116 protein-coding genes, 1 tRNA gene, 1 pseudogene and 1 riboswitch (2 of these 119 cut by a window edge) are annotated in these 111985 nt (G+C 58.2%); of the genes and pseudogenes, 46 read left to right on the forward strand and 72 right to left on the reverse strand.

Translation table 11 applies throughout. The annotated features are described in order from the left end of the window. The 9 genes in view from B0B09_RS08170 to dtd are tightly spaced (at most 44 nt apart) and all read left to right on the forward strand, a layout consistent with a single transcriptional unit that may run on beyond the window. A protein-coding gene (locus tag B0B09_RS08170; protein WP_076659140.1) for a 5-bromo-4-chloroindolyl phosphate hydrolysis family protein crosses the window boundary here: on the forward strand, positions 1 to 187 show its 3' portion. The gene continues 710 nt to the left of window position 1, outside the view; 187 of the gene's 897 nt are visible here — the last part of the coding sequence; its start codon lies beyond the left edge, outside the window; the stop codon is at positions 185 to 187. Next, the gene (locus B0B09_RS08175) at positions 187 to 1377 is read left to right on the forward strand and encodes a toxic anion resistance protein (RefSeq protein ID WP_076659141.1); all 1191 of its coding nucleotides are present in this window, start codon (positions 187 to 189) and stop codon (positions 1375 to 1377) included. The genes B0B09_RS08170 and B0B09_RS08175 overlap by 1 nt, the downstream gene beginning before the upstream one ends. A 9-nt stretch (positions 1378 to 1386) precedes the next feature. Beyond that, positions 1387 to 2349, forward strand: a complete 963-nt coding sequence (locus B0B09_RS08180) for a DUF2927 domain-containing protein (protein ID WP_375342220.1) — start codon at positions 1387 to 1389, stop codon at positions 2347 to 2349. Between the two features lie 44 nt (positions 2350 to 2393). Further along, a complete protein-coding gene (locus tag B0B09_RS08185) occupies positions 2394 to 3497 on the forward strand; it encodes an SPFH domain-containing protein (RefSeq protein ID WP_076659143.1) in 1104 nt (367 codons plus the stop codon). A 34-nt stretch (positions 3498 to 3531) separates the two neighbouring features. After that, complete coding sequence (locus B0B09_RS08190; protein WP_242654362.1) at positions 3532 to 4062, forward strand: cytochrome b/b6 domain-containing protein; 531 nt, start codon at positions 3532 to 3534, stop codon at positions 4060 to 4062. Then, on the forward strand, positions 4059 to 4481 hold the full coding sequence (locus tag B0B09_RS08195; protein WP_076659145.1) for a hypothetical protein: 423 nt from the start codon (positions 4059 to 4061) through the stop codon (positions 4479 to 4481). Before B0B09_RS08190 ends, B0B09_RS08195 begins: the two co-directional genes overlap by 4 nt. Then, positions 4481 to 5584, forward strand: coding sequence for a TFIIB-type zinc ribbon-containing protein (locus B0B09_RS08200; RefSeq protein ID WP_076659146.1), 1104 nt, complete (start codon positions 4481 to 4483; stop codon positions 5582 to 5584). Before B0B09_RS08195 ends, B0B09_RS08200 begins: the two co-directional genes overlap by 1 nt. Positions 5585 to 5601: 17 nt before the next feature. After that, a complete protein-coding gene (locus tag B0B09_RS08205) occupies positions 5602 to 6507 on the forward strand; it encodes a carbohydrate kinase family protein (protein ID WP_076659147.1) in 906 nt (301 codons plus the stop codon). Beyond that, on the forward strand, positions 6504 to 6941 hold the full coding sequence (gene dtd, locus B0B09_RS08210; protein ID WP_076659148.1) for a D-aminoacyl-tRNA deacylase: 438 nt from the start codon (positions 6504 to 6506) through the stop codon (positions 6939 to 6941). Before B0B09_RS08205 ends, dtd begins: the two co-directional genes overlap by 4 nt. A gap of 1 nt (position 6942) precedes the next feature. Here dtd and B0B09_RS08215 read toward each other — a convergent pair whose 3' ends face one another. The 4 genes from B0B09_RS08215 to B0B09_RS08230 all read right to left on the reverse strand — a co-directional run bounded on the left by B0B09_RS08215 (position 6943) and on the right by B0B09_RS08230 (position 9528). Beyond that, complete coding sequence (locus B0B09_RS08215; protein ID WP_076659149.1) at positions 6943 to 7419, reverse strand: CAP domain-containing protein; 477 nt, start codon at positions 7417 to 7419, stop codon at positions 6943 to 6945. Between the two features lie 91 nt (positions 7420 to 7510). Next, positions 7511 to 8308, reverse strand: a complete 798-nt coding sequence (locus B0B09_RS08220; RefSeq protein WP_076659150.1) for a metal ABC transporter permease — start codon at positions 8306 to 8308, stop codon at positions 7511 to 7513. Continuing rightward, the gene (locus B0B09_RS08225; RefSeq protein ID WP_076659151.1) at positions 8309 to 9052 is read right to left on the reverse strand and encodes an ATP-binding cassette domain-containing protein; all 744 of its coding nucleotides are present in this window, start codon (positions 9050 to 9052) and stop codon (positions 8309 to 8311) included. Then, positions 9049 to 9528 carry a Fur family transcriptional regulator gene (locus B0B09_RS08230; RefSeq protein WP_076659152.1) on the reverse strand — a complete coding sequence of 160 codons (480 nt, stop codon included), beginning with the start codon at positions 9526 to 9528 and terminating at the stop codon, positions 9049 to 9051. The genes B0B09_RS08225 and B0B09_RS08230 overlap by 4 nt, the downstream gene beginning before the upstream one ends. Before the next feature lie 69 nt (positions 9529 to 9597). Here B0B09_RS08230 and B0B09_RS08235 point away from each other — a divergent pair, with 69 nt between their 5' ends. After that, positions 9598 to 10566: a zinc ABC transporter substrate-binding protein gene (locus B0B09_RS08235; RefSeq protein WP_076659153.1), complete on the forward strand. Its 969-nt coding sequence runs from the start codon at positions 9598 to 9600 to the stop codon at positions 10564 to 10566. Positions 10567 to 10600: 34 nt separating this feature from the next. Here B0B09_RS08235 and B0B09_RS08240 read toward each other — a convergent pair whose 3' ends face one another. After that, entirely contained in the window at positions 10601 to 11323 is a 723-nt protein-coding gene (locus B0B09_RS08240; protein ID WP_242654363.1) for an HAD family hydrolase, read from the reverse strand. Between the two features lie 40 nt (positions 11324 to 11363). Here B0B09_RS08240 and B0B09_RS08245 point away from each other — a divergent pair, with 40 nt between their 5' ends. Continuing rightward, complete coding sequence (locus tag B0B09_RS08245) at positions 11364 to 14549, forward strand: reductive dehalogenase (RefSeq protein ID WP_076659154.1); 3186 nt, start codon at positions 11364 to 11366, stop codon at positions 14547 to 14549. On the opposite strand, the gene B0B09_RS08250 is transcribed toward B0B09_RS08245, so the two are convergent. Continuing rightward, the gene (locus B0B09_RS08250; protein ID WP_076659862.1) at positions 14546 to 14824 is read right to left on the reverse strand and encodes a DUF3572 domain-containing protein; all 279 of its coding nucleotides are present in this window, start codon (positions 14822 to 14824) and stop codon (positions 14546 to 14548) included. The genes B0B09_RS08245 and B0B09_RS08250 overlap by 4 nt on opposite strands. A gap of 140 nt (positions 14825 to 14964) precedes the next feature. Between B0B09_RS08250 and B0B09_RS08255 the strand changes: the two genes are divergently transcribed. After that, positions 14965 to 16308, forward strand: a complete 1344-nt coding sequence (locus B0B09_RS08255) for a diguanylate cyclase (RefSeq protein ID WP_242654364.1) — start codon at positions 14965 to 14967, stop codon at positions 16306 to 16308. Here the strand turns inward: B0B09_RS08255 and B0B09_RS08260 are convergent. From B0B09_RS08260 to B0B09_RS08275, 4 genes are all read right to left on the reverse strand, one after another. Further along, positions 16297 to 16788: a periplasmic heavy metal sensor gene (locus B0B09_RS08260; protein ID WP_076659156.1), complete on the reverse strand. Its 492-nt coding sequence runs from the start codon at positions 16786 to 16788 to the stop codon at positions 16297 to 16299. The genes B0B09_RS08255 and B0B09_RS08260 overlap by 12 nt on opposite strands. Next, on the reverse strand, positions 16781 to 17137 hold the full coding sequence (locus B0B09_RS08265) for a hypothetical protein (RefSeq protein WP_076659863.1): 357 nt from the start codon (positions 17135 to 17137) through the stop codon (positions 16781 to 16783). The genes B0B09_RS08260 and B0B09_RS08265 overlap by 8 nt, the downstream gene beginning before the upstream one ends. Continuing rightward, entirely contained in the window at positions 17121 to 17717 is a 597-nt protein-coding gene (locus B0B09_RS08270; RefSeq protein ID WP_076659157.1) for an RNA polymerase sigma factor, read from the reverse strand. Before B0B09_RS08270 ends, B0B09_RS08265 begins: the two co-directional genes overlap by 17 nt. Positions 17718 to 17791: 74 nt before the next feature. Continuing rightward, positions 17792 to 18271: an EF-hand domain-containing protein gene (locus B0B09_RS08275; RefSeq protein ID WP_076659158.1), complete on the reverse strand. Its 480-nt coding sequence runs from the start codon at positions 18269 to 18271 to the stop codon at positions 17792 to 17794. A gap of 183 nt (positions 18272 to 18454) precedes the next feature. On the opposite strand from B0B09_RS08275, the gene B0B09_RS08280 reads away from it, so the two are divergent. Together B0B09_RS08280 and B0B09_RS08285 are read left to right on the forward strand one after the other, a co-directional pair. Further along, positions 18455 to 18844, forward strand: coding sequence for a DUF983 domain-containing protein (locus B0B09_RS08280; RefSeq protein WP_076659159.1), 390 nt, complete (start codon positions 18455 to 18457; stop codon positions 18842 to 18844). An 85-nt stretch (positions 18845 to 18929) separates the two neighbouring features. Next, a complete protein-coding gene (locus B0B09_RS08285) occupies positions 18930 to 19538 on the forward strand; it encodes an NUDIX domain-containing protein (RefSeq protein ID WP_242654365.1) in 609 nt (202 codons plus the stop codon). Here the strand turns inward: B0B09_RS08285 and B0B09_RS08290 are convergent. From B0B09_RS08290 to B0B09_RS08315, 6 genes are all read right to left on the reverse strand, one after another. Beyond that, positions 19527 to 20429 carry an EamA family transporter gene (locus tag B0B09_RS08290; protein ID WP_076659160.1) on the reverse strand — a complete coding sequence of 301 codons (903 nt, stop codon included), beginning with the start codon at positions 20427 to 20429 and terminating at the stop codon, positions 19527 to 19529. The two genes, B0B09_RS08285 and B0B09_RS08290, sit on opposite strands and share 12 nt — an antisense overlap. A gap of 42 nt (positions 20430 to 20471) precedes the next feature. Further along, positions 20472 to 21932, reverse strand: coding sequence for a carnitine 3-dehydrogenase (locus B0B09_RS08295; protein WP_076659161.1), 1461 nt, complete (start codon positions 21930 to 21932; stop codon positions 20472 to 20474). Positions 21933 to 21935: 3 nt separating this feature from the next. Then, a complete protein-coding gene (locus B0B09_RS08300; protein ID WP_207552139.1) occupies positions 21936 to 22193 on the reverse strand; it encodes a hypothetical protein in 258 nt (85 codons plus the stop codon). 2 nt (positions 22194 to 22195) lie between these two features. Continuing rightward, the gene (locus B0B09_RS08305) at positions 22196 to 22723 is read right to left on the reverse strand and encodes a lipocalin family protein (RefSeq protein WP_076659163.1); all 528 of its coding nucleotides are present in this window, start codon (positions 22721 to 22723) and stop codon (positions 22196 to 22198) included. Further along, on the reverse strand, positions 22720 to 23634 hold the full coding sequence (gene bcoG / locus B0B09_RS08310; protein ID WP_076659164.1) for a 3-dehydrocarnitine:acetyl-CoA trimethylamine transferase BcoG: 915 nt from the start codon (positions 23632 to 23634) through the stop codon (positions 22720 to 22722). The genes B0B09_RS08305 and bcoG overlap by 4 nt, the downstream gene beginning before the upstream one ends. A 143-nt stretch (positions 23635 to 23777) precedes the next feature. Further along, on the reverse strand, positions 23778 to 24821 hold the full coding sequence (locus B0B09_RS08315) for an aldo/keto reductase (RefSeq protein WP_076659165.1): 1044 nt from the start codon (positions 24819 to 24821) through the stop codon (positions 23778 to 23780). Positions 24822 to 24952: 131 nt separating this feature from the next. Between B0B09_RS08315 and B0B09_RS08320 the strand changes: the two genes are divergently transcribed. From B0B09_RS08320 to B0B09_RS08340, 5 genes are all read left to right on the forward strand, one after another. Then, positions 24953 to 26176, forward strand: a complete 1224-nt coding sequence (locus B0B09_RS08320; RefSeq protein WP_076659166.1) for an MFS transporter — start codon at positions 24953 to 24955, stop codon at positions 26174 to 26176. A 67-nt stretch (positions 26177 to 26243) separates the two neighbouring features. Then, complete coding sequence (metG, locus tag B0B09_RS08325) at positions 26244 to 27965, forward strand: methionine--tRNA ligase (protein WP_076659167.1); 1722 nt, start codon at positions 26244 to 26246, stop codon at positions 27963 to 27965. A gap of 3 nt (positions 27966 to 27968) precedes the next feature. Continuing rightward, a complete protein-coding gene (locus B0B09_RS08330) occupies positions 27969 to 28676 on the forward strand; it encodes an acylneuraminate cytidylyltransferase family protein (protein ID WP_076659168.1) in 708 nt (235 codons plus the stop codon). After that, positions 28669 to 29460: an SDR family NAD(P)-dependent oxidoreductase gene (locus B0B09_RS08335; RefSeq protein ID WP_076659169.1), complete on the forward strand. Its 792-nt coding sequence runs from the start codon at positions 28669 to 28671 to the stop codon at positions 29458 to 29460. The genes B0B09_RS08330 and B0B09_RS08335 overlap by 8 nt, the downstream gene beginning before the upstream one ends. Next, positions 29454 to 30386 (forward strand): Gfo/Idh/MocA family protein, encoded by a 933-nt coding sequence (locus B0B09_RS08340; RefSeq protein WP_076659170.1) that lies wholly within the window; start codon positions 29454 to 29456, stop codon positions 30384 to 30386. Before B0B09_RS08335 ends, B0B09_RS08340 begins: the two co-directional genes overlap by 7 nt. Here B0B09_RS08340 and B0B09_RS08345 read toward each other — a convergent pair. Further along, entirely contained in the window at positions 30383 to 31090 is a 708-nt protein-coding gene (locus B0B09_RS08345; RefSeq protein WP_076659171.1) for a fused DSP-PTPase phosphatase/NAD kinase-like protein, read from the reverse strand. The genes B0B09_RS08340 and B0B09_RS08345 overlap by 4 nt on opposite strands. A gap of 131 nt (positions 31091 to 31221) precedes the next feature. Between B0B09_RS08345 and B0B09_RS08350 the strand changes: the two genes are divergently transcribed. Both B0B09_RS08350 and B0B09_RS08355 read left to right on the forward strand, forming a co-directional pair. Beyond that, positions 31222 to 32253, forward strand: a complete 1032-nt coding sequence (locus B0B09_RS08350; protein ID WP_076659172.1) for an N-acetylneuraminate synthase family protein — start codon at positions 31222 to 31224, stop codon at positions 32251 to 32253. Next, complete coding sequence (locus tag B0B09_RS08355; protein ID WP_076659173.1) at positions 32246 to 33361, forward strand: hypothetical protein; 1116 nt, start codon at positions 32246 to 32248, stop codon at positions 33359 to 33361. Before B0B09_RS08350 ends, B0B09_RS08355 begins: the two co-directional genes overlap by 8 nt. On the opposite strand, the gene B0B09_RS08360 is transcribed toward B0B09_RS08355, so the two are convergent. Next, positions 33351 to 33548, reverse strand: coding sequence for a hypothetical protein (locus B0B09_RS08360; protein ID WP_131825012.1), 198 nt, complete (start codon positions 33546 to 33548; stop codon positions 33351 to 33353). The genes B0B09_RS08355 and B0B09_RS08360 overlap by 11 nt on opposite strands. A gap of 246 nt (positions 33549 to 33794) precedes the next feature. On the opposite strand from B0B09_RS08360, the gene B0B09_RS08365 reads away from it, so the two are divergent. Together B0B09_RS08365 and B0B09_RS08370 are read left to right on the forward strand one after the other, a co-directional pair. After that, positions 33795 to 35030, forward strand: coding sequence for a putative DNA modification/repair radical SAM protein (locus B0B09_RS08365; protein ID WP_076659175.1), 1236 nt, complete (start codon positions 33795 to 33797; stop codon positions 35028 to 35030). Beyond that, positions 35030 to 35842: pseudogene (locus B0B09_RS08370) on the forward strand (TIGR03915 family putative DNA repair protein); the annotation flags it as partial. The gene B0B09_RS08365 and the pseudogene B0B09_RS08370, both read left to right, overlap by 1 nt. Positions 35843 to 35853: 11 nt before the next feature. Here B0B09_RS08370 and ychF read toward each other — a convergent pair. Continuing rightward, the gene (gene ychF / locus B0B09_RS08375) at positions 35854 to 36951 is read right to left on the reverse strand and encodes a redox-regulated ATPase YchF (RefSeq protein ID WP_076659177.1); all 1098 of its coding nucleotides are present in this window, start codon (positions 36949 to 36951) and stop codon (positions 35854 to 35856) included. Positions 36952 to 37089: 138 nt separating this feature from the next. Between ychF and trpA the strand changes: the two genes are divergently transcribed. From trpA to B0B09_RS17935, 3 genes are all read left to right on the forward strand, one after another. Further along, on the forward strand, positions 37090 to 37881 hold the full coding sequence (gene trpA / locus B0B09_RS08380) for a tryptophan synthase subunit alpha (RefSeq protein ID WP_076659178.1): 792 nt from the start codon (positions 37090 to 37092) through the stop codon (positions 37879 to 37881). An 84-nt stretch (positions 37882 to 37965) separates the two neighbouring features. Continuing rightward, positions 37966 to 39129, forward strand: coding sequence for an alpha-hydroxy acid oxidase (locus B0B09_RS08385; RefSeq protein WP_076659179.1), 1164 nt, complete (start codon positions 37966 to 37968; stop codon positions 39127 to 39129). 60 nt (positions 39130 to 39189) lie between these two features. Further along, on the forward strand, positions 39190 to 39363 hold the full coding sequence (locus B0B09_RS17935) for a hypothetical protein (RefSeq protein WP_165689310.1): 174 nt from the start codon (positions 39190 to 39192) through the stop codon (positions 39361 to 39363). Between the two features lie 202 nt (positions 39364 to 39565). Here the strand turns inward: B0B09_RS17935 and B0B09_RS18060 are convergent, their stop codons facing one another. Together B0B09_RS18060 and B0B09_RS08395 are read right to left on the reverse strand one after the other, a co-directional pair. Then, the gene (locus B0B09_RS18060) at positions 39566 to 39868 is read right to left on the reverse strand and encodes a hypothetical protein (protein WP_207552140.1); all 303 of its coding nucleotides are present in this window, start codon (positions 39866 to 39868) and stop codon (positions 39566 to 39568) included. A gap of 10 nt (positions 39869 to 39878) precedes the next feature. Further along, a complete protein-coding gene (locus B0B09_RS08395) occupies positions 39879 to 41018 on the reverse strand; it encodes an MFS transporter (protein WP_076659181.1) in 1140 nt (379 codons plus the stop codon). A gap of 158 nt (positions 41019 to 41176) precedes the next feature. Here B0B09_RS08395 and B0B09_RS08400 point away from each other — a divergent pair, with 158 nt between their 5' ends. From B0B09_RS08400 to B0B09_RS08415, 4 genes are all read left to right on the forward strand, one after another. Next, positions 41177 to 41824 (forward strand): 50S ribosomal protein L25/general stress protein Ctc, encoded by a 648-nt coding sequence (locus B0B09_RS08400; protein WP_076659182.1) that lies wholly within the window; start codon positions 41177 to 41179, stop codon positions 41822 to 41824. Positions 41825 to 41946: 122 nt separating this feature from the next. Continuing rightward, positions 41947 to 42621: an aminoacyl-tRNA hydrolase gene (pth, locus tag B0B09_RS08405; RefSeq protein ID WP_076659183.1), complete on the forward strand. Its 675-nt coding sequence runs from the start codon at positions 41947 to 41949 to the stop codon at positions 42619 to 42621. Beyond that, positions 42618 to 43649, forward strand: coding sequence for a DUF2332 domain-containing protein (locus tag B0B09_RS08410; RefSeq protein WP_076659184.1), 1032 nt, complete (start codon positions 42618 to 42620; stop codon positions 43647 to 43649). The genes pth and B0B09_RS08410 overlap by 4 nt, the downstream gene beginning before the upstream one ends. A gap of 69 nt (positions 43650 to 43718) precedes the next feature. Continuing rightward, entirely contained in the window at positions 43719 to 44102 is a 384-nt protein-coding gene (locus B0B09_RS08415) for a DUF2237 family protein (protein WP_076659185.1), read from the forward strand. Here B0B09_RS08415 and B0B09_RS08420 read toward each other — a convergent pair whose 3' ends face one another. The 20 genes from B0B09_RS08420 to B0B09_RS08510 all read right to left on the reverse strand — a co-directional run bounded on the left by B0B09_RS08420 (position 44103) and on the right by B0B09_RS08510 (position 60766). Further along, entirely contained in the window at positions 44103 to 44555 is a 453-nt protein-coding gene (locus tag B0B09_RS08420) for a helix-turn-helix transcriptional regulator (RefSeq protein WP_076659865.1), read from the reverse strand. Between the two features lie 52 nt (positions 44556 to 44607). Further along, positions 44608 to 45057 (reverse strand): PepSY domain-containing protein, encoded by a 450-nt coding sequence (locus B0B09_RS17625; RefSeq protein WP_131825013.1) that lies wholly within the window; start codon positions 45055 to 45057, stop codon positions 44608 to 44610. A 210-nt stretch (positions 45058 to 45267) separates the two neighbouring features. Beyond that, the gene (gene trpB, locus B0B09_RS08425) at positions 45268 to 46494 is read right to left on the reverse strand and encodes a tryptophan synthase subunit beta (protein WP_076659186.1); all 1227 of its coding nucleotides are present in this window, start codon (positions 46492 to 46494) and stop codon (positions 45268 to 45270) included. 144 nt (positions 46495 to 46638) lie between these two features. Continuing rightward, entirely contained in the window at positions 46639 to 46872 is a 234-nt protein-coding gene (locus B0B09_RS08430; protein WP_055294723.1) for a hypothetical protein, read from the reverse strand. 34 nt (positions 46873 to 46906) lie between these two features. Then, positions 46907 to 47554, reverse strand: coding sequence for a phosphoribosylanthranilate isomerase (locus B0B09_RS08435; RefSeq protein WP_076659187.1), 648 nt, complete (start codon positions 47552 to 47554; stop codon positions 46907 to 46909). Further along, the gene (locus B0B09_RS08440; RefSeq protein WP_076659188.1) at positions 47554 to 47910 is read right to left on the reverse strand and encodes a lipopolysaccharide assembly protein LapA domain-containing protein; all 357 of its coding nucleotides are present in this window, start codon (positions 47908 to 47910) and stop codon (positions 47554 to 47556) included. The genes B0B09_RS08435 and B0B09_RS08440 overlap by 1 nt, the downstream gene beginning before the upstream one ends. Before the next feature lie 84 nt (positions 47911 to 47994). Continuing rightward, entirely contained in the window at positions 47995 to 48276 is a 282-nt protein-coding gene (ihfB, locus tag B0B09_RS08445) for an integration host factor subunit beta (protein WP_055294323.1), read from the reverse strand. A 389-nt stretch (positions 48277 to 48665) separates the two neighbouring features. Continuing rightward, positions 48666 to 50339: a 30S ribosomal protein S1 gene (gene rpsA, locus B0B09_RS08450; protein WP_278247276.1), complete on the reverse strand. Its 1674-nt coding sequence runs from the start codon at positions 50337 to 50339 to the stop codon at positions 48666 to 48668. A 258-nt stretch (positions 50340 to 50597) separates the two neighbouring features. Then, a complete protein-coding gene (locus tag B0B09_RS08455; RefSeq protein ID WP_076659189.1) occupies positions 50598 to 51065 on the reverse strand; it encodes an SRPBCC family protein in 468 nt (155 codons plus the stop codon). After that, a complete protein-coding gene (locus B0B09_RS08460) occupies positions 51049 to 51405 on the reverse strand; it encodes an ArsR/SmtB family transcription factor (protein WP_076659190.1) in 357 nt (118 codons plus the stop codon). The genes B0B09_RS08455 and B0B09_RS08460 overlap by 17 nt, the downstream gene beginning before the upstream one ends. A gap of 43 nt (positions 51406 to 51448) precedes the next feature. Next, positions 51449 to 52075 (reverse strand): CatA-like O-acetyltransferase, encoded by a 627-nt coding sequence (locus B0B09_RS08465; RefSeq protein ID WP_076659191.1) that lies wholly within the window; start codon positions 52073 to 52075, stop codon positions 51449 to 51451. 13 nt (positions 52076 to 52088) lie between these two features. Continuing rightward, a complete protein-coding gene (locus B0B09_RS08470) occupies positions 52089 to 52607 on the reverse strand; it encodes a hypothetical protein (protein WP_076659192.1) in 519 nt (172 codons plus the stop codon). Between the two features lie 87 nt (positions 52608 to 52694). Continuing rightward, positions 52695 to 53303, reverse strand: coding sequence for a (d)CMP kinase (cmk, locus tag B0B09_RS08475; RefSeq protein WP_076659193.1), 609 nt, complete (start codon positions 53301 to 53303; stop codon positions 52695 to 52697). Then, on the reverse strand, positions 53300 to 54652 hold the full coding sequence (gene aroA, locus B0B09_RS08480; protein ID WP_076659194.1) for a 3-phosphoshikimate 1-carboxyvinyltransferase: 1353 nt from the start codon (positions 54650 to 54652) through the stop codon (positions 53300 to 53302). The genes cmk and aroA overlap by 4 nt, the downstream gene beginning before the upstream one ends. Before the next feature lie 108 nt (positions 54653 to 54760). Beyond that, positions 54761 to 55474 (reverse strand): tRNA (guanosine(46)-N7)-methyltransferase TrmB, encoded by a 714-nt coding sequence (gene trmB, locus B0B09_RS08485; protein ID WP_076659195.1) that lies wholly within the window; start codon positions 55472 to 55474, stop codon positions 54761 to 54763. 110 nt (positions 55475 to 55584) lie between these two features. Continuing rightward, on the reverse strand, positions 55585 to 56766 hold the full coding sequence (metK, locus tag B0B09_RS08490) for a methionine adenosyltransferase (protein ID WP_076659196.1): 1182 nt from the start codon (positions 56764 to 56766) through the stop codon (positions 55585 to 55587). Positions 56767 to 56773: 7 nt separating this feature from the next. Continuing rightward, positions 56774 to 56821, reverse strand: a riboswitch (SAM-SAH riboswitch). 33 nt (positions 56822 to 56854) lie between these two features. Beyond that, positions 56855 to 58354: an apolipoprotein N-acyltransferase gene (gene lnt / locus B0B09_RS08495; RefSeq protein ID WP_076659197.1), complete on the reverse strand. Its 1500-nt coding sequence runs from the start codon at positions 58352 to 58354 to the stop codon at positions 56855 to 56857. Next, positions 58347 to 59234 (reverse strand): transporter associated domain-containing protein, encoded by an 888-nt coding sequence (locus tag B0B09_RS08500; RefSeq protein ID WP_076659198.1) that lies wholly within the window; start codon positions 59232 to 59234, stop codon positions 58347 to 58349. The genes lnt and B0B09_RS08500 overlap by 8 nt, the downstream gene beginning before the upstream one ends. A gap of 33 nt (positions 59235 to 59267) precedes the next feature. Then, positions 59268 to 59756: an rRNA maturation RNase YbeY gene (gene ybeY, locus B0B09_RS08505; protein ID WP_076659199.1), complete on the reverse strand. Its 489-nt coding sequence runs from the start codon at positions 59754 to 59756 to the stop codon at positions 59268 to 59270. Further along, on the reverse strand, positions 59753 to 60766 hold the full coding sequence (locus tag B0B09_RS08510; protein WP_076659200.1) for a PhoH family protein: 1014 nt from the start codon (positions 60764 to 60766) through the stop codon (positions 59753 to 59755). Before B0B09_RS08510 ends, ybeY begins: the two co-directional genes overlap by 4 nt. 271 nt (positions 60767 to 61037) lie before the next feature. Between B0B09_RS08510 and B0B09_RS08515 the strand changes: the two genes are divergently transcribed. Beyond that, positions 61038 to 62018, forward strand: a complete 981-nt coding sequence (locus B0B09_RS08515) for a zinc transporter ZntB (protein WP_076659201.1) — start codon at positions 61038 to 61040, stop codon at positions 62016 to 62018. Positions 62019 to 62036: 18 nt separating this feature from the next. Here B0B09_RS08515 and miaB read toward each other — a convergent pair whose 3' ends face one another. Continuing rightward, positions 62037 to 63344: a tRNA (N6-isopentenyl adenosine(37)-C2)-methylthiotransferase MiaB gene (gene miaB / locus B0B09_RS08520; RefSeq protein WP_076659202.1), complete on the reverse strand. Its 1308-nt coding sequence runs from the start codon at positions 63342 to 63344 to the stop codon at positions 62037 to 62039. Between the two features lie 113 nt (positions 63345 to 63457). On the opposite strand from miaB, the gene B0B09_RS08525 reads away from it, so the two are divergent. Continuing rightward, positions 63458 to 64321, forward strand: a complete 864-nt coding sequence (locus B0B09_RS08525) for a glycosyltransferase family protein (protein ID WP_076659203.1) — start codon at positions 63458 to 63460, stop codon at positions 64319 to 64321. On the opposite strand, the gene B0B09_RS08530 is transcribed toward B0B09_RS08525, so the two are convergent. Together B0B09_RS08530 and irrA are read right to left on the reverse strand one after the other, a co-directional pair. Further along, positions 64260 to 64790 carry an REP-associated tyrosine transposase gene (locus tag B0B09_RS08530; protein WP_076659204.1) on the reverse strand — a complete coding sequence of 177 codons (531 nt, stop codon included), beginning with the start codon at positions 64788 to 64790 and terminating at the stop codon, positions 64260 to 64262. The genes B0B09_RS08525 and B0B09_RS08530 overlap by 62 nt on opposite strands. A 79-nt stretch (positions 64791 to 64869) precedes the next feature. After that, a complete protein-coding gene (gene irrA / locus B0B09_RS08535; RefSeq protein ID WP_055294288.1) occupies positions 64870 to 65286 on the reverse strand; it encodes an iron response transcriptional regulator IrrA in 417 nt (138 codons plus the stop codon). A gap of 149 nt (positions 65287 to 65435) precedes the next feature. Here irrA and fabA point away from each other — a divergent pair, with 149 nt between their 5' ends. The 3 genes from fabA to B0B09_RS08550 are packed head-to-tail and all read left to right on the forward strand — an operon-like array spanning position 65436 to position 68019. Continuing rightward, positions 65436 to 65945: a bifunctional 3-hydroxydecanoyl-ACP dehydratase/trans-2-decenoyl-ACP isomerase gene (gene fabA, locus B0B09_RS08540; RefSeq protein WP_055294286.1), complete on the forward strand. Its 510-nt coding sequence runs from the start codon at positions 65436 to 65438 to the stop codon at positions 65943 to 65945. Positions 65946 to 65996: 51 nt separating this feature from the next. Further along, complete coding sequence (fabB, locus tag B0B09_RS08545; protein WP_076659205.1) at positions 65997 to 67226, forward strand: beta-ketoacyl-ACP synthase I; 1230 nt, start codon at positions 65997 to 65999, stop codon at positions 67224 to 67226. Between the two features lie 4 nt (positions 67227 to 67230). Continuing rightward, positions 67231 to 68019 (forward strand): enoyl-ACP reductase FabI, encoded by a 789-nt coding sequence (locus B0B09_RS08550; RefSeq protein WP_076659206.1) that lies wholly within the window; start codon positions 67231 to 67233, stop codon positions 68017 to 68019. A gap of 141 nt (positions 68020 to 68160) precedes the next feature. On the opposite strand, the gene B0B09_RS08555 is transcribed toward B0B09_RS08550, so the two are convergent. Beyond that, a complete protein-coding gene (locus B0B09_RS08555; protein ID WP_242654397.1) occupies positions 68161 to 68853 on the reverse strand; it encodes a helix-turn-helix transcriptional regulator in 693 nt (230 codons plus the stop codon). 138 nt (positions 68854 to 68991) lie between these two features. Here B0B09_RS08555 and B0B09_RS08560 point away from each other — a divergent pair, with 138 nt between their 5' ends. After that, on the forward strand, positions 68992 to 69348 hold the full coding sequence (locus B0B09_RS08560; RefSeq protein ID WP_076659208.1) for a VOC family protein: 357 nt from the start codon (positions 68992 to 68994) through the stop codon (positions 69346 to 69348). Between the two features lie 108 nt (positions 69349 to 69456). Next, positions 69457 to 69894 (forward strand): acyl-CoA thioesterase, encoded by a 438-nt coding sequence (locus B0B09_RS08565; RefSeq protein ID WP_082436285.1) that lies wholly within the window; start codon positions 69457 to 69459, stop codon positions 69892 to 69894. Positions 69895 to 69988: 94 nt separating this feature from the next. Here the strand turns inward: B0B09_RS08565 and B0B09_RS08570 are convergent, their stop codons facing one another. The 7 genes from B0B09_RS08570 to B0B09_RS08600 all read right to left on the reverse strand — a co-directional run bounded on the left by B0B09_RS08570 (position 69989) and on the right by B0B09_RS08600 (position 77474). Further along, complete coding sequence (locus B0B09_RS08570; RefSeq protein ID WP_076659209.1) at positions 69989 to 72136, reverse strand: ATP-binding protein; 2148 nt, start codon at positions 72134 to 72136, stop codon at positions 69989 to 69991. A 19-nt stretch (positions 72137 to 72155) separates the two neighbouring features. Then, positions 72156 to 72653, reverse strand: coding sequence for a putative pterin-binding protein (locus tag B0B09_RS08575; protein WP_076659210.1), 498 nt, complete (start codon positions 72651 to 72653; stop codon positions 72156 to 72158). A gap of 20 nt (positions 72654 to 72673) precedes the next feature. Next, entirely contained in the window at positions 72674 to 73708 is a 1035-nt protein-coding gene (locus B0B09_RS08580; protein WP_242654366.1) for an HD domain-containing phosphohydrolase, read from the reverse strand. A gap of 133 nt (positions 73709 to 73841) precedes the next feature. Then, complete coding sequence (locus tag B0B09_RS08585; protein ID WP_084190761.1) at positions 73842 to 75119, reverse strand: lanthionine synthetase LanC family protein; 1278 nt, start codon at positions 75117 to 75119, stop codon at positions 73842 to 73844. Beyond that, a complete protein-coding gene (locus B0B09_RS08590) occupies positions 75116 to 76102 on the reverse strand; it encodes a T3SS effector HopA1 family protein (protein ID WP_131825014.1) in 987 nt (328 codons plus the stop codon). The genes B0B09_RS08585 and B0B09_RS08590 overlap by 4 nt, the downstream gene beginning before the upstream one ends. Continuing rightward, the gene (locus tag B0B09_RS08595; protein ID WP_084190812.1) at positions 76099 to 77070 is read right to left on the reverse strand and encodes a phosphotransferase; all 972 of its coding nucleotides are present in this window, start codon (positions 77068 to 77070) and stop codon (positions 76099 to 76101) included. Before B0B09_RS08595 ends, B0B09_RS08590 begins: the two co-directional genes overlap by 4 nt. A 158-nt stretch (positions 77071 to 77228) precedes the next feature. Beyond that, positions 77229 to 77474, reverse strand: a complete 246-nt coding sequence (locus B0B09_RS08600) for a hypothetical protein (RefSeq protein ID WP_076659215.1) — start codon at positions 77472 to 77474, stop codon at positions 77229 to 77231. A gap of 196 nt (positions 77475 to 77670) precedes the next feature. On the opposite strand from B0B09_RS08600, the gene B0B09_RS08605 reads away from it, so the two are divergent. From B0B09_RS08605 to B0B09_RS08620, 4 genes are all read left to right on the forward strand, one after another. Then, the gene (locus B0B09_RS08605) at positions 77671 to 78360 is read left to right on the forward strand and encodes a Crp/Fnr family transcriptional regulator (protein WP_084190762.1); all 690 of its coding nucleotides are present in this window, start codon (positions 77671 to 77673) and stop codon (positions 78358 to 78360) included. A gap of 134 nt (positions 78361 to 78494) precedes the next feature. Then, on the forward strand, positions 78495 to 80741 hold the full coding sequence (locus tag B0B09_RS08610; protein WP_084190763.1) for a pyridoxal phosphate-dependent decarboxylase family protein: 2247 nt from the start codon (positions 78495 to 78497) through the stop codon (positions 80739 to 80741). 26 nt (positions 80742 to 80767) lie between these two features. After that, positions 80768 to 81919, forward strand: a complete 1152-nt coding sequence (locus tag B0B09_RS08615; protein ID WP_076659217.1) for an FIST signal transduction protein — start codon at positions 80768 to 80770, stop codon at positions 81917 to 81919. Between the two features lie 17 nt (positions 81920 to 81936). After that, positions 81937 to 82758 (forward strand): adenylate/guanylate cyclase domain-containing protein, encoded by an 822-nt coding sequence (locus B0B09_RS08620; protein WP_076659218.1) that lies wholly within the window; start codon positions 81937 to 81939, stop codon positions 82756 to 82758. 90 nt (positions 82759 to 82848) lie between these two features. Here B0B09_RS08620 and B0B09_RS08625 read toward each other — a convergent pair whose 3' ends face one another. Then, complete coding sequence (locus B0B09_RS08625) at positions 82849 to 87156, reverse strand: PKD domain-containing protein (RefSeq protein ID WP_131825016.1); 4308 nt, start codon at positions 87154 to 87156, stop codon at positions 82849 to 82851. 202 nt (positions 87157 to 87358) lie between these two features. On the opposite strand from B0B09_RS08625, the gene B0B09_RS08630 reads away from it, so the two are divergent. Next, positions 87359 to 87889, forward strand: coding sequence for a phage tail protein (locus B0B09_RS08630; protein ID WP_076659867.1), 531 nt, complete (start codon positions 87359 to 87361; stop codon positions 87887 to 87889). Between the two features lie 81 nt (positions 87890 to 87970). Next, complete coding sequence (locus B0B09_RS08635; RefSeq protein ID WP_076659220.1) at positions 87971 to 89185, forward strand: DUF4331 family protein; 1215 nt, start codon at positions 87971 to 87973, stop codon at positions 89183 to 89185. Between the two features lie 246 nt (positions 89186 to 89431). On the opposite strand, the gene B0B09_RS08640 is transcribed toward B0B09_RS08635, so the two are convergent. The 10 genes from B0B09_RS08640 to B0B09_RS08685 all read right to left on the reverse strand — a co-directional run bounded on the left by B0B09_RS08640 (position 89432) and on the right by B0B09_RS08685 (position 102485). Then, positions 89432 to 89695, reverse strand: coding sequence for a cytochrome d ubiquinol oxidase subunit II (locus B0B09_RS08640; protein ID WP_076659221.1), 264 nt, complete (start codon positions 89693 to 89695; stop codon positions 89432 to 89434). A gap of 18 nt (positions 89696 to 89713) precedes the next feature. Next, positions 89714 to 92428, reverse strand: coding sequence for a cation-translocating P-type ATPase (locus B0B09_RS18165; protein WP_076659222.1), 2715 nt, complete (start codon positions 92426 to 92428; stop codon positions 89714 to 89716). Positions 92429 to 92586: 158 nt separating this feature from the next. Next, positions 92587 to 93282, reverse strand: coding sequence for an urea ABC transporter ATP-binding subunit UrtE (urtE, locus tag B0B09_RS08650; RefSeq protein WP_076659868.1), 696 nt, complete (start codon positions 93280 to 93282; stop codon positions 92587 to 92589). Continuing rightward, entirely contained in the window at positions 93275 to 94024 is a 750-nt protein-coding gene (urtD, locus tag B0B09_RS08655; RefSeq protein ID WP_076659223.1) for an urea ABC transporter ATP-binding protein UrtD, read from the reverse strand. Before urtD ends, urtE begins: the two co-directional genes overlap by 8 nt. Beyond that, on the reverse strand, positions 94021 to 95187 hold the full coding sequence (urtC, locus tag B0B09_RS08660; protein WP_076659224.1) for an urea ABC transporter permease subunit UrtC: 1167 nt from the start codon (positions 95185 to 95187) through the stop codon (positions 94021 to 94023). Before urtC ends, urtD begins: the two co-directional genes overlap by 4 nt. A 3-nt stretch (positions 95188 to 95190) precedes the next feature. Next, entirely contained in the window at positions 95191 to 97134 is a 1944-nt protein-coding gene (urtB, locus tag B0B09_RS08665) for an urea ABC transporter permease subunit UrtB (protein WP_076659225.1), read from the reverse strand. Between the two features lie 71 nt (positions 97135 to 97205). Further along, positions 97206 to 98486, reverse strand: coding sequence for an urea ABC transporter substrate-binding protein (gene urtA, locus B0B09_RS08670; RefSeq protein WP_076659226.1), 1281 nt, complete (start codon positions 98484 to 98486; stop codon positions 97206 to 97208). A gap of 399 nt (positions 98487 to 98885) precedes the next feature. Continuing rightward, the gene (gene nagA, locus B0B09_RS08675; RefSeq protein ID WP_076659227.1) at positions 98886 to 100010 is read right to left on the reverse strand and encodes an N-acetylglucosamine-6-phosphate deacetylase; all 1125 of its coding nucleotides are present in this window, start codon (positions 100008 to 100010) and stop codon (positions 98886 to 98888) included. Then, the gene (locus B0B09_RS08680; RefSeq protein ID WP_076659228.1) at positions 100007 to 100927 is read right to left on the reverse strand and encodes an ROK family protein; all 921 of its coding nucleotides are present in this window, start codon (positions 100925 to 100927) and stop codon (positions 100007 to 100009) included. The genes nagA and B0B09_RS08680 overlap by 4 nt, the downstream gene beginning before the upstream one ends. A 103-nt stretch (positions 100928 to 101030) precedes the next feature. Next, positions 101031 to 102485: an aldehyde dehydrogenase family protein gene (locus B0B09_RS08685; RefSeq protein WP_076659229.1), complete on the reverse strand. Its 1455-nt coding sequence runs from the start codon at positions 102483 to 102485 to the stop codon at positions 101031 to 101033. 557 nt (positions 102486 to 103042) lie between these two features. Between B0B09_RS08685 and B0B09_RS08695 the strand changes: the two genes are divergently transcribed. Both B0B09_RS08695 and B0B09_RS08700 read left to right on the forward strand, forming a co-directional pair. Beyond that, entirely contained in the window at positions 103043 to 104407 is a 1365-nt protein-coding gene (locus B0B09_RS08695; RefSeq protein WP_084190765.1) for a sensor histidine kinase, read from the forward strand. Next, a complete protein-coding gene (locus tag B0B09_RS08700) occupies positions 104404 to 105048 on the forward strand; it encodes a response regulator (protein WP_076659231.1) in 645 nt (214 codons plus the stop codon). Before B0B09_RS08695 ends, B0B09_RS08700 begins: the two co-directional genes overlap by 4 nt. Here B0B09_RS08700 and B0B09_RS18065 read toward each other — a convergent pair. From B0B09_RS18065 to B0B09_RS08735, 6 genes are all read right to left on the reverse strand, one after another. After that, positions 105045 to 105599: a hypothetical protein gene (locus tag B0B09_RS18065; protein ID WP_110549929.1), complete on the reverse strand. Its 555-nt coding sequence runs from the start codon at positions 105597 to 105599 to the stop codon at positions 105045 to 105047. The genes B0B09_RS08700 and B0B09_RS18065 overlap by 4 nt on opposite strands. Before the next feature lie 160 nt (positions 105600 to 105759). Further along, a complete protein-coding gene (locus B0B09_RS08710) occupies positions 105760 to 106305 on the reverse strand; it encodes a hypothetical protein (protein ID WP_055294231.1) in 546 nt (181 codons plus the stop codon). Positions 106306 to 106339: 34 nt separating this feature from the next. Further along, positions 106340 to 107197 carry a polyphosphate polymerase domain-containing protein gene (locus B0B09_RS08715; RefSeq protein WP_076659232.1) on the reverse strand — a complete coding sequence of 286 codons (858 nt, stop codon included), beginning with the start codon at positions 107195 to 107197 and terminating at the stop codon, positions 106340 to 106342. After that, complete coding sequence (locus tag B0B09_RS08720) at positions 107194 to 107781, reverse strand: DUF4956 domain-containing protein (RefSeq protein ID WP_207552141.1); 588 nt, start codon at positions 107779 to 107781, stop codon at positions 107194 to 107196. Before B0B09_RS08720 ends, B0B09_RS08715 begins: the two co-directional genes overlap by 4 nt. Positions 107782 to 108311: 530 nt before the next feature. Then, positions 108312 to 109205 (reverse strand): MBL fold metallo-hydrolase, encoded by an 894-nt coding sequence (locus B0B09_RS08730; protein WP_207552142.1) that lies wholly within the window; start codon positions 109203 to 109205, stop codon positions 108312 to 108314. A gap of 26 nt (positions 109206 to 109231) precedes the next feature. After that, entirely contained in the window at positions 109232 to 109885 is a 654-nt protein-coding gene (locus B0B09_RS08735) for a DsbA family protein (protein ID WP_076659235.1), read from the reverse strand. Between the two features lie 96 nt (positions 109886 to 109981). Here B0B09_RS08735 and B0B09_RS08740 point away from each other — a divergent pair, with 96 nt between their 5' ends. Further along, positions 109982 to 110890 (forward strand): LysR family transcriptional regulator, encoded by a 909-nt coding sequence (locus B0B09_RS08740; RefSeq protein WP_076659236.1) that lies wholly within the window; start codon positions 109982 to 109984, stop codon positions 110888 to 110890. Between the two features lie 262 nt (positions 110891 to 111152). Here B0B09_RS08740 and B0B09_RS08745 read toward each other — a convergent pair. The 3 genes from B0B09_RS08745 to B0B09_RS08755 form a co-directional block, all read right to left on the reverse strand. Then, a tRNA-Leu gene (locus B0B09_RS08745) sits at positions 111153 to 111238 on the reverse strand. 45 nt (positions 111239 to 111283) lie between these two features. Next, positions 111284 to 111823, reverse strand: a complete 540-nt coding sequence (locus B0B09_RS08750) for a tetratricopeptide repeat protein (RefSeq protein WP_076659237.1) — start codon at positions 111821 to 111823, stop codon at positions 111284 to 111286. 32 nt (positions 111824 to 111855) lie between these two features. Continuing rightward, on the reverse strand, positions 111856 to 111985 hold the 3' portion of the coding sequence (locus B0B09_RS08755; RefSeq protein ID WP_076659238.1) for an Lrp/AsnC family transcriptional regulator. It continues 368 nt past the right edge of the window; the window shows 130 of its 498 coding nt (coding positions 369–498); its start codon lies off the right edge, out of view — the gene reads right to left on this strand; it ends in the stop codon at positions 111856 to 111858.

Below are 111985 nucleotides of genomic sequence, written 5' to 3' on the forward strand. Positions count from 1 at the left end.
CCGTCGTAAAGACGCTGATGCGCGCGCCGCCTACGAGGCGCTGCTTGACGACCTTGAACAGAATTTTGCTGCACGCACCGACAAGATGATGCTCGATGACCGCAGCGATATGGATATTGAAATTAATGTACTGCGTGACCGCCTCCAGCGTGAGGGCGTCAATTTGAAAACGAAAGGGAACGAATAATGTCTGAAACGATCCGCCAAAAGGCTGAAGCGACGCTTGCCGAAGTTGAAAAAATCACCGCTGTTGTTCTGCCTGAACCCAAGAACGAGTTGATCACGCTTGAGGCCGCAGACGCGCCCACCAGCGCTGAAATTCAGAAACGTGTGGCCGAGATCAATATCGCAGACACCAATTCCATCGTGTCTTTCGGCTCCTCCGCGCAGGCGGAATTGCAGGAAATCAGCCAATCCATGCTGGCAGGTGTGCGCAACAAGGACGTAGGCCCCGCAGGTGACAGTCTGCGCAATATCGTCACCACAATCCGTGGTTTTTCGATCTCGGAACTGGATGTGCGGCGCAAGCGCAGCTGGTGGGAAAAGCTCTTGGGGCGTGCGGCACCCATGGCGAAATTCGCCGCGCGTTTTGAAGAAGTACAAGGCCAAATTGACCACATCACCGATGACCTTCTCAAGCACGAGCATGTGCTGCTGAAAGACATCGAGAGCCTTGATGTGCTTTATGACAAGACGCTGCAATTCTATGATGAACTCGGCCTTTATATCGCCGCCGGTGAAGCAAAAATCGCCGATCTTGACGCCACAACGATCCCCGCAAAAGAGGCCGAGGTGCAGGCCGCTGCCGAAGATCAGGCCGTGATGAAGGCGCAGGAACTGCGCGATCTGCGGTCTGCCCGTGATGATCTGGAACGCCGTGTGCATGACCTGAAACTGACCCGACAGGTGACGATGCAGTCGCTCCCGTCCATCCGTTTGGTGCAGGAAAACGACAAATCGCTGGTGACCAAGATCAACTCGACCTTGGTGAACACGGTGCCACTGTGGGAAACACAGCTGGCGCAGGCGGTGACGATCCAGCGCTCTTCAGAAGCAGCAGAGGCGGTGCGTGACGCCAATGATCTGACCAATGAATTGCTGAAAGCCAACGCCGAAAACCTGCGTCAGGCCAACCGCACCATCCGCGAGGAAATGGAACGCGGTGTGTTTGACATCAACGCGGTGAAAGAGGCCAATGCCAACCTGATTGCCACGATCAATGAAAGTCTCGAGATCGCCGACGAAGGCAAGCGCAAGCGCGCCGAGGCCGAGGTCGAGTTGCAAAAGATGGAGCAGGAGTTGAAAGAAACACTTGCCTCTGCCAAAGCGCGCAAGACCGGCACCGGCGACACCATCGGCACAGCGACAGGCAGTTAAAAGACTATGATGATCGGGGGTATCACACGGCGTCTTGCGATGCTCGTCGTTGCGACGGGTGTCATGGGGTGCCAGTTGATGACACCTCCGGTCACATCGCCCGCCCCCCCGCCGTCGGTGCCGGCCCCGGTGCCAGACCCGACCCCCGTTGTGACACCACCCAGTCAGGCAAGCCGGGATCTGGCGGTCTATTACGGCCGTCTGCAGAATGACCTTCTGGCCCAGGGCCTGATGCGGGGCGATGGTGGCGGACCAGACACGCCGTTTACAGATACGCAACTCGCGCGCAATTTTGTGCGCATCGCGCTATTCAACGAATACCGTGACGACAGTGATTTTCGCACGCCGCAAGCGACCATTTCCAAACTGCGCCGCTGGACGTCCCCGATCCGCATGTCGGTGGAATTCGGTAATACCGTCCCCCTTGCCCAGCGCGACGCGGATCTGGCCAGTGTCAGCGCCTATGCCGCGCGTCTTTCGCGTGTCACGGGCGTGCCGATCGAGATCACCGACAGCAACCCCAATTTCCGCGTGCTGTTTCTGGGCGAGGATGACCGCCGCGCTTACGGACCACGCTTGCGCGCCCTCATTCCCAATATCTCGGACGCGACCGTCCGCACCTTTGTCAACCTGCCCCGCGACCAGCTTTGCGTTGTGATCGGCACTTTTACGCCCGGCCGGTCGAGCTATACCAAAGCCGTCGCCATGATCCGCGCCGAACACCCCAGCCTGATGCGCAGTGCCTGTATCCATGAGGAACTGGCCCAAGGTATGGGCCTTGCCAACGATAGCCCGCAGGCGCGCCCGTCGATTTTTAATGACGACGAAGAATTCGCGCTACTGACCGCGCATGACGAACTGTTGCTGCGGATGCTCTATGATCCACGGCTGGAAGCGGGCATGGACCCTGCGACAGCCGCCCCACTTGCGCGCGTGATTGCGCGTGAATACCTCTCACCTGGACAAAGCTGACCGGATGCGCCGCGTCCCAACCACCTAACGACGGAGACCATACCATGGGCATTTTCGATTTTCTGACTGGTGAATTCATCGACGTCATCCATTGGACCGACAACACCCGCGACACCATGGTCTGGCGGTTCGAGCGTGAGGGCCATGAAATCAAATACGGTGCCAAGCTGACGGTGCGCGAGGGTCAGGCGGCGGTCTTCGTCCACGAAGGCCAGTTAGCCGATGTCTTCACCCCCGGCCTTTATATGTTGGAAAGCAACAACATGCCGATCATGACGACCCTGCAACACTGGGATCATGGCTTCAAAAGCCCCTTCAAGTCCGAGATTTACTACGTCAACACCACCCGTTTCTCGAACCTCAAATGGGGTACGAAGAACCCGATCATGGTGCGCGATCCTGAGTTCGGCCCGACCCGCCTGCGCGCTTTTGGGACCTACACCGTCAAGGTTGCGGATCCCGCCCTCTTCCTGCGTGAAATCGTCGGTACCGACGGTGAATTCACCATGGACGAGATCAGTTATCAAATCCGCAACATCATCGTGCAGGAATTTTCACGCGTGATCGCGCAATCAGGCATTCCGGTGCTGGATATGGCCGCAAATACCGCCGATCTGGGCAAGCTGATTGCCGCAGCTATCGACCCCACGATGAAGCAATACGGCCTGACCATCCCCGAACTTTACATCGAGAACATCAGCCTGCCCGCCGCCGTGGAAGAGGCGCTGGACAAGCGGACCTCGATGGGTCTGGCGGGTGATCTGGGTAAATTCACCCAATATTCCGCCGCCGAAGCGATGACGTCCGCTGCGAATAATCCTGCGGGCGGCGGCATGGCCGCAGGTCTCGGGGCCGGCATGGGCATGGCGATGGCAGGCCAGATGGCCCAAGGTGGCCCGTGGGGGGCGAGCCCTGCTGCGGCCCCGCCCCCACCCCCGCCGGTCGAACATGTCTGGCACATCGCCAAGGGCGGCGAGGTGTCCGGTCCTTTCTCCAAGGCCGCGATGGGCCGCATGGTCACCGAAGGCAAACTCAGCCGCGACAGCATGGTGTGGACCCAAGGTCAGGACGGCTGGATGGAAGCGGGCGAGGTCATGGAACTGGCCCAGCTTTTCACCATTATGCCACCGCCACCTCCGGGGGCGTAAAGCCATCACCGCGCTTGCGACCATAAAGGCCAAAGTGCCGCATCGGCGCGTCTACCTGAAGTGGATGCACTGGCTGATGGTGCCGTTGTTTGTCTGGTTCATCGTGGTTCAGCCGATCGATGTGCAACGTATCGGCCCTGCTGCGGTCCAGTTCCATTCCGTGATGGGGCTGCTGTTTGTCAGCTTGGCGTTGTTCTGGACCGTCGATTATATGCGCAAAGGTCTGGCCAGCCGTCCGGGACCGAAACTGCCCGCCAAGGCGCGACCGCTGCATCAGCTTCTGCATAAGGTGCTGATCTGGGGTGTGTTCTGTGTGGCGCTCACAGGTTTTGGTCTGGGGCTGACGTCGGCCGTTCTGCTCTGGGCGGGGGGGATCGTGCCGATTGCACCGCCCCTGAATATGCCGCAGGCGAATGATTTCATCGGCATGGTGCATGAGGTACAGTTCTACACACTGGCTGTGATCGCGGGGCTTCACGTGCTGTTCCACCTCTGGCGCCACTATCGCTTGCGCGACAACGCGTTACGGATCATGGCGCCCAAAGCCTTGCACAGGTTCCTATGACACGGCGCAGACTCACAATTATCCTGCACTGGAGCACCTTGATGCTGGTGCTTGTCATGGTCAAAGGCGGCACGTCGGAACCTTGGGTCCGCTGGGCCTTTGTGATCGGCGGCGGTCTTTGGGTCGTAATGGCCTTGATCAAAGGCATGATGTGCAAACCGGGGCCCAAGCTACAAGGACCGCTGCGCACGGTCTACCCGTGGATGCATCGCGGTATGTATGCGGTACTGGCGGTGACTGTCGCCCTGAACGCAGCCGCCCTTCTGGGCTGGATGCCCCATGATACGGGCTGGGTGGCGCTTCTCGTTTTACTCGGCGCGGGGGCCCTGCACGGGCTGTTCCACTTCTGGCGGCACAACGTGCTCTTCGATGGTGCGCTGCGCGTGATGACACCACGCTTTATGCATAAGATACTGTGATGACTGACGGACAGGCACCTGTGGACGAACACCGCTTTCCCTGCGAAAGCTGCGGGTCGGACCTGCGGTTTGATCCTGCGGATCATCAACTCAAATGCGATCACTGCGGCAATGTGCAACCGATCGAGAGCGCGGGGCCTTGGACAGGCGCGATTGTCGAGCTGGATTTCCAGCGCGCGGTGCAGCATCGGCTCGACGATGCCGATATCGAGGAAACCCGTGTCAATGAATGCCCCAACTGCGGCGCCCAGACCGAGTTTGACTCCGATATCCACGCCGCCGAGTGCCCGTTCTGCGCCACCCCTGTGGTCACTGACACCGGCACCCACAGACATATCAAACCACGTGGCCTGCTACCATTCGCGCTGGCCGAGGGGGCCGCGCGCGACGCCCTGATTAAATGGCTCGGTAGCCTCTGGTTTGCGCCAAATGGCCTAACGGATTATGCCCGCAAGGGGCGCAAGATGAATGGCATCTATGTGCCCTACTGGACCTTCGATGCTGACACGAAAAGCCAATATACCGGCCAGCGCGGCACCCATTATTATGAAACCCGCACCGTGATGCGCGATGGCAAGCGCCGACAGGTGCGCGTACGCAAAACACGCTGGCGGCCTACCTCGGGGCGCGTGGCGCGGTTCTTTGATGATGTTCTGGTGCTGGCGTCCCGGTCGCTCCCCAAGAAATACACGGATGGGTTGGAGCCTTGGGATCTCTCGGCCTTGGAACCCTATAACCCCGAATATCTGGCCGGTTTCCGCGCCGAGGGCTATCAGGTGGAACTGACAGACGGGTTCACCGAGGCCCGCGCCTATATGGACCGGATGATCCACCGCGATGTGAAATATGATATCGGCGGCGATGCCCAGCGTGTCACCACCGTGAACACGGTCGTTAATGATGTGACCTTCAAACATGTCCTGCTGCCAGTCTGGCTGGCTGCGTATAAATACCGCGGGCAAACCTATCGGTTTGTGGTCAACGGCCGCACAGGGCGCGTACAGGGTGAGCGGCCCTATTCCGCATGGAAGATCGGTTTTGCGGTCGTTGTGGGACTTATCCTTGCGCTTATCGCAGGATTTGTTATCGCTAACAGTCAATAAAAGAGGGAGCCTCCGTGATGATCCTGTGCTGTGGAGAAGCGCTTATTGACATGTTGCCACGCGAAACGGCGCAGGGCGAGAGCGCCTTCGCGCCTCATGCTGGCGGTTCTGTCTTTAATACGGCCATCGCGCTGGGGCGTCTGGATGCCCCTGTGCAGTTCTTTTCCGGGCTCTCGTCCGACCTTTTTGGCGATGTCCTCCGGTCGGGACTTGCCGCCTCACAGGTTGATGCCAGCCCCGCCGCCGTATCAAGCCGCCCCACCACCCTTGCTTTTGTCAAACTGACAGATGGCCATGCCTCCTACGCCTTTTATGACGAAAACACCGCTGGCCGGATGTTGACCAATGACGATTTGCCCGATGTCACGGCAGATGCATTGTTCTTTGGTGGGATCAGCCTTGTGGTGGAACCCTGCGGTGCGGCCTATGAGGCGCTGATGCTACGCGAGGCCCCAACGAAGCTGACGATGATCGACCCCAATATCCGGCCTTCGTTCATCACGGATGAGGCCACCTATCGCGCACGTATTTCGCGGATGATGGGGGTGGCAGACATCATCAAAACCTCGGACGAGGACTTGGCGTGGATCATGGGGACGGCCGATGCAGACGGCTTTCTCGCACAAACCGGCGCGCGGGTCATCCTGCTGACACGTGGCGGCGAAGGCGTCAGCATCGTGACCAGGAATGGCACGTTTGATGTGCCCGCCGAGAAAGCGACCGTCGTCGATACTGTGGGCGCTGGCGATACATTCAGCGCGGGCTTTCTGGCACAACTGCACAAAAGCGGCCACCTGACGAAAGCAGGGATTACAGCCGCCAGCGAAGACGATTTGCGCGCCGCCGCCGCGTTCGGGGCCAAAGTGGCCGCGATCACCGTCAGCCGCGCAGGCGCAAACCCACCCTGGACGTCCGAGCTGTGAGGGCACTGATCCAGCGCGTCACCCAAGCCGCAGTCCATGTGGATGGTGCCGAGATCGGGGCGATCGGACCGGGACTACTGATCCTGATCTGTGCAATGGAAGGCGATGACGCGGCGACATCACAAGCACTGGCTTCAAAAATCAGTAAATTGCGCATTTTCTCCGACGATGCGGGCAAGATGAACAAATCCTTGCTGGATACAGGCGGGGCGGCATTGATCGTCAGCCAGTTTACGCTGGCGGCTGATACATCACGCGGCAACCGCCCCGGATTTTCCGCGGCGGCAAAACCCGATGTCGGGCATGCGCTCTATGAGCAGTTTATTGAAGATATGGCAGCGCTGGGTATCACGACCGCGACAGGATCGTTCGGCGCTGATATGGCTGTCAGCCTCACAAATGACGGGCCTGTGACAATCTTGCTGGACCTTTAGCCTAGCACTGCTTGCCGACAACCAGCACCCAATAAGGGCCGCGCGGACCTTGTGTGATGCCAACCCCGAATTCCTCGATGCGGGGGTGCAGCATGTTGCGGCGGTGACCGGGTGAGTTCATCCAGCCATCCACAATCTGCTCGGAGCGGGGATAGCCCCAGGCGATATTCTCGGCGACGATGCAATCATTATAGCCTGCCTGCTTGACCCGCGCCTGCGAGTTGGTGCCATCCGACCCGCGGTGATCGAAGAAGTCGTTGACCAGCATGTCACAGGCATGAACCATCGCAGCCTGCCCCAATTGGCGGTTGAAACGCAGTGGCGCTTCGCCGTTGGCGCGGCGGCTCTGGTTCAGGCCAGCCGCGATCTGGGTGGCCAGTTCGTTGACATTCGGGGGGGCAACACAATCGGCGGCAGCCGCTGAAGTGCCGACAAAAGAGAGCGCCATCACGGCTATCATGCGAGCAATGCGAGTCATAATTTGGATCCCGTCGATTGAATAAAGTCAACGTAAGGGTCACAGCCCAACGCGGCAACGCAAAGGCGACTCTAAGGCACGGAAGCGGCGATTACGTGCCGACCTTTCGCAATTGGAAACTAATTGCGCTTATGGCAAAGATTGTTGCCGCAACGCAGATAATCATCGGGCCGACCGAGGTATCGAAGATCACGGCAAGCCGCAATCCAGCAATGGCCGAGAGCACGCCGATTCCCATCGACAGAAATGCCATGCGTTCCGGTGTGCTGGCATAGTTGCGCGCAGCGGCTGCCGGAATGATCAAAAGCGCCGTGATCAGCAAAGCGCCGACAACCTTGATCGCCACAGCCACAACCGCCGCCAGCAAGAGTGTGAGCACCAATTGCTCACGGCGCGGATTGATACCTGCCGCATAGGCCAGGTCTGGGCTGAGCGTCGCCGTCAGCATCGCCGACCAATGCCACCAGAGTGCGGCGACAACCAGCGCCCCGCCGCCCCAGATCACAGCCAGATCGCCGCGTGTCACGCTCAGGACATCGCCGAAGAGATAGGCATCCAGATCAACCCGTTGGCCGGGGATCAGCGTGACAGCCACCAAGCCTATGGCCAAAGCGGCATGCGCAAGGACACCCAGCATTGTATCAACGGCGGCACCCTGGTTGCTGAGCCCGTGGATCAAGACCGCCATTGCCAAGGCAACAACGCCCACCCCCAAGGTAATCGAAGTGCCGAAAAGCAGCGCCAGCGCCACGCCCAGAACGGCGGCATGGGCTGTGGCATCGCCGAAATAGGCCATACGCCGCCAGACAACAAAACAGCCCAGCAGGCCAGCCGCTATTGCAGTTCCCACGCCCGCAAGTGCCGCGCGCACCAGAAAATCATCCAGCATTTATTCCGCCGCCTCATGATGATGGTGGTGATCATGGTCGTGCCCGTGATCATGGTCATGGCGATAAAGCGCAAGCGCACCGCCCGTGCCTGTCCCGAACAACTCGCGATATGCGGGCGCGGCCGAAACCACTTCGGGCGTACCTTCGCAGCAGATATGCCCGTTGAGACAAATCACCCTGTCGGACGCGCTCATCACGACGTGCAATTCATGGCTGACCATCAGCACAGCACAACCGATATCGCGCCGCACCGCCTCGATCTGCCGGTAGAACGCCGCCGATCCCGGCTGATCGAGGCCCTGTGTCGCCTCGTCCAGCATCAGGATATCCGGCTTGCCCAAGATCGCGCGCGCCAAGAGCACACGCTGGAACTGCCCCCCCGATAGTTGCGACATCTGCTGCGTACCAAGGCCCGCAACACCCGCCGTGCGCAACGCCTCTTTTGCTGCGTCAGGGTCTACCGGGTGCGGCAGGTTCAAAAACCGGTTCACAGTGATCGGCAGGGTCGGATCAATATGCAGCTTTTGTGGCACATAGCCGATGCGCAAACCCTCTTGCCGTGTCACGGCGCCTTTCTGCGGGGTCAGGGCGCCAATCAGGACACGCAGCAGCGTTGATTTACCCGACCCGTTTGGTCCGACAATGGTGACGATCTCGCCGGGATCCAGCGCAAGGCTCACACCTTGCAATACCCTCTGGCCACCATGTGAAAATTCAATGTGGCGCGCATCAATCAGGCTCATGCCGCGTCCTTTGTCTGGCAGGTCGGGCACAGCCCCTCGGCCTCAAAAACGGTCTGCTCAACCTGAAACCCGCTCAAGGCCGCGGTCTGGTCCATCGCCGCGTTGGCCTGCGCCTCGGCCACCTTGCCGCAGCCGCGACAAATCATAAACGCCGGATCATGGGCCGCCCCGGGATAGGTGCAGGCAATAAAGGCATTCAGGCGTTCGATGCGATGCACAAACCCCTGCTCGACCAGAAACGCAAGCGCACGATAGGCGACCGGCGGCTTGGACCCGAGCCCTTCGGCATCCAGACGCGCCAGCACATCATAGGCCCCCATCGCGGCATGGCTTTCCAGTAGAATCTCAAGCACGCGGCGACGGACCGGCGTCAATTGCACAGCCCGTTCTTTGCAGGCAGCCTCGGCCGCCGCCAAGGCGGAACTGACACAGGTGCTATGATCGTGACTGGCGAAACCCAGCGTATCTTGTGGCATGATCGTCTCTTGTTATGTTATAACATACGCATTATAGCGATGGCGATTTCAAAGAACAAGGACCGCACCATGATTCGTTTGCTTGCCGCATTTTCCCTTCTTCCTTCCGTCGCGCTGGCCGAAGTACCGCGTGTGGTGACGGATATTGCCCCTATTCACAGCCTGACAGCACAGGTGATGGGTGATCTTGGCCAGCCTGACGTTCTTTTGCCACCCGGTGCGGACCCGCACGACTATGCGCTCCGCCCAAGCGATGCAGAGCGGTTGAGCACTGCCGATCTGGTGATCTGGGTCGGGGAAAGCCTGACACCATGGCTGGAAGAGCCGATTGAAACACTCGCCCCGCAAGCCCCCCGTTTTGAATTGCTCGAGGTGGAAGGCTGGGAAAAGCTGGAAGCGCGCGGGAAAGAAGATCACGGGCATGAGGATGATGGACACGACGACCACGGACATGACGATCACGGGCACGATGATCATGACCACGGACACGCGCATGAGCACGCCCATGATCACGGCGATTATGACCCGCACGCCTGGCTTGATCCGGTTGTCGCCCAAACGTGGGTCTCCGCGATTGCGGGCGAGTTGAGCGCGCTGGACCCGGACAATGCCCCAATCTACGCCGCCAATGCGAAAGCCACGATTGCCGCCCTCGCTGCACTTGAAACGGACCTCACCGCGCAATTGGCAGACCTGTCAGAGCGCGCGTATATTCTGCCGCATGATGGCTATCAGTATTTCGAGGCGCGGTTCGGGCTGACAGCACAGGCGGCGATTTCCGGCATTGATGCGCGCACACCCGGGCCTGCGCAGATCGCCGCTTTGCGCGAGGAGATGGCCGCGCAGAACGTGGTCTGCGTCTTTAGTGATGCGGAAATCGGTGACCGTTGGGCGACTGTTATCATCGAGGGAACCTCTGCCAAGACGGCAGAGATCGACGGTGTCGGGGCCGGCCTAGCGGCAGGACCTGCGCTTTACGGGCAAATGCTGGAGCGGCTCGCCGCGCAATTTGCAGGCTGCCTTGGGCCCAACACGTAAGGTGGGTCTTGATCCACCTTACCTCAACGCAACCTTACTCGGCCAATAGCTTCTCGGATTGCAGCCATCCCGGAATGTCACCGATGGACGACAAAACCACGTCGGCCAGCGGTGACAATTCTTCCCGCGGCGCAGGGCCGGTCAGCACGCCAATCGTACGCATCCCTGCAGCACGGCCCGCGTGCAGATCATGGGTGCTATCGCCGACCATGAGGCAATTTTCTGCTCCCAGCCCTGTTTCGGCACAAAAAGCCAAAAGCTGTCCCGGCGCGGGTTTCCCACCGTGGCCACTGTCATAACCTGCGATAAAATCGAAATGCTGCGTCACACCTGCGCGCGCCAGATGCGCCCGCGCGGGGGCTTCGGCATCATTTGTGGCGATGCCCAGACGCAAACCTAATTCACGCAAACCTGCGAAATAGCTTTGCAACGGCACCGCCTCGACCTGCGTCACAGCCGCTGCCGCCGCATTCATCCGTGACAAAAGCGCGTCGGCATCCAGATCAGGCAAGACCGACCTGATGACCTCCGCCACCTCGCCTGCCGTGGACGCGATGACGAGGCTCTCGGGACGGAACGTCGCTGCGGGGACATCATATCCCAGCACATCCGCCAGACGCGCAAAGAGCGCCGGATCATGCCCCGCTTCCCCTTTCAGCATCCCACGGGTCCACGCCCCCCACGTCGCGTTGAAGTCAAACAAGGTCCCGTCCTTGTCAAAAATGATACCCTTGATCACCGCGTGCCCTTTCATCATCCATTGACAGCGGACCCTGCCCGCCCGACGGTGTCAACCTATGTTGAAACTTCGATCCTACCGCACACGGCCAATGCATCTGGGGGGCTTCCCGCTCGAGAGCCTGCGGCGTGTGGATCATGTTGATCTGTCAGCGCTTCCGCCAATGCATCCGGTGTCTTTTCGCAGACCGGACGATCGCAAAAGCATCATCGGTGCCATGCAGGACTATCAGGCGATGCTGGACGCCACGCGCGATGGTATGGTCAAGCGCGAGAGGGCTGAAATCCCTGATGACCTAAGTGAACGCGCCAATCATCTCAAAGCCTTCGGCTATTATTGCGATGCCAGCATGGTTGGCGTTTGCGAAATACATGATGCCGCGTGGTTGCAGACACCAATTGCAAATGCAGATGTGGATCGCCTCGCCTCTAAGCTACGCACCATGCAGCATAAATCGCTGGCAGCAGGTATAGATGTGATCATGGCAGGCCTGCGGGAAAGCATGTCTTTGCCACCCGCCGATTGCCGCCACCATACCCATGCAGTCGTGTTTCTTTATGACTTTCCCCGTCCGCCCCGATCAGAAGAGACAGGCACCGACTGGATCAAGGATGCGCTCCCGCAGCGCGCCTGCCTGCGCGGGATGGAGACCGCCGTCACACTGGCCAGCTATCTGCGCACGCTGGGCCATGAGGCACGCGCGCATTCGATGGCCGCCACCGATGTGCATCTGGGCGCTCTTGCGGCCCTAGCGGGCCTTGTCGCGCAGGAGGACGGCGCACTGATTAACCCGTTCACCGGTGATCGCTACGGGCTGGCTGCGGTCACGACCACGCTGGCCATGACAGCGGACAAACCTCTTGCGCCGGGACAAAAAGCGCCGCGCAGCTATCAAACAGGCCTTGGCACCCATGCCAAGACTGCCCGGACACGCGATCCCTTTGCCAAGCGGGATTTCGCCCTTGGCCCGCATCCTTTCGAGACGCTGAAACGGGTGGATGACACCACCACCTATATCGACCGCCCGAATGTCGCGCGGGTGCCGAAACGCGCGAATATGTTCGTGCGCGGGCTGTTCGGCGATATGGGCAAGCAGGTGCAAGAGGCCACCAAGAACGGCAATTACGTGCGCAAATCCGCAGCCGCCTTTGCGTTCCGGCCATCGCTGGGGGCCTTTGTCTTGTTGCAGGACGGTGAGGCCGTGGGCGACCCTGTCGTGGACACGCCCGAAAACAACGCCGCCAACATCAAAGCCGCGCTCTACTTCTTGGGCGTCGATGCCGTGGGCCTGTCGGCCTGCCCCGACTGGACCTATTACAGTCACGACACCACCGGCGCGCCCATCACGCCCTACCATGAAAACGCCATTTCGATGATCATCGACCAAGGCCACGAAACCATGGAGGGCGCATCTGGTGACGATTGGATTGCCTGCGCGCAATCCATGCGGGCCTATTTGCGGTTCTCGCTTCTGGGCGGTGTGCTGGCCCAGCATTTGCGCAATCTGGGCTATACCGCGCGCGTCCATTCGGTGATGGACGAAGAGGTGCTGCACCCGCCGCTCTTGTTGCTTTCAGGCTTGGGAGAGGTCAGCCGGATTGGCGAGGTGATCCTGAACCCGTTCCTTGGGCCGCGTCTGAAATCCGGCGTTGTCACCACCAACATGCCGATGGCCCATGACAAACCCATCGACTTTGGTCTGCAAAAATTCTGTGACGCCTGCAACAAATGTGCCCGCGAATGCCCGTCAGGTGCGATCACCGCAGGGCCGAAGCTGATGTTCAACGGCTATGAAATCTGGAAATCCGACAGCCAGAAATGCACGACCTACCGCGTCAGCCAAAAGAACGGCGCGATGTGCGGGCGCTGTATGAAAACCTGCCCGTGGAACCTTGAAGGCCTGTTCGCCGAAGCCCCCTTTCGCAAGCTGGCGATGACCGTGCCACAGGCCGCCAAGACGCTTGCCGCACTTGATGATCGGCTCGGGAAAGGTGCAATCAACCCCGTCAAGAAATGGTGGTGGGATCTTGAGATGGAGGACGACGGTGCCTATCGCCCCGCGCGCCATCCGGTCAACGCCCGTGACCTTCAGCCGGAACTGGACCTGAAATTCAGCGACCAGACGCTGGCCGTCTATCCTGCGCCCCTCGCACCGCCCCCCTACCCTTGGCCCGCACCGATGGACCGCGAGGCAGGGATCGCCGCCTATCAGGCCATGATCACGGCCGATGAACACCGCGCACGCCGTGCCGCAGGGCGGCCGCCCGAGCATGTCTACACGCCCGTTCAGGGCGCGACACCTGTCATCGCGGCAGTCGTCAGCAAAGCCGAAAGGATGACGGACAAGGTCACGAAATATGAATTTACCCGCGCCGACGGCGGCCCTTTGCCGCCCGCGACCGCAGGGGCGCATATTGATGTGGTCGTGGCACCTGAATTTTTCCGTCAATACTCGCTCAGCGGTGATCCGGCCGATAGTAGCAAATATCAGATTGCCGTGCTGCGCGAAGATGCAGGCCGTGGCGGCTCGAAACTCATGCACCGCATATTCACGGAAGGGCGGCGCGTCTTCATCTCGCCCCCGATCAACCATTTCCCGCTGATCGAGGACGCCTCTCAGACCCTGTTGATGGGCGGCGGGATTGGTGTAACGCCGATGATCGCGATGGCCCACAGGCTCCATGCCATCGGTGCCGCGTTCACGCTGCACTATAGTATTCCGAGCCGTGCAGAGGCCGGATTCCTGCATGATCTGGCGACGGTGCCATGGGCGGATAAGGTGGTGGTCCATGTGTCGGATGAAGGCACGCGCGCCGATCTTGCGAGCCTCACCCGCTACAAGACCGGGGCGCATATCTACACCTGCGGACCTGATGCCTATATGGCTGCGGTTCTGGATGCCGCGGCGAAAAACGGTTTTCCCGAAGAGGCGCGGCATCTTGAATATTTCGCTGTGCCGGAACAGCCCGATTATGAAAATCACCCCTTTGCGCTGCGCTTGAAAGACGGGCGTACCGTCGCTGTTGCGGCGGATCAATCGGCGTCAGATGCGCTGATCGCGGCAGGGGTGCATGTGGATGTCAAATGCTCTGACGGTCTGTGCGGTGTGTGCAAATGCGGCGTGTTGGAAGGGGCTGTCGAGCACCGCGATTTCGTGCTTTCCAAGACCCAGCGTGAAACACAGATGATCCTGTGCCAAAGCCGCGCGGCAGTGGCGGGCGGAACGCTCAAAATCGACCTTTAGGTCCAATGCACACTTTCAGCGCCGGGAAGCGCGTAGCGCGCGCGCAACGGCTGATCGTATCCCAATCCGGTGCTGTCACAAAAATCGATGACCCATGTGTCATCCATGGTGATAAACTCCAGCACAGCAGCTAGAAAAGCAGGGTCTGTCGCACGGTCGCGCAGATCATCGACCGAACCACCCGATGCGCCCAGAAACACCCCGCATAATTCGTCGTTTCCTGCCAGCCATGTCAGCCCTTTCAAGGCGATCACTTCGGCCTGTTCGTGTTGCATCCCGTGCCCCTCGTTCCGCAGAAACATTTTCTTAACCATTCGCGCCCAATCTGCACGGGACTGAGCAGAACGCTCTTGATAGGTGCAGGAAAATGCCCGGACGGATATTGATCATTGATACTGTAGCAACGAATAGAATCGTGTTGAAAGTCAAGATGCTGGCAGCACAATTCGCAGTCGATACCTGCGAGAGCAAGGCTGAGGCGATCATGTTGATCGAACGAAACCGCCCCGATCTGATCTTGCTCAACCTGTCTGATGCAACCCATGATCAGCATAGCCTCTGCCGCGATCTGCGCCGCTCGACTGTGACAAAATCAATTGCCATCATTGCGGTCGGTGTCGCCGATACCTCAAGGGCGCGGTTTGCAGCCCTCGATGCGGGTGCAGATGATGTGCTGCCCCATCCTGTGAACGATGTGTTATTGCTGGCGCGCATCCGCAGTCTGTTGCGGGTCCGCAGCACCAGTCAGGAACTGATGTTACGTGAAACCACCAGCCGTGCTTTGGGCTTTGAGGAGAACAAGGCGGTCTTTGACGGTGCGGCACGTCTTGCAATCCTGAGCCAGGAGTCGCGGGCCGCGTCCCTTCTCAAGTCCAGCCTGAACGCAGGACTGCGGAACGCTATTCAGGTGCTGCATCCCAATGATGCCCTGCTTGGTGATGACGGCAGCGCTGCGTATGATCTTTTCGTGATCAATGCGGCGACAACCGAGGCTGGCGCAAGCGGGCTTTTCGGGTTGGTGTCCGACCTGCGCGCGCGCAACCAGACGCGGCTTGCCATGCAGCTTGTCGTGGTGCCACCTGAGGCGCCGGAAGTGGCTGCAATGTTTCTTGATCTTGGCGCGGATGATGTGGTGCCATCAACCAGCAGTCCTGATGAAATCAGCATGCGTGCGACGCGCCTGATCGCGCGCAAACGCCAACATGACAAGCTGCGTGATACGGTGCGCAACGGATTGAATGCCGCCGTCACTGATCCGCTGACCGGTCTGTTCAACCGGCGCTATGTTGAACCGCATCTGGCGCGCCTTGCCGAGGATTCGCGCAAATCCGGTCGGGAACTTGCCGTGATGATGATCGATATCGACCACTTCAAATCTGTGAATGACACCCACGGGCATGCAGCGGGCGACACCGTGCTGATCGCGCTTGCTAACCGCCTGCGTGAAAACCTGCGCGCGATTGATCTGGTGGCACGGATGGGGGGCGAAGAGTTTCTGGTCGCCATGCCCGGCACATCGGTCGCGGATGCACGCATGGCCGCAGCCAGGCTTTGCGAATTGGTCCATGCCACGCCGTTCAATCTGGGCGAAGGGCTGCCGATGCTGAAGGTGACCGTGTCAGTCGGTGTCGCAGTCAGCGGAAAGTTGAACGCCGGAAGCAGCGCAATCACCAAAATCTGTGACCGCGCGGACAAAGCGCTTTATGCCGCCAAGTCTGCTGGCCGTGATCAGGTCGCTTTCAGCAAATCAGCCGCCTGAGGATCGCTCGCGCAGGCTGCGGGCGCGCGACATCTCTTCCAGCACCCGCTCTGCAAAGGCACGGCGACGCTCGGGCGTCATGGCAATGATCTCTTCCACCACCACCTCTTGTGCTGTGGCCTGAACAGTCGTCATCCGTGCGCTTTGTTCGGCAAGCAATGCCCGCAAGACATCAGGATCAAAGGGATCGGCCTGCAAGGCGGCAACGACACGATTGACACGATCACGCAGATCAAAATCACGCAAAGACCGGTCGTTGCGCAATTGGCGACCGATGGCCCGGCGCTCTTGCGGTTCAAGCGCGCGCGCAATTGGCCCAAGCCCAAGATCGAAACTGCGCGGTGGTCCGTCTTTCCATCGACCCGAAGCCGCTGACCCGACAATAACCCCAACCACCGCAAGGTTGAGCGCAAGCGAGAGTACGAGCACAACACGCCAAAGGCGGCTGGGGCGCGCTTGGGGTGTTTTATCTTCAGCCATCACCAAATGCTCCTGCGTCGATCATCAAATCTGTAGCAAAGAGGTTGATACTTACCTCATCCCCCATCATCGCGGCGGTCACATCCTGCACCGATGCAGGCGGGGCCACCCCGACCCAAATGCCGGCAACCGTCGCCACGGCAAGCCCGCTGACCGCAGGCCAGCCGCCGATTGTATCCAGCATGCGCATCATCAGGCCGGGCCGCGCCACAGGCGTGGCAACCGCGCGCGGTTGTACGGCGTCGGCGTCGCCGATGACACGTGCCATCAGTGCATCGCTTGGTACTGGGGATGTGCTGCGCGCCTGCGCGAACAGATCATCCAGCATGTCATCATTCGGGTTCGTCATCGTCATACCCCAGTTCTGCCTTCCGCCCTGCCATGATATCGGCAAGGGCCCGTTTCCCGCGTGCTGTCAGACTTTCCACGGACCGCACGCTGATGTCCATGATCTGCGCAATTTCGGGGTTCGCAAGCCCCTCGAGGTGGCGGAGCGATACCGCCTGCGCCTGTCGTTCCGGCAATTGCGCCAGCGCATCAGACAGCGCCATCATACGCGCCTGCGTCTGCATTTGCGCGACGGCACTGGGGCTTGGATCGGGCGGTTCGGCCACCTGATCGAGCGGCACGGCACCGCGCCTCTTGCGCAAGCGGTCGGTACAAAGATTCGCCACAACACGGTAGAGCCACGTACTCACCTGTGCCTCGCCCTGCCGCCAGTCCGGCGCGACCTTCCAAAGGCGCATCATGGCGTCCTGGGCCACATCCTCGGCCTCGGACCCATTGCCCAACATGCGCGTGGCCTGCGCCAGCACGCGTGGCAACAGCCGCGCCGTCAGATACCGCGCAGCCTGCCCGTCGCCATTGGCGTAGGCTACCAAGAGCGCCGCGTCTTCGGCGCCCGCAAAGGGGTCTGGCGATGCGTTCATCTGTCCGTTTGCTAGCCAACTTCATGCCGGGTGGCAATTGGCAGAGGGCTGAGGCGCCCTCTGCCAGCCACGCCTTAGCCGCGATCGCGTGGGCCGTCGCCACGATGATCACCGCGGCCTTCGCCGCGCCGTTCACCCATGCGCGCCTTGGCGGCCTCGAACTCTTCTGCGGAAATCACACCGTCACTATCGGCATCGACGCGCTCAAATATCTGAGCCGCGCGGCGTTCACCACGTGAGGGCATTTCGTCCTGCTGCAGCAGACCATCATCGTTGTCGTCAAAACGCGCAATCATGCGGGTGGCCCGCTCTGTGGCCCGCTCTGTGCCAGACGCCGCCAGCTCGGCAGCAGACAGAGCTCCGTCACCATCGGTGTCGATCTCGGCAAAGCGTGCTTCACCGCGCGCCTGCATTTCTTCCAGGGTCAAAGCACCGTCGCCATTGATATCAAGCGTGGCAAAATCCGGCCGTTCGCGGTGGTTCTCTGCCTGTGCTGCACCCGCTGTCAAAACCAAACCGGAGAGCAGCGCTGCTGTCAAAATCTTCGTTTTCATCGTGTTGTCCTTTTTACAGTCTCGCAGCCTGTCTGTGCTGCTGATGCTCCTTCAACGCAGGGCCGCGATACTTCCGTCGCTGTTTTTTCAAACAAATGTCCGGCAAGTCACAAATCAGCGCACCCCCTTTTCAAACCAATCGCAATAGTCCATGTGAAAAAGGGCAAGACGGAGTTTTTTCCTATGTCGAACGCGGAAACGATCCTTGATGATCGCCCAACCAAACGTGCCATTCTCAACGGACTGCGGTGCAAATGCCCGAACTGCGGTGAAGGCAAGCTGTTCGCGCGCTACCTGAAGGTGGCCGATACCTGCCCTGTCTGCCACGAAGAGCTCTCGCATCACCGCGCGGATGACGGCCCCGCCTATCTGACGATTTTGCTGGTGGCCCATATCATCGGTTTTGTGATCCACTTCTGGTGGGTCTATTATCGGCCTGAACCTTGGGTCATGGCGACTGGCCTGACAATCGGGTCTGTCGCGCTGTCACTGGCGCTTTTGCCGCGTATGAAAGGCATGATTGTTGCTATTCAGTGGTCACGCCGGATGCACGGATTTGGCCACAACGAATAAGAGGCCCCCCATCGACAAATCCGCGATCAGAGATGCCGCAACGATCATTGTTCTTCGGGATGCCAAGGCCCGGCCATCGGTTCTGATGGGGCAACGCGGCGCCGGTGCAGCCTTCATGCCCGGCAAATTTGTCTTCCCCGGCGGTGCTGTCGATGACAACGACGCAGCCGTCCCCGTCACATCACTGTCCCCGCTGGATGAAGCGCGCCTTGCAAATGAAAGCACCCGTGCGCCCGTGGCCCTTGCTGCCGCTGCCATCCGCGAGCTCTGGGAAGAAACCGGTCAGGTTCTGGGCCACCCGGGCCAGTGGTCCGACCCACCACAGGGATGGCGCGGTTTTGCCGCCACCGGGCATGTCCCCCACGCCGCAGCCCTGCAATTCTTTTTCCGTGCTGTTACACCGGCGGGGCGCCCGCGGCGGTTCGATGCGCGGTTCTTTCTAGCGGATGTGGACCATTTGAAGACGGATCCCGATGATTTCTCAAACGCCGAGGACGAACTCGCGCACCTGCAATGGGTGCCCTTGGCCGATGCGCGCAGGTTCAACCTGCCTTTCATCACACAGGTTGTTCTGGCCGAGTTGGCGAGCCATATCGCACGTGGCGGCACGCCTGTCAGCGTGCCCTTCTTTCGCAATGATGATGAGGCACATCTGGTCAGTCGCCTTGCCGGCCAAAGCCCGCTAGAGCAATAACACCAGCATGATGATGCTAAGCGTTAGCAGCGCCAAACCCTGCCATTCACGCAGGCTGACTTTCTCACCAAAAACAAATGCGCCGATCATCAACGAGAACAAAAGCTCGATCTGCCCAACCGCGTTCACATAGGCTGCGTTTTGCAAGGTGAAGGCCGTGAACCAGCAGATTGACCCAATCATGCTGGTGAGCCCAACGAGCCCCGCAACCCGCCACGCCGAGAGCACGCGCATGATCTCGCCCCGTTCCCGCCAAGCGAGCCAAAGCGCCATGGCAATGGTCTGAAAGGCGGTGACCAGCGCCAGCGTGACAATTGCACGGTAAAACACATCGCCCTGGGCCAAGGAAAGTGAAGCGCCGCGATAGCCATTGCCGGAAATGCCAAATAACACACCGGCCCCAAGTCCCAAAGCCGTCGCGCGGTTGAAAATGCGTTTGCGCCACGGGCCCACACCATCGGGCGGATCAGACAGCAAAAGCACCCCGCCAAGGCCAATCAACATGGCGGTGATGGTCAGTGGCGTGAACGTGTCACCCAGAATGAGAAAACCGAATAGCGCGCTCAGCAGGACTTCGGTCTTTTTGAACGTAATGCCGACGGCAAAGTTGCGATGACTGAATAGCGCGACCACACACATCGTCGCCAATATCTGCGAGGTGCCACCCGCCAGCGCATAGGGCCAGAACTCGGGTGGTATTTGCGGTGTGCCTTGCCCCGAAGCCATCGCATAGACAAAGGCGATCACCGCAACGAGGGGCGCGGAATAGATGAACCGCGCAAAGGTCGCGCCAGCGGTCGAAAGCGCCATGCCTTTGAGGCGCTTTTGCAGCATAAACCGCAGGGTCTGCGCTGTGGCGGCACCAATGGTGATAAGGATCCAGAGTTCCATCTAGGCCCTATGCCAGCAATCTCTGACCCTCACCAGAGCGGACTAGCCCTTGACCCCCACCGCTTTGCCTGCGCCCTCGGGCATCGGCAATGCTGCATGGGCGGCAGCCACTTTCGCCAAAGTCGCGGCCAGCGCGGGCGCAGGTTCACACGCGCGGCGGGTCTCGAGGCTGACATGGATCAGCATATGTTCGCCCGTGGCCAGTTCACGCGTGCCTTCATACATCCGGTGGAACACATGCATCTTTTTGCCCGCCCCGTTCAGGACTTGCGTCTCGATCCGGATCACAGCGCCCGCATGCACCTCATCCAGATGCCGGATATGGGTTTCCGCAGTAAAGTAGCTCCCGCCGGTTGCGATATAGGCGGCATCACAGCCGACAAGCGCCATCATCCGGTCGGTCGCATCGCCAAAGGCCTGCAAATAGCGTGCCTCGTTCATGTGGCCGTTATAATCGGTCCAATCGAGCGGCACCGCGCGTTCCACGGTTACAATCGGCTGACCCAGATCATCGGGCAGACCAATGGCCCCTTCCACGCGGCGGTCCTGCGCGTTCAACAGCTTGCCTGCGCCCCAATCCTGCGCCTTTAGACCTCGCAGGATTGTAACGAGGTTATTATCGCGCGCGCGTTCCAGTTCGCGGATCGTGTACATCCCCGATTGCGCATCGGATTGATCCGCCACGGCATCAATCAAGTCATCGGTCAGTTCGGGCACATCCATCAGCTTGGTCCACGGCCATTCAAGACATGGTCCGAATTGTTCGATAAAATGCCGCATCCCCGCTTCACCACCGGCAATCCGGTAGGTTTCAAACAGGCCCATCTGCGCCCAGCGCAGGCCGAAGCCATAGCGGATCGCATTGTCGATTTCCTCGGTGGTGGCGACGCCGTCCTTGATCAGCCAAAGCGCTTCGCGCCAGACAGCCTCAAGGAAGCGGTCGGCAATATGCGCGTCAATCTCGGCCCGGACATGCAAGGGATACATGCCGATTTCGGTCAGCACCTCTTTTGCACGCTGAATAATCTGTGGTGCGGTCTTGTCGCTCGGGACCAGTTCGACCAGTGGTAAAAGGTAAACCGGATTGAACGGATGGGCGACGACGATCTGTTCAGGGCGCGTGGCACAGCCCTGCAATTCGGACGGCTTGAACCCGCTGGTTGACGAACCGATCACCGCATCATGGGGGCAGTGTTCCTGCAAGGTCTGGTAAACCTTGCGCTTCAATTCCAACCGCTCGGGCACGCTTTCCTGCACCCAGTCCACGCCAGTCACAGCGGCAGACATGGTGCCATGAACACTCAGTTGCCCCTCGGCGGGTAAAGCCACATCCGACAGCCCCGGCAAGGACCGGCGCGCGTTGTTCAATACTTCGTCGATCTTGCGCGCAGCCTCTGGATCGGGGTCAAAGACGCGCACGTCCCAGCCCATCAGCAGGAACCGTGCAGCCCAGCCGCCACCAATCACGCCACCGCCGATTATGGCCGCTGTCTTTTGTGTCATTGTCTAGCCTGCCGGTTTATCGTCAGGGTGGTCGAATTCATCCGCAGGCACAGGAGCGCGGCGAATACTTGGGTCACAGGCCACCATTGCCGTTTCGCTGTCCCGGATGATCAGGCCACCGCGCGCGCGGCAGTCCTCAAAGGTCATACGCCCACCAATTACCATGAATTCACGCATCCCGCCGCCACCGCCGCCGGTGGTCATCCCGCCGCCCTCGCAGGCGGCCAAAGCAATCACGCTGCCCAAAATCAACCGTTTCATCATCAAAACTCCTCTAATCGGCTCAAATCATATCCATTGAATTGCAAAACATCACGCGCCGCCTGCAGACGATCGGCGCGAATGTCGGGGGTGCGGTTCAAAATCCAGCCCGACCGCCCGTTGGGGGCACCGACAACGGCGGTGCGGTAATCCTCATCCGTCCAAAGCACCCAGTAATCGGCGGCCACGAAAGGCACCGAGGGGAACCGCACCTTCAACCGGCCCGGCCCGACAATTTCTGCCGTACCTTCTATGCGCGCAGTCTCTTGGCCAGCCGTGTCGCGGCAAATGTTCAGAACGGACAACAGCCCGTCGTCGCGCAAACCGTATTCCGCAGTTACGCCGACACAGCCCGACTGAAATGGCACAGGATAGCGTGACACCTCATACCAGACGCCCAGATAGCGTTCGGGCGCGAATACCGCTTTCGATGCAATCGGCACATCCGTGTCGCGGTAGACCGAGAACAAGCCGCCACTGCCCTGCGTGCTACAGCCCGCCAAGAGCAGGATCAGTGCCAAAGCCCTCATTGCGCGACCGGCGCGCGTTTTGTCAGGCCCAGTTTGGCGCGGACTTCGGCCGGGCCGATGACCTTGGCGCCCAGATTTTCGATAATACCCACAGCGCGTTCGACCAGTTGGGCATTGGTCGCCAAAACGCCGCGATCCAGCATCAGGTTGTCTTCCAGACCGACACGCACATTACCCCCCGCCAGGACCGAGGCCGCCACATAAGGCATCTGGCTGCGCCCCAGCCCAAAGGCCGAGAAGGTCCAGTCGTCGGGCACATTGTTGACCATCGCCATGAAGGTGTTGAGATCATCCGGCGCGCCCCAAGGCACCCCCATGCAAAGCTGCACCAGCGCGGGGCTGTCGAGCACACCATCTTTGACCAGTTGCTTGGCGTACCAAAGATGGCCGGTATCAAAGGCCTCGATTTCGGGCTTTACCCCCAGTTCGGTCATCATCCGCCCCATGGCAATCAACATGCCGGGGGTGTTGGTCATAACGTAATCGGCTTCGGCGAAATTCATCGTACCGCAATCAAGCGTGCAAATCTCGGGCAGACATTCCGCCACGTGGGCAACGCGCTCGGTGGCGCCCACCATATCCGTGCCTGCAATCGTCGGCAGCGGGGTCTCGACCCCGCCAAAGACCATATCCCCGCCCATGCCGGCGGTCAGGTTCAGGACCACATCGACCTCCGCCTCGCGAATGCGGTCAGTGACTTCGCGGTAGAGTGCAAGGTCGCGCGATGGCGCACCGGTATCGGGATCACGCACATGACAATGCACCACCGCAGCACCCGCCTTGGCTGCGTCAATCGCACTTTCGGCGATCTGGCGGGGCGAGCGCGGAACATGGGGGCTGCGATTCTGGGTCGATCCAGAGCCCGTCACAGCGCAGGTGATGAACACCTCTCTGTTCATTTGTAGCGGCATATCTGGTCTCCCTCGGGTGTTTGCGTGACATTTGCCCATATCAGGGCACCGCACAAGGCAGAATTCCCATCGACAGGGGGTTCACCCTGCCGATCAATTTCCGCAACGGATGTCTGCGTAAGGTGGATTGAAATCCACCTTACCTAATAGGGCATGGGGTGCTCCTTATGGACCGCGTCAATCGCGGCAATCACCTCATCCGACAGAACCACATCCTTCCCATCAAGAATTTGCTGTAACTGCGCCGAGGTCGTCGCCCCGAATATCGCTGAGACTGCAAAGGGCCGTGTGCGCTGCCATGCCATCGCCATATGTACCGGATCGAGCCCGTGCTTCGCCGCCAGATCAAGATAGGCCTGCGCGGCGGGCCACAACCGTTCGGTCACGCGCCCACCCAGATCACCGTTGAGCGACAAACGGCTTCCTCCCGGCACAGCGCCATTCTGATATTTGCCGGTCAGCACACCGCAAGCAAGCGGCGAAAACGACAGCAATGTCACATCCTCATTCACCGCCATCTCGGCCATATCGGTGTCATAGAGACGGCACAGCAGCGAATATTCGTTCTGGACAGAGGCCATGCGCGGCAGTCCCGCAGCCTCGGCCTGATCGATCCACTTGGTCATCCCCCACGCGCTTTCATTCGACATGCCGATGGCACGGATCTTGCCCGCTTTGACCATATCGCCCAGCGCCTCGAGCACATCCATCATGTGGTCCATCGTCTGCTGACGGTTCTGGCCGGACGGATCATAGGTCCAGTTCTGGCGGAACATGTAAGAGCCGCGCACGGGCCAGTGCATCTGGTAGAGATCAATCACATCCGTCTGCAGCCGCCTGAGCGATGTGTCCACCGCCTCGCGGATCACTGCCCCGTCATAGCCGCGCCCTTCGCGCACCCAACCGGGATTGTTGCCCGATACTTTGGTCGCTACAACAATCTCATCGCGGCGGCCTGTCTTGGCGATCCAGTTGCCGATAATCTGTTCTGAAAGTCCTACAGTTTCGGCGCGGATCGGATTCACAGGATACATCTCAGCCGTATCGAGAAAGTTGATACCGGCATCCAGCGCCATGTCGATCTGATTGTGCGCGTCATCTTCCGGCGTTTGATTGCCGTAAGTCATGGTGCCCAGACACCATTCGCTGACCATGATACCGCTGTGGCCAAGGGGGAGTTGTTTCATGACTGTTCGCCTTGTTCTTGGTTTCGTGCCGGACCCTAAAGCCCCGACCGGCAAGAGCAAGGGTAGAAAGGCGACATTGACTGTCGATTATGGCCTAGCCCCGCGGGGGCCGTACCGTCATAGGTCAAACCATGCGGATGTTTATCTCCTTTGCGGCTTTGTTTTTTTCGGTGGTGCTTTTGCAGCTGTCTTCGGGCGGCGTGGGGCCACTGGATGCGCTGACGGGGATCGAACTGGGCTTTTCGCAAGCGGAGGTCGGCTTTCTCGGGTCGGCGCATTTTGTGGGGTTTTTCATCGGCTGCTGGTGGGCACCGCGCCTGATGGGCAGCGTCGGGCACAGCCGCGCCTTTGCGACCTTCACCGCGATGGGCGCGATCGGGCTGGCCGCGCATGTGATCGTGGCCGACCCTTATTTCTGGGCACTCTTCCGCATCGGATCGGGCATCTGCGTCGCGGGCTGCTATACGATCATCGAGGCGTGGTTGCAGGCCAAGGTCAACAACGAAACCCGCGGCCGCGCAATTGCGAGCTACCGTGTGGCCGATACGGGGGCGTCCTTTGTGGCGCAGTTCATGATCGGCGCGCTGGCCGATGTCGAGACATATATCGCCTACAACATCCTGACGATACTGTGCTGTGCATCCTTGCTACCCTTGGCGCTGACCCGGCTCGAACAGCCTGAAACGCCCAGAGCCACGCGCCTGCGCCCGGCCCTTGCCTGGGCCTGTTCGCCACTGGGTGTCGCCGCAGTCTTGGTTGCGGCCCTGTCCAGCGCGTCCTTCCGGATGGTCGGGCCTTTGTACGGGCAAGAAGTCGGCTTGAACCCAAACCAGATAGGTTCATTTCTGGCGGCCTTCGTCGCGGGTGGTGCGATTGCGCAGTATCCTGTGGGCTGGCTTGCCGATAAGTTTGACCGCCGCTGGGTCATGATCTGGCTCTCGGTCGCCGCCGTGATCGCCTGTGCCTTCACCGTCACCACATCAGGGCAAGGCACCGCCATTATCATGACCGCCGCGTTCCTATTTGGCCTGACGACCTTTCCGATCTATTCAGTGGCCACCGCACACGCCCATGACTTTGCCACATCGGATCAGCGGGTCGCGCTTTCGGCGGCGCTGATGTTCTTTTACGCCGTGGGCGCAATTGCCGCCCCATACACCACATCAGTCCTGATCGGGCTTTATGGTCCGGGGGCGCTTTTTTACTTTATCTCCGCCGGACATGTCCTGTTGATCATCTTTGGCCTGACGCGGATGCGCGTGCGCCGCATCCCAGAGCAACGCACACCGTATATCTACGCGCCGCGCACGACATTCAGCATCGGGCGGCTTTTGGGCCGTAACCGCGACCGCTAGGCGCAGAACGTCTGGCACTTGGCCGCATGGCCCGCTACATAGGCGCAAACGCTGAAGGACACATCGCATGGCCCGCCATCTGATCACATCTGCCATTCCCTATATCAACGGGATCAAACACCTTGGAAACCTTGTGGGCAGCCAACTGCCCGCCGATCTTTATGCCCGCTATCTGCGCCAGCGCGGACATGAGGTGCTGTTTCTCTGTGCCACGGATGAACACGGCACGCCTGCCGAACTGGCCGCCGCCAAAGCGGGCAAACCCGTGGCGGAGTATTGCGCCGAGATGCATGACGTACAGGCAAAGATCGCCGAAGGCTTCGGTTTGTCCTTCGATCACTTCGGCCGCTCCTCCAGCCCGCAGAACCATAAGCTGACACAGGCCTTTGCCACGCGGCTTGCCGAGGTCGGGCTGATCAAGGAAGTGACAGAAGAGCAGGTCTATTCCGTGGCCGACGGGCGGTTCTTGCCGGATCGTTACATCGAGGGAACATGCCCCAACTGCGGGTTTGAAAGTGCGCGGGGCGATCAGTGCGACAACTGCACAAAGCAGCTTGATCCCACCGATCTGATTGACGCGCATTCCACCATTTCGGGTTCGACCGAGTTGGAAGTGCGCGAGACCAAACACCTCTACCTGCGCCAATCGGAACTGAAGGATGATTTGGCGGCATGGATCGAGAGCAAGAAAGACTGGCCGATCCTGACGACCTCGATTGCCAAAAAGTGGCTGACCGATGGTGACGGGTTGCAGGACCGCGGCATCACCCGTGACCTTGATTGGGGCATCCCTGTGATGAAGGGCGACGACGTCTGGCCCGGCATGGAAGGCAAGGTCTTTTACGTGTGGTTCGACGCGCCCATTGAATACATCGCCTGTGCGCAAGAATGGGAAGACGCCGGCAAAGGCACCGACTGGGCGCGCTGGTGGCGCACCGACAAGGGCGCGGATGATGTCACCTACACCCAGTTCATGGGCAAGGATAACGTCCCGTTCCATACGCTGTCCTTTCCTGCCACGATCATGGGCACGCAAGAGCCTTGGAAACTTGTCGATTATATCAAATCGTTCAACTATCTGAACTACGATGGCGGCCAGTTCAGCACCTCGCGCGGGCGCGGTGTGTTCATGGACCAAGCGCTTGAGCTTTTGCCGTCAGACTATTGGCGTTGGTGGCTTTTATCCCATGCGCCTGAATCCTCGGACGCGGAATTTACCTGGGAAAACTTTCAAACCGACGCGAACAAGGACCTTGCCGACGTTTTGGGCAACTTTGTAAGCCGTATCACTAAGTTTTGCCGGTCAAAGTTCAGCGAAGCGGTTCCCGCAGGCGGCGCCTACGGCCCCGCCGAAGAGCAGTTGATTGCAGATTTGACCACACGCATCCGCGCCTATGAAGGCCACATGGATGCGATGGAAGTGCGCAAATCTGCAGCAGAGTTGCGGGCGATCTGGGTGCTGGGCAACGAATATCTGCAGGCCAACGCGCCATGGACAACCTTCAAGACCGATCCTGAAACCGCCGCCATGCAGGTCCGCCTCGCACTGAACCTGATCCGGATTTACGCGGTCCTGTCAGCGGCCTTTATTCCTGACGCATCCAAGAGCATGATCGACGCGATGCAAACCAACGATGACACATGGCCGACTGATGTAGCCGCCGCCTTGAACGCGCTGCCTGCGGGGCACGCCTTCACTGTGCCCGAGAACCTTTTCCGTAAAATCACGGATGAGGAGCGCGAAGAATGGGCGGCCCGTTTTGCAGGCACACGCGACGCAGGAGAGTAAGCCATGATCATCGGCCATATTGGCGCGCGCGCGGGCAGCAAGGGCGTTCCGAACAAGAACTTTCGCATGTTGCACGGCAAGCCACTGCTGGATTGGTCGCTGGATCAATTGCTGGAAAGCGACCGCGTGGATCATGTGGTCGTCTCGACAGACAGTCAGGAGATGTACGAACACAGCCTGAAACGCGGCTGTCTCGACATCGGTCTGCGTCCCGCACATCTGGCCACGGATACGGCGGGCAAATGGGATGTGTGGAAACACGCGCTGGGTGAGGTTGAGAAACAGACCGGCCCCGCATCGGCGTTCCTTGATCTTGACTGCACCTCACCGTTGCGGCCCGACAGCGCAATCCCCGAGGCGCTCGATCTGTTCTTTACCGACACGCCCGATATGGTCATGTCTTGCTGCGAGGCGCGCAAGAACCCCTATTTCAATCTGGTTGAACCCGATGAAACAGGCGCACTGCATGTGAGCAAACCCCTGCCCGGCGGTGTCGTCGCGCGCCAACAGGCCCCTGCGGTCTACGAACACGCGGCCTCGACCTATGTCGTCGCCCCGGATTATCTACGCCGCGCTTCAAGCCTCTTTGAAGGACGCGTGATCCCCTACATGATGGCCCCCGAAACCTGTGTCGACATCGACAGCCCTTTTGATTTCCGGCTGGTCGATTTCCTGATGGGCGAACAATTGAAGGACCGCAACGATGCATGATCAACTCAAAGACAAGACCATCTTTATCACCGGTTCAGGTGGCGTCTTGGGCAGCACCTATGTGCGTCGGATGTTGGCCGCTGGTGCGCGGGTTGTCGCATCTGACCTGAAAGGCCACCGTGCCGATGCTTTGGTGGAAAGCCATGGCGAGAACCCCAATTTCCGCTTCTACGATCTGGATGTGGGCCAAGAGGACGAAGTCGTCGCGATCTTCCAGCGCATCATGGCAGACGGCTGGGAGCCCAATGTCGTGCTGAACAATGCCGCCATCACCGGCGAGCTGTTGATGGGTGCGGGCAAGGCCTTTCCCGATTTCGCCAACACCAGCGTCGAGGATTGGGAGAAAACCCTGCGCACCAACATGACCGGCGCCTTCATGATCGCCCGCCAGATGGACCGCGATATCGTGGGGCGCTATCCCGCGACCCTAATCAACGTGGCGTCGATGTATGCGCTCAACGGGCCGCACCACCAGATTTACAAGGATATGCCGTTCAAATCCTTCTCGGCCTATTCGGCGACCAAAGCGGGTATTCACGGCCTCACCCTTTGGCTTGCGGGCTATTGGGCCAAGCGCAATGCGACCGTGAACACCATCGCTCCCGGTGCGGTGTTCAACGGCCATTCCGACGAATTCCAGCGCCGCGTGGGCGAGTTGATCATGGCGGGCCGGATGGCCGCGCCGGATGAAATCGCGGATGCGATGCTGTTTCTGTGTTCCGCGCAGTCGGGCTATATGACCGGCCAGCTGGTCAACGTCGATGGCGGCTTCAGCGGATGGTAGCAGATACATTTTTGGTCATTGGTGCGGGATCAATCGGGCAGCGCCACGCCCGTAATCTTGCTGCCTTGGGCCAGAAGGTTGAGCTCATCCCCTACCGTGAATGCGAAGCCTCGGCCGTGGCCCGACGCACCGATATCGCAGGCGTCATCATCGCCACGGCGACCCCGATCCGGCTATCGCTGATCCAGCTTTGCGCAGCGCAAGACTGGCCCTTCTACGTCGAAAAGCCGCTTGGCTGGACCAGGGACCAGATTGCCGACATCTATGCGGCAGCCGCGCCTGTCGCGGACCGTTCAATCGTCGGCTTCATGATGCGCTATCACCCCGCGGTGCGCGCGCTGGCAGCGCTCGATCTGTCAGACATCTACAGTTTCGCTTTCGAGATCGGCCATGATGTGCGGCAATGGCGCGAAAACTGGTCGTTCGCGCAAAGCTATGCGTCTGATCCGGCAGGCGGCGGTGTTCTTCTGGACCTGTGCCATGAACTGGATATCGCGCATTGCCTGTTTCCCAAGGCCACGGTGAGCGGCGCTGCGAGCCTCGACCATCCTGATTTCGCAGAGGTCGATTTCGCCACACGCATCATCCTCGCCGCCCCTCTGGGCACGGTCGCGATGGACTACCTCTCACCCGTCAGTCTGCGTAAAGGCCAATTGCGCGGCACCGATCAGGTCATTGATCTGGACCTGCTGGCGCCCGCATACACGCGCGATACAGGTGCCGGTCCGCAAACGACAGCATTCGATTTTGATCGCAACGATATGTTTCTGGGCCTGATGGCCGATTTCATTGCCATCGCCAAAGGAGAGGCCCCATCGGGCAATCCGCTGATGCCGCGCCTAAGCGCTGTACGAGAAAGTTGCGACCTGATCGCCGAAGCCTGGCAGGCACGCCAGTTTCGCGGACAGGTGAACGTGGCGTTCTAACGCCAGCCCTGCCAGAACCTCTGTGCGGCCTGCTTTTGCGCGAAACTCTCGGTCAAGGCATCGCAGTCATATTCGGTTCTGATCCACTCTTCGATCGCGATCGGCTCTTGCGCGTTGCGCGCCTCATAGACGTCCAAGAAATGATCCAGAATGCCGGTCGAGGTCTTGCGGATATGCAGATACCGAAAGCTGAGCTGTCTGCGCGCTTCGGCGACAGATTTGCCATCATGGACCATCAGATAAAGCGCGGCGACAAGGCCGGTCCGGTCGGCACCCGATTTACAGTGCATCAGGAACGGACGCTCCATCTCTTCAAAAGCGGCAATGATTGCCAACAGGCGCTCACGGCGCGGAGCAGCCCGTGCCGACATATGCATTGTCACCAGTGCAAGCCCCAGGCGTTCACAGCTTTCCACTTCGAAAAGATAATGCGGCTGTTTGGCGACACCACGCAAGTTCAGGATCGTTTTGATCCCCATGGCGGCATAGGCCTCAAACCGTTTGTGGTCGGGGTGGTTTGAACGGTACACACCTTCGCTTACCTGATCGAAGTTATGCCAAAAGGTGCGCAAAATGCCGTGATCCAGCCAGCGGACGTGCCAATAGGATTTCTTTCGCTCGTCCGGATCGGTGATGTCATGGCCGAATGACTTGCGCAAATCGCGCTCTTTTTGGTCCAAGGCTTTGAATATCTTGCGGATCATGGGTGGCCCAGTTGCGGTTCTGCGGTGTCACTTGGACCATGACCATCCATATTGCAATGGGCACGCACCAATTGCCCCGCAAGGTGAAACCCCATAAACACGCCTTAACAACTCAGGCAGGAGACCGCACCATGGACATCGCAGGCCGCAAAATCGGACCCGAGCACCCCCCCCTTGTGATTGCCGAGATCGGCATCAACCACGGTGGCGATCTGGCCGTCGCGAAGGAAATGGTGCGCCTTGCAGCCGGTGCAGGCTGTGAAATGGTCAAGCACCAGACCCATATCATCGAAGATGAAATGACCGAAGAGGCGAAGCAGATCTTTCCGCCAAACGCAGATGTGTCGATCTGGGAGGTGATGGAGGCCTGCGCGCTTTCACTCGAAGAGGAAGCTGAACTCAAGCGCTACACCGAAAGCCTTGGGATGATCTGGATTTCGACACCCTTTTCACGGGCGGCAGCGGATTTCCTGAACGACCTTGATGTGCCCGCCTTCAAGATCGGATCGGGCGAGGCCGATAATCTGCCGCTGATCCGCCATATCGCACGGATGGGCAAACCGGTGATCATGTCAACCGGCATGCAAAGCATCGAAAGCATCCGCGCCTCTGTCGCGATATTGGATAATGCAGGGATCGAATATGCGCTGCTTGAGTGCACGAACCTCTATCCCTCACCGCCAGAAATTGTTTCGTTGCAAGGTGTGACGGACCTGCGTGAGGCCTTTCCAAAGGCCGTCGTCGGTTTCTCGGATCATTCCATCGGTCCCGATATGGCTTTGGCATCGGTCGCTTTGGGGGCCTCTATTCTGGAACGGCACTACACCGATACGCGCTATCGCAAGGGCCCCGATATCATCAACTCGATGGACCCTGCCGAGTTGCGCTATCTGATTGATCGGTCCCGCGAAATCCACACCGCCCTGCATAACCCCAAACAACGCACCAGCGCCGAGGAAGACGTCTACCGTTTTGCCCGTGCCTCTGTCGTTGCCGACCGCGATCTGCCCGCAGGCCATATGATCACAGAAGCCGATATCTGGGCCCGCCGCCCCGGTTCAGGCGAAATTGCGGGCTATGATTTCGACAAGGTCGTGGGCAAAACGCTGACCCGTTCTGTTGCTCGCAATACGCAACTGAAGTGGACTGATCTGAATGGCTGAAACGCGGCGGCAGATTTTTGATCTGTCGTCGATTAGAATTCCCGAAAGCTTTTCAGAGCGGCGCGGCCTGCCGCGCGGTGTGGAAGTTGCGGATGAAGCGCAACTTCCACGTTATGATGACACCACGCTGATTTATGACTGTTTTTACAGTCCTGACCGCAAGAAAATCATCGCCTACCTGCCCAAAATGCTGAATTTTGCGCCGCTGCTGCGGCGCGCCGTATTCCGTGTCGATGACCGACGCGCAACGCCCAGAATTTCAAGAGCACGGCTTTTCGACTGTCTGACATTTCCTGCGGCGACAGCATCGCAGCGCCTTGAAATACAATTGGGTGATACAACACTGAGCTTGCCTTTTCAGACGGAAATCTCAGAGCTTTTCGCCGGACAGAACTGTCTTTATTCGATGCAGAAAGACCAGGATCTGGCATGGATACGTGATTGGGCCGCATTTCATGTCCAAGAGCAAGGTGCGACTGCCGTCTTGCTTTGTGACAATGCAAGCACGCGTTACCGGTCCTCGGATGTTTTCAATACGCTTCAAACGGTCTCTGGGCTGCAGTCTGTTGCCGTTGTGCAGGTCCCGTTCTCATGGGGACCGACCAAGGGGATAGCAAAGCGGCACGGGCGCACGAAATTCCTGCAAACCGCAATGATGAATGCGATGCGTGATCGTTTTCTGCGTAAAGCCCGCGCCGTTTTGAACTGCGATATCGACGAACTCTTCTTGCGGAAAGGACCCGCCAGCTGTTTCGATCAGGCTGCCGGTCCCATCGGTTTTGTGGCCATGAATGGGGAGTGGCGCTTTGCCGCGGCAACCGACCTGCCGGTGCGCCACGTTGACCACTGGATGATTTCCCAAGATCCACCGCCTTGCGCGCCAAAATATTGTGCCGCACCAGCGCATGGCTTGGGGCGTCTGACGTGGGGCATCCATGGACTAGAACGGGTCAGTCGCCGGCTCTTACCCGTTTCAAGGGCATTTCAGATGATCCATTGCCGCAATGTTTCAAATTCGTGGAAGCTCGACCGGACAAACAGCAACGAAACCGGTTTGATTGCCGACGATGCTCTTCGCCAGAAGCTTCAGACGGTTTTCACGGCATAATCGTGATCCGGCCCTTTTCTGTCCAGCGGTGCACAATCGCGGCCTTTCTGGGGTCGTTGTGCGGCGTCGTGTAACCCTTGGGGTTATCGTAGGTAGCGGTTGCCCCGAAATCGAAACGATAAAGCGGCTGTGACACGGTTCCGTCTTTTGCCTTCCAGCGGCTTTCGGGACCTTCAACGGTCCTCATCAACAGACCGGACAAGCAAGTCACGACACCTATGCAGACCGAAACTACATTACGTTCCTGCATTTGCATAAAGTGGGGTCAGGGTGCTGCAGACGATGCGAACCGCCCTTTTTGACGAAAGCTTGGGACCGCAGCAGCCCTGCGGAATAATTCTGAGCACGGCTGAACGGCGCGCCTCCTATCTCGTCTGTCGGAATGCGACCAAGCCATCTTGCATCCCTCAAAATGAGAACATAACATGAACATATGTCCCGTCTTGATCTCTCACAAAAGCTCGCGATTCTCAGTGATGCCGCCCGTTATGACGCCTCTTGTGCGTCCAGCGGAACGACGCGCCGTGATAGCCGCGATGGCAAAGGGCTGGGCTCAACTGAAGGGTCAGGCATCTGCCATGCCTATGCCCCCGATGGGCGCTGTATCAGCCTGTTGAAAATCCTGATGACGAATTTCTGCATCTATGATTGCGCCTATTGCGTCAATCGGGTGTCCTCGAATGTCCAACGGGCGCGGTTTTCGCCGGATGAGGTGGTGCAACTGACCATCGAATTCTATCGCCGCAATTATATCGAAGGGCTGTTCTTGTCCTCGGGCATCATCCAGTCGCCCGACAAGACGATGGAAGACATGCTGCGCATCGCCAAGCGCCTGCGCGAGGTCGAGAATTTTCGCGGCTATATCCACCTGAAAACCATTCCCGACGCAGCCCCGGAACTGATCGAAGAGGCGGGGCTATATGCCGACCGTCTGTCAATTAACGTCGAACTGCCCACCGATCAAAGTGTGCAGGCCTACGCGCCTGAGAAAAACCCCGCCACGATCCGCAAAGCGATGGGTGATGTGAAAGCGCGCAAGGATGTTGCGGGCGAGCGCAGCTATACCGGCAAGCGCGGCAAACGCTTTGTGCCGGCGGGCCAATCGACCCAGATGATCGTGGGCGCAGATGGGTCCACCGATGCCACGATCCTTGGGCAATCGACGCGGCTATACGGCGATTACAAGCTCAAGCGCGTTTACTATTCAGCCTTTTCGCCGATCCCGGATGCCACTGCCAAGCTGCCGCTGATCAAGCCGCCTCTTGCGCGCGAACACCGGCTTTATCAGGCCGATTGGCTCTTGCGGTTTTACGGCTTTGGGGTGGATGAAATCACCGCCGCGCGCCCCGATGGCAATCTTGATCTGGATATTGATCCCAAGCTGGCTTGGGCCCTACAAAACCGCGCGCTGTTTCCGGTGAATGTGAACCGCGCCAGCAAAGAAATGCTGCTGCGTGTGCCTGGTTTTGGCACCCGCACTGTGGGCCGGATCTTGTCCACGCGACGGCACCGCAGCCTGCGCTATGATGATCTGTTACGGATGGGGGCGTCGTTGAAGAAAGCACAGGCCTTTATCACAGCGCATGATTGGACACCGGGCGGTCTGACCGACAGCGCCAATTTGCGCGCGCGTTTCGCCCCACCCCCCGAACAGTTGAGCCTTTTTTGATGTATACCGTTCCCCTGCCCCGCATCGGCACCGATATTGCATGGCGCGACGCCGCCAAACGCCTGATTGGCGCGGGCGTGTCGCCCGAGGATATCCTGTGGGACTTCGACAATGAAATGGGTGAGCTATTCGCCATCGACACGCCCTTGCCGCCCGTGACACGGCGGATCAAGGCCCCGCAAAGCTTTGTCGAGATGGCCAACTGGGTGGTCTGGCACAAAGACCCGCAGCGTTTCGCGCGTCTCTATGCGATGCTTTGGCGGCTGCGCCATCAGCCGGGCCTGATGCAGGACCGCGCCGATGCAGACTTGGCCAAATTGCGCCAGATGGAAAAGGGCGTGCATCGCTGCAAACACAAGATGAAAGCCTTTGTGCGCTTTCGCGATTTACGGCAGGGCGGCGACAGACGCAGTTTTGCCGCATGGTTCGAACCCACCCACCATACGGTGGAACCGACAGCCCCGTTCTTTGCACGCCGCTTTGCCGATATGGACTGGATGATCGCCACACCCGATGTGACCGCGCAGTTCATCGACGGCAACCTGACCTTTCACCCCGGCCAGCCAAAACCCGACCTGCCCGAGGATGCGACCGAGGCGCTATGGGGCACCTATTTCTGCAATATCTTCAATCCCGCACGCCTGAAGGTCAGCGCGATGACGTCGGAAATGCCCAAGAAATACTGGAAAAACCTGCCAGAGGCGCAGCATATCCACGATCTGATTGCAGGGGCCGAAGCGAAAGTGCAGCAAATGCGCGATGCCGCCCCCACCTTGCCTCCCGAACGGGTGGCCAAGATCAAACGGCAGTTGCGCGGCGGGGATTAGGTGTTGAACAGGAAGTGCATCACATCGCCATCCTTGACGATATAGGCCTTGCCCTCGGCGCGCATCTTGCCCGCCTCTTTGGCCGCCTGTTCACCACCCAACGTCACAAAGTCATCATAGGCGATGGTTTCGGCACGGATAAACCCGCGTTCAAAGTCGCCATGGATGACACCGGCGGCTTGCGGGGCCGAGGTACCTTCCTTGATCGTCCAAGCGCGGGCCTCTTTCGGGCCGACAGTGAAATATGTTTGCAGATGCAAGAGTTCATAGCCGGCACGGATCAACCGATCCAACCCTGCTTCTTCCAGCCCCATTTCCTCTAGGAACATAGCGGCTTCTTCAGCCTCAAGCTGGCTGATCTCTTCCTCGATACGGGCCGAGATCACCACATGGGAGTTGCCCTGTGCTGCGGCCATTTCGGCCACGCGGGCGGACTGGCTGTTGCCTTTGCCTGCGCTGTCTTCTTCGACGTTGCAGACATAAAGCACCGGCTTGGTCGTCAGTAGTTGCAGCATTTTCCATTGCTTGGCGTCATCGGGGTCCACATCAACGGTGCGGGCCGGTTTGCCATCCTCCAACGCCGCCTGCGCCATTTCCAGCAAGCGCACCTGCTGGACCGCCTCTTTGTCGCCGCCACGTACTTTGCGCACGAGGTTCTGCAAACGCTTCTCAATGCTCTCCAGATCAGCGAGCATCAATTCGGTTTCGATCACCTCGGCATCTTCGACAGGGTCAACCCGGCCCTCGACGTGGGTGATATCGTCATCCTCGAAACAGCGCAGCACATGGGCGATGGCATCACACTCACGGATATTGGCCAGAAACTGGTTGCCCAGACCCTCGCCCTTGCTGGCACCTTTCACAAGACCCGCGATATCCACGAATGTCATGCGCGTCGGAATGATCTGCTTGGACGAGGCAATCGCCGCCAGCTTGTCCAGCCGTGCATCAGGCACCGCCACATCGCCGACATTGGGTTCAATCGTACAGAACGGGAAATTGGCCGCCTGCGCCGCCGCTGTCTTGGTCAGCGCATTAAACAAGGTCGATTTGCCCACATTCGGCAAACCCACAATACCCATCTTGAAACCCATCACGGCTCTCCTTTGAACGTTATGGCGCTTCTAGGCGGCGCGCGTCCTCTGCGCAAGCCACATGGGATCGTCACTCAGCCATTGATTTTCCGCCCCCCATCAAGCAAACCAAGCCAAGTTTGCAGACCGGGGACAACGATGAGCAGAATCGACGCCAAATTCGCGCAGTTGCGTGCAGAGAACAAAAAAGCTTTCGTGGCTTATGTGATGGCGGGTGATCCTGACTATGACACCGGTCTTGAGGTCGTCAAAGGCCTGCCTGCTGCGGGTGTAGATATCATCGAACTGGGCATGCCCTTTACCGATCCGATGGCTGATGGCCCCACGATCCAGCTGGCCGGTCAGCGCGCGCTTGAAGGCGGGCAGACGCTTGAAAAAACGCTGCAATACGCCCGCGAACTGCGTAAGACAGACGACACAACCCCGATTGTGATGATGGGCTATTACAACCCGATCTATTCGCGCGGTGTTGATACGTTCTTGGCGGACGCCAAGGCAGCCGGCATTGACGGGCTGATCATCGTTGATCTGCCCCCCGAAGAAGATGACGAATTGTGCATCCCTGCGCAAAAGATGGGGATCAACTTCATCCGTCTGGCCACCCCAACAACAGATAACAAACGCCTGCCCAAGGTGCTCGAGAATACCTCGGGCTTTGTCTATTATGTTTCGGTCACTGGCATCACCGGCGCTGCCGCCGCACAAGCTGATGAAGTCGGCCCCGAGGTAGCGCGCATTAAATCTCAGACCGACCTGCCTGTGATCGTGGGCTTCGGCATCAAAACGCCGGACGCTGCCGAAGCCATCGCCAGCATCGCGGATGGTGCTGTTGTCGGCTCAGCCATCGTTGAAAAGATCGCGGCGGGTAAAAGCGTGGCTGACGTTCTTGCCTTTGTGAAATCGCTGGCGGATGGCGCGCACCGCGGTTAGGCGCGCTTTGATCCACATCAACGATGCCCCTTGCGTGAACGCCTTAAATCGGTAACAAATAATTACCAATTTAAGGAATTCGGCATGCCTGTCATCACAACCATCGCGGACCTGAAGCGGCTGCATAAACGCCGCACACCCAAGATGTTCTACGACTACGCCGAAAGCGGCAGTTGGACCGAACAGACGTTCCGCGAAAACACATCCGATTTCGATCAGATCAGGTTCAAGCAACGGGTGGCGGTGGATATGACCAATCGCAACACAGCCAGCCAGATGATCGGTCAGGATGTTGCGATGCCAGTGGCGCTCGCCCCTGTTGGACTGACGGGCATGCAATGTGCAGACGGCGAGATCAAAGCCGCCCGCGCGGCCGGAAAATTCGGCGTCCCGTTCACGCTGTCCACCATGTCGATTTGCTCGATCGAGGATGTGGCGGAAAACACCACCAACCCGTTCTGGTTTCAGGTCTACACGCTCAAAGACGATGACTTTATGAAGCGTCTCTTTGACCGCGCACGTGCCGCCAAATGTTCGGCCATCGTGATTACGCTGGACCTGCAGATTATGGGCCAGCGCCACAAGGACCTGAAAAACGGTCTCTCCGCACCCCCTAAATTCACCGCCGCCAGCATCGCCGATCTTGCCACAAAATGGGGTTGGGGCATCGAGATGCTGCAAACCAAACGCCGCTTCTTTGGCAACATCGTCGGACACGCTCAGGGGGTCACAGACCCCTCATCGCTTGCATCCTGGATTGCAGAGGCCTTTGATCACGCCTTGGACTGGGACCGCGTCGCGCAACTGATGAAGATGTGGGATGGTCCCGTGATTTTGAAAGGGATTATGGATGCCGATGACGCGCGCAAAGCGGCCGAATTAGGCGCAGATGCGATCATTGTTTCCAATCACGGTGGTCGTCAGTTGGATGGCGCATTGTCGTCCATCCGCGCCTTGCCTGCGATCATGGATGCGGTGGGTGACAAGGTTGAAGTGCATCTCGATAGCGGCATCCGATCAGGCCAAGACGTTCTGAAGGCGCTCGCGATGGGGGCCAAGGGCACCTATATCGGGCGCGCCTTCGTCAACGGACTGGGGGCGATGGGCGAAAAAGGTGTGACCAGCGCGCTGGAAGTGATCCACAAAGAGCTTGATCTGACGATGGCGCTTTGCGGTCGGCGCGATGTGAATACGCTCGACAAGGATATCCTGCTGATACCGCAGGATTTTGAAGGGCGTTGGCGGTAAGGCGAATGATATCAGCCACAAATCCCACATGGGAAGGCGTTGAATCCAGCTGCGCGTAATATGTCACAAGACTATGGAAATGTTATCTATTTTCAGGATGGAACCCAACCCTGTGAGCGCGGCAACACGACCTATGTGGCCGGTGGTATTCTGGCCGCGCTTCTGATTGCAGCCGCCGTTGGCCAAGAAGGCGCTCACTGGCAGCGCCCGCTGTGCGGTAACAGCCAACTTTAAATCATGCCGGTTAGAGAAATTCCCCACCAGACACCTAGGATTCGGTTACGCGCGGTGCTAGCGTCTCGCAAGCGCAGCGGAGTGTCGTATTTTGCTGCGTTAGGAAGTGTTAACGAGTTAGGAACACCTGATGTTAAAGAAAATGACAGCTCTCGCAGCTGCAACTGCCCTCTGCGCCTCCACGGCTTTTGCTGGCGGCCTCTCACCCGAAATCACCGAAGCGGCACCAGCCGAACCGGCGCCCGCCGCGTCTTCCATTAGCCCGACCTATATTTTGTTGGGCGTGGTTGCGTTGCTTTTGATCGCCGCGACGATTGACGATGATGACAGTGAGGAAGAACCCAGACTGGAAAAAGAACCGCAGCAGCCCGGGTGATGCCTGCACTCTGTGCAGGATGACCATGCTGTCCGACGCCGCGAGCGCGTAAAGATAGCCATAAACGGCCGGCACTCCTGAAAGGATGTCGGCCTGTTTTATTCCTGGATGGCTGTCAAAGCCTTCCAAACGATTACGATCATCTGACCGGAAGCCTTTTGGCAAAGATGGCGATGGGAACCACTGACAGCAGCAAAACCGCAACTGCCACAAAGGCCACTCGCAGCCCAAAGGCATCAGAGAGCAATCCCATGAGCACCGGGGCAAAGAAGAACCCCGAAAACCCGATCACGGCTGTCCGGCTGATCGCTTCGGTGCGCAGATGCGGCGCGACCAGTTTACCCACCAATGCGAGGCCCATCGGCCCGATGACCGATACGCCAAGACCCAGAACACCAAAGCCGATATAGGCCACGAACGGCGTCGGTGCCAAAGCCGCGACAACAGCGCCAATTGCCGAGATTGCAGCCGCCCCGATGACGACCGGAATTTCGCGCAACCGCTCGGCCACGACTTGTCCGGAAAATCGCCCGATCGCCATGGTGATCCCCAACATTGCAGGACCCAATGCGCCTTCGGCCGCACCACCACCCAGCGTGCGTTCAACATGCAGCGCCGACCACGCCTCAACCGTGGCCTCGGACATGAAGGCCACCAGCACAATCGCGCCGCACAAGATAATCGGCCAGAGCGGATAGGCCCCCGCATAACCCTCTTCCGCGTCCACATAGGTCACATCCATCCGCATCATCGGCAGCAGAAGGATGGCAATGACACCGAACCCTGCAAACACGGGTGCCGGTGGCAACCCGGCTTCGCGGGTCGCACCAACGATCAATGCGCCCACCGCGTAAGCCACAGAAAACATCGCATGGTTGGCGTTCATCAAAGGCCGGTTATGGCGCGCTTCAAGTTCACTGACCCGCGCGTTCATCACCACATCAAGCAGCCCCGAGGCTAAACCAACCAGCGCCATCGAAAGCGCAAACACCAAAGGCACAGTAACCTGACCGGGGAAAAGCCAAGCGAAGGCCAACAGGGCCGCCCCTACCTGCATGGCGCGCGACCCCAAGATCCGGTCCGCACGCGGGGCCAGCCACATGGACGATACCAGCCCCGTAGCCGAGCCCAAAAGCAAAGCACCGAATAGCGCGTCAGATGCCCCCAATTGCGCTTTGATCACCGGAACATAGGCGGCGAAACAGCCCCAGAACATGCCGATGACGACAAAGGCGGTGGCAGGGCGGCGGGACAGGGACAGGGCGTTCAAAATCGACATGGCGCCATGCCTGCATTGCAAACCAAACCAAAGCAAGTTTCAAAGTAGACACGCGCGCAAAAAGTACCTTTCCAAACGGGCGAATCCCTTCTATACGGCGGGCTTCATCGGGCTCGGACACCCTTGGAGGCGGGCCCCTACATTATTGGAGAATTACTATGGCTGCTAAGGTCCAAGATCTTAACGCCAAGGTACGCGCGGGGACAGGCAAGGGGGCCGCCCGCCAAGCTCGCCGTGATGGCGACGTACCTGGCATTGTTTATGGTGGTGGCGCAGAGCCCCAATCCATCAGCATCCCTTTCAACTACCTTCTGACAAAACTGCGCAAGGGTGGCTTTATGTCCACGCTGCACAACCTCAAGATCGAAGGTCAGGATGACGTGCGCGTCATTTGCCGTGGCGTTCAGCGCGACGTGGTCAAGGACCTGCCAACACACATCGACCTGATGCGCCTCAAGCGCACAAGCCGTGTGAAGATCTTTATCCCTGTTGAGTTCATCAACGCGGATACATGCCCCGGCGTGAAAAAAGGTGGCGTTCTGACAGTTGTGCGCAACGAAGTCGAACTTGACGTTCTGGCCGGCGATATCCCCGAGCACATCACAGTTGATCTGGCCGACGTACAAATCGGTGACACCATTTCGATCAGCAACGTGACACTGCCTGAAGGTGCAACACCTGCAATCACAGATCGTGACTTCGTGATTGCCAACGTATCAGCACCACGTGCCCTGCTGGCAGACGACGGCGACGATGAAGAAGTTGCAGCGGACGAAGTGCCGACAACGTCTGACGACGCAGAGTAATAAGCCACAGCGAACAATCGCTCGTGCGATAAGGGCATCCCAAACGGGGTGCCCTTTTTGGTTTTTGCGTGCAAGGTCAGGACACTCTGGCGCTGCACTGCGGCATACTGTAAGTTGGGCCTATGAAATTGCTTGTTGGCCTTGGAAATCCCGGCGCGAAATACGCCCAGAACCGTCATAATATTGGGTTTATGGCGATGGACCGCATTGCCACCGATCACGGTTTCAGCAGCTGGCGGTCAAAATTTCAGGGCCAGACCTGCGAAGGCCGTCTTGGGTCCGAAAAGGTTACGCTGCTCAAGCCCGAGACATTCATGAACCTTTCGGGGCAATCCGTGGGCGAGGCGATGCGCTATCTCAAGCTCGCCCCCGATGACATTATCGTCTTTCACGACGAGCTCGATCTGGCCCCCGGCAAGGTTCGGTTAAAAACCGGTGGTGGCCATGCGGGGCACAACGGCCTGCGGTCGATCCATGGCCATATCGGACCGGACTATGACCGTGTGCGCATGGGCATCGGGCATCCGGGACACAAAGACGCCGTGGCCGGCTATGTGCTACGTGATTTCCCCAAGGCCGATGCAGAATGGCTTGATGACGAATTGCGCGGGATCAGTGACGGGATCGCGGAATTGATCGCGGGCGATGGTGGCAAGTTCCTCAATGCCATCGCCTTACGCGTGGCCCCGCCGCGATCCTCGAAATCGACACCAAAGACGGCCAAGCCCAGCCCCGAACCAGAGCCCGCACCCGACAACCGCTCGGCCATGCAAAAGCTTGTGGATCGCTTTCGGTGACACCCGCCGCGATCCAAGAGGCATTTCTATATCAGTCAAAGGCCTGCATCAGCCTCGGCTCACCTTTTATGGGGCGGCTGATGGCGCTTTGTGCCGCGATGGACTGGCCTGCAGGGTTGGTCACCGACCGCATTTTTGCATGGCAGGGCGATATCAGCCCGCGCGGGCAATCCGTACCGCTGCGTCTTGCCGGTGCGCTGCACGCCCTGCATTTGCAGGGGCACGCGGGGCTTGGTACGGTTTACCCACCGCAAGACGCCACCGATGCCGCCCTTTGGAATGCCGTCAGTACTGCGCTGGTGTCCGAGGCTGCGCATATCAACACATGGCTTGATGGCGCACCACAAACCAACGAGGTGCGGCGCGCGACGACGCTGATAGCCGTCGGTCATCTTCTGGCAGAGCGTTTCGGCCTGCCACTGCGCACATCCGAACTGGGGGCAAGCGGCGGGTTGAACCTGCATTGGGATGCCTACGCGCTCGCAATTCGGGATCAGAAGTTCGGTGCGGATGACCCTGCACTGACGCTTTCACCGGAGTGGCACGGGCCACTTCCGCCTGCGGCAAAACCACATGTCACTTCACGCGGCGGCGTTGATATCAACCCGCTTGATCCGCACAGTCCGGCAGATGCGTTGCGTCTGCAGGCCTACCTCTGGGCGGACCAACCAGAACGGTTGGACCTCACACGTGCTGCAATCGGCGCAGCACAGACCCCAGTCGATAAAGGTGATGCGATTGATTGGCTTGCGCCACGCCTTGCCCATGTGCCCGGTCAGACGCATCTGATCTACAGCACGGTCGCATGGCAGTACTTTCCGGCCGAAAAACAGGCACTCGGCACCGATCTGATCGCAGCGGCCGGCGCAACAGCGACCCAAAACACGCCCTTGGCATGGTTCAGCATGGAAAACGACGGCGGCACAAAGGGTGCAGCGCTGACACTGCGAATTTGGCCCGGTGATGTGACGCTTCACCTTGGCCGTGCCGATTTTCACGGACGCTGGGTGGAGTGGACCGCAACCTGACGCCGCACCCCATGGCAAATGCCGCAGAAACGACTAAGTTAGTGAGACGATCAGAAAGGCAGCGTACCCATGGAAAAAGACCCCTCCTTCAATGTTCTCGGAAGTGCGCTCGCGCCCTGTTCGACCGACCCGATGACAGGGTTCTTTCGCAACGGGGCTTGCGACACCTGCGCCACCGATCACGGCAGTCACACGGTTTGCGCCGTCATGACGGATGAGTTCCTTGCGTTTTCCAAATACGTCGGCAACGACCTCAGCACACCGCGGCTAGAGTTCGGCTTTCCGGGGCTGAAGGCAGGGGATGGGTGGTGCCTCTGTGCCAGCCGCTTTCTACAAGCCCATGAGGAAGGCTGTGCGCCACAAGTGAACCTGCATGCGACCCATGTGCGGGCTCTCGAAATCGTACCAATCGACGTTCTGCACGCGAATGCGACCCCCGATCAGAAAACCTGATCAGGCCTTGGCCATCAGATCATCAATAAAGAGGCTCATAAGCTGGGTGCGCCCGCTGACACCGGCCTTGCGGTAAATGGCGTTTGTCTGGGCCTTGATGGTACCCTCGCTGACCGCGCGCAGGCCTGCGATCTCTTGGGTCGACATGCCCTTTAGGGCAAAGAGTGCCACATCCCGTTCCGCCGGGGTCAATTCCCACGCGCTAAAGCGTTCTTCCAGAACATCCATAAAGGCGCCCGACGCCAAACGAAGCTGATCTTCAACAACAGCATTGCGTTCCATCGTCCGCCGCAAGGTGAACCAGCCAAAACCAACCCCGAGCAAAAGACCCAGCGCTGCGCCGAGTTCCACCAGTTCATAAAGTTGCCAACTCAGCGGGCTGATCCCGAGGATTGATGCAAGGATGCGCGACACAAAGAAAATAGCGCAGAGGAACTGCACCATTACGATCATGACAATGGCCACCTGACCTTTTAGCAAATGCGCTTCCTTTGCTCAGAGCAGACTAGTCGTCATCATCGTCATCATCGTCATCATCGTCATCATCGTCGTCATCGTCATCATCGTCGTCGTCGTCATCATCGTCATCGTCGTCATCGTCGTCGTCGTCATCATCATCGTCATCGTCATCATCGTCGTCATCATCGTCATCGTCGTTCGTGCCCGAACCCCCACTGGCCGAACTGTCGGGATTGAAAAGCCGCGGACCCTCGTCATCCTCGTCGCGCCAGTAGTCGCGCAGGATTTCCCCGGTTTGCGGGTTGAAGACAAGCTCACGGCGCAGATCGTCACGTATTGCGGTCACGCGCACACGGCCAAGCCATGTGCGTTGCAATGTGATTTCTGAAAACCCTTGATTGCGCAGTTGCGATACGATCTGATCCTGTACGGACTGCGCCGCTGCGAGTTGGGGTGTCCCCGCAAGCGCAAGGCAAATAACGATCTTCCTCAACATGCGGAATGCCCCCATTCACGTCCGAACATCTGTTTTTCGTGCGACATTGCCAACCTCACCATCGACCACCAGCGCATATCCAATATCGGAACACCGGTTCGCAGGATAAGCATAGCCTGCCAAACGAGTCGGGCATATTGATAAAGCGTTTACTTTGAATACAGCAGACATGGCAAAGAGCGCCTAAACCAAAGTTTAGGCGCTTATAACCTAGGCCTTCATGTCAAAGCCAAGGTGTTTGGCTACGGTAAAGATATCTTTATCCCCGCGCCCGCACATATTCATCACCAGCAGGTGGTCTTTGGGCAGGTCGGGTGCAATCTTCATCACATGGGCAAGGGCGTGGGACGGCTCCAACGCCGGAATGATGCCCTCCAGCGCACAGCAAAGCTGGAATGCCTCCAATGCCTCAGAATCAGTGATGGCCACATATTGCGCGCGGCCGATATCATGCAGCCAGGCATGTTCCGGACCGATGCCGGGGTAATCAAGACCGGCCGAGATGCTGAAGCCCTCAAGGATTTGCCCCACATCATCCTGCAAAAGATAAGTGCGGTTGCCATGCAAGACCCCCGGGCGCCCGCCCGTCAAAGAGGCACAGTGCTCCATTTTGGCGTTCACACCTTTGCCACCGGCCTCGACGCCGATGATGTTGACTTCTTTGTCGTCAAGGAACGGGTAAAACAGGCCCATCGCATTCGAGCCACCACCGATTGCCGCAATCAGGGTGTCAGGCAGACGGCCCTCGGCGGCCTGCATCTGCTCTTTGGTTTCCTGACCAATAATCGCCTGAAAATCGCGGACCATCGCAGGGTACGGGTGCGGGCCGGCCACCGTGCCAATACAATAGAAGGTGTCGCGCACGTTGGTCACCCAGTCGCGCAGCGCATCATTCATTGCATCTTTCAGGGTGCCACGACCGGATGTCACGGCCACAACCTCTGCGCCAAGAAGGCGCATACGGAACACGTTGGGGGCCTGACGCTCGACATCATGTGCGCCCATATAGACCACACATTTCAGACCGAATTTCGCACAGACCGTGGCCGTTGCAACACCGTGCTGGCCTGCACCTGTCTCGGCAATGATGCGGGTCTTGCCCATGCGGCGGGCCAGAATGATCTGGCCCAGCACATTGTTGATTTTATGCGCGCCCGTGTGGTTCAACTCGTCGCGCTTCATGTAGATCTTCGCACCACCGAGATGCGCAGTCAGGCGCTCGGCGTGGTAAAGCGGACTGGGACGACCAACATAATGGGTCCAGAGATCGTGCATTTCGGCCCAGAACGTCTCATCAGTTTTGGCGTGCTCGTACTGCGCTTCCAATTCGAGGATCAGCGGCATCAGCGTCTCGGACACGAAACGTCCGCCGAAATCGCCGAAACGGCCCTTTTCGTCGGGACCCGTCATGAAGCTGTTGAAAAGATCGTTGGCCATAGGACACCTGCTTTATTTGTGCCCGCCAGACCTAACGATTCTTCTCAGAATGGTAAAGCGACCATCAGGTCGCAGACTTTCATCGAAAGTCTGAAAACAAATCCTTCATAAGGATTTGCCCACAATTCCTGACACAGGAATTGGCTATCCAACCACAACTTTCACAGGTTCAGCATTGCAGAACACGATAATCTGTCCTGCGTTTTCAACGGCGGAATATCCACGACGTCTGATTTCCGCTGCGAACGCGTCGCGCCCTACCATCCGTTCCATATCGCGCACCTTGCGCCGGACCACGCCACCATCGCGCGCCGATTGAGACGAAAACAGATGCCGAAACCATGCTTCGGGCGAGAGGGGAAGAATCGCGTGCTGCATGCCCGCAGCATCCGTCCTTTTGGTAAATACCGCCTTAATCCGCCTGCGCTGCCGTACAAAACGCAGCAATCAGCGCAGCATCTTTGACGCCCGGCGTGGATTCGACTCCTGACGACACATCAACCTGCGTGGCCCCTGTCAGCGCAATCGCCTCACCGACCGTCTGCGGCGTCAAACCACCGGCCAGCATCCATGGCACAGGCCAGCGGCGCCCCGCAATCAAACGCCAGTCAAAGGACAAACCGTTCCCGCCCGGCAGATCCGCGTCCTTAGGCGGCTTGGCATCGACAAGGATCTGATCCGCAACACGGGCATAGCTATCCAATGCCGCCAGATCGCTTTCATCAGCGACACCAACCGCCTTCATCACAGGCAGCCCATATCGGGCCCGAATTTCTGACACCCGCTCGGGTGTTTCATGTCCATGCAATTGCAGGATATCCAGCGGGACATGTGCCGTGATCTCATCAAGCAGCGCGTTATCCGCATCAACCACCAGCGCGACCTTGGCCACACCGGCCGGCACAGCCAGCGCAAGTGTCGCCGCCTCTGCGATCGTCACATTGCGTGGTGATTTCGGAAAGAACACGAGACCCACATAAGCAGCCCCGGCATCCACAGCCGCTTGGAGCGCGGCAACATCACGAAGCCCGCAGATTTTGACCCGCGTCTGGCGCGGCATCAGCCTGTCTTTTCAAGCAATGCCAGAACGTCATCGCCGTCTTTGCCGGTTCCCGCAGCGCCGCGCAGCTGTGCCACCTCACGCTTGAGCGCTTCGACTTCACGCGCTTTGCCGCGCGCATCAGACCGGATGCGATATTCGCGCACCCATTCCCACAGGAACCCGATCATCAGACCGGCACCCACTGCAATAAAGATCACGACGAACAAAGGCAGCTGGATATCAGGCGCCAGACCCAGCAAGTCACCGACCGCCTCAGGCATGGCGCGCAGGGTGACGACATCACGATTGGCAAGCCCAATCAGGATAAGACAAAGGCCGACGATGGCCCAGAATGCATAGCGAATGGTTTTCATGAAGAAAGCATACCGCAGTTCAGCGGCGCGGTGAACTGCAATTCCGCGCCACGCGTTTCAATTCTGTAAAAGCCCTGTGAGGGTCTAGTTGCCGTTCAGCCGGTCGCGCAGCAGCTTGCCTGTCTTGAAAAAGGGCACATGCTTTTCTTCGACTTCGACCGCTTCACCGGTCCGGGGATTGCGGCCAATCCGTTGGTCACGTTTCTTGACAGAAAATGCGCCGAACCCGCGCAGCTCAACCCGGTCACCACGCGCCATCGCTTCGATGATCTCTTCAAAAATCGTATTCACAATCTTTTCGACATCGCGTTGATAAAGATGCGGGTTCTCGTCGGCGAGTTTCTGGATCAGTTCGGAACGGATCATAATTTGGCCTCCCAACCAGTAAGCGAACACATGGCAGCAGGTTTGTCCCCGCTTTTCAAACGACTATAGGCATTTTATGGCTTTGAAGAAATACCGCGATTGCGGCGTTTTCGCCTATTTACGTCACCAAGGCCGCGCCAAGCACCCAGATTAGGAGCTTTACTGCCGCACTCTTCAGCCCCAGCAGCACGATGGACCACCAGCGCGCGCCCACCGATTCGCAATTGGTCCGCCCGATTTTCAGCGCATCTGGTGTTGGATGAACAAAGTATGTGAAGGCCGCTGTGCGCAATGGGCACAGATCGTCTAGAGCTCCCCGGCACAACGAAGAACCCCCGCCGCAGTCTCCTGCGGCGGGGGCCCAATTCTTCCAAGCAAAAGCTGAAGGCTTATTCGTCGCCCTTCAGAGCTGCACCAAGGATATCACCCAAGGATGCGCCGGAATCAGATGAACCATACTGCTCAACCGCTTCCTTCTCTTCTGCAATCTCGCGTGCCTTGATCGACAGACCCAGCTTGCGGGTCTTGCTGTCGATGTTGGTCACACGGACGTCAACCTTGTCGCCAACGCCGAAACGCTCTGGGCGCTGCTCGGCACGGTCACGGGACAGATCGGAACGACGGATAAAGGATTTTGCACCTTCATAGTCAACTTCAATGCCGCCGTCTTCGATCTTGGTCACTTCAACCGTGATGACCGAACCACGCTTCACGCCGCCAACGGCTTCTGCGAACGGATCACCGTCGAGTGCCTTGATCGAGAGCGAGATACGCTCTTTCTCGACGTCGACTTCGGCCACTTTCGCACGGACCATGTCGCCCTTGCGGAAATCACCGATGACGTCCTCGCCACGGCCTTCCCATGTCAGGTCAGACAGGTGAACCATGCCGTCGATGTCGCCTTCGAGGCCAACAAACAGACCGAATTCGGTGATGTTCTTGACTTCGCCTTCCACTTCGGTGCCCTCAGGATGTGTCTCAGCAAAGACTTCCCATGGGTTACGCTGTGTCTGCTTGAGGCCAAGGGAAACGCGACGCTTCGCAGAATCGATTTCCAGAACCATGACTTCCACTTCCTGCGAAGTAGACACGATCTTGCCGGGGTGTACGTTCTTTTTGGTCCAGGACATCTCGGACACGTGAACCAGACCTTCAACACCGGCTTCCAGCTCAACAAATGCGCCGTAATCAGTGATGTTGGTCACACGCCCCTGATGTACGGAACCAAGCGAGAATTTCGCTTCGACAGCATCCCATGGATCGTCCTGCAGCTGCTTCATGCCAAGGCTGATACGGTGGGTTTCTTTGTTGATCTTGATGACCTGCACCTTGATCGTCTCACCAATTGTGAGGATTTCGGATGGGTGGTTCACACGGCGCCATGCCATGTCTGTGACGTGCAACAGACCGTCAACACCGCCCAGATCAACGAACGCACCGTATTCGGTGATGTTCTTGACGACGCCGTCAACTTCCTGGCCTTCGGTCAGGTTGCCGATGACTTCGGCACGCTGCTCGGCACGTGATTCTTCAAGGATTGCACGACGCGATACAACGATGTTGCCACGGCGACGGTCCATTTTCAAAATCTGGAATGGCTGCTTGAGACCCATCAACGGGCCTGCGTCACGCACAGGGCGGACATCAACCTGAGAGCCCGGCAGGAACGCAACAGCGCCGCCAAGGTCGACAGTGAAACCACCTTTGACGCGGCCAAAGATTGCGCCATCAACGCGCTCTTCGTCAGCATAGGCTTTTTCCAGACGATCCCAGGCCTCTTCACGGCGCGCCATCTCACGCGAGATAACAGCTTCGCCGCGGGCGTTTTCAACCTGACGCAGGAACACTTCGACAGTGTCTCCAACGGCAATTTCAGCCTCTTCCCCGGGGTTTGCGAATTCTTTCAGATCAACGCGGCCTTCCATCTTGTAGCCTACGTCGATGATGGCTTGGCCCGCTTCGATTGCGATCACCTTGCCTTTGACAACAGACCCTTCGGCGGGCGTGTCCATTTCGAAGCTTTCGTTCAAGAGTGCTTCAAACTCTTCCATTGAATTAGCCATGTGGCGTCGTTTTCCTAACGTTTGGTTTTATACGGGCCGTGCGGTTGTCTCCGCCGGTCTTTTGGGTTTCGGTTGGTCACTTGCATCCTTTGCGGAACATAAAACAACAGGGCCGGTTACTACCGACCCCGCTCAAGTCTCACGTCCGCGCCTGTTTCGACACTTCGACAGGGCGGCGTATAGGGCGATTTTGCCAGCAAGGCAAGGGGTTTCACCAATCAACAATGCCTTGACGTATCAGGTCCAAAGCACGGCACACTACCCCAGAACTTCGCCCATCTTGTCGAATGCCTGCATCCAGCCGCCTTCGCCCGGTGTGCCTGCGGGGATACCGGCGTGTGTCATGACCATGAGTGTTTTGCCGTCTTCCTCGGTCAGTTCCACCGTAATTTCGGTCACTTCAGGGGTCCCTTCGGGCATGCCCATCGCACTGGGCGAAATCAGGTTGCCATCCGGGTCGCACATGCTCTCGGTGTAGACCAGTTTGTGTGGCGCGCTGACCTCTTTGTATTGCCCCGTAAACCACATCGACATTGTCCGGTCAGGAGTTTTCATTTCCATGTTGATCTTGCGCGTTCCGCCAACGGTCACGTCCATTTCGGCCACTGGGACGGAAAAGCCTCTGGGGCCATACCATTTTTGAAAGTTCGCAGCGTCGGCCCACATGGCCCAAACCTCTTCAATCGGTGCATCAAACGTGCGCGTGATCTTAATCCATTCGGTCATCGTCTTCCTCTTCTGTAGGTATCATGTCTTTGAGTGCGGCATCCATCGCATCAAATCGGGCATCCCAGATATGGCGATAGGCGTCGGTCCATGCAGCGATCTCCGCCAAGGGCGCTGCATTGATCTGGCAAGGACGATACTGCGCGCGACGGCCACGGCTGATCAGATTGGCCGTTTCAAGCACGCGGATATGTTTGGAAATCGCAGGCAGGCTCATTGCAAAGGGGGCCGCCAGTTCGTTGACTGTTGCCTCGCCTTGCGCAAGGCGCGCAAGAATTGCCCGACGTGTCGGATGTGCAAGCGCTGCGAATGCGGCGTCAAGGGATGCGGAAGTTTCCATACACCCTTTAATAAACCAAACAGTTAATTAATAAAGTGGTTTATTAAAGCTGGTCCAATGCGGCCTGCACCGCCGCGAAATACGCGCCTACTTGCGCCCCGTCGACCAGCGCGTGATGCACCTCAAGCGTCATGGCCATGTCCCAGCGTCCGTCCCGCTCAACAAATTTTCCCCATGTCACCCGCGGAATGCAGTCGTCTGGCCCGGGCAAAGCATTGTTGATCGCCGTGTAATCCAGCCACGGCATACACGACAGATAGGCAAGATCATCGCGCTCTCCGCTGTTGGCTTGCAGCACACCGCCCTTCGCCACCTTACCGATCAACGCCGCCGCCTGCGCCTCAAACGCACCAAAATCGGCAACATAGGGTACATAGGCATAGCCGAAACTGCCCGCATCCGTCGGCACTGTCATGGATAACGTCACCATATCATGGGCAACCACAGTATCTCCGCGGAAACGCATGCAAAGTTCCGGTACAGTATGCAAACCAGCCCCGATTGCATAAAGACATGCACGGTAGGGTGAAATCCCATCGGCCTTGCGCTGCATCAGATGTGTAACATTCATGCGCGTGGTCGTTGCGTAATGCGGCTGCTGGTAGGTCCGGAAAAGCCGGAATTGCGCGCTACGGGGCCAGGTTTGAAGGTCAACAAGCGTATAGGTCATACGCCAAGTGTTGTCAGATGTCCTGACCCTTTTCCAGCAGCCTTTCGATCAGTTCACGCTGCAGATCACCGCTGTCACCGGCCCCGAACTGTCCGGCCCCACTGCTGTAGAGAGAGCCATAGGTCTTGGCCACATTCACCGTCTGCGCCACACCAGAGATAAACTGGTTACGCTCAAGTTCCTTGAAAGGATGCAGGAACACGCCCCATAGCTGCCCGCCGGCCACCGCATAGCGGGCATCAAGGGCGCTATCGAAGTTTGCCTGCATGACACGGCGCATCTCCTCGGATGTCATCGTTTCGGCCGACCGTATCGGTACCATCGCACGCATCCTGTTTGCGGCCACATCCGTGACAATCAAGACAGGGATGTCATCAATGGTCAGCGAAAATCCCGCCCCCACAAGTTCAGCTTCTGGATCAAGCGCAAGTACAATCTCGGCCATGCGCGGCAGCGTCATATGAGGTTCAGCTTCTTGCGATTGCGCAGCAGCAGGCAAGAAAAATGCAATAGCAATGAGGATACGGATCATGGGCAACTCCTTATCCCATGAACCTAGACCACCCTTTCACACACCGGCAAAGCAACCATTGGTGAACCATTGAAACATGGTGCCGTCCTAACTGCGCGCCGCCTCGACGACCTTGATCGCAGCGGCAACTGCCTCAGCCGCCGTTAAATCCGAGGTATCAAGCAAAATGGCGTCATCAGCGGGGATCAAAGGAGACGCAGCGCGGCTTTGATCGCGCGCATCACGTTGTTTCACATCCGCCAGCACCGTCTCAAAGGTGGTGTCGGTCCCTTTGTCCGAAAGCTCCTGAAAGCGCCGTTCGGCACGGCATTCGGCGCTGGCGGTGACGAAAAGCTTCACGTCAGCTTCTGGGCAAATCACGGTCCCGATATCGCGTCCGTCCAGCACGGCACCATCTGCGCGGGCTGCAAAACTGCGCTGGAAAGCCACAAGTGCGGCGCGCACCTCTTCGATCACAGCCACCTCGCTTGCGGCTTGGGCCACGGCGGGGGTGCGGAGACGCTCATTTTCAAGATCAACAGGATCAAGCGCACGTGCGGCCACAATCGGTTCCGCTCCTGCAATCACTTTGGCCCCGACCGCACGATAAAGCAGCCCCGTATCAAGATGCGCAAAACCGAAATGCGCGGCAACCGCCTTGGAAATCGTCCCTTTGCCTGCGGCGGCTGGACCATCAATGGCAACGACAAAGCTCATGCGTTTTCACGCACGATCTGCGCGCCCAATTGTCCCATCAGATCCTCAAAAATAGGGAAAGAGGTCGCGATCGGGCTGCCGTCATCAATGCGCATCGGTTTTTGTGTGGCCATGCCCATGACCATAAAGGCCATTGCAATCCGGTGATCCAGCTGGCTTGCGACAGTCACACCGCCGGGCACTTTGCCATGGCCCAGACCGGTGATTTTCCACCAATCCGGCCCTTCATCTACAGTAACACCTGCCGCGCGCAGCCCCTTGGCCATTGCATCGATGCGGTCGCTTTCCTTGACGCGCAATTCCTTAACACCCTGCATGTCCGTCACACCCGCCGCAAAGGCCGCAACAACAGAGAGCACCGGATATTCGTCAATCATGCTCGCTGCCCGCGCGGGTGGCACTGCAATCCCCTTCAAATCAGGTGAAAACCTTGCGCGCAGGTCGGCGACAGGCTCGCCCCCCTCCTCGCGCATGTTCTCATAAACCAGATCGGCCCCCATTTCCTGCAATGTGGTAAATAGGCCGGCACGCGTGGGGTTCAGCCCGATATTGGGCACCAGTACATCCGACCCCGGCGTGATAATGGCGGCACAGACCGGAAAGGCCGCCGACGACGGATCGCGCGGCACAATGATTGTCTGGGGGACCAGTTCAGGCTGTCCATCAAGCGTAATCACGCGGCCTTCGTCAGTCTCTTCAACACTTAACGTCGCACCAAAGCCCTGCAACATCCGCTCGGTATGGTCGCGGGTTGCTTCTTTCTCGATGACGACGGTCTGACCCGGCGCATTCAAACCGGCCAGCAGAACAGCCGACTTTACCTGCGCAGAAGGCACCGGCACAACATAGCGGACCGGCACAGGGGCGCGCGCACCCACAATGGTCATCGGCAAACGCCCACCGGCACGCCCCACGGCTTGCGCCCCGAAAAGTGCGAGCGGATCAGTCACCCGCCCCATCGGCCGCCCGTTCAGCGACGCATCGCCCGTATAGGTCACGGTAATAGGCGAGGTCGCCGCAGCCCCCATGATCAAGCGGACACCCGTGCCGGAATTGCCACAATCAATTACGTGGTCAGGCTCGGCGAACCCGCCAACACCCACACCACTGACAGTCCACCCACCGTCACCATGATTGGTCACCGTCGCGCCGAAGGCCTGCATCGCCTTGGCGGTATCCAGCACGTCCTCACCTTCCAGAAGGCCGGTGATCCGCGTCTCGCCAATACACATCGCCCCCAAAATCAGCGACCGGTGCGAAATCGACTTGTCGCCGGGCACATGCGCTTCACCCACCAAAGGGCCACAGGGGTGCGATATCATGGGGATCGGGGTGCCGTGACCGGACATTGGCAATCTTCCTTCTTAACTCGCGCGGTTGATAGCGCAGCGCGTTCGCCGGGTCTATCACCTGTCTTATCATCTTGCCCGAAATACTCCCCCCGGAGGGTCCGACGCTCACACCCGGCGGAAGGTCAGATAATGCGGTGTCCGGCCTTCACGGAGCGCCTTCTGCTCATAGCGTGTCGACACCCAATCCGCCCATGGCGTGCGCCAATCGTGGGGCCCCTCAGCCAGCCATTCAAATCCATGCGAAGGCACCTGCTCCAGTGTCTGGCGGACATAGTCCTTGATGTCTGTCGCAACGCGCAACTCGGCCCCCGGTTTCATGACACGGTGTAGGGGGGCAAGATGCTCCGGTGTGACAAACCGGCGGCGGTGATGGCGCTTCTTGGGCCAGGGATCGGGATAGTTCAGAAAGACTTTTGACAGCGTCGCATCGGGTAAAACATCAAACAGATCGCGCACATCGCCCGGGTGAACCCGCAGATTGTCCACATCGGCCTTGCGGATCTTGCCCAGAAGCATGGCGACACCATTGATAAACGGCTCACAGCCGATCAGACCAAAGTCGGGATAGGTCTGTGCCATATGCACCAGATGTTCACCGCCGCCAAAGCCGATTTCCAACCAGATGTCCTTGCCACCAAAAACACCATCCAGCGCAAGCGGCGTCCTGTCGGGATTTTCTTCCCAACTGATCGGTCCGGGCGATAGCGGCGCAAGATCGTTCTCAAGATAGTCGTGCTGGGCGGCACGGATCGTCTTGCCACGAAAGCGGCCATAGAAATTGCGCCATGGCGCGCCCGAGGGATGATTGGTTTTGCTCATAGGCGGGGCTTTAGCAAGGGTGCGCAGCTTTCGCAATCAGCAGGGTGGATCAAGATCCACCCTACATACCGTGCAAACTGTAAGGTGGGTCTTGACCCACCCTACCTTGATCAGACAGCGCGCTTGAGCGCCTCAACCAGATCGGTCCGCTCCCAGCTGAACCCGCCATCCGCATCCGGCGCACGACCAAAGTGACCGTAGGCTGCCGTCCGCTCGTAAATCGGCCTGTTCAGGCCCAGATGCTCGCGGATGCCGCGCGGCGTCAGATCCATGACCTGCGCAATCGCACGCTCGATCGCAGCCGGATCGACTTCGCCTGTGCCATGGGTATCGGCATAGATCGACAAAGGTTTGGCCACACCAATGGCATAGCTCAACTGGATCGTGCAACGCTCGGCCATGCCAGCCGCCACCACATTCTTGGCCAGATAGCGCGATGCATAAGCGGCAGACCGGTCCACCTTGGTCGGGTCTTTACCCGAGAAAGCCCCACCACCATGCGGGGCCGCGCCACCGTAGGTATCCACGATAATCTTGCGTCCCGTCAGACCGGCATCACCATCAGGACCACCGATCACGAATGTGCCTGTCGGGTTTACCCACCATTCGGTCCGCGCGGTGATCAGGCCCTCCGGCATCACTTCGCGGATGTAAGGCTCAACAATCGCACGGATATCCGCGCTGGTCTGGTTCTCGTCGCTGTGTTGGGTCGAGAGCACAATCGACATCGCCTCAACCGGCTTGCCGTTTTCGTAGCGCAGCGACACCTGGCTTTTGGCATCAGGGCGCAGCGTTGGTTCTTCGCCGGATTTGCGCACCTCTGCCAGACGGCGCAGGATCGCGTGGGCATATTGGATCGGGGCCGGCATCAGCGCATCGGTTTCCGTTGTGGCATAGCCAAACATGATCCCCTGATCGCCGGCACCTTCCTCTTTCGTGTCAGATGCATCCACACCTTGGGCGATATGCGCGGATTGCTCATGCAGCAGGTTCGTAATCTCGCAGGTTGCGTGATGGAACTTGTCCTGCTCATAGCCGATGTCTTTGATACAGGCGCGCGCGATATCCTCGATCCGCGCCATATGGTCCTTCAGTTTCGACTGGTCAGACAGCCCCACTTCGCCACCGATCACCACGCGGTTTGTCGTGGCGAAAGTCTCGCAAGCGACACGCGCTTCGGGTTCTTCGGTCAGGAATGCGTCCAGAATGCTGTCGGAAATGCGGTCGCAGACCTTATCAGGATGCCCCTCTGAAACGGATTCAGAGGTGAAGATGTAATTGTTACGCGCCATGGGAATGTGCTCCATTAAGTTATACCGCCACGTCAGGAAGCCGTTGTGACAGAATCGAACACCCCGATATGGTGTGCCCGCTGCTAGGTCAATCGCTATCGCGTCTGGCCCTGAAATAACCGCCAAAGATGAACAAAAGCACCAACAGGACAACCGGCAGCTCGCCCCATTGACTATAGGGAGTCGCCCCAAGGGCCGCAGGCAGAGGCGCATCAATCGCGCCATCAACACCCAGCGGCAATGCCGCAGTGATGCGTCCTTTGGGATCAATCATCGCGCTGATGCCGGTGTTGGCAACACGCACCATCGGCAAACCCTGCTCGATTGCGCGCAACCGCGCTTGTGCTAGGTGCTGATGCGGACCCGCCGCCTCGCCGAACCATGCATCATTCGTGATCAACAACAGCAACCTCGGGCGGGTATCGCTATAGGTGATTTCCTCGGCAAAAATCCCCTCATAGCAAATCAAGGGCACTGCAGCGCCAATGCCGGGCAGATCAACTGGCCCGGGCGTCGCACCCGGCGTGAAGCCAACGCCAAGATTACGGGCAAGCCCCGTCGCCCCCAACTGCCCCAGAAACCGCGCACCAGGAATATACTCTCCAAAGGGAACAAGATGCCGCTTGTCATAGATGCTTTGCAGCGCCCCGCCTGGGCCAACAACGACCAGACTGTTATAGGCCCGTGCGTCAGCATCGCGCCGCTGGATTCCGAAAACAAGCGGCGCACCACGCGCGGAATCGGCCAGAAAGCCCAGATCATCATCGATGCGGTTCAACAGATAGGGAACGGCTGTTTCAGGCCAGACCACCAGATCAGGCACAGGACCCTCGGCGCTATAGGTGGTCAGACGGCGCAAAAAAACATCCGTGAAGGCAGGGTCCCATTTCTGCTCTTGCGGGGCATTGGGCTGCACCAGACGCACGATTGGCAGATCACCGGACGGCAGCCCCGCCGGTCCGGGGCGGAGGACAAAGGACAGCGCCAGCACCAGCCCCAGAACCACAAGCCCTACAATCCGCGCGGGCCCCAGCAGGGCTGCGATAGCTAGCCCGCAAAGCACCATCAGAAGCGTGAGCAAGTGGGGCCCGCCGTAGGCCGCCGCCTGCGCCAAGCCTGTTGTCACCCAGACATGGCCCAGCAAAGCCCAAGGGAACCCTGTCAGAATCAGGGAACGCAGCAGCTCTGAGCCGACCAGCGCGAGGGCAAACATCATCGGGCTGCGTGGCGCGAGCCGTGTTGCCACCCAAGCCGCCAGCGCCCAGAAAATTGCGCCCCCCGCCGCCATCAAAAACAGCGCAAAGGGGGCCATCCAGCCATGACGCTCGATATCAACAAGGAATGGTTCGACAATCCAGCGCAGGCTAAAGGCGAAATAGCCGAACCCGAAGGCCCAAGCGTGAAACACAGCCTGACGGCGCGACAGTGCATGCGGATACAGGGCAAACACCACGCCCAGCGCAAGGATCGTCGCAGGCCAAAGGTCAAACGGCGCTTGGCCCAAGCCCGCCACGGCCCCTAAGGCCGCAAACACGACAAGCCGCAAGACCGGCCCACGCGCAGCAAACTGCGCGCCGATGTTAGCCATTGCTGGCCGGTGTCAGGCGGACGCGCAACCGTTTGATCCGGCGCGGGTCTGCATCCACGACTTCGAATTCGGGACCGGCGGGATGCACGATGACCTCACCGCGCGCAGGCAAATGGCCCGCAAGCATTGTCACCAACCCGCCCAGCGTGTCGATTTCTTCCTCGTCGATTTCCTCGGCCTCGGTCAGGTTGAAACCGATCTCGGCCTCGAAATCATCCAGATCCGTGCGGGCCTGCGCCAGATAGCAGCCGGGTTTTTCAAGCACCCAGCTTTTGGCTTCTTCGATATCGTGCTCGTCCTCAATCTCGCCGACGACCTGCTCAATAACGTCCTCGATCGTGACCAACCCGTCTGTGCCACCGTATTCATCAATGACCAGTGCCATGTGGATACGTTCGGCCTGCATCTTTTGCAGCAGCACACCCAGTGGCATTGAAGGGGGAACAAAAATCAAGGGCCGCACCATCTCGCGCAAATCCAGTTCCTGACGATTGCCGTTAAAACCGTGGCGCAGCGCAAAATCCTTGAGGTTGGCAATCCCGATGGGCGTATCCAGCGTTCCGTCATACACCGGCAAACGGGTCAGGCCGCTGGTCCGGAACACCTCAACCAGTTCATCCTTTGTAATGGTGACAGGAACAGCCACAATATCAGGCTTGGGAATCGACACGTCTTCGACGCGCATCCGGCGCAAATTTAGCATCCCCAACATCGCGCCTGCTGCATTCACGTTTTCGCGTGGTGTCTCGTGGTTTTCTTCTGATGTCACGGGCGCGGTAAACACGTTCACCAAACGTGAAAATAGCCCGGGAGAGGTCTCCGTCTCATCCTGCTGCGCGCTCTGCGCAGCGCTAGACGGTCCTTCGTCTGTGTCGCCCATTTTATCCTTACCTATGTGGGTCAGGTGACCCGATTACTCCCTATATGGGTCAGGAACACCCAGTTTGCCAAGTATCTCTGTTTCCAAGCCTTCCATTAAGGTGGCATCACGGTCACGTTCGTGATCAAAACCCAATAAATGCAGGGTGCCATGAACAAGTAAATGAAGCGTGTGATCGCGCAAAGGTTTGCCCGCTGCGGCGGCTTCGCGCGCGCAGGTGTCAAAGGCAATCGCAATATCGCCCAATTCCGGGTCCGGCACGGGCTGCGGCGGAAGAGGCATTTCACCATCTATCGCGGCGCCGCGTTCCTCAGACGGCCAGCTCAGCACATTGGTGGGCGCGGGCTTGTCACGGAAATCGGCATTCAGCGCGGCGATCCGCGCATCATCACAGGCCAGTACGCTGATTTCAAACACCGAAGGTTCCAACCCCAGCCGTTCAAGTGCCGCATCGCAAGCCAATTGCGCCAGGGCGTCAATATCGCCCCAGCGCTCATCCTCGACCACGCAATCAACGCTCACCTTGGGTCATCCGCCTCATAGGCTTCGATGATCGCGGCAACCAGCGGGTGGCGCACGACATCTTTAGAGGTGAAGTAGTTGAAGCTGATCTTGGGAATATTCTTGAGCAAACGCTCGGCATCCCAAAGCCCTGAATTCACACCGCGCGGCAGGTCGATCTGCGTGCGGTCGCCGGTGATCACCATGCGCGAACCTTCACCCAGACGGGTCAGGAACATCTTCATCTGCATTGTGGTCGCGTTCTGCGCTTCATCCAGCACAACAAAGGCATTGGACAGGGTACGCCCCCGCATAAAGGCCAAAGGTGCGATCTCAATCACCTTTTCCTCAATCATCTTGGCCGATTGTTTGCCCGGCAGAAAATCATTCAGCGCGTCATAGAGCGGCTGCATATATGGATCAACCTTGTCCTTCATATCACCGGGCAGATAGCCCAGCTTTTCGCCCGCCTCGACCGCAGGGCGCGACAGGATGATCTTGTCCACATGGCCGGAAATCAGCATGTTCACGCCCACGGCCACGGCCAGATAGGTCTTACCCGTCCCCGCAGGCCCGATACCAAAGGCAAGCTCATTGGAAAAAAGCGCCTTCACATAGGCCTTTTGCGCATCGGTGCGCGGCTCGACCAGCTTCTTGCGGGTCTTGATCTCGACACGCTCTGTTTCGCCCTTGAACAGCTCGATCTGGTCACCACTGCGGGCAGGATCGAACATGGGTGCCGCCCCCATACGCAATTCGCGGTCCAGATCGCCCGGCTCCAACGAACGGCCCGCCTCAAGCCGGCTGTAAAGCGCGCCAAGTACTTGGCTGGCCTCGGCACGGGCGTCCTTGTCACCGATCACAGCCAATTGGTTGCCACGGCGCAAAATCTGCACGTCCAGCTTTTCTTCGATTGTGGTCAGGTTGCGGTCATATTCGCCGCAAAGATCGATCAGCAAAAAATTGTCAGGGAATTCCAACAGGGATTCTGTTGCAACGTCAGCGGGTGGGGTCAGGGCACCGGTGGCCAATCAGCTCTCCTCTTTGTCTATATATAGGTATCGTGGCAAGTGCAGACACAAGGCGCAAGGCTCTTTGCGTAAAGAGCGGGTTTTGATAGCACCCTGTTTCGTACGACGTAGATGCGGCGCAGCATTCTTCCACGTTAAACCTTTGATGCGCCGACAAAACACCCTGCCTTAGACGCAAATTGCCAAATGCTATAAACTTGCGCAAACTGCTGCGAAAAGGGCCAAGGCAACTGCCGGATAGGTGGATCTGCCCCAAGAGGAGAGCACAGCCATGGTGACGAGAGATTCGATAAGCTTTGTCTTCTCCGGATCAGGCAGTGGCACGCCGGTCACCCCCGCAGAGTTTGTCGCAACCATCGCGACGCTCGCTCCACCCGGCTTTGGCTGGCTGCACCTGAACAGAGCGAATGCAGCGACGCCCGCGTTGCTGGCCGAGGCGGGGCTTGATCAGTTCGTCATCGCCGCGCTCACTGCTGACGAAACCCGCCCGCGCTGCACAGTGCATGGCAACGGCGTGCTCTTGAACCTGCGCGGTGTAAACCTGAACCCGGATGCAGAACCCGAAGACATGGTGTCGGTCCGGCTCTGGCTGGAACATCAGCGGGTGATCGGGGTTTGGGGGCGTCCTCTTTTTGCGGTGCAGGATCTTGCGGAAACAGTGACACGCGGCGAGGCCCCGCGATCACCCGGCGATTTCGTGGCGAAACTGGCGTTACGCCTGACAGATCGGGCCGAACCGGTCGTGGCAACCCTGAACGAGGAAATCGACACGCTGGAAGAGGCGGTCATAGATCCCAAGGGCCATGTGTCACGGTCGCGCCTTGGTGGCTTGCGGCGCAAAGCCATCGTGCTCCGGCGCTATTTCGTACCACAACGCGACGCGCTGACCACGCTAGAAATCGAGGATCTTGGCTGGCTGGATGCGCACGACCGCACGCGCCTGCGGGAGGCGGCGGAACGGGTGCAGCGCTTTGGCGAAGAACTCGATGCGATCCGAGACCGTGCGCAGATCGTGCATGACCAGATTATGGACAACCGCGCCGAAGCGATGAACCAGCGGATGCTTTTGCTGTCGATCGTCTCGGCGATCTTCCTGCCCTTGGGGTTGTTGACCGGATTGCTGGGCATCAACGTCGGCGGCATGCCCGGCGTTGACGATCCCCGCGCATTCTGGGTCGTCTGTCTAGCTCTGGTTGTGTTGGGTGCGGGACTGGTCTGGATGTTCAGGAAGCTGGGACTGTTCCGCACGTAAGGTGGATTTCAATCCACCTTATACCAAAATACCCTTGAGCGAATTCGGGCTGTCCTCAATGATCCGCACGGGCACCACCTGCCCCAGCACGTCCGCAGGCGCATCGGCATAAACCGCGTGCAGATACTCGGACTTGCCGATCATCTGGCCCGCTTCACGGCCTGCCTTTTCAAACAATACCTTCACGTCGCGCCCTACCATTGCAGCCTGCGTCGCCTGCTGTTGTTCACGCAAGAGCGCCTGTAGCCGCTGTAACCGGTCATGCATCACATCCTCGGGCAGCTGCGGCTTTTCAGCGGCAGGCGTGCCGGGGCGCGTGGAGTATTTGAACGAATAGGCCTGCCCGTAATGCACATCGCGCACCAGCTGCATGGTGTCTTCAAAGTCCTGCTCGGTCTCGCCCGGAAAGCCCACGATGAAGTCACCCGACAACAGCAGGTCAGGCCGCGCCGCGCGAATACGCTCGATCAAGCGCAGATAGCCCGCAGCGGTATGTTTGCGGTTCATCGCTTTCAAAATCCGGTCCGACCCCGATTGCACCGGCAGATGCAGGTACGGCATCAACTTGTCGCAGGTGCCATGCGCGTCAATCAGCGCATCATCCATGTCGTTGGGGTGGGATGTGGTGAAACGGATGCGCTCCAACCCGTCCACCTTGTCCAGCGCCCAGATCAGCCCCGCCAAACCGCCTTCATGGCCATGATAGGCGTTCACATTCTGGCCCAGGAGCGTGATTTCCTTCACACCGCTTTCTACCAGTTCCTGCGCCTCGCGAATAATCCGATCCGCCGGGCGCGACACCTCGGCGCCGCGCGTATAGGGCACGACACAAAACGCGCAGAATTTGTCGCAACCTTCCTGCACGGTCAGGAAAGCGGTCGGCCCGCGCTTGGCCTTGGCACGTGTTTTCAGCGTATCAAACTTGTCATCGTCAGGAAAATCGGTGTCCAGCGCCTTGGCCCCCGTCTGAACCGCCTCTTCCATCGCAGGCAAGCGGTGATAACTTTGCGGACCCACCACCAGATCAACCATCGGCTGGCGGCGGATGATCTCCTCGCCTTCGGCCTGTGCCACGCAACCGGCGACACCGATTTTCAGATCAGGGTTCGCCGCTTTGAGCCCTTTGAACCGGCCCAGTTCGGAATACACCTTTTCTGCGGCCTTTTCGCGAATGTGGCAGGTATTGAGCAGAATCATATCCGCATCATCCGGCGTAGCGGTTTCCACATAGCCCTTTCCGCCCAGCGCCTCGGCCATGCGTTCGCTGTCGTAGACGTTCATCTGACAACCATAGGTCTTAATATAAAGCTTCTTTGGCGCGGACATGGGGGCTGCTCTCGGGTTAGGATAACTCGGGTCTTCTAGCGACTTGGCGGAATGCTTGCAATGCGGCCCGATATCACCGATTTTGCACCCTGCCTTTCGACGAAACGAGTTTTATGCATTATCTTTCCATTTCCGCACTCTCGGGCGATTTTCGGCGCACCCCGCCCAAAGGGCCCGTTGCCTTGATCCTGATCGAGGACGATGTGGCGGTGGCACGTACAATTGCCCACCACACCAACGCAGGTTTTGCCCGCATCCTGATCTTTTGCGCCCCCGATCAGACCTTGCCCACCAACCTGCCAGACACCGTAGACCGCGTTGATTTTGACGTCAGCGCAGAGGATGCCTTACAGGTGATCGTCAATGCGATGATCAAGGTGCTGCCGGACCAGTGGCTCTATTATTGCTATAATGCCGAATATCTTTTCTATCCGTTTTGCGAGACCCGCAGCGTGGGCGAGATGCTGACATTCATGCGCGAGGAACGGCGCGACACGGTGATGGGCACGATTGTCGATCTCTATGCCAAAGACCTCACAACCCATCCGGACGGTGTTGATCATGACGGCGCCCATTTTGACAAATCCGGCTATTACGCGCTGGCCCGCGAGACCGATGATGGCGAAACATTGGACCGGCAGATCAATGTCTTTGGTGGGCTGCGCTGGCGGTTTGAAGAACATATCCCAAAACTGCGCCAACGGACCGACCGGATTTCATTTTTCCGCGCACAGCCCGGTCTTGAGCTGCAGGCGGATCGGGCGTTCAATATCGCCGAGTACAACACCTATTCCTGTCCGTGGCACAACAACTTGTCTGCTGCGATCGGATCGTTCCGGACGGCAAAAGCCCTCCGGCGCAACCCGGGCAGCCGTGCCGCGATCACAACGTTTCACTGGCCACAATCCCAGCGCTTCAACTGGCATTCACAACAGCTTCTGGATTTGGGGCTGATGGAACCGGGGCAATGGTTCTAAGCTGCTTCTTTGGATAATGCAGTGATGAATAAGGCCAATCACGCGGCCGTTTGACCAGACCGGCATGAATAGGCGCGGACCGGATCAGGTGCATATGCAGTGCGAAATCATCCGCGTCGCGGATCAGATGTTCCCAGAACCGGCGCTGCCAAATGCCCTTTTCTCCGCGTTTCAAATGGCTTTCGGGGATATAGGCGGGCGCAGGCGCGTGGCGAGAAAAGCTTGTCTTAATCAGCCGCCAGCGTTTCGAAAAATCAGCGTCACCGTCCGGCAATGTCCAGATCATATGCAGCTTGTTGGGCAGGATCACTGCGGCCTCAATCTCAAATGGCCAGCGCTTACGGCAAAGACGCATCGCGTCACGCAACAGGTCAATCTGGGATATCAAGAGATCGGACCGGTGATCCTGCAAGCGCAGGGTAAAGAAATAGGTGCCACCCGGCACGTAGAGACGACGGTAATGAGCCATGCGATGACCGTCGCAAATATCGGTTAATGAATTATGAAACTGTGCAAAAAGTAAGGTGGATCATGATCCACCTAACCCGTCACTTGCGGCGCAACCGGATGACAACATCCACTGACGCAATCTCTGCCCCGGCGGGCGCATCGGGCAAGTTGCGAATTTCCAACTCTTCCGCGGGCGCATCGGTCAAGGTCGCGCTGTCTTCCCAATAGAAATGTGGGTGGTCGGTCATATTGGTATCGAAGTAGCTTTTCGATCCGTCCACTGTAATCTCGCGCACCAACCCCGCATCGCAGAACGCGCGCAGCGTATTATAGACAGTAGCCAGCGATACTTTCTCATCAGCATCAGAGGCTGCTTCAAACAGGCTTTCAGCCGTCACATGGCGGTCCTGCCCGTCACCCACCAGCAAAGACGCCAAGGTCACGCGCTGACGCGTCGGCCGAAGCCCCGCTCCTGCCAACCAGTTTGTGCTGCGCTGTGTCGCTATATCTGACATGGTCGCCCTTTATGACAATTATTCTCAAGTATATGGGAAGAATATCCCCCGGATCAAATGAAAACCGTCAGAGAAGCGCAGACTTGCTCTCATAAACCGCTGAGTGATAGAGGTCTTGCGACGCAGTAAAGAAGAACGAGACCAAAGACATGGCCGATTACCCAACTTATTTCGACAAAGACGCCCTGCTGGCTTGCGCCCGTGGCGAGCTTTTCGGCGAAGGCAACGCCCAGCTACCGGCACCTCCGATGTTGATGATGGACCGGATCACCGACATATCGGGCGATGCTGGCGCACATGGCAAAGGCCATGTTGTCGCTGAATTCGATATCACACCTGATCTGTGGTTCTTTGACTGCCATTTCCCCAACAACCCGATCATGCCTGGCTGCCTTGGCCTTGACGGTCTGTGGCAATTGACCGGTTTCAACCTTGGCTGGCGCGGTTGGCAAGGGCGCGGTTACGCGCTCGGTGTCGGCGAAGTCAAACTGACCGGCATGGTGCGCCCCGACCGCAAGATGCTGACTTATAAGGTAGATTTCACCAAAGCCATCCAGACCCGTCGCCTGACAATGGGCGTGGCCAACGGAATTGTTGAGGCGGATGGCGAGGTCATCTATCAAGTCACCGATATGAAAGTCGCCCTGTCTGAAAGCTAGTCGAGAGCTTCGCCCTCGCACATCTATCATCGTTCAAAAGGAGAGGTGCCCATGCGCCGCGTTGTTGTCACAGGTCTCGGGATCGTATCACCGATCGGGAACAATGCCGAAGAAGTGCTTGCCGCACTCAAGGCCGGAAAATCCGGGATCGAAGCATCGCCCGAGATGGCCGAACACGGTTTCCGCAGCCAGATCGCGGGCACTCTCAAGATCGACATCACCGAACACGTCGATAAGCGCACCCTGCGCTTCATGGGTCCGGGTGCGGCCTATGCGCACATCGCCATGGGACAGGCGATTTTTGACGCGGGCTTGACCGAAGAGCAGGTCGTCAACCCGATGACGGGCCTGATCGCGGGGTCTGGCGGCCCTTCAACCTCGGCCATTCTCGCAGCGCATGACGTTGTCAGATCGACAGGTGCTACCAAACGCATAGGGCCTTTCGCCGTACCAAAGGCGATGTCCTCGACGGTCAGCGCGAACCTTGCGACAGCCTATAAAATCAAGGGCATGAATTTCTCGATCACCTCTGCTTGTTCCACCTCGTTGCACTGCATCGGCATGGCCGCCCAGCAGGTGGCACTCGGCACGCAGGACATCATGTTCGCGGGCGGAGGCGAAGAGCTCGACTGGACGCTGTCGTGCCTCTTTGATGCGATGGGCGCGATGTCGTCGAAATACAACGACACCCCCGAACGCGCCAGCCGCGCCTTTGACGCCGACCGCGACGGTTTCGTGATCGCAGGCGGCGGTGCAATGGTCGTACTGGAAACGCTGGAGAGCGCGCAGGCGCGCGGTGCGAAAATCTATGCTGAAGTGACAGGCTTTGCCGCAACATCAGACGGGGCCGACATGGTGGCCCCTTCGGGCGAAGGCGGCGAACGCGCGATGCGCGGCGCATTGGTCACCCTGCCCGAGGACCGCAAGGTCAGCTACATCAACGCGCATGGCACATCGACCCCTGTGGGCGACGTCGGCGAAGTCGAGGCTGTCCGCCGCGTCTTTGGCAAAGGCACCACGCCACCGATCAGCTCGACCAAATCCATGACCGGCCACAGCCAAGGTGCCACAGGTGCGCAAGAGGCTGTCTATTGTTTGCTGATGCTCGAGCACGACTTTATTGCGCCCTCGATCAATGTCGAAACCCTCGACCCCGCGCTTGATCCGGCGGAAATTGCGACCACGCTGGTCGAAAACGCAGGTCTTGATACGGTGATGACCAACTCATTCGGGTTCGGCGGCACCAACGGTTCCATGCTGCTTTCCAAATTCAAAGGATAGGCCAATGACAATTTCCATGCAGGGCAAACGCGGGCTGATCATGGGCGTAGCGAATGAACGCTCCATCGCCTGGGGCATCGCGAAAGCCATGGCCGACGCAGGCGCCGAACTGGCCTTTACCTATCAGGGCGAGGCTTTTGGCAAACGGCTTGAACCACTTGCCGCCTCTGTCGGGTCGGACATTATGGTCGATGTGGATGTGAACGACGATGCCAGCATGGATCTGGCATTCCAGACGCTCAAAGACCGCTGGGGCACGCTTGATTTCGTGGTCCATGCGATTGCATTCTCCGACAAGAACGAGCTGACAGGCCGCTTTATCAACACCAGCCGCGACAACTTCAAAAACTCGCTGGCGATTTCGTGCTATTCCTTCATCGACGTGGCCAAGCGGGCCTCCGAGATGATGCCCGATGGCGGGACCTTGCTGACACTGACCTATCAGGGGTCCAACCGCGTGACCCCTTTCTACAACGTCATGGGCGTGGCGAAAGCGGCGCTGGAATCCGCGACGCGCTACCTTGCCAACGACCTTGGCCCCCAAGGGATCCGCGTCAACGCCATCAGCCCCGGCCCGATGAAGACCCTTGCAGGTGCGGCCATCGGCGGCGCGCGCAAGACCTACAAACACACCGACCAGAACGCCCCTCTGCGCAGCAACGCCACGCTTGAGGCTGTCGGCGGCACGGCCGTTTACCTTGCCTCCGACGCAGGGGCCTGCACCACAGGCGAGATCATTCGCGTCGATGGCGGCTATCATGTGCTGGGAATGCCGCAGGCCGACAGTCTGTAACGACGGCACCCTGTTGATGCGCTCGCCCGCTTGCCGGCATTTTGCGTGATAGCGGTCATTCCAACGAACGCGTTGGCGGGCTGCTTCGCGGGACCGTTTTTCTATTGAATGCCTGTCCGCCAATGACCAGCCACGGATCGATCACAGCGACTGATCATCAACGACCAAAGAGGGCTGGAACGCTTCTTTCGACAAAAGCTTGAAGCGCGCTTCACCCATAGCGGCCCCAAGCATGCGGTCGCAGCGAAATGTCCTTGGTTCGCCTGTCAGATGATCGATCGCAACGACATACCAAACAGGATATTTCAACAACAGATAATGCGGCTCGATTTGCCGCTCGGAGATAACACCGTCTTCTCGTTGATAGCGAAGCGCCAACACCTTCTGATCGATAAAGGCCTGATGCACAGCTTGCACTATCCTTGGGGGTGGGACCTTGGCACTGGCCTGAACATAAGTTGATGCCGTGATACCTATCAGAATACGGGACTTGAGCCGGTTCACCTTGGTGCGTTTCTCAGGCGAGAACGAAGCGACCAGCTGCCGCCTTACCGACGCGAGATTCGCGAGCAACATCGGTGATTTCATCTGCTCTGCCACGGCGATGCTGATAAGAAGATCGACCGCCTCAGGATATGTCAAGTTCAGGCGACCAACACCCCAGTTTCGGTCAAGACGTACACCGCCCCCGCGTCCGCGATCGGCGTCGATCTGCATGCCTTGGTCCCGCATAAGCACAAGATCGCGCGCTATCGTGCGTGCGCTGACACCATGCTGTCGTGCCAGATCGCTGACCGTACAATGGGCGTCCTGCTTGAGCTGAACTGCCAGCATTTCCAATCGTCTCAGCCTGCCTTGCGCGTTTGCCCGTGCCATGAACCAAATAAGACATAAAATGTCATATTCGTCGATACATCGTAAATCACAGAAACAACGCCGGGCTTAAGTGACCGGAACACAGGAGATGAAACGATGAAAATGAACTACTTTGTTGTCGGTACAAACGACATGGCCGCCGCAAAAACCTTCTATGACGCGCTCTTTGCACAGTCGGGCCTTGAAAGCATGTCACCCTCAGACAGAATGACCTATTGGCTTGGTCCGGATTTTGCCTTCGCAGCGGCCATACCCTTTGATGCAAAACCTGCCACCAATGGCAACGGAACAATGGTTGGATTTTGTGTTGGCGGGGAAGAGGATGTCAGGAGACTGTACGCTTTGGCCATTGAGATAGGAGGCACCTGCGAGGGAGCGCCATACCAGCGTGGGCCCAGGTTCTCTGCCTATATCCGCGATCTGGATGGAAACAAGATATGTCTCTCTGATTAGGTGCCGCACCGAGACTGGCGCGTTGACCTCGTAATTGGGGGGAATAAGGTGACTGGGTTCCTCACAACATCCCGTGGCTTGTCCCGGTCTACCATGGAAGAAGTCTCAATGAGTGATCATACGGAAAACACCTTGGCCCGTGGGCAACAGCGCGGATCGCACGGTCGGCAACAAGATGAAGGCGTCTTGGTGATCCGTACCATTGCGATGCCTGCAGATACCAATCCGTCAGGTGATATCTTTGGTGGCTGGTTAATGTCTCAGATGGATCTTGCAGCAGGCAACATGGCTGGTCGCGTGTCACAGGGGCGCGGCGCTACCGTTTCTGTGGAAGCCATGCAATTCCTGCGCCCTGTCAAAGTCGGCGATGAAGTGACGCTCTATGCAACTTTGCGCGAGGTTGGACGCACATCGATGCGTATTCATGTGGATGCGTGGGCACGGCCAAGATATTCGGAGAAAGCTGAAAAGGTAACTGATGCTGATTTCGTCTTTGTCGCCTTGGACGAAAATGGCACGCCCCGGCCAGTCTTTGAAGGCGCGTGACCTCTTCGGGCCTAAGCTGACGTTGAGCGAGCCTCTGCTCGAAAACCCGCACAGAGTTCACCTAAATTTACGGACTCCAAGCGGAGCAGGTCAGTCAACGGCCCGGCATGCTAACCGCTTGCACCTGCGCAATACTTTTGCTGATGAGATCAATGAGGTCTTCAACGCTTTGATGCTCAAGCCGCTCAAGATGACGCATTTCTTGCGCACGCTTTGCAACCTCAGCCAATCCCAAAGTCGATGCTGCACCTTTCAGACTATGCAGTGCGGCATCGATACAACCGTCATCGCTTTCACGCTGTTCAACCGCAACGATCGACCGCAATTTCAAACCATCACTGGAAACTTGCCCCAAGAGTTCCAGAAGAAGCGGCGTTCCCAATTCGTCCCTTATCGCATCCAACTGTTGTCTATCGAGCAATGTCTCTGCGTGCGCGGGCTCTGCCGGGGTCGCATAGGTCTCAAAGATATATGAAATCTTGGAACGCGTGACCGGTTTGGCCAGAAAATCATCCATTCCGGAATCCAAGCAACGCTGCCGGTCTTCTGCAAATGCGTTTGCTGTTAAGCCGATAATCGGTGCTGTAAAACCTAGATCACGCAGTTTACGTGTTGCTGTAATGCCGTCCATCAAAGGCATTTGCAGGTCCATTACAACAAAATCAAAGGTCGTTTTGGTGCAATGCTCGATTGCAGATTGGCCGTTATCGGCAGTGACAACGGTCGCACCGAAGCTTTCGAACAAAGCCCTTGCGACTTCTTGATTGATCGGGTGGTCTTCCACCAACAGGACATTGCTGTTGTAAACCAACGTGCACTCTTTTCGATCTTCCAACGCTTTAACGGCCACGGTTGCGGCCGGGCCGATGATCTCAACCGGCAGCTCCAACCAAAACGTACTTCCTTGCCCCTCGGCGCTGATCACGCCGATTGATCCCCCCAAGCCTTCGACGATCCGCTTGGATATCGCCAGCCCCAAACCGGTTCCGCCGAACCGGCGCGATGATGAGTTTTCGATCTGGCTGAAATTTTGAAACAGTTTTGGAAGATCGGCCTGCGGAATACCAATGCCGGAGTCCATGACCTCGATCCGTAGCCTTGTATCCTCCGGCATCAAAAAACGGACATTTATGGTGCCTGACGGCGTGAATTTGATCGCGTTCCCGATCAGATTTATCAGGACCTGTCGCAAGCGGACGTCATCCGTTGCCACGAAAAGAGGCTGTACCTCGAACGTAAGTGTCAAGCCCGCGTCATGCAGTCGTTGTTCAAAAATATCGTGCAGAATGTCGGCGAGGTCGGGCAAAGAAACGGGTGCCACCTGATAGGTCAACCCGTTTGCGTCTAAGTTCGAAAAATCCAGGATGTCGTTGATGACATCAAGCAAGATGTGGCCAGAGCGCCTGATGGTCAAAGTGAGCCGCGCCTGCACCGGGTCAAGATGGGTGTCATCCAACAGATCGACCGCGCCAATGATGCCATTCAGAGGCGTCCGTATCTCATGGCTCATGGTGGCAAGAAACATCGATTTTGCATGTGTGGCGGCCTGCGCTGCTTTTGCGCTTTCGGCATTGCGCAAAGACAACTCCCTAAGCTGGCGCTGCGCATTTGCAATGAGCTGCAGTTGTACGAATTGAAGGATGATCGTGCAAATGAACACCAGTCCTGTGAGGGCGACGACGATTGCAAGACGCCCGTAATCGGCAGATGTTTGCGCGCGCGCAACCACCCGCGCTGTTCCCAATACATCGTTCGTGGCAATCACAAGCTCATTGCTTTGCTGTTGCAACGCACGGGCGTCATCCAGAAACGAATTGAGTGAATTGACCAAAACAGAAGGATTGTCTGCCGTTGCATCAATACGGTCCGCAAGGGACTGGATGTCAGCCTGAAGCGCCAATGCCATTTCGGCAAGGATCTGGGAATTACTAAACCGCTCTGAAAAGAACCCCGCGTCCAGCAAGGTCATCCGGCTATAAACCAGATCGAATGTCAGGTAGACCCTGTCGATAGCTTGGGGTGTGCCTGCCTTTTGTGCGATCAGGATTGCCTCGATAAAACGGGTTGCCTCGCGGTGTGTCTGGAACACAGCCCACATGGCGTCTTCGCGCACACTGGCCAAAACCGCCTCCTGCCGGTCGCGAAGGTGCGCAAATAGATAGATCGTCATTGCGATCAAGACGATACCAAGCCCAATCAGCACAGATGTCGCCGCCCGAATGATATGCGGGGGAACACGCATGAACGGGTGCAGAGTCACACTATTCGATCACCTCAATCCGCGCGATCTGCCAAACCGATCTGCCAAAATAGACTTCGTTAAACAATGCCGGGAACTCGTCGAACGGATAGATCAGGAACAAAGGACCTTTCTCGCGCACTGACATCATTTCACCGTCCAGATGCGTAGCAAAGATCACAGGAAACTCGCGTACGTCAGCCACAGGCACATCGGACGCATAGTCATTCAGGGCAAACACCCGCATGGTCGACCCTTGGGCACCAACAGCATCCAGAACAGCGGCGGCAAGCGGGCCTTCAAAATCATGTTTTGCATCGAACCACGGTGTGTTCGCTGTAATGATGCGCCGCTCTAACGCTTCAAGCATTTCACGATCAAAACGCGCCACATTTGGCCCGTTTGTCTGCGTAATGGCACCCGATATGGTCAATATCACCGGCCCCTTGGGCTCGGCGAGGCCGTCCGCATGCGCAAGCGACGCAAACAGACAGATCACCATCAATAAAAGACCTCTCATCAGACAAATCCCTTCATGTTTCAGGCCACAAATTGTGTACCGTTGTTTTCCGAATAGGCGTTTCTGACTTTGTCGCTGACTGCCACAAACGCGCTTACACAGCTTGGGTCAAAATGGTGACCGGATTGTCTTAAGATTTCATCAAGCGCGTCATCAAAGTCCCACGCCGGTTTGTAGCTCCGCTCGGTACACAAGGCGTCGAAAACATCTGCAATGGCAACAATCCTTGCCGACAAGGGAATGTCTTCACCAGACAGCCCTTGGGCATAGCCCGACCCATCCCACTTCTCGTGATGATAGAGCGCTATTTCGTGCGCCATTTTTATAAGGTCGCTGTCGCCATCTGAGAGGATTTCGGCGCCGATCTTGGTGTGGGTTTGTATGATGGCACGTTCTTGGGGCGTCAGCTTGGCAGACTTATGAAGGATGGCATCAATGATGCCTATCTTGCCTGCGTCATGAAGCGGCGCGGCCAGATAAACTGTTCTGCAAAAGTGGTCACTCAGGCCCATCTGTTCCGCGATGAGTCTGGCACAGGTGGCGACCCGGGATATATGTCCGCCGGTTGATCCATCGCGCATTTCAATTGCGCGCGACAGCCGCCAGATCAGTTCTTCCTCGCGAACTCTCAGGTGTCGCGTTGCACGTTGCACTTCAAGATCAAGACTTTCTGCACGCTCCAAGAGCGCAAGCTGTGCTTTCCGCAATGCAAGTAGGTTCTTCACGCGCACCCGAAGCTCTTCCGGATCAAAGGGCTTATTGACGAAATCGGTGACCCCCGCCTTGACGGCTTCCAGCCGCAAAGCACGGTCTTCATCGGCTGTCAGCATTATGACCGGAACGGCCTTATAACCCGGCAAGCGCCGAAGTCGTTCGACAAGCACTACGCCGTTGATTTCCGGCATCTGATAGTCAACCAGAACCAAATCAAAGCTCGTCTCATCGAATCGCGCAAGCGCGCGCACTGCTGATGAATAGCTCTCTATCTGATGGTCCTCAGCGCGCTTCAGGACTGCACTGATCACGTTCAGGCTGACCATCGCGTCATCAACCACGCAAATACGCATAGGATGCCCCATAACTGCGCGTTCTCCATCCGCTTTTGTGGCATGTTCATACGGGATAGACCCAACGCTTTGAAAGCAATGAGTGTTTCAGATTTTAGTCAAATGCCCGGCATCAATATCGTCAGCCTGCCCCGACGCAAACCAATGAAGGCGGCTGGTCAACCTTCATGCAACGCAGCAGGGCATATCCCGTCCCTGCTAATCCCAGCATCAGGCCCGGTGGCTGGTGTTTGTCGCCGCCGCCGTATGGCAGCGGCCGCCCGACCTCCAGATAGGACACCTGAATGAACGCCTGCACCGCATGCAAAATGTCACTACTCTCGACGGTTTCCGCCGTCTTCGGGTGCAACATGAGCTCGATATCGCTGCCAACACCATGACACAGGCACAGGTTTGTCTGAGGTGTTAGCCGGGTCAGCAGCGTCTTTTTTGTGAGTTCAGCGGCGGTTCTGGCCTGTTCCAAGAAAGCAGGATCACCGGTCAGCGCATGCGCGCGCAGCCGTGCAAGGCCGATGCCGGTTGCCCCGTGGCACCACGCAACTTCGGTTCGGCCCTTTGCCTCTGCCTGCCCATGATAGCGCAAATCGGGCCAGCACCCGCAGATGGGGTCAAACCAGGCCTCCTCATAGGCAAACGCCCGTTTTCCTGCCACCGTAAACTGATCCTGATCAAAGGCTGTGCCAAGCGCCATCAGTGCCAGTCCGATCCCGCTTGCCCCATGACCATAACCCAGAAGGTTTGGCTGCACGGGCGCGTCTGGTTGCAGCCAAGCGGCCTCACCTGCATTGGTGCGCATTTCAGCGGTGGTATCCCATGACAGACCACGCTTGCCCTCAACAGCATGTCCGAGGATTTTTCCACCCCACACCAACAGCGGCTTCTCAATGCGGTCGCGGCCTAGCACATCCTGCACCGCGATGATTGCGGGGATAGACGCAGCGACGCCAAGCATCACATCCAGAATACATCTGCCCGCAGTATGAGCGTGAAGTGCGTCCAGCAGGATCTCCTTGCCTTGGGTGATTAAAGACGGCGCCCCTGTCATCTGCCCAATCACGATGGCGGCATAGCCGATCCCGACGTGTCCGGTGTAAAACGAGAGCGAAACACTGGCAGGGCAATCCCTGTATCGCGACACTGAATGATTGATCGCGCCAAGCGCCGTTTGCTGCACCACCGTGTCATCGGTCAGCTTTCCCAGATGCGCCAGAAACAGTGCGATGCCCGCTGTTCCGTCATAAACGCTGGAGCCAAGCATGCCATAACCCGCCATCGTGGTTCCCCAAAAAATGTCATTGGCAGGGCCAAGCCAATTGCACCGCCTGTCGTCCCAAATCGCATCGCGCGCCAGCATGCGACCGATCTGCAATGCCATGTCCTTTAGCTGCGCGTCAGTCATGCTGCATGGGCCGCAGGTTGCGCGCAAAGCCGATAGCAGGCGACAGACCCAGCATTCAGGTGCAACCTGTCAATATCCAGATTTTCCGATCTGCAAACGGCCTCAAATGCCGCCTGGAACGTCTCTGGAACGATCTGGTTTTCCGCGCGCGCCTGCATCATCGCCTGCGCAACCAATTTGCAGCGTGCTGCGCCAAAGCTGCCGGCATCCGGCATATCTTCAGCCAGTCCGAGCCCGTTACCAACCCGCAAGGTAAAAGCCGGAACCGCATCATCAAGGTAAAGCGCAAGTTGCGGCAATTGCGTGGCCAGCGCCATGGCAGCCACCGTGAATGCCCGCTCTGGAATATAGAGCACGGCCGTGTCCGCCCGTGAATAATCGCAAATCCGCGTCGCTGTCTTGTACCTGAACGGCACCAGATAGCGGTTCAGCACTTGCGAAACCAGACCGGCAACAGGTGCAGCAGCGCCGGGCCCGATCAAATTGAAATAAAGGCGGATATTCTTGACCTCTTCGGCGGCATCCAACTGTGACTGACCGAAGATGTGAAAAAAACCCGGCTGCACGGTTTTGGACCCGGCCAGATGGGTCACCACAATCTCGGATCCGGGCCGCACAGGGGCCGCATCAGGGGCCGCCAGAAACTGGCCGGATATGAACTTGCAGACCTTGCCATAACGTTCCGCGATGACCGCTCCTTCGGACAGCAGGCTGCGCACGACCCACCCGTCCTCTACCTTGGCTGTGGTATCATTTGCGGCAGAGATGTCAGCGATCAGCGCCGCACTTGGTGCGCCATCACCGAATGCCTCGCCGATATTGCCGCCGGGGTGCGTATAGAAATACTTGTAAACAAACTCGGTCAACTGTTGCGCGAACGGCGCATCCGGCTGGCTGGGCGGCTGCGCGGGCCACCCGCGAAAGGTGATCTGATCCTGCGCATCAATCGCCACCTTTGCCACAAAATCCAAAAGGGGTTTCATGACACGGCCTGCATGCACGGCGCAGCCAGACCGGCGCAGACTTTTCTTTGTCCTTCCCGCGTCGTCATGCGCCGCGCAATCTGCATCAGGGTCTGCGACATGTCAGGCAAGCTGTCCTGCGCAAAGCAATATTCATAGCCCGCCACCAAAAGGCGGGCCGCCATCATCGCGATGCATTTATCAAGAAAGGCGGCATCGTGCCTCTCAGAAGCCGCACTGTAAGCGGCCCAAAACGCGCGCATCTCGGGCAAGGCGGCATCCAGGGCATCCGGATTTTGCTGCATGGTATAGTGGATCACAAAGGCGCCAAGCCCGCACCCCACATCCCAGGCAGGATCGCCCAGATCGGCACGCTCCCAATCAATCAAATGCAGCTTTTGATTTGCATCGCTGGCAGCAACCAGAAAATTCTCAAGCTTGAAATCACCGTGGATCAGAGCATCTGTTTCCCAATGCTTGCGGCACCATGCCAAGGTTTCGTTGAAGTCCGGGATCGCACGGATCGCATCAATCAATGCGGCACTGGCGGGGCTGCGACCGCGCAAGGATGACAGGGGACTTGGGTCTTCCTCGAGCCGGAAAATCCAATGCGGCTTGCGGTCAAACGCGACATCGAGTGCGTCAAGCGCCTGACCTGGCAGTGCATGGTATTGCGCCGCAATCCGGCCCATTTGTGCCGCGTGGACAGGTGAGTTGTGGCACATACGCCGCGCGCGCGCACCAAGGTCTTCGGCATCCTTGATCAACGCAAGGGTCATCGTCGCGCTATCAGGGTCAAAATGCAAAAGCTGCGGCATCACGCTCTGCAAATGCCGGAATGCATCGGTACGTGCGACCGCTTGATAAATTTGCGCTTCAAGGGCCACCGACTGGACCGTTCCAGGCTCGTTTTCATGCGCTTGTTTAATAAATAATGAGGGACCGTGGAGCTGCTTGAAGACAAAGAAACGATTACGTTGGCGGCCCATAAACAACACACTTGAGCCATCGACAAGATCACGTTGCAACACCAATCCTCGCGCACGAAGCGTCTGGATAATGTTGCGTGCGATAGGTTCCACGGGTCCCTCACTGAAAGTACTGAAAAGTCTTGTTGAAGGCAGCGCAGGGTACGCTGCCTCCTAATTCAAACGCTACAAACTGCTGTGAACAGCACATTGCCGCAGCCGAGTTCTGTGCTGCCGAACGCGTCAAGATGCGGCTTTGCAGCGGCCTGTGCTTCGGCGATATCGCTGAAGGTGCAGCCGGCGGTAAAGGCCACGCTGACACAGTCAGCTGACGCCCCTACCGGGGCTGCTGCGGCTGCTGCTTTGGTCGCCTCTGCGACGTCAGCAAACGTACAACCTGCTGTAAAACCAACTTTAACACACATGCTCAAATCCTTTCTGTTTTCAAAATTGCTTGCGCCAAGGGCCGTTTGACCTGCCCGTCGGCCCCTCGGTTTTAGGCTGTGGTCGCCCACACTGCTGTGCGCAGGAACACATTTCCCAAAAACTTGGCCCTCTTTTGCTGGTTGGCTATCGTGAAATGTAAGGCTAGGGTTCCGGCACGATAAACTTGGGGCAAAGATGTCCGTAGACGAAGCAACCCGACACTCATTGAAAAACTGTGGCCTGCTGCGCGACCTAGATCAGCGTACGTTGGATGCGGTCGCCCAGAAAATGGCCGTTTTGCACATCCCTCGTGGCAAGCTGATCATGATGCATGGCGACGAGACAACCGAAACATATTTCCTGCTCGCCGGAACTGTCATCGGACAGCTCGTGGCAGCGAGCGGACGCGAAATCCTGTTTACCGAAATTGCACAGGGGGGATATTTCGGAGAACTGGCGTCCTTGGACGGTCATGCCCGATCAATTACAATTTCGGCGCATTCAGACTGCGTGTTGGGTCGACTTCAGGGCGCAGATTTCCTTGCGCTTTTGCGCAAGTACCCCCAACTGGCGATCAATCTGGCCACAGATCTTGGCACACGCCTGCGGCGCATGAACGACCGGGTGTTCGGACTCGTGGTCCATAACGTCGAAACGCGGGTACGCGTCAAGCTGATGCAACTGGCCCAAGAACAGGAACAGCTGGTTAACGGCGGAGTGATCACCAATGCCCCAACCCACGAAGTGATCTCGAATTTCATCGGTGCCAACCGCGAGGCCGTCAGCCGCGTTGTTGCCCAACTGAACCGCGACGGCGTTATCACGTCGAAACGCGGTGTGATCACGATCAACGATGTCGATGCTTTGCTGGATACCGAAGACTAGCTTTGAAGTGCGCTGGCGCACATCGAACCATCTGTGCAGATGATTGAGTGCCGGGACCGTTTAAGCGGAGGTCCCTTTGTTTCAGGGGCCGTGTGCCGCGCCTTTCCAAAACACTGATCAAAAAGGGAATTCCCATGGAACGTCATCAAAGAAACCGTCATATCGTCAGCACGCTCTCAGATTTTCACGCCCGCGAAAAAGACGAAGGGCGCATGGATCTGGACAATAGCAAGGGCTCAACATCGCTCGCTGGCTGGTTTCTGGGCCCATTGGCTGAAAACCAAGAGGTGCTGGATCGATCCATCACCAAGGCAATTGCGGCGCATTGCGATGCACGGCGCGAATATGGTGCGCAGTTTCGTGATCCGCCGTTCGTGACGTCTGAAATCAAGGCCTCTGACGACTATCGCAAAACCATCGCCACATTGGACACCAAGTTGGAGGATCTGCTGGGCGCGCTGCACGGCTCCATCCCGCTGTCGAGCTATCGCAACCAGTCGCATATGTATTGGGATATCACGATGCCCGGCGCCATCGGGTACTTTGCGGCGATGCTCTATAACCAGAACAACGTCGCCGCCGAAGCGTCACCTGTCACCACCCTGCTTGAAATCGAGGTTGGCAAGGATCTGGCGCGCATGCTGGGCTATCACGTACCCAGCGACGCGGAGACAGCCCAAGGTGCGCTGACACCATGGGCGCATATCACCTGTGACGGATCTGTCGCGAATGGCGAATCCATGTGGGCGGCGCGCAACCTTAAATACATGCCCATCACCATGGCCGAAGCGATCCGCCATGAACCCGACATGGCAGGTGGCAAGGACGTCAAAGTGAAACTCGCCGATGGACGTTCGGTCAAACTGCTTGATCTGGACTCTTGGGAATTGCTGAACGTCGCAATTGACGATGTCATCGCGCTGTCACCGCGCCTGCAATCGGATTTCGGGATCACACCCGAGGCGATCAAGGCAGCCTTGGACAAATACTCTGTCCAGAACCTGGGCCTGGCAGAGTACCAGCGACGGTTCATCGCAAGAGACACGCAACACCTGCCAGTCGTTCTTGCACCTTCAACTGCGCATTACTCATGGCCCAAAAGTGCGGCGCTGATCGGGCTGGGCGCCAACCAATTGTGGCGGATCCACGTCGATGAGGACGGACGTATGCGCATGGATCACCTGCGCGAAACCTTGCAGGACTGCCTGGACAACAAGCGCCCGATCCTCGAAGTGGTCGCCGTCATCGGCTCAACCGAAGAGAGTGCCGTAGATCCGCTGGCCGATATTGTGGAACTGCGCGATGAATTCCGCAGAAAGGGGCTGGAATTCTCGCTTCACGTTGACGGGGCATGGGGCGGGTACTTTGCCTCGATGCTGCGCGACAGCAAAGAACCGATTGATCCCGATCAGGGCGGCGCTCTCGAACAGACGCCTGCCATGATCATGAGCGATTATGTCATGCGCCAGTACCGCGCCTTTCCGCACGCTGATACGCAAACCGTTGATCCGCATAAGGCCGGCTTTATCCCCTACCCCGCCGGTGCGCTTTGCTATCGCAACGGGGCGATGCGCGACATGATCACCTTTACAGCGCCTGTGGTCTATCACGGCGGTGTTGATCCCACGGTCGGCGTTTACGGAATCGAAGGCTCCAAACCCGGAGCCGCGGCGGCCGGTGTTTATCTCTCCCACGCCATGATCAGACCGGATAAGTCAGGCTATGGGAAACTGCTGGGTAAATGTATCTTCAACTCCAAACGGCTTTATGCCGAGCTCGTCTCGCTTGATGGCACGGACGATTACATCAAGGTGGTCCCTTTCCAGCGGCTGCCCTGTGAAAAGGCCGGCAAGGGCGATCACGCGCGTGCCGAAGAGGTCGCCTACATCCGCGAGAATTTCGTACCCCGCGAGAACAATGATCTGGTAGAATTCATGCTAAATGATCAAAAAGCGCTGGATTTGTTCAAGGAACTAGGCTCCGATCAGAATATTGTCACCTATGCGGTCAATTTCAAAACCACAGATGGCTGGAACACGGATGTCACACTGATGAACGCTGTCAACACTGCTATCTACAAGGCCCTGTCGATCAGTACCTTCAACGGTGGCACCGTTCCAAAAAATCCGATGTTTGTGACCTCTTCTGCCTTCGATGTGCCAAGTTATGGACAAAGTTTTGTGGATGCTTATGGGGCACGCGCCGGGTTGGACCACACGCAAGGAACCGCGATCTCTTTCCTGATCTCAACCACACAGGATCCTTGGGTGTCTGCGACAGCGGAGGGGAACTACCTCCCCCAAGTTGTCGCTGCCTTCAAAACGGCGGCTAAAACAGCCGTGAACGATGTGCTACGGTTACATGGGCTGACACACGGCTGAGAAAGAAATGAATGAGAAGGGGCTCTATGCTGAAAGTTGCAACTGGTTGGTCTGACGACCCTGAGAGTACAACTGCAGTCCAAGAGGCCCTCGACATGGCCGTCTCAATATTGGACGGCCATGTCCCGAAAGCCGCCCTGGTCTACGCGGCGGTTGATCAGGACCTTTCCGTGATCGGGACAACATTGCGCACGCGCTATCCTGATATCTTGGTGGCAGGCGGCACAACCGATGGCGAAATCGCTGGCGGTGAAGGGTTTTTGGAAGACAGCCTTGTCATCATGCTCTTTGCGTCAGACAGCCTGGAATTTTCCGTGGGGATCGGGCGCAATGCCATTGCAGAGCCTGCCCAATCCACCGCCGATGCCGTTGCCATGGCACGCGCCGGATCAGACAAGGACATAAACCTTGGCATCGCCATGCTGGAAGGTCTGGGCACGAACATCCATGACCTTGTCGGTGGGCTGCAAAACGCCCTTGGCGCAGGTGTGCCCATTGTCGGCGGCGCAGCGGCCGATCAGCTCCGGTTTCAGGGCACACGCCAGATCTGCAATGATATCGTGACAAGCGATGCTGTGGTGATCTTGACGGTGCATGGATCTGTCAAGGTGTCGGTCGGCGTGGCCACAGGCTATACCCCGCTGGGTCAGCCGCATCTTGTCACAAAGGCCGAAGGTGCTGTCGTTCATCAGATCGACAACCGCCCCGCAGCCGAGCTTTATGCCGACTACCTGCAGCAACCATCAATCTTTTATCCGCTCGCGGTGCAGGATGAAACACGGCACTCCTTGGTGCTCAGCTCTCCTTTGAATTTCGATGCCGAGACAGGTGCGCTGCATCTGGTCAATCCTGTCGCGCAGGGCAGCGTAGTGCAGCTTTCAACAGCATCGCGTCAGGAAATCATTGACGCCGCGCGTAACGCAGTCGGTCAGGCCGCAGCAGGGATGAAGGACACCCCTGTCGATGCTGCGCTGCTTTTTTCCTGTGCTGGCCGCCGCGCAACACTGGGCACACGCATCCGCGAGGAATACGATAACGTCTGCACGATTATCGGACAGGATGTACCCATCGCAGGCTTCTACTGTTACGGTGAAATTGGCCCTGAAAAAGCAGGCGGGCCGTCCTTGACCCATACCAATGCATTTGTTGCGGTATTTCTCAGCGCTGCAACGGCCTGAACCACGAAGAAAGACCCATGACCCATAACCCGGCACCACAGAACAATGAGGTGTTGCGCCTGCAACGGCGGCTGGCAAAATCGGACATGCGAAGGGCCGAACTCGAACATCTGATCGACACCGGCCAGGCCTTTCAGCGCAGCGTGCTTGCACAGGTCGAAAAAGCCAAGGCCGAACTGCAAAAGCTCAACGAGCAATTGCAACAAGAACAAGCCCGCAGTGACAAGCTGTTGCGCTCGATCATGCCCAATTCGATTGCGGAGGAGTTGAAGCGCAATGACGGCGTTACCCCGCGACGTTGCGAAAACGCGACGGTCATGTTTGCCGATTTCGTGGGGTTCACCGCAAAATCCGAAACACTCGATCCCTTGGTGCTCTTGCAGGTCCTTGACTACTATTATTCCGAGTTTGACCGCATCACGGCCCGCCACAGCATCGAAAAGGTGAAAACGATCGGCGATGCCTACATGTGCGTGGCAGGGCTAAACGATGATCCGGCGTCAACCGCCCATGTCATCGCCGCAGCGCAAGAATTCCTTAGCTTTGTCGCGCAGGCCAGACCACCCGGCCTCGATGCACAAGCCCCCCTGTGGCAAATCAGGATCGGGATCAACTCGGGTCCTGTCTCGACGGGCGTCATCGGGCAGGAGAGACTCAGTTTTGATGTCTGGGGCGATACGGTCAACATCGCCTCTCGGATCGTCAATGCCAGCACACCCAATGAAATCCGGCTGTCAAGCAGCAGCATCGATTTGCTGACTGACAAATCAAGTTTTGCATACTGCGGTCAGGTGAATGCAAAAGGACGCGGTATGATTGACCTGTTCTGCCCGGCCTGAAGGGCCTTGCCACGGCGCAAACAGCAGCATCAATGAAAACCCCCGCACTGTCCGGTGCGGGGGTCGTTTTCCAATCGTCATCCGGTCAGGTCAGAAACTGAACTCAACCCGTGCGCTGGCGCCAAAGGATTCATAGTCGTCGTCACCAATCCCGTCATATTGCATACGCAGCGACAACTGGTTTGCCGCGCCAAATTCATAGCGCGCGCCCAGTGCCACCTGGCCCTGGTTGCTTTCTGTCCGGGTCAATCCATCGTCAAAGACCGAAGTTCTGGCCGCGAACCCACCCAGCAGATCAAGTGCGCCATTACTGACAGCGACAGGCACAACAAAATCCAGACCAAGCGTCGCCTCGGTCGTGGTCACGGTCATCGCGCGAACATCAAATCCGTCCCCGTCGACATAGGCTTCGTTCTCATCTGTAACATAGGCAAGATCCAGCATAGGGACCAGCATGAAGCGCTCAAACGCAACCTCACCGGCGACATCAAGTGTCAGAAGACTGCGATCACTGGTGAACGTGTCCTCATAGGTGCCCAGCGGCGACAGCGTATTATCACTCTGACCGACAAGATAAGCACCCGAGAAGACCAGTTTTTGGTCCGGTAAGCGCGCCACCGCATACGGGCCTGCCAGCCAGCCGTTGCTGTCGAAGGCCATAGGCCCATTGTCGGACGTCATCGTATCGAACTGCGCCATGCCACCGATCAACAGATTCTCGCCGACCCGGTAGTGCGTGCCAAGGCTCAGGTTGGCGTAGGTGCTTTCGATATTGTCCTGTTTGGTCCATTGCCCTTGTGCAGATAGCCAGACGGGACGATCAGGTGATGTGCCAAGCTCAAAATTGCCCGCACCTTGCGTGGCATTGACGTTGAACCGCCCAAGGCTGTCACCCAACAGGAACGCAGAGAGCTTCGGCTGGGCACGGACCAGCTGCGTGGTTCGTTGGCGCGCCACCTGAGTGATCATCTCTTCGGTTGCAGTCATCGCACCTAGACCGATTGATGCGACTGCGGAGGCCTCATTGAGGTTTCCAAAGTCATCCTCAGCGACACCCGCCGCCACGCCAATTGTCACAACCTCGGTGCCCAAGGGCGTAATCTGCGCGGTATAGACCGCCGCTGATCCTGCAAAACTGGTGATATCCGCACCCGTTACGGTCAGATCACCCTGAACAAAGCCGGTGACAGCCTCGGAAAAGGTAAGCGTGATCATGAAGGGCGTGGCATCAATGATGCTGGAGGGCGCACCACTGATCGTCACCGTTGGGCCATCGTAATCCGGGAAAAGATCCACGGTGGCCGCTGACGAGGTATTGCCGATGGCATCCGTTGCCGTGACGGTCACGGTGCCCCCTGCCATATCAGCGGCTGAAGTGACGGAATAGGCACCGCCTGTGGCTGTCACAGTTTGCGTGCTGTTGTCCGGGAAAGTTATGGTGACAGTCGCATCCAGCTCTGCCGTCCCCCCGATTGTCAGCGACCGGTTTGCATTGATCACAGCCGTCGTGATTAAGGGCACATCCGGTGCCGTTGCTGCGGTGATTGTGACAACAAAGCTTTGCTGCGTGGCAATGTTGCCCGCCGCGTCCGTCGCATCCACCAGCACGGTGTTGGCGCCAACGGCAAAGTCATACGGGCTGGTGATGGCATCGCCACCCAGCCGGAACACAGGCACAACAACAGGATCAAAGTTGTCGGTCACGGTCGCGGCAAAGGTCACCGAAGCCGTGCCAAGTGGCCCCGCCTCGGCTGTGATATCAGCCGGCGGCGTAATCACCGGAGCAGTCACATCCCCCGGCGCAGTGACAAAGACCACGACGGTATCCGCGACTGAGGCGTCAAACCCGTCATTCACCGTCAGGCTGAACGTCAGAACCGCGTTACTGTCACCGATATTCAATGTCGGCGCTGTGAATGAGGGCTGTGCGACCGTTGCATCAAAGCTGACGGTCGGCCCGCCTGTTTGGCTCCATGTGTAGCTGAGCGCCTGACCCGCGTCATTGGCGGTTGATGCGCTGCCATCCAATGTGACCAAGGAACCATCCGCAACGGACTGATCCACCCCGGCATTGGCAGTGGGTATGGTGTTCGGTGGTGCGGTAACGGTCACCGTGACCGTATCAGCGGCCGATGTATCAAAACCATCATCCACCGTCAGACTGAACGTCAGGACCACGTTGCTATCACCAATTTCCAAATTGGGTGAGGTAAATAGCGGAGAAGGTGTCGACGGGCTCGACAGTGTAACAGGCGGGCCATCTGTCTGCGTCCAGGTGTATGTGAGGCTCTGATTGGCGTCGTTAGGTGTTGAAGCGGTCCCGTCCAAGCTCACCGTGTTATTTGCTGGCACGATCTGGTCTTCCCCGGCATTTGCGACAGGTGCCGTGTTCCCCGGTGCCTGAACTGTGATCACCACCGTGTCAGCGACCGAGAGGTCAAAACCGTCGAAAACCCATAGCTGGAAGGTCAGCGGCATGTCAGCGGCCCCAATCGGCAGGGTCGGCGCCGTGAATGTGGGCATCACGGTGTCCGCTCCGGTTAGTACAACAGTGCCGCCAGACATTTGCATCCAGCTATAGGTCAGGGTCTGTCCGACATCATTTGCATCCGAGGCAGAACCATCCAGCGTCACGGACGCAGCAGCGGTGACCGATTGGTCTGGGCCCGCGTCGGCGGTAGGGGCAGTATTTGCGGGGGCCTCAACCGTTACCACCACTGTATCAGCCACGGAACTGGCGACACCGTCATTCACGATCAGGCTGAACACCAGCGTGGCATTCGTAGCGCCAATCTCAACGGTCGGGGCCGTAAATGTCGGCTGGGCCGCTGTCGTACTCGACAGAGTTACCGAAGGGCCGCTGGTCTGGCTCCACTCGAAGGTCAGGGTCTGGCCCGCGTTATTGGAATCAGAGGCCGTTCCATCCAGTGTCACCGACGCAGCAGACGCAACCGTCTGATCAGTGCCGGCATTTGCCGTTGGGTCGACATTTGCTGGCGGGTTGACCGTGATATCGACCGTGGCGGCAGCAGAATCCTCAAGTCCATCATTCACAACCAGCGAAAAAGTCAGAACCTCGGCAGGGGCACCCGGCACCAGCGTTGGTGCGTTGAACGTTGGCGATGCAGCGGATTCGCTGGAGAGTGCGACCGTCGTGCCCGCAGTCTGTGACCAGTTATAGGTCAGTGTCTGCCCGGTATCATTCGCACTCGACCCTGTACTGTTCAGCGTGACCAATTGATCTGCTGCAGCAGTAGTTGGGGTGGCACCTGCCACAGCGGTGGGGGTGGTGTTGGTCGGTGCTGTAATCGTAATCGTCACGGTATCGGCAACAGATTGCGCGCCGTCATCGTCGGTTGCGACAACCGAGAATATATGCGTGACCGATGCGTCGCTTGTCGTGAGGGAATTATCGGTGAAGGTCGGGTTCTGTGCGGCGTCATCGCTCAGAACGGCATTGGCACCTGCACCGGTACCGCCTATGCGCGTCCATGCATAGGACGCAACGGTCCCGTCGGTATCATTGCCCGACCCTAAAAGCTGCACCTGCGTCCCTGAGGGAACACTCGTCGCGACCGCCGATGCGGTCACGGTGGGGGCCGCATTGGGGGGAGGCGTGATCGTCACAGTCACGGTATCAGCAACCGAGCTGTCACCATCGTCATCCGTAACCACCAAAGAGAATACGTGCGTAACCGACGTATCATTGGAGGTCACCGAGCTATCGGTGAACGTGGGGCTTACAGCCGCTGGGTCGTTCAGAACAGCATTGGCCCCCAATCCGGTCCCGCCTGTACGCGTCCATGCATAAGACACGATTGCGCCGTCACTGTCTGTGCTGCCGGATCCATCAAGTGTCACCTGCGTGCCCGATTGTACCGACTGATTTGATCCTGCATTCGCCGTTGGCGCGACATTGGGCGCCGTATTGAGGGTGCGGGTGTTCACAACAATTGTATTTGTGACACCCTCAAATGCGACGCGGTAGGTATAGCTTTGACCATCGCCATCGAAAGTCGCAGACCATTCCAGTTCATAGAGATCTTCGGCAGTGTAGGAGGCCGCATCAGCGCCGACCTGTGAAAGAATGACGACGTTCGAAAACGGGCAATCAGTCTCCAGATCAGTCACGGTGACTGGATTGAACGTTGTCGTATTATTCGCCGAACTCCACCAGGTGCCGCCAACCGACGTATTGCCGGACGCGCTCGATAAAAAGCTGATCTCGGCTTCGCCAAAACTGGGGTCATTGTAAGGGTTAAACGCACAAACGGTGGAGCCGCCTGTCACGCCGACAGGTTTGAAGGCCGGTCCATCAAAGGACGATCCCCCGAACGCATTCACTGACGCGGGCGCGCTTGCCCCTGCTATCAGAATGGTTGCACCCAGAGCTCTCAATAATTTCCGCATATGCTTGGCTTTCAAATTGGCTTGTGCCGGTCATGGCACCGATATGAAACAGGCAATGGCAGATTTGCGCCGAATGAAATGTGCGTTGGGATACAGATCGAGAGCTGCACGACCGGTCACTGTGAACACACGACGGCGGGCAGACCAATCAGGTCTCCACTCACCCCGCTCGTCCATATTGATTGGAGTAATAATGGAACCATTTCTCGCGCAAATCATACTCTTCGGGGGCAATTTCGCCCCGCGTGGCTGGGCTTTTTGTGACGGGCAGCTTTTGCCGATTTCGAGTAATACTGCCCTGTTTTCAATCCTTGGAACGGAATTTGGCGGCGACGGACGCAACACTTTTGCCTTGCCTGACTTGCGCGGACGGGTGCCAATGCACGCTGGCGCCGGCCCGGGTTTAACGCCTCGCCGGATCGGTGACAGGGTCGGTCTTGAAAATGTGGCGCTTGTTGCATCGCAGCTGCCCCCCCACAGCCATGAAATGCTGGTGGCCTCCGCTGCGGCAGCAAACAACCGCGCGGCAGACGATGCCATCGGGCGGTCCGACATTTATGTTAACAATGATATGTCCGACGAGACGACCCAGCCCTCAATCGCACTGAACGATCGCACCATCGGGAGCACTGGTGACGGTCAGCGACACGAAAACATGCAGCCAACGCTTTGCATTAACTATATCATTGCACTGCAAGGGCTCTTCCCGTCACGTAGCTAAAACTGCCAGACATCCACACTCAAAGGGGCAAGCCGGGCTATCCGGGCTTGTCCCACGCGACACATCTTGAAAGGAAACTAAGTGTTACGCCGCAACCTCGCATTTGCCACCGCCTTTTTCTGCGCCGCTTTTCAGGCCTCCGACGTCAGTGCGTCCGATCACCGCGACGCACCAACCACACAGCTTTATCCGATGTCAGACATCGGTGATAATTTCCTGTTCCGAGGTGCGCAAACGGACGGTTTGACGATGGCTTATACGCTCAACCCTCTGTCAGGCAGTGGCGCGCCGGGCACGCTCGGGTCCGATGATATCAAGCTTGATCCTGATCTGATCTACATGTTCCGGCTGGATCTTGACGGTGATGCGCGCGCGGATATCGCTTATAAAGTCAGGGTCCGCGATATTGAGGGCGAGCGGCAGAGACAAACCGTTGAACTTCGGATAGCCGAAGGCGAAGAGGCCCGATCGAACCGTTGGAACGGCCGCGAAATTGCACGCGGCCACACCACTGCGCTCAATCGCGCGCTAGAAGTCACCGAAGGTGAGAACGGCGAACTGCTGTTTATCGGCCCACGGCGCGATCCGTTCTTTTTTGACTTCACCACTGTGCAAGCCCCGGCCGCCCTTGCGATCAAACAGGCACTTGCAGGTGGCGACAACCTGCCAGCCGAACCCACCTCTATCGGGGCCTTCGGGATTTCGGATATGACACTGATCGTGCTTGAAATCCCAGGTCTGGCCGATCAGGCGGTCAACTACTGGGCGGTGGTCGCGGACCGCGACGGCTTGTCCGTCGACCGGATGGGGCGCGCGGGTGTGCAGGGTATCTTCTTTGTCGATCCGCCCGTCGGATACAATCCGGCGCGCTATCTGCCCGTTGACCCCACATATCCAACTGTTGGTGATTTCAACAACGCCTATAACGCTGCAAACCCTGATGAAGGGCTCGCGCGCTTTGGCGATCAATTTGCCTTCAGCTTTAGTCGGCTTGAGGTCGAAGAAAACAAGCTGGAAGAGACTGTGGCCTACTATGCGCCCGACATGCTGACATGGGACCCTGCGCTGCCAGCGGCATATCCAAACGGTCGCAGCTTTGCCGAAGACGCCATCTACTGGACGATCAAGGATATCAACCCGTTCTTCTACGCGGCCCCCGACAGCTTCCTGCCGCGTAGCTCTGATCAGGCACTGAATATGGAAAAGTTCCCCTATGCTGCGCCCTCTTTCAACCAGGCATGGAAGCCGGGAATTCCGGTCCGGCCCGTTGCACCGATCTACATGGACGAGGAATGAGCCCCATGACGCGCATAAGACCGGCGCGATAGCAGGGCATCCCAACAATCCGGAGTCGCGCGCCCCTACCATCCAGAGGCGCGCGGTTTAGGATGACGTGTATCAAAACGTCATCGCCATGACAGACGTCACAACACTCCACGGACGGTCGGCATAGGCCGAAGGTCAGCTTGCTGTCCGTGCGACTTCAAAGTGGTGTGGGTTTGACGGGCCGTTCGCGACATCGTCGCCCCCGATCCGGCAGCCTTAAATGCCCACCGCCATCAAGAGGCCTGCCAAAACATAGGCCCCAACAGTGACCAAAGCCGCAATCGAAACGATCGCGCGGGCTCGCTTCTGAACCACATCTTTCGCTTTCAGCGTCAGCCAGGCGCCGCCGTGCATTACCAGCATCGCAAAAGACAGCTTAGCCGTAAGGATCAAGAACGGATCAAGCAGGCCCATTTCGATGATGAACAGAACCGTGTCGACAATGATAAAACCTGCCAGTGTGATGGGGACTTCGGTCATCGACAGCGCCGAGACCGCTCATCCTTGATGGGCTTTGTCATGACGGCTCAACCAGTCAGGTCCCGCAACAACATGCCAGCACTGTCCAAGAACAAGCGGCACCAGACTTGCCCCCGCAGCAAGGGCCAGCCCATCCCAGCCGGGATCTGGCAGACCAAGAAGACGTGCAAACCACGGCACCCATAGCGCCAGACCGATCAGCCCGAGACAAAGCACAATTGCCCCCCAGACATAGACGTTGCGCGTGACTTCATTCTTGAGAACCCCCGCACCAGGATCACGCACGTTGAACACATTCCAAAGTTGCGCCAGCGCCAGAGTAAGAAAAGCAACTGTGATCGCCGCCCCGCTTTCCAGACCCAGCCAATATAGCGCGAGGACAAAGGCCGCGAGTGTGGCCGCAGTAATTGCAGCCCCCAGAATCCCGATCAGCATCCACCTTGGGCGGTTGACGATCTCTTGTGCAGGATCGCGCGGCGGTTTGTGCATGATGTTCTCATCGCCGCGCCCCAGACCAAGCGCGAACGCCGGAAATACATCGGTGACAAGGTTCAGAAACAGGATCTGCAACGGCAACAAAGGTGCTGGCAACCCTGCGCCAACCGCAATGCCGACCACGAGAACCTCGCTGACGTTGCATGACATCAGATAGACAACAAACCTGCGAATGTTGTCGAAAATCACGCGGCCCTGACGCATCGCAACGATGATGGTTGCAAAGGCATCGTCCTGCAAAATCATATGCGCCGCCTCTTGCGCGACCTGTGTACCACGTTGCCCCATGGCGATGCCGATATCGGCTTTCTTAAGGGCTGGTGCATCGTTGACCCCGTCACCGGTCACCGCAACAATATGCCCCGATTTCTGGTAAAGCGACACCAGCTTGAGTTTTGTGTCAGGGGCCACACGGGCAAAAACATCCGCTGCCAGTACACGCCTGCGCTCTTGGTCACTGATCCGGTCAGCATCCAGACCGGCCAGTTCGCGGCCTTCGACCACAGTCAGGTCACCACAGCCCAAACCCGCTTCTCGTGCTATCGTTTCGGCCGTGTTGGCGTGATCGCCGGTCATCATGACAACACGGACGCCCGCCTTGCGGCCCGCCGCGATTGCATCCGGAACGTCAGCGCGCACAGGATCAAGCAAGCACACAAGACCGACCAGCGTGAGCCCCTCATAGGGAACCGCATCCTGGCTATCGACGTGCTTCATCGCCAGCGCCAACAGGCGCAGGCCTTCGCCCGCAGCCGCTGCACTGCGGTCTTTGCAGTCCTGTTGTGCGTGATCGTCCATGTCGCGCGTGCCATCTGCCGTCCGGATCTGCGTGCAGACGTCAATCACGGCTTCCGGCGCTCCTTTCACGGCCACCAGATAGCCGTCAGCGGCGCGATGTACCGTGGCCATCATCTTGCTGTCCGGATCAAAAGCGTGTTGTTGGACTTTCGCATTTCCTTCCAGCAATCCACTTCGCCCGAACCCAACTTTCTGGGCAAGCGACAGAAGCGCGATTTCCATCGGATCGCCCGAATGATGGTGCTTTGTGCCATCGCCCAAATCGGCATTATTGCACAACGCCCCGATGCGGATCGCCCAACCAAGACGGTCATCGCTCGCGGGATCGACTGAATTCCCTTGAAGCACAAATTTGGGCACGTCGCCGTCGCTTTCGACTTTCACATCAGCATCAGCCAGCAGATACCGCACTGCGCTCATGCGATTTTCGGTCAGCGTCCCCGTCTTGTCGGTCAAAATCACGGTCGTGGCCCCAAGTGTTTCGACGGACGATAGTTGCCTGATCACTGCGTTGCGCTGGCTCATCCGCCACATCCCGTGTGCAAGGCTGAGCGTCGCGACAACGGGCAATCCTTCAGGAACTGCGGCAACGGCCAACGCGACGCCGGTCTGCACCATCCCGGCAGGGTCATGGCCACGCAAAATCCCCATTACGACAGTCAAGACTGCCAGCGACAGTGTCAGCCAGACCAGCCGATGCCCCAGCGTGTCCAGCCTGCGTTCCAGCGGGGTGGTGTCGCTTTGCGCCGTTTGTGCCAGTTCACTGATTTGGCCGATTTCAGTGTCCATGCCCGTCGCAACAACCACCCCCTCACCAGCGCCCAGTGTGATCGCTGTCCCCTTGAATGCCATGCTTGTGCGGTCGCCCAAAGAGGCGTCCAACACAGTCGGGTCTATTGATTTGATAACCGGCACAGATTCACCGGTCAGCACGGACTCATCGACCATAATTTGCGAGACCTTGGTCAGGCGCAGGTCTGCTGTCACCACGTCACCGGCCTCAAGGATCACAACATCGCCGGGTACGATCTCATGTGCGTCGATCTTGCGCACATCGCCACCGCGGCGCACCCGCGTTTGCACTTCGGCAAGTTGCATCAGGGCCTCCATCGCGCGCGCGGCCCTAAGTTCTGTGAAGAAACCGATCGCCCCGTTAATCAGCAAAACGACAGCAATTGCGATCCCTTCTGCGATGTCCCCCAGAACGAAAGACATGATCGCAGCAGCGGCAAGCAGCCAGACGATGATGCCTTTGAACTGGCGCACGAGGATCGAGAGCGTGCTCTTCTTTTTCTGTCGTCGCAGCCGGTTCGGTCCGTAGCAAGCCAGGCGTTCCCGCACCTGAGATGGATCAAGCCCCTGCGCGAGATCGACGCCCAACCGGTCGCCAATATCCTCGACAGACTGCGCATGCGGATTCTCGGCGCGGTTTTTGGGCATCTGTAATTCTACCTTTGGGGTAAGGGTGCGCGGATCTGCGTGCCACAGGTTTCCGGCGAAACCTGACACATTCCCCAGATGTTGCTTTGACTCTGATCAATCAGCCGCCAAGTTGCGCAAGCCCCAACAGGCTTCCGCTCTGTGAGCGTAAACCACCCTCAGAGCGCAAGATCCACCATAAGTGCCTCTTTCGTGTAATCCTCTTTCGCCGCTGTCCGCTTGACCCTGCCCTGTTCCATCACGGTGAAAGTATCCGCAATCCGGTAGGCAAAATCGGCGTTCTGCTCGACCAGAACGATGGCCATCCGGCGCTCATCACGCAGAGTTTCCAGCGCGTCACCGATTTGCTGGATCACATTGGGCTGGATGCCTTCGGTCGGTTCATCCAGCAAAAGCACCTTTGGTTTGGTAATCAGCGCGCGGGCGATGGCAAGCTGCTGTTGCTGCCCGCCCGACAGGTCACCGCCACGCCGCGTTTGCATATCCCGCAGCACAGGAAAGAGATCGAAAACATAGTCGGGAATGGCATGTTCGGCCTTTGGCAGACAGGCAAAACCTGTCTCAAGGTTTTCCAGCACACTCATCATCGCGAACACCTCGCGCCCTTGCGGCACATAGGCGATCCCTGCCCGTGCCGCATGATAGGCCGAGGTCAGTTGCACCGGCGCTCCTGCCACCGTCGCAATCCCGGCTGCAATCGGATGCCGCCCCGAGATTGCCTTGAGCAAACTGGTTTTGCCAACGCCGTTGTTGCCCATGACGGCCGTAATCTTGCCTGTTTCCGCTTGCAGCGAGATATCAAACAGGATCTGGCTCTGCCCGTATCTGAGATCAAAGTTTTGCACATCAAGCATGGGCGCGCCCCAGATAGACATCAATCACGGTTTGGTTCGAGGTCACATGATCGAGGCTGCCTTCCGCAAGAACAGCTCCTTCGTGCAAGACGGTGACCTTGCAATCAAGGCGGCGCACAAATTCCATATCATGCTCCACCACGACAACCGCCCGCGTCTTGGCCGCTTCTTTGAGGATGTCGGTTGTCTTTTCACGCTCTTCGGGCGTCATACCTGCCGCGGGTTCATCGACCAGCATCAAGCGCGGTTCCTGCGCCAGCAACATCCCGATTTCGAGCCACTGTTTCTGGCCATGGCTCAGCTCGCCTGCCACACGCGTCAGGCTGTCAGACAGGCCGACCTGTCCCGCGATAGCCTCAATCCGTTCCGCGTTGGACTTTGTTTTCTTGTGCATCAGCACGGCAAAGGGCCCACGCGGATTTTTCAGCGCCATGGCAAGGTTCTGACGGACGGTCTGCGCCTCGAATACGGTCGGTTTCTGGAACTTCCGCCCGATCCCTTCGCGGGCAATCTGGCTTTCGGACATGCCAAGAAGCGAAATATTCCGGTCCCCCCAGATCACATGCCCCGTGTCCGGCTTTGTCTTGCCGGTCACGATATCCATGAAGGTCGTTTTCCCGGCACCGTTGGGGCCAATGATCGCACGCAGCTCGGTCGGGGCGAAATTGATCGACAGGTTATTGATCGCACGGAACCCGTCAAAGGTGACAGTGACGCCCGAGACTTCCAAAAGCATGCTCATGGTTGCTTCCTCACCAGCAGGTCAAAGAGGCCGCCAATCCCTTTGGGGAAAAACAATGTGACGGCGACAAAGGAGAAGCCCAAGAGCACCAGCCACCAATCGGTCCATTGGATGACGTAGAAGCCAAGGTTGATGTCGGGCGCTCCGCCGCCGGTAAACCAGCTCGACAACAGCGACACAAAGGCCGCACCGATCACCGCGCCATACAGTCGCCCGCGCCCGCCGATGGCGACCCAGACCGCCAGATAGATCGACGCGATCGGCGCGATTTCACCGGGGTTGATGATACCTGCCTGCGGATAATACAGCGCCCCTGCGATGCCTGCGACGACAGCCGTGGTCGTAAAGACAAAGAGTTTGTAGCTTTCGACATGGTAGCCCAGAAAGCGCACCCGCGCTTCGTTATCGCGGATCCCTTTGATCACGCTGCCCATCTTGCCCGACACGATCCACGCAAAGAACACATATCCGGCGGCCAGTGCGACAGCCGAGGCGATGAAGAAAACAATCGAGATACTTGCCTGCGACGCATCCTCGAACCCAGGGATATTCTGCAGGCCTGACAGGCCGTTGTTGCCGCGCAAGCCGCTATCGTTCTGGAAAAGATAAAGCGCGAGGGCCAACGTCATCGCTTGGGTGAGGATCGACAGATACACACCCGTCACCCGTGACCGGAACGCCAGCCAGCCAAAGACCAGCGCCAGCAGACCCGGGACAAGTACGACCATCAGCAATTGCAAGAACAGACTATCCGCAAAGCCCCAGATCAGCGGGAATTCGGAACTGCCCACAACTCCGAAAATCTGGTTTCCGATGGCGTCGGACACTTCCTGCGGGGTCGGCGGGATCGGCTGGCCTGCGAAGCTGTCGATCACGATCCCTTCGGTGCGGGCGTACATCAACCACATGCCGACGGCATAGCCGCCGATGCCGAAGAATGCGAAATGACCCAATGACAGGATACCGCAATAGCCCCAAACCACATCCATCGCGATGGCAACAAGACAAAGGCAAAGCGTCTTGCCCAGTGTTTTGACAAATGAGGTCGAGATCAGATCAACGCCCGTGACCTCGGAAAGAAGTGTCACGACGATGGTGAATACCGCAAGGATCGCGATGAACCACAAGACCGACGGGTTTTCGGCAAGGAATGATTTCCGCATAACTTAATCCGCCGCCGCGCGGCCCTTGAGGGCGACGATGCCCTTTGGCCGGAATTGAATGAAGAGGATGATGAAGAGGATCATATAGGTCTGTGCGGCCAGTGTGTTGGACGGGTTCAACCACTCGATCCCTTTTTGCAGGAACCCGATCAGCGACGCGCCAGCCAGCGTACCCCAGACGTTGCCCACACCGCCCACAACCACGGTCATAAAGCTTTGCACGATGTAATCGGCCCCCATCTCGGAGGTGACTTTGGCGTAAAGCCCGATGGCAACACCGGCGATGCCGGCGATGCCAGAGCCAAGACCAAAGGTCAGCATATTGATCTTGTCAGGGTTAATCCCCATCGAGGCCGCCATGCCGGGGTTTTGCGTCACAGCACGCACTTCCAGCCCCAGCCGCGTGCGTTTGAGGACAAACAGGATCAAGCCCAGAAACAGCAGCGCCAGCACGAAAATCGCAATGCGGATATAGCTGATCGCGATGACATCGTTGAACACGAGCGCCCCGTCCAGCCACTCCGGCGAGGTTAGTGGACGTGCTTGGGTGCCGAAGATATTCTTGGCCAACTGCTGCAACGCAATCGAGATGCCGAAAGTGGCCAGCAGCGTTTCCAGTGGACGGTGATAGAGATGCCGGATCACCAGACGCTCCATCGCGACACCAGCACCAAAGGTAATCGCAAAAGCCAAAGGCAGCGCGATGATGATCGACAGCGTATAGTCCGGCACAAACTGTTGCACGACGAAGCCGGTGTAGGCCCCCATCATGATAAATTCGCCATGGGCCATATTGATCACGCCCATGACGCCGAAAGTGATGGCGAGGCCAATAGCCGCGAGAAAATAGATCGAGGCGAGTGACAGCGCATCCAGCCCCAGATCAATGCCCTGGCTGACGGCAACGCGGGTTTCAACGGCTGCGAGCGCCTTTTCGGCGGCATCGGTGATGACTGGATCAGGTTCGTCATATTGTAGATAAAAGACATGTCCCGCGATCGAAGCCTCTTGTGCCTCGGGCGTTACGCGCGGGGCCACCAGACCCTCGGCCGCGAGGGCATCATAGGCGGTCGCGCGTGCCGCATCAGTGTTCAGGGAGCGGACTGCGACCCCACCGACCATGCCACCCACGATATTAGCGACGAGCGCTTCGCGGATTTGGGGACTGGTCACAAGCGGAGGTGCAAGCTCTGCTGCGACCAGTCGGTCATAGGCGTCCTGCGCAGTCAGGTCGGCACCAATGGTCAGCACCTGTGCGACATTGGCATCATCGGGAAGGGCTACGGCCACCTTCGGTTGGGTCGACAAGACGGTGTTCAGTACCGCACGGACATCAACCGAAAGGTCGTCAGCCATGCCTGCGATGGCGGCAATCCGCGCCTCTTGCGTATCGCCAAACAGGACCGCAAGCATTCCGGCAAGACGCTCTTTGGTTTCTTTGAGGGTTGGATCAGGCTCTCCTGCGATCGAAGCCTGCAACGGGCCAAGCTGGCTGGCATCCATACTGCGGGCGATGGCATCAACCGCGGCTTGGCGTTTGGTGATGTCGGGATCGGACAGCTGGAACTGCACGAGTGCATCGCCGATGGCACGGCGCACACCGCCATTGGGGCGGGCCTCGCTCAGGCCATCGTCATTCGCAACTGTGATTGTCGTGTTCGTATCAAGATCGACAAGTGTGATCGCGTCATCTTCTTCAACAGCACGGAAGAACAAACCGTCACTGTCACGCTGTACGATTTCGCGGTCGCGCCATGCCTCAAGAAATGGCAGCGCCTGTGGCAGACCGCTTGCAACCAGATCATCGAGCACCACACCGACACTTTGGCGACCGGGGCTCAACACCTCGCCCTGATGGGTTTGCAGGATGTCTTGCAGGGTTTGTGCCTGCAAAGATGCAGGCAAAATCAGGCACAAGGACAGCGCCAATGAGAGCAATCGCAGCATGTGGATTCAAGCCGATATTGTGAGGGAGGGGTTCAGGGACGCATTGGATTATGCGTCCCTGATCGGCTGCTTTAGTAGTTGGAAGTCAACTGCACACAGGTTTCGGTTTCGGTGTTGTACATCCCGCAACCCAGTGTTTGCCAATCCGACACCAGCACCGCAGATTCCGGCAGATAATCGGTCCATGCATCACCTGGCACCTCAGAGGTCTGGCTGATGATATCGAACTGGCCGTCAGCGGTGATCTCACCGATCAGCACTGGCTTGGCGAGGTGGTGGTTTGGCAGCATGACCGCCGTACCGCCTGTCAGGTTCGGGAATTCCTGCCCGTACATGGCTTCGCGCACTGCATCGACATCTGTCGTGCCCGCTTCGGTCACTGCGTTCACCCACATGTTGAAGCCGATATAGTGGGCTTCCATCGGGTCGTTGGTGACACGGTCTTCGCCCATTTTGGCTTTCCATGCCGCGACCCATTCGTCGTTCAGTTCGGATTCAGCGGACTGGAAATAGTTCCACGCGGCCAAGTGACCGACAAGGTCGGATGTATCCAGACCCGACAGCTCTTCCTCACCCACCGAGAAGGCCACAACAGGCAGGTCATCGGCAGAGACACCCGCCGCCGCCAGCTCTTTGTAGAACCCGATGTTCGCATCACCGTTGATGGTTGAAATGACGCCAACCTGCTTGCCGTCTGCACCCAGTGCGACAACGTCAGCAACGATTGTGGCCCAGTCGGAATGACCGAAAGGCGTGTAGTTCACAAAGATATCCTCGGCAGGGATGCCTTTGGACTGCAAATAGGCCTCAAGGATGTTGTTGGTTGTCCGTGGATAGACATAGTCTGTGCCCAAGAGCGCGAATTTCTCGACACCCAATTCTTCAAGGAAGTAATCCGTCGCAGGGATTGCCTGCTGATTTGGCGCGGCACCTGTGTAGAACACATTGCGCGAGCTTTCCTCGCCCTCATATTGCACAGGATAGAACATCAGCCCGTTCAGCTCTTCCAGTACCGGCAAAGCGGATTTGCGGCTGACCGAAGTCCAGCTGCCAAAGATCACGTCGACTTCGCTGACGGTCAGCAGTTCGCGCGCTTTTTCCGCGAACAGTGGCCAGTCAGATGCCGGATCGACGACAACTGCTTCAATCTCACACCCGAGCAGGCCGCCAGCGGCGTTCTGGTTCTCGATCAGCAATTCCATTGTGTCTTTAAGCGTGGTTTCGGAAATCGCCATCGTGCCAGAGAGCGAGTGAAGCACGCCCACTTTGATTGGATCGGCGCATTGTGCAGCAGCGATAGATGTCGTGCCAAGCAAGGCAGTCAATGCAAGTGCAGAAGTTCTAAAGGTCATAGTCTTTTGGTCCCCGTTGTCGTTGCGGGATGCTGCGTCAGGAAACCAATTCCCTTTGCAACCCTGGACCAACCCAATAGGAAGGACCCGCAACAGTGATGTTGTAGTCGCGTGAAGGGAGCGATCTTGCAGGATAGCCCTTTGCGCGACGCCGAAGTTTTTCTTCGGACGCCTCAAAATGGTGCTGCACTGCAGAAATATGCTAGCGATTTCGCATTGAACCTATCGCCTCACGCCTCAGCGCCTATAAAAATAGCGGCGACCGGCTTTTCGCCTAATTTTTTATCAGTTTTTGCGCCTTAAGGTGAACATGAAATGAATCTGGCCGCCCAACTTCGAGATGATTCCAATGAATTTGTCGCAGTTCTGTCGAAAAGGATCATATGCAGACAGCGCTGGCTAGGCTTTTGCCGGCGTCAAAGACTGCGTCATCGTCCCCAGAACCCTGCTCGCGGTATCCAGCAGCAACAGGTCATCGGTACACCGTTCTAACACATGCGCCAACCGGGGGTGTCCAATCAGCGTGGCAGGTGTCGTCACGACCATACGCAACGCATCCGCAAGCGGGATCCCTATATGATGGACCATCCGCCGCATGCCTTCGGCTTGGGTAAGATGCGCGCCCGCCAGATTGCCTCCGGCATTGACCAACCGCCCCTCTTGCAGGCGGATTGTCTGACCGTAGAGCGTGAATTGCGGCTCGCCGCCGACTGTTGCCATCGCATCCGACACCAGAAACGGCGCGGAGCCTGCGGCACAGGCCCGCAATGCAAGGCGCAGCATACGGTCATCCACATGCACCCCGTCACAGATCATGCCAAAGGCAATCCCGGCGTTCAAAATCGCACCCACGGCGCCCGGCGCGCGGCTTGTCATCGATGACATGGCGTTGAACAGATGCGTTCCGCAGCGGGCGCCCGCCTTGATCGCCGCTTCGACCTCTTCGGCGGTGGCATCCGTATGCCCGAGCGAGACAATTGCGCCCATTTCGGCCAGTAAGGCGATTTGCGCAGGCGTCGCGGCCTCTGGTGCGAGGGTAATCATCACGGCAACCCCTGCCTTGCGCAGATCGGACACGATGGTCAGCGTGTCCTGATCTAATGGACGGATACACTCCGCGCGATGCGTCCCCCGCTTTGCGACACTGATATGCGGGCCTTCAATGTGCAGCCCCAGAATATCCGGGGCATCTTTTGCGGCAATCGCGGCGGCTGCCGCTTGTGCAAGCACAGCCGGATGGTCAGTGATGACCGTTGGTAAAATCGCGGCCGTCCCGAAGCGGCGGTGCGCGGCCGCAATCTGTGCAATGCCGTCAACTGTGGGGGTATTGTTCAGAAGGACGCCACCACCGCCGTTGACCTGCAAGTCAACAAAGCCGGGTGTCAAAAGCCCGGAAAGTGCGGTGGCCGGAACCGACGCGCGCGATGTCTCGACGATCATACCGTCTGCTACGCGCACAGCCATGTCGTCCACGATGTCCTGGCCATCAAAGAAACGGTCAGGTTTGAACCAGCCGTCCGTCATACCGTGAGCCCCGTAGCATCGCGATGATCCATCCACGCCGCATAGGCGGCACCACGCGCACCACTGGCGTCACCCCCTTGCGCCAAGGCAAGCGGGGCGGCAGCGAAACCGTCAATCTGCGCGTTTTTGCCGGCAACCCGCAAATCGGCAATCACATCAGGGATAGCCGTGAGCCCGCCGCCCAGAACGATCACATCAGGATCAATTGTGAGCGTGAGGTGATGCAGCACCTCAGCCACAAGCGCGCACCAAATCGCCCAGACCTGCGCCATATCCGTCGTGCGCCGCGCAGCAATCTCATGCGTGCTCAGGTCCATTCCCGTGACGAATGCGGCCAGACGTTGCAAACCGGGCCCCGAGATATACCCCTCGATACATCCTTTCCGCCCGCAACCGCAGTCATAAATCGGCAGGCCATGTGCGGCGATAATCTGCGCAGGCGCCGCGATATGGCCAATTTCGCCACCTGTCGCCGTCGGCCCTGTGCGCCATTTTTGGTCGATGACCAGACCCCCGCTCACACCTGTTCCGAGGATCAGCGCCATCACCACCGATTTCCCCTGCCCCGCACCGAACACGGCCTCGGACAAAGCCAGCGCGCGGCAATCATTCAGAAAAGTAATCCGGCGCCCCGCCCGCTGTTCTATGTCGGCGGGAAAAGGCCGCCCAGTGGCCGGCAGGTTATTCGCAAGCGCAAGGCCTGTCTGTGGGTTCACAAGACCCGCAGCACCGACGCCCACCGCAGCAACCGCGCCGGCAGCGTCCGAGGCCCACACGATCTGATCAACGACTGCATTTACGAGTTGGTCGTAATCTTCGGGGGTCGGAATCCGGTGGCGGGCAATCTCTTGCCACGCGGCATCAAAGACACGCGCCTCTATCTTTGTCCCGCCAAGATCAATGCCAAGGGTGTTCATTACAGGGGTCCATCGGATCAAAGGGGCAGGATCGTCTTGTCACTGCCAGTTATCGTCGCGGTTTTCGTCAGGCAAGACAATGACAGGTTTTCCCATCGTCGCGTTAATGATGCAGTGCCGCGACGGTCTTGAGCACCGAGAAGCCGTAAAGCGCCTCGAACCCCTTTTCGCGCCCGTGACCGGAAAGGCCGCGACCGCCAAAGGGCAGCTCGACCCCGCCACCAGCGCCATAATTGTTGATAAACACCTGCCCCGCCCGCAGGGCACGCGCCACGCGCATCTGCCGCGCTCCGTTTTCGGACCAACAAGACGCGACAAGGCCAAACGCGGTGCCATTGGCGATGGCGATTGCCTCTGCCTCATCCTCGAAGGGAATAATGACCTGTACGGGCCCGAAGATTTCATCCTGCGCCAGCGTGTGAGCAGGCGCGACATCTGCAAAGAGCGTTGGGGCAACATAGGCCCCACCTGCCGGGGCGTCCTCAACAATCTGTCCGCGTGCTGCTACCTCCAGATCGCTACCCTGCGCCAGAAAGCCCTCAACGATATCTTTTTGCCGCAGCGACACCAAAGGCCCCACATCCAGATCCGCCATTGCGGGACCTGCCCGCAGCTGTGCGTAGCGGGCGGCCATTTCGGTGACCACCTGGTCATAAACACCGCGTTGCACCAATATCCGCGATGCAGCGGAACAGGTCTGTCCTGCATTCTGGATGCCTGCATTCACCAAGAACGGTAAAGCAGCCGCGATATCCGCATCGTCAAACACCACCTGCGGTGATTTTCCCCCGAGTTCCAGCGTCACCGGCACAACATTTGCGCCGGCACTTTGCTGGATCAGTTTTCCCACGCCGACCGAGCCAGTGAACGAAATGTGGTGCACGCCCTTATGCGCAGACAAAGCAGCCCCCGCCTCGGCACCCAATCCCGGCACGACATTCAGCGCGCCATCAGGCAGCCCCGCCGCGCGGGCGATTTCGGCAAAGGCCAAGGCGGTCAGGCAGGCTTCTTCGGCGGGCTTGAGAACACAGGCATTGCCCATCGCCAACGCAGCCCCCACCGAGCGCCCGATGATCTGCATCGGATAGTTCCAAGGGATGATATGGCCAGTCACACCATGCGGTTCGCGTAGGGTATAGACGGTATAGCCGTCCAGATAAGGGATCGTCTCGCCATGGACCTTGTCGGCAGCACCACCATAGAATTCCAGATAGCGTGCAAGCGCCAATACGTCGGCGCGCGCCTGTTTCAAGGGCTTGCCTACATCCATCGCTTCCAGTTGCGCCAACTCATCCACATGCGCCAGCACTGCCTGACCAATCTTGGCCAGCATCCGCCCGCGTTCCGCCGCCGTCGCTTTGCCCCATGCGCCCGAGAGCGCCGCTTCTGCCGCCGCGACCGCCGCCGCGATATCATCGGCCCCGCCACGGGCGATCTCGCACAGGGTGCTGCCATCAGAGGGGTTGATCAGCGCAAGGGTCTCGCCTGAGAGCGCGTCAACCCACTTGCCTGCAATGAAACACTTACGGGGGTCGATGTTGCGTGGTCGTAGCGTCATGGCATTCAGTCCCTGCAGGCTTGCACTTCAGCCAAGGATTACCACGTGCCCGCTGACAACGGCAATCATCACGATCAACGCGTATCATTTGCGATCTTGATCTCAGGAAATGATGCCCGTGGCCGGCGCCAACCCATGGCTTTTCGTTTCTTTGTGCGTCCAACCCTGCGCGCAATGCATAGGCTCTCAACGTCATTCATGAAAACCGCCGCAGTTGGCAAACACTGCGACGGGTCCGGGCTCTGGCTGGTGAAGCGGGATGATGGCGGGGTGCAATGTGTCAGCGCTTGGAGACAGCTGATCCGCGACGCCGGTCCATATCGGGGCTGGTGTAGACGGGATCTTGGCCTGTTTGCGAAAACGTTGGGCGGATACTGCGAGGTTGCATTGTATCTTGGCGGCTTTGAATGCGCGCCGCGTCGTCATTTGCAAGACGCCACCGTTTGCGTGAGCTCCTGTGGCCTGACCTTTTCAGACCTAAGTCGGTATTCCGTAGGGAAAATATGGATTAGCTTGACCCGATGAAGAATCTTCGACCTCCGAGGCGCTGGCATAGCTTGACGCTGCCCGGCCAGTTTCTGTTAGCTGGTGCGGCTGTGATGGTTGTGGCAACGATTGCCGTGGAATTCTGGGTGTCGAAACGTATCGAAGATGCGGTTGTCAATAATTCGGCGTTCTCTGCGGCGCTGCTGATGGAAAACTTCATCTCGCCGCTCAGTCAGGAATTGGCTGACACCGATACCCTGTCGCAGCCCGCGCGGCAGGCCTTGGCCGAAGTGTTTAACGGGACGCCCATCGGTGAACGCGTTGTGTCCTACAAAATCTGGTCAACGGACGGGCTGGTGATCCACGCATCTGACCCGTCAATCATCGGGCAGGAATTCGAACCTTCCGAGGATTTCCTGCGCGCCGCATCGGGCTATGTCTCGGCCTCATTCGAGGATTTCGATGACATCGAGGATGCGACCGAGGCTGCTCTTGGTGTTCCCTTGTTGGAGGTCTACAGCCCGATCCGCCAGCTATGGAGCGGTGAAATAATCGGTGTCGCCGAATTCTACGAGGATGCCACAATCCTGCGGGAAGACATCCTGAGCGCACATCGCACCAGTTGGCTGGTTGTCGGTGGGGCCTTTCTGGCCAGCGGTGTGTTGTTGTTTGGCATTGTTCAGGCCGGGGGTCGCACCATTCGCCAACAGCAATCAGAACTGCGCCGGCAATTGGACAAGACACAGACAGTATCGACCCAAAACGCGGACCTGCGCCGGAAAGTGATCAAGGCGTCTACCAATGCCACGGCGCAGACAGAACGGGCGATCCGGCGCATCGGATCCGACCTGCATGACGGGCCGGCGCAGTATCTGTCCTTGGCGTCCTTACGCCTTGATAACGCGTTGAATGGCCAGCAGGGACCATCTGGCGATTCCGCACTGGTGCGCGAATCTCTGGACAAGGCCCTAGATGAATTGCGGATCATCTCGCGCGGGTTGGCGCTGCCCGACCTTGATAACCTTGATGTGCAGGCGCTGATCAATCGCGCGGTGAACGACCACATGCGCCAGACCGACCTGGAGATTGAGGTGCAGGCGCAGGGGGTGAGTGAGATTACGCTCAACTATGCCCAAAAGCTTTGTGTTTTCCGCTTCTTGCAAGAGACGCTGTCGAATGTACGCCGTCATGCAAAGGTTGATGAGGCGACCGTTTCCGTGCGCACGGACCCACAGTTCTTTTATGTCTCTGTGGTCGATCTCGGCACAGGATTTGAAACCACTGCGCCCCGCAATGTCCGCGATGATGGCGGACAGGGCCTTTTTGGCCTCATAAACCGCGCAGAGAGCATTGGCGGGCAGTTGGACATAACATCGACAACCGCACGTGGAACGACCCTTACACTTACTCTGCCAATTGAAGAGGCAAACCTATGACTATTCGTATTATTCTTGCCGATGATCATCCCATTTTTCGCGATGGGCTTGTCCATAGTATCGAAGAAACCGGAGAGTTCGAGGTCGTTGGTGTGGGTGGGTCCGCCGATGAGGCAGTCGCGCTCGCGTTTCAGCACAAGCCCGATATTGCCTTGCTGGATTTATCGATGCCCGGCAACGGGATAAATGCCGCCAAGCAGATCCGCGATGGGGACACAGCCGGCGCAATCGCCATGCTGACCGTGTCCGAGGATAGCGAGGATGTGACAGCGGCAATCGGTGCAGGGGCATCGGGATATCTGCTCAAGGGGGTTTCTGCCCATGAATTGCGGGAAGTCCTGACCAAGCTGGCCGCAGGTGAGGCCCATGTCTCCCCGGGTTTGGCGGCACAAATGCTGCGGGTCATGCAAACCCGCAAGACGGAAGAGCCCCAACCAATTGACGATCTGACGAAGCGCGAAGAGGATATTCTGAAGGGTGTCGCTGCGGGCAAAAGCAACAAGGAAATCGGCCTGGACCTGAAAATTCAGGAAAAGACCGTGAAACACTATATGACAATTATTCTGAGCAAATTGCAGGCGCGCAACCGTGTCGAGGCCGCGTTGATTGCCCAGAAGGCATGGGGCCGCAAACACAGCTAAAGGCCAGCGGCCTCGCGCATGCGGTCAAGATCAGCAAAGGTGGCGGCCCGGTCGGTGACGGTCCGTCCTGCGGGGTCGATCAGGATATAGCGGCCGTCGCGGATTTTCTCGTCCCAGCCGTTCGGGTACCGCAAATAGAGATTTTCGGGACGATTGCGGCTTTGGTCTGAAGGGCGCTCAGTTGTAGCGCTGGGCGTGTTTGCGTCGGGATTGTCGTCGTCGCGGCCATCCGCGTCGTTGCTATCGTCATAATCATCGTCTTCGTCGCCGTCATCATCATCATCGTCATCGTCATCGTCGTCGTCATCGTCGTCATCGTCATCACCGTCATCGTCGTCGTCATCATCATCATCGTCGTCGTCATCATCATCGTCGTCGTCATCATCATCGTCGTCGTCATCATCGTCATCATCATCATCATCGTCGTCGTCGCTGTCCGCACGCGCAGTGCCAACGCCAAAAAACCAGTTTCCGTCCTGATCGTATGATCCGGTGATGGGAAACGGGATCAAAAGAAATGCTGCTAGCAGCAGCTTGATCAGTTTGCTCATGTCAAACGTCCAGCCAGTGTGTTCATCTTTCGACGGAAAGTATCGCAAGCTTAGCACCATTTCACATGGCGGGCATTGGACGAAGGTCTGACGTGAAACACCCACTGCACTAATTTTGCGCAGCGGGGTCATTTTAGTCTCAGATCTCGGGGGTGTCGGGCTAGCGTGATGTTGTCAGGAAACCCGCGGGGACCTCTCGGAAGTTGGTTCCAGAGAAGTCGATTGAGCGGTACACACCATCCGTGATGTAAACAAGATTGATCGCCTGTGCGCCGCTGTTTTTCTGCCGGACCAGAACAAACCCATGCGTCGCCTGCGAGGCTGCTTGCAAGAAGCTGCGCGGGTCAAACCCTGCCGGATTTGTACTGACCGGGACAGGCAACCGCCCTAGTCGGTTCAGCCAATATGTCGCCACATCCAGATGGCGCGTTGTCAGTGGCTGCATAGAATCATAGGACCGTGACCGCTGCTCTGCGTTTATCACGAAGGTTGCATTGCCATTGGATGTGTTCACGCGGCAACCCGAAATCTCGTCCGTGCGAAATCCGTTGCGCCCGTCGTTGGACGCAATGACACAATTTGTCGTTTCGGCCTGCGCCGCAGATCCGGCAGTGGTGAGGACCACCAACAGAGCCATCAGGATTGGCCCGCATTTGCGAAATGCAGGTGCAAACAAACGGGTTAGGTTTTGATAAAAATGGGTCATTTTCTCTTTCCTTTCAGTAGGAAAATGGTCGGATTCATGCGGCAATGGTATGGGGGCCGAAAGATCGACCGCGCACGTCGGTGCAAAGCTGCGCCCAATTGCCAATTTGCGGCGTCGGTACGGTCAGCCCCAGTTTGCGCAAGGTGGGCAAGAACCGGTTGTAGCGCGTCACCTGACCGGTCGCGGCCATCCCGATGCAATACTTCGAACACCGCTTCGTGGGGCGTTCCCCCTTGGTGCGCAGCAGGCGGTCGGCCAACCCGCGGCCATTCGCGGATTTGGTCTCGACGATGAACACGCCGGTGCCTGACCCGAAGGTCCGGTTCTGCGATTGAAAACACAGGTCGGTATCGATCGTCATCCGCTCCCCCCCGGCACGCGCCACGAGGGTCATGCGTTGATAGCGCACATCGAGTGCGGGGCGCAGGGCGTAGTCAAACGCCTTGTCATACTGGCGGCCATAGGTGTCCTGCGCAAAGGCGGCGGCATCCGGCGTGAGCTGTGCCAATTGCGCCAGATCATAGGGCATTCGGTACTTTTCCGTCATGCCGCGTTGGCCTTTGACCTTCACCTCCAGAAAGCACAAGCCCGCATCCACATAGTTGCGCACACGCACTTTGAACCCACGGCGCTTGCCTTGATGATGCTCATAATAGGCACTGCGTTCGGCATCATCAAAATATCGCGTATCATAGGTAAATGCGCGTTGTTGCTTGATTTCGAGGATATCAAACGCCTCGCTGAGATCAGGAACAAGCGACAACAGATCATCGCTTTGCACGACGTATTTGTTGTCGATGCGCGCCATCATCTCGGCCTTTGCGTTCAGGTCTTCGAGTGAGACGGGAGAGAAGGAAGCAGTGAATTGGTCAATATTGGACAGGTCGTTCATTTGGTCGTTCCTTCGGTACGGTAAAAGACATTGAGACGGGCGAGGTCATTGACGTAGTTCAGTTCGATGACCTGAAAGTTCATCACTTCAACGCCAAGGCGCTTGGACAGATCAGCGCGCATCTGGACTGGATCGGCCAGCATATGGGCCTCAATCCGATCCAGGGTGAGCTTGGCGCTGTCGGCGGATTCCAGAATGTTCGGATGGTCCAAAAGCCACGCGGCAACCAGCACAAAAGCCACGATCATCGCAACAAGACCCAGTCCCGTTCCAAGCACCGAACAGATCACGGCAATCGCGATGGAGCCAAAGAAATAGCTAATCTCGATCTTGGATATTGTCTCTGAGCGCAGGCTAAACAACGCGAGAATGGCAAACAGACCAAAGCCTGCCGCGATGCTGAACTCGACACTGGACAGGATCGTCAGGACCGAGAACGCGAAGATGTTGAACATCGCCGCCGTTGTCGCCAGTTCTTTGTCGCGGTAACGGCGATAAAACATCCCGAACATAAGACAGAGCATAGCTGTCGCGTTGATTGCAAACCTGATGGCAAGCTCGATTAACGGGTCAGTGGGGGTCATGTAGCAGTCCTTTGCGCTCAACAGCCCGTCTTGGGCCGCGTCATATTCCTGTTACAAAACTGTCATGTCCAAGGGAGGCAGGGCACTGTCAGACGTCCGGTCGAAATTCAGACCTTAGGCCGAATACGCTTCCGACCGTTTGACGATGAGCCGCGGTACAAAGTGGCCATACCGACACGCCAATAGCGCTTTTGCGCGAAACAGATCATGCCCTTGGTTGCATGAAAGGCAGCTTGGTCCACCTCGGTTGCATCCATGCGGCGCGCTGCGAAAGATCAGTGCGAGATCCTGCGCAGTTGACCAGTTTGCACGACCAGAGCCGCGCCGCGACTTTCGCGAAGCGGTCTTTTGGGGCGGCTCACAACAGCTTCCGCAACGCTGACATCCGTGGCGCTGCAGACGCCGTGCATTTTGCGGCGATCTCAAGGGACGCTTATCCGAAACGGTGAAAGAGCGGCCAAGATTACTTGGCCGCTCTCGTTTGATTGACTTCTCGAATGGCAGGCGCCGCGAAACGGATCAGGTGCGGGTCAACCCCATTGCATCTCGCCGGTCAGAACCTTGGCGCCGACATTCAAGGCCACGTCCATTCCCAGATCGGGATAGCGGGCGGTCATTGCTGCGATCAAGGCTTCCGAACCCTCTGCCTCGGCGAGCTCTTCCTCAATGGCCAAAAGATAACCTTTCGTGAACTCTACCGCATCGAGACCCATCGGCGCATCCAGCGTCATGTGACCGGGCACGACAACCAGCGGATTGCGGGCGATGATCGCGTCAAGATTGGCGATCCATGCGGCGCGCTGTTCCTGGGTCGGGGTGTCTGCGGTCCAGACATGCGTGCCGGAAAAGACCATCACGCCGCCGAACACGGCCTTCAGATCCTCGACCCACAGATAGCGGCGGTTGGCCAGCCCCTCGGCTGCGACGATTTCGATGACGCGGCCGTCTACCGTCAGGGTGGTGCCGTCATCGGCTTGGGGAATGATCACCTCTGCCACCGTCGCGGGGCCGTTCTCGCCCAGTTGCGGCCCCCATGTTTCGACTTTTTTCGCCACGTTGGCATTGATCGCCGCGACGGTTTCGCTGGCTGCGATGACGCGGGCCTCGGGGAAGGTTTCGACAATCGGGCGCAGGCTGAAGTAGAAATCAGGGTCGCTCTGGCTGATATAGATCGTGGTCAGGGTCTTGCCTGTCGCCTTGATCTTTTCGGCCAATATGCGGCCATCGGAGAGTGTGAAGCCGCCGTCAATCAGCACGGCCTCGGTTTCGCCCTCGATCAGAACGGGCGCGCGGAAAAAGCCGTTCTCGCCCGCGGGAAAATAGGTCCAGGTCAAGCCCTCCGCATCCGCAAACGAGACGCCGGGTGCGATCAGGGCGGCTGCGCCCGCTGCGGTGGATAGTTTCAGAAGATCTCTGCGGTTCATCATTTTGTCCTTTTGACAGGGTAGGATCACGCGCGCCCGAGGGCGGCCAGTATTGCGTCAGGTCCGGAATAGATCGCGCTGGCATCCAGCCCGAACTGTCTGCCGTTGACATCGGCAATCAGGGCGGGAACGCCTTGTACGTTTTGGGCCGCCATCAGATCGCGCGCCTGTGCGGTGCGTGCGCGCACCAGATCCGCGAGGGCGGTATCGGGCGCCAGAACACGCGCTGCCGCCGCGGCATGGCCAAGGTCCGTCAGCAGATTTGCGACAATCGCGGGGGAGGTCACATCCTTGCCGTCAACATAGCGCGCCGCCTGAATGGCAGCGAGGGCCTCGATCACCCGAGCGGGCGGCGCGGCAGGGGGTGTATCGGCCACGGCCGCTAGGGCCAGCGTCGCCACGGTGGAATCCAAAAACGCATCGTCGGCACCCAGAACATCGCGGCGATAGGCTTCGCTGAACTGCCGGCCGCTCAGCGCGGCAATGCGCTGGTCATTCGCCCAAGCCTGCGCGGCAAAGCTTTTCATCGGCCGCGCGCCATTGCCTGCGAACAGGCCGGTGGCCCGTGGTTGCAGGTCGATATCGGGGTGGTTCGCAAGCGTGGCGATGGTTTCCGAAGCGCCGTAGCACCAACCACAGAGCGGATCGAAAAGGTAATGTAGTGTCACTGTTTGTGTCATGATCTGTCTCCTTGGGGAGGCACATAGGCGCTTTCATTGCCCCTGATAAGACAAACTATTTTGACAGACCGTATGCCAAAAGCTAACACTCAAGGCATGGCCAAATCACATAATCTCAACCGGCTGGCGTATTTCGCCGCAGTTGTCGAAACCGGATCCTTTACCAATGCCGCTGACTACCTTGGCGTGACCAAAGCCGTGGTCAGCAGTCAGGTGACGCAGTTGGAAGATGAGCTGAAGGCAACGCTTTTGGTGCGTAACACGCGCAAGGTCAGCACCACCGCGGCAGGGCGGCTTTTCTATATGCGCTGCAGATCAATCCTGAACGAAGCGGAAGAGGCCTTCAGCGAGTTGTCGCACCTCTCGGAGCAGCCCGTGGGCCTGTTGCGCCTGACCGCCCCGAATGACTACGGCACGGCGGTCGTGGCCCCGCTGGTTGCGGCGTTTCGACACCAATACCCCGCATGTCAGGTAGAATTACAGCTCGGGGATGATCACAGCGATCTTATGGCGGGCGCGCTAGATCTCGCCATTCGGGTCGGGTGGCTACGCGATTCCACCCTCTCGGCGCGCAAACTGGGCGGGTTCCAGCAGTTTCTCGTCGGCGCAGGCGACATGTCCGGCCGGTTCGATCATATTCAACACCCCAGCGATCTCGCCACGGCGCCCTTTGTAGCCAATAAGGCGCTGTTTGACCCACTACACTGGCTGTTCGAAAGCTCCGCTGGCGAAACGGTCTCCGTCACCATGCAAAGTGATCTTTCAATCGACAGCGCACCCGCGATCATGGCCGCTGTGGAGCAAGGAGCAGGTTTGGCGATCCTGCCTGACTATCTGGTGCGTGATCGTCTGACCTCTGGCGCCCTGACGCAGGTATTGCCCGCGTGGCAACTCCCCGAAGGGGGGATCTTCGTGGTGCTGCCGGCGGCAAAATTCCGCGCCGCAAAAGTATCTGTCTTTACGGAAATGCTGCGGCAAGCGGAAAAGATAAGGGGCCGGGGTTGAGCACCACAGGCCTGCGCCTAAGGGGTTTTGTCTCGCACTATTGCTGGATATCCGTGACTGTCCGCTATCATCGTTGGGGTGCCATATGTGCAAATGCAGCTACCGGCAGCGCTTTGCTTGCTTCACGCGCGCGTATTGGTCGCATCAGTTTTCGGGCACCACAATATAGAGCGTTCGCGGACCCTCAGGCGAAAGTGAGGGGGATACACCAACACGCCCCGCCAATACTTACCCTTCAAATCAATGATTTATAATTTTTCAATGGTGCCCGCGGCCGGACTCGAACCGGCACGGCCTTACGGCCAAGAGATTTTAAGTCTCCGATGTCTACCATTCCACCACGCGGGCACGGCGCTATTCCTATGACGCTCTGCCGCGCTGGGCAAGCCATGATCAGAGTTCTGTGCCCAAGGGGGGATCAAGAAGCGCACGTTCCGATAGCCACGGGTTCAGTGCAACCGCCGCGCGCAAAGCCGCCTGCCCTTCCTCGTTGCGCCCCATGGCAATCAGGGTCAGCGCTTTGCCAGACAACGCACCTACATGGTTGGGAATAATCGCAAGCGTGCGGTCAAGGTCGGCCAATGCGCTTTCATAATCCTCGCTGAGGAAACTGGCGAAGGCCCGTTGATTGTAGCCTTCCGCATAATCGGGGCAGTATGCGATCAAACGCGAAAAGACAGTGCGCGCGCCCAGAAAATCAGAAACGCCGCGCCGTGACATGCCCTCGTCCAGCATCGCTTGTGCTGTGGCGTCCGGCGCGTCGGTCCAAAGCTCCCAAAGACTATTTGAAAGCGCGCGGCCTGCCATTTCAGTCTGCGCATTTCCGAGTTCGGACAAAATCTCGGACATGCGTGCGCTGTGGTCTGGCGCCTCAGGGCAGGTTTGTGCCAGCGCAGGCGCGGCCAGCAGGCAAAAGGGGATCCACCATTTCATAGATGAATTATCTGCGCCACAACGTGGTTCCGTCAAGCACCACCACCCGTGCCGGGGGCGACAGGTGACAGCCCTTCTTCCTTGACCGCCTGCATCGCCACATAGGTCGAAGTACTCGCGACATGCGGCAAGGTCGATATTTTCTCAGCGAGAACAGCGCGG

Source organism: Yoonia rosea (assembly GCF_900156505.1).
Taxonomy (GTDB): domain Bacteria; phylum Pseudomonadota; class Alphaproteobacteria; order Rhodobacterales; family Rhodobacteraceae; genus Yoonia; species Yoonia rosea.

Excerpts from the sequence above, each read along its gene's own strand:
- B0B09_RS08555 (WP_242654397.1), bottom strand. The coding sequence starts at position 68,853 with ATGCTGGCAGTTCAGCTCAAGCAGGACGCCCATTGTACGGTCAGCGAT.
- B0B09_RS08180 (WP_375342220.1), top strand. The coding sequence starts at position 1,387 with ATGATCGGGGGTATCACACGGCGTCTTGCGATGCTCGTCGTTGCGACG.
- B0B09_RS08730 (WP_207552142.1), bottom strand. The coding sequence starts at position 109,205 with ATGAACCGCAGAGATCTTCTGAAACTATCCACCGCAGCGGGCGCAGCC.
- B0B09_RS08220 (WP_076659150.1), bottom strand. The coding sequence starts at position 8,308 with ATGCTGGATGATTTTCTGGTGCGCGCGGCACTTGCGGGCGTGGGAACT.
- B0B09_RS08355 (WP_076659173.1), top strand. The coding sequence starts at position 32,246 with ATGGCTGAAACGCGGCGGCAGATTTTTGATCTGTCGTCGATTAGAATT.
- B0B09_RS08515 (WP_076659201.1), top strand. The coding sequence starts at position 61,038 with ATGGTGACGAGAGATTCGATAAGCTTTGTCTTCTCCGGATCAGGCAGT.
- B0B09_RS08440 (WP_076659188.1), bottom strand. The coding sequence starts at position 47,910 with ATGAAAACCATTCGCTATGCATTCTGGGCCATCGTCGGCCTTTGTCTT.
- B0B09_RS08465 (WP_076659191.1), bottom strand. The coding sequence starts at position 52,075 with ATGACCTATACGCTTGTTGACCTTCAAACCTGGCCCCGTAGCGCGCAA.
- irrA (WP_055294288.1), bottom strand. The coding sequence starts at position 65,286 with ATGTCAGATATAGCGACACAGCGCAGCACAAACTGGTTGGCAGGAGCG.
- B0B09_RS08305 (WP_076659163.1), bottom strand. The coding sequence starts at position 22,723 with ATGAGGGCTTTGGCACTGATCCTGCTCTTGGCGGGCTGTAGCACGCAG.
- B0B09_RS08735 (WP_076659235.1), bottom strand. The coding sequence starts at position 109,885 with ATGACACAAACAGTGACACTACATTACCTTTTCGATCCGCTCTGTGGT.
- urtB (WP_076659225.1), bottom strand. The coding sequence starts at position 97,134 with ATGCTGCGATTGCTCTCATTGGCGCTGTCCTTGTGCCTGATTTTGCCT.
- B0B09_RS08200 (WP_076659146.1), top strand. The coding sequence starts at position 4,481 with ATGACTGACGGACAGGCACCTGTGGACGAACACCGCTTTCCCTGCGAA.
- B0B09_RS08195 (WP_076659145.1), top strand. The coding sequence starts at position 4,059 with ATGACACGGCGCAGACTCACAATTATCCTGCACTGGAGCACCTTGATG.
- B0B09_RS08610 (WP_084190763.1), top strand. The coding sequence starts at position 78,495 with ATGGAACGTCATCAAAGAAACCGTCATATCGTCAGCACGCTCTCAGAT.
- trpB (WP_076659186.1), bottom strand. The coding sequence starts at position 46,494 with ATGGCCAACGATCTTTTCAACAGCTTCATGACGGGTCCCGACGAAAAG.
- B0B09_RS08205 (WP_076659147.1), top strand. The coding sequence starts at position 5,602 with ATGATCCTGTGCTGTGGAGAAGCGCTTATTGACATGTTGCCACGCGAA.
- B0B09_RS08295 (WP_076659161.1), bottom strand. The coding sequence starts at position 21,932 with ATGACACAAAAGACAGCGGCCATAATCGGCGGTGGCGTGATTGGTGGC.
- B0B09_RS08620 (WP_076659218.1), top strand. The coding sequence starts at position 81,937 with ATGACCCATAACCCGGCACCACAGAACAATGAGGTGTTGCGCCTGCAA.
- B0B09_RS08230 (WP_076659152.1), bottom strand. The coding sequence starts at position 9,528 with ATGCCACAAGATACGCTGGGTTTCGCCAGTCACGATCATAGCACCTGT.
- B0B09_RS08270 (WP_076659157.1), bottom strand. The coding sequence starts at position 17,717 with ATGAACGCATCGCCAGACCCCTTTGCGGGCGCCGAAGACGCGGCGCTC.
- urtD (WP_076659223.1), bottom strand. The coding sequence starts at position 94,024 with ATGAGCATGCTTTTGGAAGTCTCGGGCGTCACTGTCACCTTTGACGGG.
- B0B09_RS08525 (WP_076659203.1), top strand. The coding sequence starts at position 63,458 with ATGCATTATCTTTCCATTTCCGCACTCTCGGGCGATTTTCGGCGCACC.
- B0B09_RS08350 (WP_076659172.1), top strand. The coding sequence starts at position 31,222 with ATGGACATCGCAGGCCGCAAAATCGGACCCGAGCACCCCCCCCTTGTG.
- B0B09_RS08590 (WP_131825014.1), bottom strand. The coding sequence starts at position 76,102 with ATGAAACCCCTTTTGGATTTTGTGGCAAAGGTGGCGATTGATGCGCAG.
- B0B09_RS08420 (WP_076659865.1), bottom strand. The coding sequence starts at position 44,555 with ATGATCGTAATGGTGCAGTTCCTCTGCGCTATTTTCTTTGTGTCGCGC.
- B0B09_RS18065 (WP_110549929.1), bottom strand. The coding sequence starts at position 105,599 with ATGAGCAAACTGATCAAGCTGCTGCTAGCAGCATTTCTTTTGATCCCG.
- B0B09_RS08615 (WP_076659217.1), top strand. The coding sequence starts at position 80,768 with ATGCTGAAAGTTGCAACTGGTTGGTCTGACGACCCTGAGAGTACAACT.
- metG (WP_076659167.1), top strand. The coding sequence starts at position 26,244 with ATGGCCCGCCATCTGATCACATCTGCCATTCCCTATATCAACGGGATC.
- urtE (WP_076659868.1), bottom strand. The coding sequence starts at position 93,282 with ATGCTTGATGTGCAAAACTTTGATCTCAGATACGGGCAGAGCCAGATC.
- miaB (WP_076659202.1), bottom strand. The coding sequence starts at position 63,344 with ATGTCCGCGCCAAAGAAGCTTTATATTAAGACCTATGGTTGTCAGATG.
- B0B09_RS08560 (WP_076659208.1), top strand. The coding sequence starts at position 68,992 with ATGAAAATGAACTACTTTGTTGTCGGTACAAACGACATGGCCGCCGCA.
- B0B09_RS08360 (WP_131825012.1), bottom strand. The coding sequence starts at position 33,548 with ATGAGGACCGTTGAAGGTCCCGAAAGCCGCTGGAAGGCAAAAGACGGA.
- B0B09_RS08430 (WP_055294723.1), bottom strand. The coding sequence starts at position 46,872 with ATGCAGCACGCGATTCTTCCCCTCTCGCCCGAAGCATGGTTTCGGCAT.
- B0B09_RS08435 (WP_076659187.1), bottom strand. The coding sequence starts at position 47,554 with ATGCCGCGCCAGACGCGGGTCAAAATCTGCGGGCTTCGTGATGTTGCC.
- B0B09_RS08500 (WP_076659198.1), bottom strand. The coding sequence starts at position 59,234 with ATGGGCGACACAGACGAAGGACCGTCTAGCGCTGCGCAGAGCGCGCAG.
- fabA (WP_055294286.1), top strand. The coding sequence starts at position 65,436 with ATGGCCGATTACCCAACTTATTTCGACAAAGACGCCCTGCTGGCTTGC.
- B0B09_RS08275 (WP_076659158.1), bottom strand. The coding sequence starts at position 18,271 with ATGAAAACGAAGATTTTGACAGCAGCGCTGCTCTCCGGTTTGGTTTTG.
- B0B09_RS08345 (WP_076659171.1), bottom strand. The coding sequence starts at position 31,090 with ATGATCCGCAAGATATTCAAAGCCTTGGACCAAAAAGAGCGCGATTTG.
- B0B09_RS08470 (WP_076659192.1), bottom strand. The coding sequence starts at position 52,607 with ATGATCCGTATCCTCATTGCTATTGCATTTTTCTTGCCTGCTGCTGCG.
- B0B09_RS08700 (WP_076659231.1), top strand. The coding sequence starts at position 104,404 with ATGACTATTCGTATTATTCTTGCCGATGATCATCCCATTTTTCGCGAT.
- rpsA (WP_278247276.1), bottom strand. The coding sequence starts at position 50,339 with ATGGCTAATTCAATGGAAGAGTTTGAAGCACTCTTGAACGAAAGCTTC.
- B0B09_RS08575 (WP_076659210.1), bottom strand. The coding sequence starts at position 72,653 with ATGAGAGGTCTTTTATTGATGGTGATCTGTCTGTTTGCGTCGCTTGCG.
- nagA (WP_076659227.1), bottom strand. The coding sequence starts at position 100,010 with ATGACGGACGGCTGGTTCAAACCTGACCGTTTCTTTGATGGCCAGGAC.
- B0B09_RS08365 (WP_076659175.1), top strand. The coding sequence starts at position 33,795 with ATGTCCCGTCTTGATCTCTCACAAAAGCTCGCGATTCTCAGTGATGCC.
- B0B09_RS08565 (WP_082436285.1), top strand. The coding sequence starts at position 69,457 with ATGAGTGATCATACGGAAAACACCTTGGCCCGTGGGCAACAGCGCGGA.
- B0B09_RS08300 (WP_207552139.1), bottom strand. The coding sequence starts at position 22,193 with ATGAAACGGTTGATTTTGGGCAGCGTGATTGCTTTGGCCGCCTGCGAG.
- B0B09_RS17935 (WP_165689310.1), top strand. The coding sequence starts at position 39,190 with ATGTCACAAGACTATGGAAATGTTATCTATTTTCAGGATGGAACCCAA.
- B0B09_RS08280 (WP_076659159.1), top strand. The coding sequence starts at position 18,455 with ATGTCGAACGCGGAAACGATCCTTGATGATCGCCCAACCAAACGTGCC.
- B0B09_RS08385 (WP_076659179.1), top strand. The coding sequence starts at position 37,966 with ATGCCTGTCATCACAACCATCGCGGACCTGAAGCGGCTGCATAAACGC.
- B0B09_RS08245 (WP_076659154.1), top strand. The coding sequence starts at position 11,364 with ATGTTGAAACTTCGATCCTACCGCACACGGCCAATGCATCTGGGGGGC.
- B0B09_RS08185 (WP_076659143.1), top strand. The coding sequence starts at position 2,394 with ATGGGCATTTTCGATTTTCTGACTGGTGAATTCATCGACGTCATCCAT.
- B0B09_RS08240 (WP_242654363.1), bottom strand. The coding sequence starts at position 11,323 with ATGATGAAAGGGCACGCGGTGATCAAGGGTATCATTTTTGACAAGGAC.
- B0B09_RS08265 (WP_076659863.1), bottom strand. The coding sequence starts at position 17,137 with ATGACGAACCCGAATGATGACATGCTGGATGATCTGTTCGCGCAGGCG.
- ihfB (WP_055294323.1), bottom strand. The coding sequence starts at position 48,276 with ATGATCCGTTCCGAACTGATCCAGAAACTCGCCGACGAGAACCCGCAT.
- B0B09_RS08715 (WP_076659232.1), bottom strand. The coding sequence starts at position 107,197 with ATGAACGACCTGTCCAATATTGACCAATTCACTGCTTCCTTCTCTCCC.
- bcoG (WP_076659164.1), bottom strand. The coding sequence starts at position 23,634 with ATGCCGCTACAAATGAACAGAGAGGTGTTCATCACCTGCGCTGTGACG.
- B0B09_RS08175 (WP_076659141.1), top strand. The coding sequence starts at position 187 with ATGTCTGAAACGATCCGCCAAAAGGCTGAAGCGACGCTTGCCGAAGTT.
- aroA (WP_076659194.1), bottom strand. The coding sequence starts at position 54,652 with ATGTCCGGTCACGGCACCCCGATCCCCATGATATCGCACCCCTGTGGC.
- B0B09_RS08740 (WP_076659236.1), top strand. The coding sequence starts at position 109,982 with ATGGCCAAATCACATAATCTCAACCGGCTGGCGTATTTCGCCGCAGTT.
- B0B09_RS08415 (WP_076659185.1), top strand. The coding sequence starts at position 43,719 with ATGGAAAAAGACCCCTCCTTCAATGTTCTCGGAAGTGCGCTCGCGCCC.
- B0B09_RS08550 (WP_076659206.1), top strand. The coding sequence starts at position 67,231 with ATGACAATTTCCATGCAGGGCAAACGCGGGCTGATCATGGGCGTAGCG.
- B0B09_RS08605 (WP_084190762.1), top strand. The coding sequence starts at position 77,671 with ATGTCCGTAGACGAAGCAACCCGACACTCATTGAAAAACTGTGGCCTG.
- fabB (WP_076659205.1), top strand. The coding sequence starts at position 65,997 with ATGCGCCGCGTTGTTGTCACAGGTCTCGGGATCGTATCACCGATCGGG.
- cmk (WP_076659193.1), bottom strand. The coding sequence starts at position 53,303 with ATGAGCTTTGTCGTTGCCATTGATGGTCCAGCCGCCGCAGGCAAAGGG.
- B0B09_RS08225 (WP_076659151.1), bottom strand. The coding sequence starts at position 9,052 with ATGAGCCTGATTGATGCGCGCCACATTGAATTTTCACATGGTGGCCAG.
- B0B09_RS08290 (WP_076659160.1), bottom strand. The coding sequence starts at position 20,429 with ATGGAACTCTGGATCCTTATCACCATTGGTGCCGCCACAGCGCAGACC.
- urtC (WP_076659224.1), bottom strand. The coding sequence starts at position 95,187 with ATGCGGAAATCATTCCTTGCCGAAAACCCGTCGGTCTTGTGGTTCATC.
- B0B09_RS08750 (WP_076659237.1), bottom strand. The coding sequence starts at position 111,823 with ATGAAATGGTGGATCCCCTTTTGCCTGCTGGCCGCGCCTGCGCTGGCA.
- B0B09_RS08260 (WP_076659156.1), bottom strand. The coding sequence starts at position 16,788 with ATGGCTGAAGATAAAACACCCCAAGCGCGCCCCAGCCGCCTTTGGCGT.
- B0B09_RS08600 (WP_076659215.1), bottom strand. The coding sequence starts at position 77,474 with ATGTGTGTTAAAGTTGGTTTTACAGCAGGTTGTACGTTTGCTGACGTC.
- B0B09_RS08335 (WP_076659169.1), top strand. The coding sequence starts at position 28,669 with ATGCATGATCAACTCAAAGACAAGACCATCTTTATCACCGGTTCAGGT.
- lnt (WP_076659197.1), bottom strand. The coding sequence starts at position 58,354 with ATGGCTAACATCGGCGCGCAGTTTGCTGCGCGTGGGCCGGTCTTGCGG.
- urtA (WP_076659226.1), bottom strand. The coding sequence starts at position 98,486 with ATGACCTTTAGAACTTCTGCACTTGCATTGACTGCCTTGCTTGGCACG.
- B0B09_RS08680 (WP_076659228.1), bottom strand. The coding sequence starts at position 100,927 with ATGAACACCCTTGGCATTGATCTTGGCGGGACAAAGATAGAGGCGCGT.
- B0B09_RS08585 (WP_084190761.1), bottom strand. The coding sequence starts at position 75,119 with ATGACTGACGCGCAGCTAAAGGACATGGCATTGCAGATCGGTCGCATG.
- B0B09_RS08460 (WP_076659190.1), bottom strand. The coding sequence starts at position 51,405 with ATGGAAACTTCCGCATCCCTTGACGCCGCATTCGCAGCGCTTGCACAT.
- B0B09_RS08320 (WP_076659166.1), top strand. The coding sequence starts at position 24,953 with ATGCGGATGTTTATCTCCTTTGCGGCTTTGTTTTTTTCGGTGGTGCTT.
- B0B09_RS08720 (WP_207552141.1), bottom strand. The coding sequence starts at position 107,781 with ATGACCCCCACTGACCCGTTAATCGAGCTTGCCATCAGGTTTGCAATC.
- B0B09_RS08595 (WP_084190812.1), bottom strand. The coding sequence starts at position 77,070 with ATGGGCCGCCAACGTAATCGTTTCTTTGTCTTCAAGCAGCTCCACGGT.
- B0B09_RS08330 (WP_076659168.1), top strand. The coding sequence starts at position 27,969 with ATGATCATCGGCCATATTGGCGCGCGCGCGGGCAGCAAGGGCGTTCCG.
- B0B09_RS08215 (WP_076659149.1), bottom strand. The coding sequence starts at position 7,419 with ATGACTCGCATTGCTCGCATGATAGCCGTGATGGCGCTCTCTTTTGTC.
- B0B09_RS08685 (WP_076659229.1), bottom strand. The coding sequence starts at position 102,485 with ATGACGCTACGACCACGCAACATCGACCCCCGTAAGTGTTTCATTGCA.
- B0B09_RS08570 (WP_076659209.1), bottom strand. The coding sequence starts at position 72,136 with ATGCGTGTTCCCCCGCATATCATTCGGGCGGCGACATCTGTGCTGATT.
- B0B09_RS08250 (WP_076659862.1), bottom strand. The coding sequence starts at position 14,824 with ATGCAACACGAACAGGCCGAAGTGATCGCCTTGAAAGGGCTGACATGG.
- ychF (WP_076659177.1), bottom strand. The coding sequence starts at position 36,951 with ATGGGTTTCAAGATGGGTATTGTGGGTTTGCCGAATGTGGGCAAATCG.
- B0B09_RS17625 (WP_131825013.1), bottom strand. The coding sequence starts at position 45,057 with ATGTTGAGGAAGATCGTTATTTGCCTTGCGCTTGCGGGGACACCCCAA.
- B0B09_RS08285 (WP_242654365.1), top strand. The coding sequence starts at position 18,930 with ATGGGGCAACGCGGCGCCGGTGCAGCCTTCATGCCCGGCAAATTTGTC.
- B0B09_RS08340 (WP_076659170.1), top strand. The coding sequence starts at position 29,454 with ATGGTAGCAGATACATTTTTGGTCATTGGTGCGGGATCAATCGGGCAG.
- B0B09_RS08530 (WP_076659204.1), bottom strand. The coding sequence starts at position 64,790 with ATGGCTCATTACCGTCGTCTCTACGTGCCGGGTGGCACCTATTTCTTT.
- trpA (WP_076659178.1), top strand. The coding sequence starts at position 37,090 with ATGAGCAGAATCGACGCCAAATTCGCGCAGTTGCGTGCAGAGAACAAA.
- trmB (WP_076659195.1), bottom strand. The coding sequence starts at position 55,474 with ATGAGCAAAACCAATCATCCCTCGGGCGCGCCATGGCGCAATTTCTAT.
- metK (WP_076659196.1), bottom strand. The coding sequence starts at position 56,766 with ATGGCGCGTAACAATTACATCTTCACCTCTGAATCCGTTTCAGAGGGG.
- B0B09_RS08315 (WP_076659165.1), bottom strand. The coding sequence starts at position 24,821 with ATGAAACAACTCCCCCTTGGCCACAGCGGTATCATGGTCAGCGAATGG.
- B0B09_RS08395 (WP_076659181.1), bottom strand. The coding sequence starts at position 41,018 with ATGTCGATTTTGAACGCCCTGTCCCTGTCCCGCCGCCCTGCCACCGCC.
- B0B09_RS18165 (WP_076659222.1), bottom strand. The coding sequence starts at position 92,428 with ATGCCCAAAAACCGCGCCGAGAATCCGCATGCGCAGTCTGTCGAGGAT.
- B0B09_RS08640 (WP_076659221.1), bottom strand. The coding sequence starts at position 89,695 with ATGACCGAAGTCCCCATCACACTGGCAGGTTTTATCATTGTCGACACG.
- B0B09_RS08400 (WP_076659182.1), top strand. The coding sequence starts at position 41,177 with ATGGCTGCTAAGGTCCAAGATCTTAACGCCAAGGTACGCGCGGGGACA.
- B0B09_RS08710 (WP_055294231.1), bottom strand. The coding sequence starts at position 106,305 with ATGACCCATTTTTATCAAAACCTAACCCGTTTGTTTGCACCTGCATTT.
- B0B09_RS08235 (WP_076659153.1), top strand. The coding sequence starts at position 9,598 with ATGATTCGTTTGCTTGCCGCATTTTCCCTTCTTCCTTCCGTCGCGCTG.
- B0B09_RS08455 (WP_076659189.1), bottom strand. The coding sequence starts at position 51,065 with ATGACCGAATGGATTAAGATCACGCGCACGTTTGATGCACCGATTGAA.
- pth (WP_076659183.1), top strand. The coding sequence starts at position 41,947 with ATGAAATTGCTTGTTGGCCTTGGAAATCCCGGCGCGAAATACGCCCAG.